The following is a 113889-nucleotide window of genomic DNA, read 5'->3' as shown; positions in this document are numbered from 1 at the left end:
GAGCAGGCGCCCAAGCTGGGGCTGGCCTTCTGCAACGAGCTGATGGGCGTGATCCCGCAGGCCGACCGCTTCTACGAGACGGTCTGGCGCACCGATCCCACGCATGTGAGCGCCGCGTTCGGCCTGGCCCGCACCCGGCTGGCGACCGGCGACCGGGGCGCCGCCGAGCGCGTCCTCGACTCGGTGCCCCGGATCTCCAGCCACTATCTCGCCGCGCAGCTCGCGGCCGTCGCCGTCGCGGTCCGGGGCCGCGGTCCCGGCGAGCTGAGCGCTCCCACCCTGATCGAGGCGGGGCGGCGGCTCGCGTCCCTCCGCCTCGACACCGAACGCGCCGCGACGTTCGCGGCGGAGGTACTGGAGGCGGCGCTCGCCTGGGTCCGGACGGGCCGCACCCTGCCGGCCGGGGTGCGCCGGCCGATCCTCGGCACCGGGCTGGACGAGCCGTCCCTGCGCGTGAAACTTGAGGAGACGTACCGCGTCCTCGCCAAGCTCGCCGACGGCGCGGAGCACCGGCACGTGATGGTGCGGCGCGCCAACGCCGTCCGCCCGAGGACGCTGTTCTGACGATGGACGCGGGCGGGCACGACAACGTCGCGGCGGCGATGATCGCCAGGCCGCCGGGAGCGAGCAGGGAGCCGGGCCGATGAGCGACGTCCCCGAGTTCACGATCCGCGTGGACCAGAACCCGTACCTGCCGGCCGGCGGACGGGAGATGCACGCGATCGTGACGGTCGAGGCGCACTCGTCCGCCGGCGAAGAAGCCACTGGCGAAGACGACGACGAGACCGAGCGGAGACGCGCGCCGGCCGCGGAGGTCATCCTCATCGACACCTCGGGGTCGATGTCGTACCGGGGCAAGATGGCGGCGGCGAAGCGGGCGGCGCGGGCGGCGGTGAACGTCCTGCGCGACGGCGTGCGCTTCGCGGTGGTCGCCGGCGCGAACCGGCCCCGGATGATCTACCCGCAGGGGGAGCGGCTCGTCGTGGCGGACGAGACGTCCCGGCGGAACGCCGTGCTCGCGGTCGCCCGCCTCGAAGCGGCCGGCGGGACGGCGATCGGGTCCTGGCTGCGCCTCGCCGAGCGGCTGTTCACCGGCTACGACGGCGCCGTCCGGCACGCCATCCTGCTGACCGACGGCAAGAACCAGCACGAGTCCGCCGAGGAGCTGGACGCCGCGCTGCGGGTATGCACCGGCCGTTTCCTCTGCGACGCGCGCGGCGTCGGCACCGACTGGGACGTCGCCGAACTCCGCAAGATCACCTCGGCGCTGCTGGGCGGGTTCCTGGACGTCCCCGACCCGGCCGACCTGGAGGCCGACTTCCTGGCGATGACGCGCGCCGCGATGGGCAAGGAGGTCGCGGACGTGTCGCTGCGCGTGTGGACACCGCGGCACGCGCGGCTCCGGTTCGTCAAGCAGATGGTCCCGGCCGTGGAGGACCTCACCGGCAGGCGGGTTGAGTCCGGGATGCAGACGGGCGACTATCCGCTGGGCGCGTGGGGCGACGAGAGCCGTGAGTACCACCTGTGCGTCGAGGTCGACGAGCCCGGCGACGTGGGACGGCAGATGCGGGCGGCATGGGTGAAGCTCTTCGCGGGCGACGCGGCGCTGGCGTCCGGGAACGTCCTCGCCGAGTGGACGGACGACGAGACCAGGTCGACGCGGATCAGCGGCCGCGTCGCGCACCACACCGGCCAGTCGGAACTCGCCGACGCCATCCAGTCGGGCCTGGAGGCACGCCGCGAGGGCGACGAGGACACGGCCACGGCCAGGCTCGGACGCGCCGTGGTGCTGGCCCGCGAGGTCGGCAACGAGCAGATCTCCGACCTGCTGGACCGGGTGGTGGACGTCATCGACCCGGCGCGGGGCACGGTGCGGCTGAAGCGGGACGTGTCCAAGGCGGACGAGATGTCGCTCGACACCCGTTCCGTCCGGACGGTACGGACCCGCCACGGCGACGCCGCTGACGGGCCGGGTGAAAAACGTTCGTCCTCGCAGGAAGGCCCGCCATGACGATGACTCCGCCCCACAGATCATCGGTCCGGCCGGGCTCGTCCGCGTCCCGTCCCCCGGCGGCGCGTCCTCCCGCGCCCGCACCGGCGTCGTCGCCCGCGCCGCCGCTGCCCGCCGACTCCGTGCCGCCGCAGCGCAGGGGCCGCCTGGCGACGTTCGTCCGCGGCCGGTGGCTCAGGACGATCCCCGGCCGCATCGGCACGCACGTCGCCCTGTGCCTGGCCGCCATCCTCGCGCTGCTGGTCGTCCTGAACATCGCGATCGGGAACGCGCGCGACTCCGTCCAGACGATCGGGCACGACGCGGGCCCGCAGGTCGTCGCGACCAGCACGCTGTACTTCGCGCTCAGCGACATGGACGCGCAGATCTCCAACATCCTGCTGATCGGCCGCGAGCACGGCCTCGGCATCGGCTACGACGAGTCGCTCCGCGTGTACGAGCGGCGCCGCGCGGAGGCGGACGCGGCCGCGGTGATGGCCGCGCAGCTCGCCGGACGCGACCCGGCCCTGCGCCGGACCGTCCAGGAGGTCCTGGACGGCCTCGGCAAGTACGAGCGCCTCGTCGGGCAGGCCATGAAGCTGGACGAGCAGGCCGCCCACGCGCCGGGCGAGCTGCCGCCGGACGTCATCGACGCCTACCGGCAGGCGACCGACCTGATGAAGCTGCAACTGCTGCCCAAGGCGTACAACATCACGCTCGACACGGGCGCGAACGTCCGGCAGTCGTACGAGACGAAGCGGTCGGCGGTGCTCGCGGGCCGCACCTGGGTCGCGGTGACGGGCGTGATCGTCCTGCTGTTCCTGCTGGCGACGCAGCTGTACCTGGCGCGGACGTTCCGCCGCGTCCTGAACCCGGCCCTCGTCCTCGCGACGCTCGCCGCGCTCGCGCTGACCGGCGTCGGCGCGGCCCTCCTCACCGCCCAGGCCGGGCACATCAGGAAGGCCAAGGAGGACGGCTTCGACTCGATCCTCCAGCTGTCCAGGGCCCGCGCGATCAGCCACAGCGCGTTCGCCGACGAGAGCCGCTACCTCCTCGACCCCGGACGCGCCGACACCTACGAGCAGACCTACCTCGACAAGTCGCTGTCGGTCATCCACCCGGACATCGGCGACAAGCCCGTGAACCTGGAGAACTACTACGCGGGCCTTGAGCAGCGGCTCGGCACCTACAAGCCCGGCCAGAAGGACGTCCCGTTCCTCGGCTTCTTCGGGGACGAGGCGCGCCGCATGGAGAAGGGCCGCGAGGCCGACGCGCTGCGGAAGACGCTCGACGCGTACCGCACCGTCCTGCGCAACGACGCCAGGATGCGGCAGCTCGCCTCGACCGGCAACCGGGCTGGCGCCATCGACGTGCGGATGGGGCGCACGTCCGGCGCGATCAGCGACTTCGGCGCCTACGACCAGGCGCTGGGCGCGCTGACGGCCGTCCACCAGGACGCCTTCGACAAGGAGATCAAGGACGCGGACGGCGGGCTGCGCGGCTGGACGGCCGTCCCGGCCGCCGGCGCCGCCGTCATCGCCCTGCTGATCCTCGCGGGGGTCCGTCCCCGGCTGGCCGAGTTCCGCTGAAGGAGACGAACATGCGCGCCACCCCCCGCACCCGCCGCACCACGGCTGCCGTCGCGGCCCTGGCCGCCATGGCCGGGCTCTCGGGATGCGGCCTGGGCGGCTCGGAGAAGGAGAGCATGTCCAAGAAGGACTCCCTGGTCATCGGCGTCAAGGAGGACCAGCCGGCCCTGGGCGTCAAGAGGCCGGACGGCACCTACGAGGGCTTCGACGTCGACGTCGCCACCTACATCGCGGGCGAACTCGGCGTCCCGAAGAGCCGCCTGACGTTCCGGACGACGAACTCGTCCGTCCGCGAGGAGGCCCTCGCCGAGGGTGCCGTCGACATGATCGTCGCGACGTACTCGATCACCGCCAAGCGCAAGACGGCGGTCACGTTCGCGGGCCCGTACTACGTCGCGCACCAGGACACGTTCGTCCGCGCCGACGCCGCCGCGATCAAGGACGTCCGCGACCTGAAGGGCAAGCGGATCTGCGAGGTGACCGGCTCCAACTCGTGGCGCCGCGTCATCGAGGAGCGCAAGGTCGCCGCGCGGCCGGTCACCGTGAACACCTACGGCGCCTGCATGGACGCGCTCGCCGCCGGCCGCCTCGACGCCGTCTCCACCGACGACCTGATCCTCGCCGGGTTCGCCGCCGGCCGCCCCGGACGGATGATCAACGCGCCGTTCACGGACGAGAAGTACGGCGTCGGCCTCAGGAAGGGCGACCTGAAGGGCTGCGAGCAGGTCAACCGCGCCATCACCCGCATGTACCAGGACGGCACGGCCCAGCGCCTGCTGACCAAGTGGTTCGGCAAGTCAGGCCTCAAACTGAACGTCAGCGTCCCCCAATTCGAAGGCTGCACCTAATTTGCCTGCGGTCGGGGTCGTTGCCGGGTTGCGCTGGGGGCTGGGGGGCGGTGATCAGCGGGTTGAGGACGGGAGGGCGCCGAGGGCCTCGCGGAGGGTGTCGTAGATGGGGATGAACTTGTCGATCCCGGTGATGTGGAAGACCCGCTGGACGCGCGGCGGCAGCGCGACCAGCGCGACTACGGTGCCGTGCTCGGTGGCGCGGCGGTTTGCGGCGACGATCGCGTTCAGGCCCGTCGAGTCGCAGAACGTGACCTCGCGCATGTCGACGACCATGGGCTCGCCGGAGTCGACGACCTCGAACAGCGCCTCCTCGAAGCGCGTGCGGGACACGACGTCGATGTCCCCCTGCACACGTACGAGGGTGCAGCGGTCGTCGCGCATCAGATTGATGTCGAAGTCCATGTCACCTCACGCCCCACTCCGGCGGACCCGGCCATCTCAGGTGACTCCTCAGGATTGCGTACCCGTGCCCGCAATCCAAGCTCTTCCCGGGAAAAGGACCAGGTCGCCAGGTCGCGCCCCGGACCGTTACACGCCTGGACGGCCCGTCCGGTACCCGCTCTAGACACTACCCGACGGGACCTTCCGGAGCGTCCCGCCGCGTCCCGGGACATCCGGGAAACGTCACAATAACTTACTCAAGCGAAACTTACTACATAGTAAGGAATGGCGGATAAGTCCCTGCACGGCATGCTTGACCAGCGGTTGGGCAATTCCTGGCCGGTCCCGCACGAAGAAAGGCGGGCGCTGACCCGGGGGCGGATCGGTGCAGACGTTACAGTGGCGGTGGGCGAATTCGGGAGGGCTGGGTGTTCTACACGTTCATGACGCGCGTCGTGCGTCCGATCCTCTGGCTGATTTTCCGCCCGCGCGTCGTGGGCGGCGAGAACGTGCCGAGCTACGGGCCGCTCATCGTGGCGAGCAACCACCTGTCGTTCATCGACAGCTTCATCATCCCGCTCGCCGTCCCGCGCCCCGTCACCTACATCGCCAAGGCCGCCTACTTCGAGGGCGGCGGGCTCAAGCGGGGCTTCGTCCGCTGGTTCCTCACCAACCTCGGGCACGTGCCCGTCCGGCGCGGCGCAAGGCGCGCCGCGATGGGGTCGCTGGAGCAGGCCGCCGAAGTGCTGGAGAACGCCGGCGCGTTCGCGATCTACCCGGAGGGCACCCGCTCCCCGGACGGACGGCTCTACCGCGGCCGCACCGGCGTGGGCTGGCTCGTCCTGGAGTCCGGCGCCCGCGTCCTGCCCGTCGCGCTGGAGGGCACGGAGAAGATCCAGCCGATCGGCGCGTCCATGCCCCGCGTGTTCGGGCCCCGGCCCACCGTCCGGATCGGGCCCCCGATGGACTTCTCGCACTACCGCGACCTGCCGCCCGCCAAGGCCCGCCGCGCCATCACCGACGAGATCGTCGAGACGATCCAGAAGATGTCCGGGCAGGAGTACGCGGCCGAGTACAACGATCGCGCCGAACAGGGCTGACCGCGCCCGCGCCGACCGCGCTTGCGCCCGCGCCGACCGCGCCCGTGAGGGAGGCGATTCGTCCCGAAGGCGTGTCGTCCGCTCCGACTCGCCCCTTCTGCGCTTAGGGTCGCCGCCATGGCCCGCAGGCTCCTCCCGATCGTGCTGCTGTCGGCGTCCGCCGCGGTCACCGCGTGCGGCGGCGGCGAACGCGCCCGTCCCGTCCACGGCACCGCCCGCGCCGAGGTCGCGGGCGTCCGCTACACCGCCGACCAGCTCGCCCAGGCGCTCCTCGTCCATGCCCCCGGCTACCGCCGCGCCGCCGACCCGGACGCCGGGGAGTACGGCACGCTGAAGGCCGTCCAGAACGCCGCCAGGCTCCAGCGCGAGACCGAGCTCGACAAGCCCCGCTGCGGGACGGCCCGTCCCGGCGCCGCCGTCGCCGCCGACGTCCCCGCCGCGCTCGTCACCTTCGCCAAGAAGGGCCTGACCGTCACCGAGACGCTGATGGGCATGCCCGCCGCGGACGCCGAGAAGCAGGTCAACGCGCGCGTCCCCGCCGGCTGCCTGCGGTTCCGCACCAAGATCGGCTCCCATCTGGCCGACCACCGCGTCGTCGAGACGCCGAAGGGGGAGATCGGCGAGGGCTCCCGCACCGTCGGCGTCGCCACCGTCAGCGGCGCCGCCCGCACCCGCACCTGGTACGTCGTCTTCCGCGGCCGCCACTACCTGGCCACGATCACCGTCTTCGGCCCCACCGCCACCCGCACCGAAGCCGAACGCCTGGCCCAGGCCGCCCGCACCCAAGCCACCGAGATCCTGCCCTAGCTCATTGGGGGGCGACCCCCCATACCCCCCGGCTGCGCGGCACGGGTCTCCTCGCTCCGGTCGCTGGCGCTCCCTGCGCTGCGGGGACGCGGCGCGCCGGGCATGCCCGCTGCGCTCGCAGAGCTCGCTCCGCGTGCCTGCCCGTAACCGTCGGCTGCGGTTCAATCTGCCGGGGTTCGGGTTCATGCTCCGCGTGTTTGCCCGTGACCGGCGGCGGAGGTTCAAACCTGCCGGGGGGCGTGCGGTGCGGGGGGTGGGGGGTTGCGGATAGCGTTCGGGTTACGTTGCGCGGAGAGCGGCTCCGGGCGGGTCGGACCAGGGAGTCTCGTTGATCGGTAAGGAGGGCCGGGTGACCGGCAGGGTCGCTCCCGGGACGGTCGGCGAGGTCATGATCCCTGTGCGGGGCGGGGTCGAGGCGTTCTACGCGCATCCCGTCGATCCGCGTGACGAGATCGTCGTGGGGACGATCGTCGTCGTGGTCGAGTACCACCCGCCGCGCACGGTGTACGTGGCGGCCGCGTTCGGGCAGTAGGCGAGAGGGGTCCCTCGGACGTTCTCCCAGAATGGGGCGTATTCAGGGGCGAACCAAACGATCGCTCGTTGCGTCTATTGGGAAACGCGGACGTGCCTGATCGGGGGGCCCGGCCGCCCACAACCGAAGAGGAGGCCGTATGCCCGTGCTCGCCGTGGTGATCGCCGTCGTCGTCGCACTCGTCGTGTTGATCATCTTGTTCAAGCTGGTCTGGCGGGTCGCCGAGCCGAACGAGGCTCTGATCATTTCCGGGCTGGGCGCCAGGTCCAAGCCGATCGACGGCGTGGACAGCCTCGGATTCAAGATCGTGACGGGCAAGGGCACCGCCGTGATGCCCGGCTTCCAGACGTCCAGGCGGCTGCGCCTGGACAGCCGCGCCTCCAACCTCGAAGTGAACTGCGTGACGCAGCAGGGCATCCCGGTCAAGGTCCGCGGCGTGGTCATCTACAAGGTCGGGGACGACTTCGTCTCGATCGCCAACGCCGCCCGCCGGTTCCTTGAGCAGCAGAAGTCGATGGACGGCGCCATCCACGAGCTGTTCACCGGCCACCTCCGTTCGATCATCGGCAACCTCACCGTCGAGGACCTCATCCTCAACCGCGAGCGGCTCACGTCCGAGACCCGGGGCTCGGCGGCCGACGAGATGAGCAAGCTCGGCCTGGTCGTGGACTCCTTGCAGATACAGGAGATCGACGACGAGACCGGCTACATCCGCAACCTGGGCCGTCCGCACGCGGCGCGGGTCGCGTCCGCGGCCCGGATCGCGGAGGCCGAGCGCAACCAGGAGGCCACCGTCCGGGAGCAGGAGACCGAGCGGGAGAACGCGGCGGTCATCCGCGACACCGAGATGAAGAAGGCCGAGTACGACGGCCAGGTGCAGCAGGCCGCGCAGCAGGCCCGCCAGGAGGTCATCACCAGGGAGACCCGCAACGCCGAGCTGGAGGCGGAGCGGACGGAGAAGCGGCTGGAGAGCGAGATCCGCAAGCCCGCAGACGCCCGCGCGTACGAGCAGGTCAAGCTGGCCGAGGCGGAGCGCGAGGAGCGCATCGCACAGGCCCAGGCCGCGGCGACGGAGATCCAGCTGCGGGCGCAGCGGCAGGCGGAGGCGACCCGGCTGCTCGGTGAGGCCGAGGCCCACGCGACCCGCCAGCGGGGCCTCGCCGAGGCCGAGGCGATCAAGGCCCGCGCGGAGGCGCTGGCCAAGAACACCGACGCCGTCATCGCGCAGCAGCTCGCCGAGCAGTGGCCGCAGATCGTCGAGGCCGGCGCCGGGGTGTTCTCCAACGTCGACAACATGATCGTGCTGAACGGCGCGCAGGGCGTCGAGGACATGCTCGCCAAGGCGCTCACGCTCGGCGGCACCGGCCTCGGGGTCGCCCGCCAGCTCCTCAGCAACCTGAACGTCCAGGACGGCAACGTCCAGAACGGTCACGGGCCGTCCGCCCCCGCGACGGTTCCGGCGGAGGCGCCCAAGGAGATCAAGGACCTCAAGGAGCCCAAGGAAAAGGAAGACGACTGACGCGCGTCCCCCTGACCAGCATGCGAGGCCCGGCCACCGTGCCGGGCCTTCTCGTGTCCGCCTGGGCGGGCGCCGTGCCCCCAATAGACTTCCCGCATGTCCGTCCCGCGGCTTGCAGTCTCCGTCGATCTCGTCGTGCTCACCGTGCGGGAGCAGCGGCTGTGCGCGCTGCGGTGGCGCCGCGACCGGGACCCGTATCTCGGGGCCTGGTCGCTGCCCGGCGGGTTCATCCAGCTGGACGAGGACCTGCCGGCAGCGGCGTCGCGGCTGATGGCGGAGCGGGCGGGGCTCGCGGACGTCCGGATCCACCTGGAGCAGCTCGCCACCTACGGGTATCCGGACCGCGACCCCCGGCAGCGGGTGGTGAGCGTCGCGTACCTGGGGCTGGCGCCCGATCTGCCGGCGTCCAGCCGCGCGCAGGTGCTGTGGACGGCCGTGGACGAGCTCGTCCACCAGGACAGGGCCGCGTTCGACCACCGCCGGATCCTGTGCGACGGGATGGAGCGGGCGCGGGCGAAGCTGGAGTACACGTCGCTGGCCGCCGCGTTCTGCCCACCGGAATTCACCGTCGCCGAACTGCGCCGCGTCTACGAGATCGTCTGGGGGAAGAGCCTGGACCCGCGGAACTTCCACCGGAAGGTCACCGGCGCGGACCGGTTCCTCATCCCGACCGAGCAGACCACGACCCGGGACGGCGGCCGCCCGGCCCGGCTGTACCGGCGCGGGGACGCCGAGCAGCTCCGCCCGCCGATGCTCCGCCCCCGCGGCCGCAGCCTCGCTTCCTGACCCCGTCTGGTGACAGAGCGTGACCTGTGGTGATGTCGCGGGCATCGCGGGACGGTTGCTATTTTCGCTGGCTATGAACGGTGAGTCGTCCGAAATGCTCAGCCTGCTCGTCCGGGACATCGGGGACGCCGGCGTCGCGGAGATGGCCGGATCGCCGGGACTGGCGGCGGCCGTCGACCAGCATGTCGCGGGCCTCCGGGAGGAACTCGGCGCGCCGGGCGAGACGCCAGGCGAGGACGAGCTGATGGGATACCTGCACAATTTCGCCGAGAGGGCGTTCAACCGCGGCTGGTGGCCGGATGACACCCGGGACTGGGAGTTCGTCCGGATCGTGGCCGTTTGCTGGATGATGCGGGACGCTGCGTAGGCTGGGGATCATCACCCCTGTGCACTGCTCGCTATCTGGAGGACAACGGTGTCCGAGGCAACCACTCCGCGCTTCCGCTCCGTCCTCGACCGGTTCGTGGCCTACAAGCCGGGCAAGGTCGTGGTGTCGCCCGAGGGCCGCTCGTTCAAGCTGTCGTCCAACGAGTCGCCGCACGGGCCGCTCCCGTCGGTCGTGGACGCGATCGGGGAGGCGGCGCGGAACATCAACCGGTACCCCGACAACAACGCGACCGCGCTGACGGAGGCGATCGCGGCGTTCTGCGGCGTCCCGGCCGATCACGTCGCGGTGGGCTGCGGCTCCGTCGGGATGACGCAGATGCTGCTGGAGGCGGTCGCGGAGCCGGGCGCGGAGGTGGTGTACGCGTGGCGGTCGTTCGAGGCGTACCCGCTGCTGGTGTCGCTGTCGGGCGCGACGGCCGTGCAGGTGCCGCTGCGGGACGAGGCGCACGACCTGACCGCGATGGCGGGCGCGCTCAGCGACCGGACGCGGCTGGTCTTCCTCTGCAACCCGAACAACCCGACGGGCACGATCGTCCGGCGGGCGGAGATCGAGAGGTTCCTTGACCGGGTCCCGTCCGACTGCCTGGTGGTGCTGGACGAGGCGTACCGCGAGTACGTCCGCGACGACGAGGTCCCGGACGGCCTCACCCTGTACGGCGACCGCCCGAACCTGGCGATCCTGCGGACGTTCTCCAAGGCGTACGGGCTCGCCGGCCTCCGGATCGGGTTCCTCATCGCGCATCCGCTGGTGGCGGGGGCGATCCGCAAGACGTTCCTGCCGTTCAGCGTGAACTCGGTCGCGCAGGCCGCGGGCATCGCGTCCCTGGCGGCGACGGACGAACTGCTGGAGCGCGTCGAGGGGACGGTCAAGGAGCGCGACCGCGTCCGGGACGCGCTGCTCGCCGACGGCTGGACGGTCCCGCCGACGGAGGCCAACTTCGTCTGGCTGCGCCTCGGCGTCCGGACGATGGAGTTCTCCGAGGCCTGCGACGCGCAGGGGGTGAGCGTGAGGCCGTTCCCCGGGGAGGGCGCCCGCGTCTCGATCGGCTCCCCGGAGGAGAACGACGCGTTCCTCGCCGTCGCCAAGTCCTTCCCGCACCGCAACTGAACCGGCGGCCGAGCTGAACCGGCGGCCGAGCTGAACCGGCGGTCGAGCTGAGCCGGCGGTCGAGCTGAGCCGGCGGTCGAGCTGAACAAGGCGGCATGCCCCCGGACGCGTGTGCGTCCGGGGGCACGGCGCGTCGCCCTCGTCAGCTGGTCTTGGCCGTGGGGCCCAGTTTCTCGACGATGAGGCGGTAGAGCTGGCGGGGACGGCCGGGCTGCGGCGTCCGGTTCGGCGGGAGCGGCCAGGCGAGGCCCTCCTCGACGAGGGTGCGGAGCAGGCGGCGGGCGGTGCGCGGGGTGACGCCGAGCATCTTGCCGGCGTTCTCCGCGTCGACGATCAGCGGCTGCTCCTGGTCGCCGAGCTTGTCGGCGAGGCGCGCCAGGATTTCGAGGCCCTTCGGCTTGGCCTGCGGCTGCGTGCGCGGCGGGGTGCGCGGGGCGGGGACGAGGGCGCGCCCGTCGCGGTCGAGGGCGAAGCCCTGCGCGCGCTGGGAGCTCTGGGAACGGGCGAGGGCGGCGCGGGCGTGGTTCTCCGCCTCGTGCGCGGTGCGGCCCATGCCGATGCCGACCTCGATGGCGAGGCCGAGTTCCTCGCGGACGCGTTCGACGAACGGCGGCGTCCTGAACCCCTCGGTGGACGAGGTGACGGACCCGCGCGTCGCGATGACGAGGTAGCTGTGGTCGTCCAGCGGCCAGACGGACGCGTTCATCCGGTGCGCCTCCTGGAGGAGGACGCGGTGCAGGGCGAGTTTCAGCTCGTCGCGCCAGTAGCGCGGGGTGACGCGGCGGGGCGTCTCGCGCAGGGTCGGGACGTCGACGAGCACGACGACGAGCTGCGACTCCTCCAGCCGGTGATGGGCGCCGAGCAGCGCGGCGGTCTGCAGGGAGCTGCGGATCGCGGCGCCGGTCGGGCGGACCCTGATGGTCGGGACGCCCGCCATCTCCATCCGCTCGGCGGTGGCGTGCACGCAGGTCATCGCGACGGTCGTCGCGCCGCGCCGCCACAGCCGCTCGTGGAACGCGGCGAGCGTGCCGGGCCCGGCGGACTCCTCGCGCAGGTGGACCTGCTCGGTGCCGAGGCTGATCTCGGAGTACGCCTCCTCGACCTCGGCGCGGCCGAGCACGTCGATGCTCACCCTGGACGGGTCGAAGCGCTCGTCGAGCGAGGCCCGCAGTAACGCGCCCTGCAACGCGGCGCCGTTCAGCGGGACGTAGGTGGCGGGCATGGTGAGGACGCCCGCTTTTCGCGCGAAGTCGTAGGGGACGGGGCTGGCGAAGAGGCACACGTCCACGCCCGACCCGAGCCGCACGACCTTGTCGGCGGCCTCCTGCTCGTCTCGGTAGGCGGCGGCCACCAGCCGGCTCGGTACCGGCGTGGGGCCGTGGCCCATCAGCATGACCCTTTCGACCAGGTCATGGGGGCCCACGACGCCGATCGTGAGGTCGGGGGTGACCGACCCCGTTCGTGCGGCCGTCATCGATGATCGCTCGCTTCCGGTCCATCCTCTCGGCGGGGGTCCGGCCCCGACCACGCGTTCGCGCACGCTCCGCCCAACCGTTGACTCATGGCATGTCGCCCCTGCCTTCTGACCCGTGCACCGCGGTTCCCGTGCGATTCGGCTTCCCTTGACCCCGCCCGCCGCCTTTGAAGCGGAGGAGCCTTCTCGTGGGCAGATCGGACCGGGGCGACGTTGTGTGACGCTCAGACCCGAAATCGAATCAAGAGTGCGGCGAAAAAGTAACCTACGGGACCCCCTAGTCAGTAATTTGTCACCATTCGGCCAGCCTTGATCCTGCATCTTCGGTCGTCCGAAGTTGAAAAACAAGACCCGAAATCATCCGGGGACGCCTGCTCTGACGCTGTTGTGCACAGGAGAGACCCGCAAGGTGCGGGTTTGGTTTACGCAAGGCCGAAACCCGTCCGTCCCGATGCCGGTCGGGCCGGAAAGACGAGTGATCCGTTACGGATGGTCCGCACGCGCGGGCCGGTGATTTTCTACCGGGTTACGGTCCGTCCGAACGGGACCGTTCCATAGGTTTCTTCCCAGCTCAGTGAGTCGTGGGTCACACCGCCGAGTCGTGGCCGCCGAGCCGTGTGTGAGCGTCCGGTTACGCACCGCTCACCATTTCTCGGCCCGGCGTTACACGATCCGTCAGGTGCTACTCCCGAGTTGGTCAGGACGGGGCCACATTCGGCCGTCCCGCCTTGGGCGGCGGTTCCGCACCGCCCTCATCCCGCCTTCGGCGAGGGTTAGTCGGCCTCGCGGACGATCTCGGCGCCGAGCTGCGAGAGGCGCTCGGCGGTGTGCGCGTGGCCGCGGTCCAGGTAGTAGGCGGAGGTGATCGTGGTCTCGCCCTCGGCGGCGAGCCCGGCGAGGACGAGGGCGCTGCCGCAGCGCAGGTCGTGGGCCTCGACCTCGGCGCCGCGCAGGCCGCGCGGGCCGTTCACCTTGGCGCGGTTGCCGTCCACCTCGATGTGCGCGCCCATCTTGCCGAGCTCGTCGGCCAGCTTGAACCGGCCGTCGAAGATCCGCTCGTAGATGTAGGACGGGCCCTCGGCCAGGCACGACAGCGCCATGAGGGGCGACTGGAGGTCGGTGGCGAAGCCCGGGTACTCGTCGGTGATGACGTTGATCGGACGGAGCGTCCGGTCGCGGCGGACCTGGAGCACCGCGCCCTGCTGGTGGAACTCGACGCCCATCTGCTCCAGCTTGTCGGCCGCGACGCCGAGGTGCTCCAGCGTGGCGCCGACGAGGTTCAGGTCGCCGCCGGTGATCGCGGCGGCCATCACGAACACGCCCGCGTCGATCCGGTCGGGCATCACGGTGTGCTCGACGGCGGTCAGCTCGTCCACGCCCTCGACGGTGACGAACCCGGTGCCGCCGCCGCTGATCCTCGCGCCCATGGCCTGGAGGATCGCGATGTTGTCGAGCACCTCGGGCTCCAGCGCCGCGTTCTTGATCAGCGTGGTGCCGCGGGCGAGCGCCGCCGCCATGATCAGGTTCTCGGTGCCGGTGTGCGAGGGCGTGTCGCAGTAGAGCGTCCCGCCGCGCAGGTCGCCGGCCTTGATGTGGATGATGCCGTCGCCGTTGTCGGCCACGTGCTCGGTGACCGTCGCGCCCATCCGCTTGAAGCCGTTGTAGTGGAAGTCGAGGTTGCGGCTGCCGAGGTTGCAGCCGCCTACGCCCTCGATGACCGCCTCGCCGAGCCGGTGCAGCAGCGCCGGGACGAACAGGAACGAGCCGCGGAACCGGGACGCGATGTCGGCGGGCAGCACCGGGCTGCTCAGCGACGACGCGTCGATCACCAGCGTGCGCTCGGTCTCGTGCAGCTCGGCCTTCGCTCCCACGGCCCTGGCGAGTTCCACCGCGCGGCGGACGTCCTCGATGATCGGGACGTTGCGCAGGACGGTCCGGCCCTTGCAGGCCATCAGCGAGGCGCCGATCATCGGCAGGACGGCGTTCTTGGCGCCCTGGACGAAGACGGTGCCGTGCAGCCGCCGGCCGCCGCGCACGCGATAACGAACCTCGTGGCCCATGCTCATGCCGCCTTACTCCTTCTCGGTGCGGATAGTTCCTGCAAGTGGGAGCACGAGGGCCGAGCGCGCCGAACGGTCCCCCTTCTGCGCCAACGCGACCCCAGTAAACCATCGGGACGGGTGTGTCGTGCCCGGCCCGCGCCACGTGGGCATCAGTCTGTCCGTTGGGATGCCGGCGGGCCGGGAAAAGTTCAGTGTTCCCTGCTCGCGGCGAGGTAAAAGACCGAGATCAGGCGGGTCGGCCCGGTCGGCCCGCACCGGATTCGATGACCTCGACCGGGTCGCCGAGCGTGAGCGCGCCGAGACGGCGGGGCACGCAGTTCTGGCCGAACTGGATGCCGCGGTCGCGGGTGCGGTAGGTGGCGAGCGTCCGCAGCGGTTCGCGGCCGCGCTCGCCGGTCTCCTGGTCGGTGGTCGTGACGACGCAGCGGCTGCACGGCCGGACGACCTCGATGACCGTCTCACCGATGCGCAGCAGGCGCGCGTCGTCCTCGCCGAACGCGCCGAGCCCCTCGACGACGAGGCTGGGCCGGAACCGGTTCATGGGGAGCGGCTCGTCCAGGCGCGCGTTGAGGTCGGCGAGCGACTCGGCGGAGATGAGCAGCAGCGGGTAGCCGTCGGCGAACATCACCTCGCCGCCGCCGTGGCGCGTGGGCCGGTGCCCGGTGAAGCGCACCAGCCGGCAGTCATGGCCGAGGACGGACGCGAACCACCCTGCCGCCTCATCGCCCTGGTCGACGCCCTGCGCCTCCTTCCGCTGGACGGTCACGTCCAGGACCTCGCCGTCGTCCAGCGCCTTGTGGACGAGCGGTGCGGCGGCGCCCGGAGCGTTCACCGTGAGGATCTCGCCGTCGTAGGACGGACGCAGCAACGCCATTTCCGCGAGATCCCGCTGCGACATGAATCGTCCCTCGGGCGTGATGAGCATGAACTCGCGATCGAACGGCAGACCCCGGGCGGTCAATTCCGCACTGCGCAGGCTGGTTCCGCCGCCGCCCTTGAGTGGGTAGGCGTTGAGTTCGACGAGCGTCGCCGTCAAGGTCCCTCCCGGTGGGCTGGATCGGTTACTGGAGAGCGGCGGTTACTGGAGAGCAGCGGTCTATTGGAGAGCGGCCAGGCGGTCGAAGACGGGGCTGAGCCGCTCGACGAAGCGTTCGGGGCGGCACACTTCGTCCAAGCGCGCTTCGTCCAGTTTCAGGCCCGCTTCGGCGGCGCGCTTGCGCAGCGTCTCGCGGAACGGGACGCCGCTCTCCCACGTTTCCATCGCGGCCTTCTGGACGAGCGGGTACGCCTCGTCGTCGCGCGACATCCCGGCCTCGACCAGTTCGAGCAGCACGGTCGAGGTGTAGATGAGGCCGCCGGTCGATTCGAGATTCGCCTTCATTTGCGCCTCGTCCACGACGAGCCCGGACATGAGGCGGTTCGTCAGGTTCAGCATGTAGTCGAGGGCGACGGACGCGTCCGGCAGCGCGATCCGCTCCGTGGACGAATGCGAGATGTCCCGCTCGTGCCACAGCGGAATGCCCTCCAGGACCGGGACGACCTGCGCCCGCACGATCCGCGCCATCCCCGCGAGCCGCTCCGAGATGATCGGGTTCTTCTTGTGCGGCATCGCCGACGAGCCCTTCTGGCCCTTCCCGAACGGCTCCCACAGCTCGCGGACCTCCGTCCGCTGCCCGTGCCTGACCTCCAGCGCGACCGCCTCGCACACCGTCGCCGTGATCGCCAGCGCCGACACCCATTCGCTGATGCCGTCCCGCATGACGACCTGCGTCGACACGTCCGCGGTCCGGAGGCCGAGCTTGCGCGCGACGTGCAGCTCGACGGCCGGGTCGATGTTGGAGTACGTCCCGACCGCGCCCGAGATCGCCATCACCCCGACGGCCTCGCGCGCGCGCCGCAGCCGGTCGCGCGAGCGGGCCATGGCGAACGCGAAGTCGGCGACGCGGTGGCCCCACACGTCGGGCTCGCCGTGGATGCCGTGCGTCCGTCCGACCCGGAGCGTCGCCCGGTGCGCCAGCGCGTGGTCGCGCAGCGTCGCGACGAGCGCGTCGGCCTTGGCGAGGAGGATGTCGGTGGCCTCGACGAGCTGCAGCGCCAGCGCCGTGTCCAGCAGGTCGGACGACGTCATCCCGAAGTGGACGAACCGCGCCGCCTCGCGCGGCTCGGTGTTGTCCGCCCACGCCGACAGGAACGCGATCACGTCGTGCTGCGTGACCGCCTCGATCGCGTGCACCGCCTCCGGCGTCGGCGGCGGCGCGTTCCGGACCGGCTCGACCACCTCCGGCGGGATCGTCCCGGCCTCGGCGTGGGCCTCGACCACCAGGGTCTCGACCTGGCACCACAGCTCGTACTTGTGCGCGTCGCTCCAGACGCGTCCCATTTCCGGAAGCGTGTACCGTTCGATCACCCGACGATTGTCCCAGGTCGCGCCGTCCGCCGCCCGGCCGGGGCGTCGGGTGTCAGGCCTGGGCCCTGACGGCCTTGAGCGCGATGTCGGCCCGGTGGTGGGAGCCGCGCAGGCCGATCTTCGAGACCGCCGCATAGGCGGCGTCGCGGGCGCCGCCCAGGTCGGCGCCGGTGCCGACGACGTTGAGGACGCGCCCGCCCGACGCGACGAGCCGTCCGTCCGCGTCCACCCTGGTGCCCGCGTGCAGGACGTACGCGCCCGCGACCGCGGACGCCTCGTCAAGGCCGGTGATCTCGTCGCCCTTCACCGGTGCCGCCGGATACCCCTCCGCCGCCACGACGACCGTGACCGCCGCCCCCGGCCGCCACTCGGGCCGGAACGCCGGGTCGAGCCCGCCGAGCGCGCACGCCTGGAGCAGCTTCCCGATCGAGGTGGCCAGCCTGTCCAGGACGACCTGCGTCTCCGGGTCGCCGAAGCGCGCGTTGAACTCCACCACCCGCACGCCCTTGGACGTCAGCGAAAGCCCCGCGTACAGGACGCCGACGTACGGCGTCTCGCGGCGGCGCAGCTCGTCCACCGCGGGCTGGACGACCGTGGACATGACCTCGTCCACGAACCCCGGCGGCGTCCACGGAAGCGGCGTGTACGCGCCCATCCCGCCCGTGTTGGGGCCCGCGTCGCCGTCGTAGGCGCGCTTGAAGTCCTGCGCGGCCAGCAGCGGGACGGCGTTCTCGCCGTCGCACAGCGCGAACACGGAGACCTCGGGGCCGTCCAGGAACTCCTCGATCACCACCCGCTCGCATCCGGCGGCGTGCCGGGCCGCGGCCGCCCTGTCCTCGGTGACGACGACGCCCTTCCCGGCCGCGAGCCCGTCGTCCTTCACCACGTAGGGCGGGCCGAACGCGTCGAGCGCCTCCTCCACCTGCATGGTCGTGTCGCAGACGCGCGCGTCGGCGGTCGGCACCCCGGCCTCCGCCATGATTTCCTTCGCGAACGCCTTGGACGCCTCGATCCGCGCGGCCGCGCGATCCGGCCCGAAGCACGGGATACCCGTCTTCCGGAGCGCGTCGCCGACGCCCGCGACCAGCACGGCCTCCGGCCCGACCACCACGAGCTCGACGCGGAGCCGTCCCGCCAGCTCGGTCACGGCCGTCGGATCGGTCGGGTCGAGCTGGTGGTTGTCCGCGATCCCGGCCGTGCCCGGGTTGCCCGGGGCGCAGTGGAGGGCGGTGACGGCAGGGTCGCGGTGCAGGGCGCGGGCGAGCGCATGCTCGCGGCCACCCGATCCAAGGACGAGTACTCGCACGCCACGCGAGCTTACTGGCACCAGCCGAGACGGCCGTCACCCTACGGACGAGGGCTGAGGCGGCCGTCGCCTCACGGGCGCGGGCTGTCGCCTCACGGGGACGGGCTGAGGCGGCCGTCACATCGGTCGCGTGTGAACCTCGCCGATGCGGGCGGCGTCCTAAATGTCGGCTGGTAAGCTTCCACCGGCTTGACCGCTTGCGGTGAGACGTGTGAAAGGAGGTGGTCGGGATGAGTCCTGGTGATCCTTGCAGTTCGCCGGAAAACCCTCACAGTCCGGGCAGGACTGTCCGACCGTCCGCCTCCCTCTGGCGTCCGGCCACCGCTCCCGCGCGCTCCCTTCGCTGACCGGCCTGGGTTGAGCGCGCCACAGCGCGCGTGGCCGGCGGGTTAGGAGCCCCTCATGGCCATGACACGAGTCCGCCCCGGCCGCGCACTGTTCAAGACGCGTGGCCGTCCCGGCGGCGTCCAGGCCCCGCACCGAGACTCCGCCGTCATCGACTGGGCCGCCTACATCGACGGGCACCGCGCCTCGACCGGCACCGTCGCCGACGCCGTCCGCCTCATCCGGGATGGACGCCTCACCGCCGACGGCGACAGCGCGGGCTTCGTCTGGGTCGGCCTGCACGAGCCGTCCGCCGCCGAGCTCACCGAGCTGGCCGAGGTCTTCGGCCTGCACCCGCTCGCCGTCGAGGACGCCATCAACGCCCATCAGCGCCCCAAGCTGGAGCGCTACGACGACGTGCACTTCGTCGTCATGAAGACCGTCGGGTACGTGTCCAGCGGCCCGGGCGGCGCCGAGATCGTCGAGACCGGCGAGATCATGATCTTCTGCGGGCCCGACTTCGTCGTCACCGTCCGGCACGGCGCGCACGGCGCGCTCGGCCCCGTCCGCGGCGACCTGGAGAAGGACCCGGCGCGCCTCGCGCTCGGCCCGGCCGCCGTCCTGCACGCCGTCGCCGACCGCGTCGTGGACGGCTACGTCTCCGTCGCCGAGGCCGTCATGGAGGACATCGACGAGGTCGAGGAGGCCGTCTTCTCCCCGGAGCGCACCGACGAGTCCCGCAGCATCTACCGCCTCAAGCGCGAGGTCATCCAGCTCAAGCGCGCCGTCGGCCCGCTCGCCGGCCCGCTGCGCCACCTGACGGGGCGCCGCTTCGTGCCCGCCGAGATCAAGGAGTACCTGCGCGACGTCGAGGACCACCTCACCCGCGTCCGCGAGCAGGTCGAGGCGTACGACGAGCTCCTGAACCCGATCCTGCAGGCCCACATGACGCAGGTCACCGTCGCCGACAACAAGGACATGCGGAAGATCTCCGCCTGGGGCGCCATCTTCATGGTCCCCACCGCCATCGCGGGCATCTACGGGATGAACTTCGACGTCATGCCCGAACTCCGCTGGCGCTACGGCTACCCCATGATCCTCTGCGTCATCGCGATGGCCTGTTTCTCGCTCCACCGAGGCTTCCGCCGCAACGGCTGGTTGTGATCTTTTGGGGGGAGCGACCCCCCAATCCCCCCGGCTGCGCGGCACGGGTCTCTTTGTCCATCGGGGGGCGACCCCCCGAGCCCCCCGGCTGCGCGGCACGGGTCTCCTCGCTCCGGTCGCTGGCGCTCCCTGCGCTGCGGGGACGCGGCGCGCCGGGCATGCCCGCTGCGCTCGCAGAGCTCGCTCCGCGTGCCTGCCCGTAACCGGCGGCTGGGGTTCAGGCCTTTGGCGCTTGGGCTGCGAGGAGTTGGTGGAGGCGGTCGGGGTAGTCGGTGACTATCGCGTCTACGCCGTATTTGATGAAGCGGGTCATGTCTTCTGGGGTGTTGACCGTCCAGACGATGACGGGGAGGCCTGCGGCGTGGGCCTCGTCCACCAGGGAGGACGTGGTCAGGACGTGTTCGGGTGAGACGGCCGTGGCGCCGATCGTCGCGGCGGCGGAGACCGGGGCGTCCGGTGGGAGGCCCGCCAGCCAGGCCGTCTCCGGGACGAGGGTCTTGCGCTCGAACAGGGCCACGCGGCCGAACTCCGGGTGGTGGTCGCGGGCCAGGGTCAGGACGCGCCAGTCGAAGGCGAGGAGGTTCGTCCGTCCGGTGAGGGCGGCGGACGTCAGGACGTCCACCGTGGCGGCGAGGAGGCGTTCGAGTTCGGCGACCGGCCAGGCCGGGTCGGTTTTGAGTTCGACGGAGAGCCGCACGTCCGCCGGGGCCAGCAGTTCGCACGCCTCGGTGAGGGTGGGGATGCGGGCCCCGGGGACGGGGGTCTGCGTGAATCGGTCGTGGCGGCGGGCGCCCGCGTCGACGGTGCGGAGCTGGGCGAGGGTCAGGTCGCGGATCCGTTTGCCGACGTAGGGGTAGGCGGGGTCGCCGGGACGGACGGGTTCCGTGTCGGTGAGGTTCGCCGGGGAGAGGGCCTGGTCGTGGTTGAGGACGACCACGCCGTCGGCGGAGAGGCCCACGTCGAGTTCGATGGCGTCCACGCCCAGGTCTAGGGCGTGGGCGAAGCCGGGGAGGGTGTTCTCGGGGCGGAGGCCGCGGGCGCCGCGGTGGCCGTGGATCTCGACGGGCACGCTCAGACCAGGGAGCGGAGGGAGAGCGTCTGGTCGCGGCCGGGTCCGACGCCGATCGCGGAGATGCGGCAGCCGGACATCTCCTCCAGCGCGCGGACGTACGCCTGCGCGTTCTTGGGGAGATCCTCGAACTTCTTGGCGCCGCTGATGTCCTCGTGCCAGCCGTCCAGGTACTCCAGGACGGGCTTGGCGTGGTGGAACTCCGTCTGCGTCGTGGGCAGCTCGTCCGCGCGGACGCCGTCGACCTCGTACGCCACGCACACCGGGACGCGGTCCAGCCCGGACAGGACGTCCAGCTTCGTGAGGAAGTAGTCGGTGACGCCGTTGACGCGGGTGGCGTAGCGGGCGATGACGGCGTCGAACCAGCCGCAGCGGCGGTCGCGTCCGGTGGTGACTCCGTATTCGCCGCCCGTCGTGCGCAGGTATTCGCCCTGCTCGTCGAGCAGCTCGGTGGGGAAGGGGCCCGAGCCGACACGGGTCGTGTACGCCTTGATGATGCCGATCACGCGGCTGATCTTCGTGGGGCCGATGCCGGAGCCCGCGCACGCGCCGCCCGCCGTCGGGCTGGACGACGTCACGAACGGGTACGTGCCGTGGTCGAGGTCGAGCAGCGTGCCCTGCGCGCCCTCCAGCAGGACGACCTTGCCGTCGTCGAGCGCCTCGTTCAGGACTAGCGTCGTGTCGGCGACGAACGGCTTGAGCCGCTCCCCGTACTCGACGTACTCCTGGACGATCGGCCCGGTCTCGATGCGGCGCCGGTTGTAGACCTTCGTCAGGACCTGGTTCTTCTCGCGCAGCGCCAGGTCGAGCTTCTGGGTGAGGATGTTCGGGTCGAACAGGTCCTGCACCCGGACGCCCATCCGGTTGATCTTGTCGGCGTAGGTGGGGCCGATGCCGCGTCCGGTGGTGCCGATCCTGGCCTTGCCGAGGTACCGCTCGGTGACCTTGTCGAGGGCCCGGTGGTGCGGCATGATCAGGTGCGCGTTCGCCGAGATCAGCAGCCGTTCGCAGCTCACCCCGCGGTCCCGCAGGCCGTCGATCTCGTGGAGCAGCACGGCCGGGTCGATGACGACGCCGTTGCCGATGACCGGGACCACGTCCGGCGACAGCACCCCGGACGGCAGCAGGTGCAGCGCGTAGCTCTGGTCGCCGATGACCACCGTGTGCCCGGCGTTGTTGCCGCCCTGGTAGCGGACGACGTAGTCGACGTCCCCGCCGAGCAAATCTGTGGCCTTGCCCTTGCCCTCATCTCCCCATTGGGCTCCGACAAGAACGATGGCAGGCATGCCACATTTCCTTCCCACGACGAAGGCCCCGGTCGCCGCAAGCGCGCGAAGGGGCCTCTTGCGATCAAAGCGTACCCGCACCTGGACGGCAAGGAAACCGGCGGCGAACGTCCGCGCCGGTCACGGCCCCGGGTGCGGCGCGGCGGTAAGCCCGCGCGGCGAACACGATCACTTATGGTTACTCAATGGCTACGTTTCGTGACTATGTGCGAGGACAGGGTTCATGTCGGCACATCGCCGTGCCGCCCCATCGAGAGGAGAGACCATGTCCTCGTCCACACTCACCCGCACCGTCGCCACCGGCCTGGCGGCCGCGCTCAGCGCCGCCGCGCTCAGCGCCGCCATGCTCGGGCTCGCCGGGTCCGCGCACGCCCAGGCCGGGCCCGTGTCCTGCGACGCGTCCGGCGCCAGCCGGTTCACCCCCGGTGTCCAGGCGGCTCCCCAGCCGGTCGCGGTCACCTATGTGGGCGACGACCGCGCCTGCCAGGACCCCGGCGGCGCCTTCACCTCGGCCCGGATCACCGCGAATTTCCGCAACGTCACCCTGAGCTGCCTCGCCAGCTACCCCGGCCCGGTCTCGGGCAGCGGCAGCGGCACGGTCCACTGGAGCAACGGCGAGCAGAGCGAGGTCGACCTGACCCTGGAGAATTCCACGCTCAACTCGGCCTCGGTGACCGGGACGGTCCGGGAGGGGCCGTTCGCGGGCCAGCGGTTTACGGGCAAGTTCGCCACCGACCTGGCCGCGGGCGCCTTCAAGTGCTCCTTTGGGGCTCCGGTTGGCGGTGTGAGCTCGGCGGACTTCACCGGTAGCTACACCGTCGGCTGACCCACCCCGCCGCGCGCGCCGCGCCGCACGCGCCCCGGCCCGGATGTCCGGAAGGACGGAACCAGCTCGATCCGGGCCGGGGTTCGCGCGTCAGGGGGCGGTGCGGCGCGGCCAGTAGTTCTCGGCGAACAGGCGGGCGACCAGCTCGCCGCGGGAGGAGACGCGCGTCTTGGCGAACACCGCCTTGACGTGGTCGCGGACGGTGTGCGGGGAGATGACCAGCGTGGCGGCGATCTCGGCGGTGGGCAGGCCCCGCGCGACGAGCTGGGTGATCTCCAGCTCGCGGGCGGACAGGCCGTACGCGTCCGCGATGATCGGCGCCATGTCGGACCCGGCGGCGGGCTGGACGACCACCGCGGTGGGGCCGGGTGCGCCGTCCGGGCCGTCCGTGCAGGACGCGTGGCAGACCAGCCACTGGCCGTCGCGGGTGCGGATCCGGATGCGGGCGGCCCCGCGGTCGTGTTCGGCGGCCACGGCGCGGGCCTGCGCGGCCGTCCCGACGAGCCAGACCGGCAGGGGCGGCCCGACCGGTGAGGGGGCGGTCGGGCCGTCCGGGAGCCGGTCGAGGTGGTGGCGCGCCTCGTCGTTGATCGAGATGGGCGTCCCGAACGGGTCGAACAGGATCAGCCCCGGGTCCTGCGGCTCCGCTGCCGCCCCCGCCGCGCGGACGGGCCTGGCGAGCTCCCGCAGCCGGTCGGCCAGCGGCCCGGACAGGCCCGCCACCAGGGAGATCTCGGCGGGACCGAACGGTTCGCGGCCTTTCTCGCGGAACAGGCTGACGACGCCCCACGGCCGGTCGCCGATCCGCAGGACGGCGCGCAACTCGTCCCCCACGCCCTGGCGGCCGAGGAGCTTGCGGTACTGGGCGCTGCGCGCGGGCAGGCCGCCGGTGCTCGCCGCGAGCCCGGCGGCGGGGACGGCGGCGCGGGCCAGTTCCCGGAACGGGATCACGGTCTCCTCCAGCAGCGCGCACTCCCAGTAGGCGAAGCATTCCTCGCCGCGTCCGAGGTTCTCCACCCGCATCGGCGCGGTGATCAGCCCGGTCTCCGGATCGGTCGCCGACCATGCCGCGGCCTGGAAGTCCATGAGCCGCCGCAGCCGGGCGGACGCGCCGCCGAACAGGTCGGACGCGTCGCGCGCATGCGCGGCCCGGTCGAGGAGCGCGCGCCTTTCCCGCTGGTCGATCACGCATTCAGTCTGCCCGGCGGGCCGGGACGTCCGTACCCCTCAGGTGGGGGATTCCGGGCCGGAACGTCCCCGCGCCCGGGGGATGGGACGGGCGCGGCGCGGCGGCGAGGCTCGGCGGCATGGAACTAGCGATCATCGGGGCGGGCGCCGCGGCCGTCGGACTGCTGGACGCCCTGGACCCCGCGGCGGCGACGTCCGTGACCGTGTTCGACCCCGCGCCGGAGCCCTGGCGCGGCCGTCCCTACCAGGCCGACCTGGACTCCGTCCTGGTCAACGCCCCACCGGCGATCATGTCGATCCGCTTCGACGACAGGGACCACTACGCGCGCTGGCTCGACGGCGGCACGGTGGACTACACGGACGAACGGCTCGGCCACCCGATCCCGCCCCGCGCCGTGTACGGCGGATACCTCGCGGACACCGCCGAGGCCGCACTCGCCCGCTTCGACCGCGCGGAGGTGATCCGGACGGCCGTGACCGCGATATCCCTGGACGAGCGCCCTACGGTGCACACCGCGGACGCACGGCTGCACACCGCCGACCGGGTCGTCCTGTGCGTCGGCGGAGGCACGCCCCTCGACCACTACGGCCTGGCGGGCGCGTCCGGTTTCGTCGCCGACCCGTACCCGCTGGAACGGACCCTCGCCGACGTCCCGCCCGGACGGGACGTCGCCGTCATCGGCGGTGGCCTGACCGCCGTCGACATCGCGGTGTCGCTGGCCGCGCGCGGGCACACCGGCCGGATCACCCTGGCGTCGCGCAGCGGGACGCTCCCCTACGTCTGGCAGCGTCCGGTCGAGACCGGCGTCCGGCACCTGACCCCCGACCGCCTGCGCTCGGACGGCCCCACGACGCTGGAGCGGCTCACCGCCCTGATCCGCACGGAACTCGCGGAACACGGCGAGAGCCTGGACGACCTGGCCGCCTGGATCGCCGCGACGGCGCGCCGGCGCCCGGCCGAGAGCCTGCGGGAGCAACTCGGCCTGGTCGACGATTCCCATCTCGGACGGCGCATCCTGCAAGAGGCCGCGCACATCGCCGGACCCCTCGCGTGGCGCCTGCTCCCCGCCCCCGACCAGGAGCGGCTCCGCGCCCGCCACTTCCGGACGATCACCAGCCTCGCCTCCCCGATGGTGCCCCGCAACGCCGCCGTCCTCCTGGACCTGTTCGACGCGGGGACGCTGGAGTCGCCGGCCGGAATCGAGAAGATCGAGGCCGGGGACGGCGGGTTCCGGATCATTCACGGCGGGGGCGTCCGCACCGCCGACGTCGTGATCAACGCGGTGAACCCGCCGCCGCACGCGATCCCCCGCGCGGCGGAACGGCTCGTGTCGTCGCTGCTCGGCCAGGGCGCGGCGCAGCACCCGGACGGCGGCCTCGTCACCGACCCCGGCAGCGGCCGGATCGTCGTCGGCGGACGTCCCGACCCCCGGCTGCACGTGGTCGGTGACCTGGCGGGCGGTGGGCCGTTCCTCGTGTCCGGCATCCCCGGCGTCGCCGCCCAGGCACACCGTGCGGCCCGGTCGGTCAGGCGGTGAAGTAGTGGCCTTCCTCCAGGTCGGGGATGAGTCCGGGCTCGGCGGGGTCCCAGCCGAGCAGCTTCCGCGTCACCTCGCTCGACGGGTGTCCGACCGCGAAGAGACCAGCCGCCGCCCTAACGGGACCGGCACGCCCGGCAATGACGAATGAGGGCCCGACACAACAGAGGCCGCCCCAACCAGAGGACCTCCGCGTCCAGGACAGCGTCAACGATCAGGTCGGCGTCCACGACCGACGCGGCGTGAAAGCCGCCGACCTGACGGGTCGCCTCCACCCAGCACTCGAAACACCGCCGGGACGCGGCACCGGCTGCGCCCCTCACGACACCAGTTCGCCGACCGCAGCCCCTGTCGGCCGCAGCCTGGCGGGTGCAGGTCTTGCAGGCCAAAGCCTGTCGGCCGAAGGCCCTGACGGGTGCAGGACTGCCGACCGCAGGCCTGTCAGGTGCAGGCCCTGCCAGGCACAGCCCTGGCGACCGCAGCCGGACGGGTGCAGGCCTGGTCGGGTGCAGACCTGCCGGGGCAAAGCCCTGCTGGTCTGGTGGGTGGCGGGGCGGGGTGGTGTCAGGTGGTGGTGAGGGTGTCGGCGGCGGTTTCGCTGCTGTCGCGGAGGAACGTCTTGCAGCGTTCGGCCTCGTCGTCCTCGCCGATGGCGGCGGCGGCGCGGCCGAGGGCGTGCAGTGCGCGGAGGAAGCCGCGGTTGGCCGCGTGCTCCCACGGGATGGGGCCGTGCCCCTTCCAACCGGCGCGGCGGAGCTGATCCAGGCCGCGGTGGTAGCCGGTGCGGGCGAACGCGTACGAGTCGATGACGCTGCCGTTCGCGAAGGCGCGGTCGGCGAGCTCCGCCCAGGCGGCCGGGTAGTCGGGGTGACGCGCGGCGACTTCGAACGGGTCGACGCCGTTCTCCAGGGCCGTGCGGGCCTCGATGTTGTCCGGCAGTTCGGTCGGGGACGGGCCGCCGAGCAGGTTCTGGGTCATGCGGGTCATCGTAAGCAGGCCTGTCACGTCCGCATCAACCCGGGTCACGACCCGGCGTGACCAGTTCGCGCCGCGCACCCGCCCAGGTGAGGCCCGCTCCGCCCCGGTCTGACCCAACTCCGACCGATCCGGTGCGGCCGATGCAGGCGCGGCCGATGCGGCTCCGGTCGATCCGGGTGCGGTCGATCCGGGTGCGGCCGGTGCAGGTGCGGGTCCGGTCGATGCGGGTCCGGTCGGTGTGGGTCCGGTCGGTGTGGGTGCGGTCGGGCCGAGTTGTCGGGGCAATGGCGGAGTGGGTGTCGGTGTCGGGGTGTTAGGCGGGCATGGGGAGGGGCAGGTGGAAGCGCGCGGCGCCGCCGTCTCTGGTTGAGCGGGCCGCGGGCCAGCCGTGCTGGACGAAGAGGACGGCGCCCCGATTGGTGAGGATGACGTCCGCGCCGAACTCGGTGATGCCGCGCCGTCCGGCCAGTTCGGCGAGTCGGGCGACCAGCACGGTGCCGACGCCGTGCCGCTGCCACGGGTCGGCGACGAGCACGGCGACGTCGGCGCTCCAGCGCCGCTTCGTGTGGCGGATGTACTCGGCGATGCCGATGATCTCGTCGCCGTCCAGCGCGACCAGGGCCTCGCGGTCCCAGTGGTCCAGGGTGTTCAGCAGGCCGAGGTAGTGGTCCGGGATGCGCGGGGTTCCGGAGAAGAAGCGGGTGTAGAGGCTGGTGGCGGACAGCCGGTCCGACATCCGGCGGACGCGCTCACGGTCGGCGACGCCGTACGGACGCACCCGGATCCCGCCGCATCCCACACCCCGCACATCGAGTTGCTTCATAAAACTCATTGGACAGCAAAAGGTTGCGTGAAGCAACTCATTAGGAGTCAGGCGTGCTGCCCCGGACGGGGCACGACATCGGCGGGTCCCAGGATCGCGCCGCAGGAATCGCAGGTGAAACGCGGGGTCAGTGCGCCGTCGCAACCGCGATGGCCGATGACCACGGGCGGCCCGTCGGGCGCGTAATGCCGGTCGCCCCACATCATCAGCGTCATGATGGCGGGCCACAGCTCGACGCCCTTGCGCGTGAGCCGGTACTCGAACCGCTCCGGTCGCTCCTGGTACGGCACGCGGCGCATGATGCCCTCGTCGCACAGCCGCCCGAGCCGGTCGGTGAGGACGTTGCGCGCCACGCCGAGCACGTCCTGGAAGTCGTCGAAGCGCCGCACGCCCTGGAAGGCGGTGCGGATCAGCAGCATCGTCCAGCGGTCGCCCACGACCTCCAGCGACCGCGCGACCGAGCAGTTCTGCGACTCATAGGTGCGGGGTAGTGCCACGCCTCCGACCCTACCCAAGTTTCGTCAAACAACGCGCCTGCTCCAGGCGGCGTCGGCGGGGCAGGCGCGCCGCCCGTGCGGGAAGCACGCCGCACGCGCCTGCCCAAAAACCGCAGACCGGCTACTTGAGCTTCTTTCCTGCCGACTGGAGGTTCTCGGACGCCTCGACGACGCGGGCGGCCATCGCGGCCTCGGCCGCCTTGCCCCACGAGCGCGGGTCGTACTGCTTCTTGTTGCCGACCTCGCCGTCGACCTTCAGCACGCCGTCGTAGTTGCGGAACATGTGGTCGGCGACCGGACGCGTGAACGCGTACTGGGTGTCGGTGTCGACGTTCATCTTGACGACGCCGTACGACACCGCCTCGCGGATCTCCTCGGGCGTGGAGCCGGAGCCGCCGTGGAACACCAGGTCGAACGGCCTTTCCCTGCCGTACTTGGCGCCGACCGCGTCCTGGATCTCCTTGAGCACCTCGGGACGCAGCTTCACCGACCCCGGCTTGTACACGCCGTGCACGTTCCCGAACGTCGCCGCGAGGATGTAGCGGCCCTTCTCGCCGACGCCGACGGCCTCGGCGGTCGCGAGCGCGTCGCCCGGCGTCGTGTAGAGCTTCTCGTTGATCTCGTTGGCGACGCCGTCCTCCTCGCCGCCGACGACGCCGATCTCCATCTCCATGATGATCCGCGCCTTGGCGCACTCGTCCAGCAGCTCGGCGGCGATCCGCAGGTTCTCGTGCAGCTCGACCGCCGAACCGTCCCACATGTGCGACTGGAACAGCGGCTCCTCGCCGCGCGCCACCCGCTCCTGCGAGATCTTGATCAGCGGGCGCATGAAGCCGTCCAGCTTGTCCTTCGGGCAGTGGTCGGTGTGCAGGGCGATGTTCACCGGGTACTTGGCGGCGACGACCCGGGCGTACTCGGCGAGCGCGCTGGCGCCGACGACCATGTCCTTCACCGTGGAGCCGGACAGGTACTCGGCCCCCCCGGTGGACACCTGCACGATCCCGTCGCTCTCGGCCTCCGCGAAGCCGCGCAGCGCGGCGTTCAGCGTCTGGCTGGACGTCACGTTGATCGCGGGGAACGCGAAGCCGTCCTGCTTCGCTCGGTCGAGCATCTCCGCGTAGGTCTCGGGCGTTGCGATGGGCATTGGTCAGCGTCCTTTCATACGCAGTGAACGTCGTCGTCCGGCCCGCGGCCGAGTCCTCGCCGGCACCGGCGCCGGCGGACGAGGACGTCCGAATGTGCCGCCGGGCATCCAGCGGGCGGTAGCACCCGGTCGTCCGCATACCCAAGCGAGGGCCAAGGTCACGCGGTTTCCGGGTCGGGCATGCCGTCCGCGCTCAGTATCCCGCCTAATCGGAGCGTGTGGAAAGGTACGCTCGCGGTGTGGATCTCTCGACCCTTCCCCTCGACATCACCGAGTGGCTGCACCCGCAGGCATGGCTGCAGCTGTTCGGCACGTTCGCGACGATCGGCGTGCTCGCCATCATCTTCGCGGAGACCGGACTGCTGTTCGGCTGCATCCTGCCGGGCGACTCGCTGCTCTTCACGGCGGGGATCCTCACGGCGGTCTCGACCATCAACGGGGAGGAGTTCCAGCCGCTGTCGCTGCCGTGGCTGCTCGTCGGCGGTCCGATCGCGGCGATAGCCGGCGCCCAGCTGGGCCACTTCCTCGGCGCCCGCTACGGGCGCAAACTCTTCGACCGTCCCGACTCCAGGATCTTCAAACAGGAGTGGGTGGCGAAGGCCGAGCACTACTTCAACCGATTCGGACCGGCCAAGGCCGTGGTTCTGGCCCGCTTCATCCCGATCGTCCGGACGTTTCTCAACCCGCTGGCCGGGATGCTCGGCATGGACACCCGCCGGTTCTTCGTCTGGAACTGCGTCGGCGCCGTCCTCTGGACGGACACGCTGTTCCTGCTCGGGCATTTCCTCGGTTCCGAGGTGCCCGACATCGAGCGGTACATCCTGCCGGGGGTCGCGGTGATCCTTGTGCTGTCGGTGATCCCGATCGTCCGAGAGGTCCTGAAAGGCCGTAAATCGGACCGTGGTCCAGATAAGAATGGCCCCGAAGAGTCACGTCCGTCGCTCAGCGGTGACAGTTATCGCTAACCTCCCCATGTGGGACGTCATCGGTCGGACCCTAGGGGTCTTGCGCGCATACTGATCGCGGTTGTCGCCGTGATGGCCGCCTTGGCCCTTCTCGTCGGTGGAGGCATGGCTCTGGTCAATGCCGTCACCAGCGAGCCCGAACCGAAGGGACCGTCGACGAACGCGACCTCGCCGCCCGCCGACGACTCCGGCGGCGGTGAGCCGTCCCCGGAGGCCGCGACGTCGCCTGCGACCGTCCTGCCCCTGGTGATCCGCGTGACCGGCCCGGCGACCAACGTCGTGGTCCGGGTCGCGGAGACCGGTGGCGAGGTCCTCGCCCAGGGCACCCTCAACCAGGGGGAGACGCGCAACTTCAGGAAGACGCCGCTGCAGGTCGTCGCGGCCAACGGCGGCGCGCTGCAGGTCGTCATCTACGGCAAGGTGCAGCCGCCGAAGCCGGACGGCAAACGCGGCCAGTGGTTCGTGGAGGCCCGCAGCAGTTAGCCCAGGCCGAGATCCGCCGCCGCAGCTAGTCCAGGGCGAGGTCGGTGACGTCGTAGGGGTGCCGGTAGGCGAGGCCCTCCGCGGCGATCCGCGTGGCCGCGCCGCGCTCCAGGATCGTCGCTACCGCCACGACCTCCGCCCCCGCCTCCCGCAGCGCCTCCACCGCGGTGAGGACGGACCCGCCCGTTGTCGACGTGTCCTCCACGGCGAGGACCCTCCGGCCCGTCACGTCCGGACCCTCGATGCGGCGCTGCAGCCCGTGCGCCTTGCCCGCCTTCCGGACGACGAACGCGTCCAGCGCCCGGCCGCGCGCCGCCGCCGCGTGCAGCATCGCCGTGGCCACCGGGTCGGCGCCGAGCGTGAGCCCGCCGACGGCGTCGTAGTCCAGGTCGGCGGTCTCGTCCAGCATGACCCGCCCCACCAGGGGGGCCACGGCTCCGTCCAGCGTCACCCGGCGCAGGTCCACGTACCAGGACGCCCGCTTCCCCGAGGACAGCACGAAGTCGCCGTGCACGACGGCCTTGTCCTTGATCTGCCGCAGCAGTTCATCACGATCGCTCACGTGAAGAACCCTATTGCCGCCGTGTACGGTGCCCGGCATGACGCCGGGAACGCTGGTCCTGCTGCACGAGCCGAACGCCGCCGCGGCAGCCTGGGGCGACCTGCCCGAGATGCTCCGCTCGTACGGACTCGACGTGATCGCCCCGGACGTCCCGGACGACACCGGCCCCCGCTACATCGCCCGCGTCTCCCTCACCATCGCCGCGACCGACCCCGTCCCGCCGCTCGCCCTCGCCGCGCACGGCGCCGCCGGTCCGCTCCTTCCCGGCATCGCCCTGGCGCAGCGCGCCGCGCACCGTCCCGTCGCCGGGTACGTGTTCATCGACGCCGACCTCCCCCGTCCCCTGCGCCACGACCACGAGACGCCGCAGAACGACGTCCCCATGCCCCCAGATTGGCCGGAGGCGCCCTGCGGCTACCTCAGCACCCACGCGGACCGAATCGCGTCCTCCGGCCACGACCAGGCAATCAGGGAGGCCCGCCTCCGCGGCTGGCCCGTGACCGAACACCGACCCCCAACCGCCGTAGCCCAATCCCTCAGCGAACTCCTCCTGGAGCTATGAACCCACGCCCTTGGACGCCCCACACACGTCGTTCTTGGACGACCCACACACGTTGTTCTTGGACGAGTCACACACGTCGTTCTTGGACCGGACCTAAACCGGGGCCACGGGTCGTGCGGCCGTAGGCGCCCCGCGCCGGAGGTCGCACGGCCCGCCGGTCGGGGGGCCGTTTCACGAGACGCGCCAGCGGCTCGGGAAACGGTTCACCGGCCGGTAACGGGGGTTCCAGGGGGTCGCCCCCCTGGGCAACTACGCGTTTTTCAGGAGGTCGTCCAGGAGGGCGTCGTAGTCGTCTTCGCTGCGGCCCAGGTCGATGCGGGCGCGGTAGCGGAGGCGGAGGAGGGCTTCGAGGCTGTCCTCGGCGATGGCGACGTCGTCGGGGCCCGGGGTGAGGGATTCGGCCTCGGGGGCGGGCGGCTCGTCGGGGCCGCCGCCGATGCCGGTGCCGACGGCGCGGTCGCGCAGGGCGAGGATGACGTCCGCGCCGCTGGTGGCCCATTCGTGGGCGCCGGTCGCGTCGCCCTGGGCGTAGAGGACCTCGGCCACCGTGCGGTAGACCTCGGGGTCGCGCGGCCGGTCGGCGCGGATCTGCTCGACGAGGGTGCGGGCCTCGTCGGCGCGGCCGAGTTCGAAGAGGGCGTCGGCGAGGTAGGCGCGGGGGTCGCCGTAGGTCTCGCCGCCGTCGTCCATGGCCCTGCGGTACAGCTCGGCGGCCTTGCCGTGGTCGCCCGCGTGCTGCCACTGCTCACCGGCGCGCAGTAGCACGTTGGCGCGTGACACCCCGCCGGACACCGACTCGGCCAGCTCGGACAGCCGGCGGGCCGCCGAGATGTGATCGCCGGTGCGCAGGGTGTCGAACTCCAGGTCGTCGAGGTCGTCTTCCGTCACGTGCGTCACGCTTCAACGCTACCCGCCGCCGCCCGGCCGAAGCGGGCGAATCGATGATGATCGTGGAAATACCGGGGCGTACGTGTCAGCTCACCTGCGGGAACGTTCTAGCGCGTCCCAGAATCCGCGGCGCAGGGCGTGCCGCACCTCGTCGTGCAGGAGGAAGTCGATCGGGAGGGACGAACCCTGGAGCAGGCGTGCCTCAAGGTCGGACGGCATGCGCGGCTTGCGGGCGAGGACGGCCTCCAGCCACAGGGCGGGCGCGTCCCTGGCGACGGACTCGCCGAAGTCCTGGCCTTCCTGGTGCGCGGCCTTGACGGCGTCCGCCAGCGTCGGGGTGCTCTGCTGCACCGGGACGGGCGAGATCCGCTGCGGGCCGGTGTAGGGGCCGTGCGGGCGTCCTTCCGGCTGCATCGTCTGCGGCGGCGGGGGCGGGGACGGTGCGGGGATGGGCGACGGGGTGTACTGCGGGCCGGGCGGCTGCGCGGGTGGAGCGGGGGCCGGGGGCGACTGCGTCGAGGACGGCCCGTGCGCAGGTCCGTGCGCGGGCCCGGGCGCCGGGGTGGGAGCGGGAGTGGGCTGCAGCGGGAGCTGGTGGCCGCCGGTGCCATAGGACGGCGCGCCCCCGCCGCCGCCGGGGAGCGGCATGGGGCCGGTGGGGCCGCCGGCCGTCGCCGGGTTGTTCAATCCGCCGCCGCCCATGGCGGGGCCGAGGTCGCGGACGGGCGGGGCGCTCGTCGCCGGCGGCTGCCCGCTGATCGGGGACGGCTGTCCGCTGATCGGGGACGAGGGCGGCGGTCCGTTGTGCGCGGCCGCCGGCTGGAGGGGGCCGAGGCTGCCGCCGTGCCCGTTGGGGCCGTGCCCGTTGGACAGGGGGCTCGCGCCGAGCGAGGAGCCGGCCGTTCCGTCCACGCCGGCGAGGAGGTTGACGTAGGGCCGCAGGTGTCCGGAGCCGATCTCGATGAGGTCGTCGCATTCCTGCCGCAGCACGCGGGAGATCGTCCAGTTGCCGTCGACAGCGACGTGCACGACCGTGACGCGGATGCCGAGGTCCTGCGCGTCGACGACGACCTGGGCGAGGTCCTCGTCGCCGGTGACCAGGACGGCGTCGGAGAGCGCGCCGTTGCGGGCGAGGGTCATCAGGTCGCGGTGGATCTCGGTGTCGACGCCTTCGCGGCGGCCGGGCCGGATGCGGCCGAGCCGCAGTTTCAGGCCGGGGAGGTCGGCGAGCGCGTCGTGTTCGGGTGAGCGGCGGCCCTCGACGGTGGCCTCGTACCAGTAGCAGCGCAGCAGCGGCATGCCGGTGCGTTCCCTGGCGAGGTTGCCGAGGAGCTGGAGGACGCCGCCGAAGTCCCACGAGACGGTCTCGCGGTGGCGCGTGCCGTGCACCGCCATCGCGCCGTCGGACAGCAGGTAGCCGGCGTCTACGAACAGCGCGCAGCGATCCATGCGACACCGCCCTTCCTCAACACGGGAGCTCACGGCATGCCCATCCGGCGTAGTGTCCCGGGTCGCCTATAGCGTAGTGAAGCGCGTCAACCCGGTAGGCCAATACGGCGATTCGCCACTCTTTCATGGCAAGCCGCTGGTTGGCGACTCCCCGGTAACAAGATTCGGGAGCCGCGGCGGACGCTACCAGCCGTACGGGTCGGGCCCCGGGCTACGCGGGGGTCTTTACGGGAACGGGCAGGTCGCGGGCTCAGCCTCTAGGTCCCCGCGACCCGGGCTTCAACCGCCCATGGCGACCGGCCCTGTGCGTCACGCTGTACGTCCCATGGCGCGGGACCTTCTGGTGGACGTACCCAGACGTGCCACGCGGGCCATGCAGGCCGTGCGACCCATGCGGGCCGTGCGGTCCCCGGAACGGCACGCCGCGCGGCGTGCCCGGCTTCACCTGTACGTGGATCGTGGTGTGGTGCCGTGAGATCCGCACCTTGAGGTGGATCAGGAAACCTCCAGGTCGTTCGGCGGGATACTCGCGCGGCGGCTGCGCACGCGGGCGTCTCGGCGGCTTCTTCGCGGGCGCCTTCCGCGGCGGCGGTTCGGGCTCGCGTGCGGCGGCGGGACGGGACGGCCGGGGCGGCGCGGGCGGCCGGGCGGGGGGCGCCGCGGCGGGCGGGGCGGCGGGCTCCGCGGCGACCGGCGGTTCGGGCGCGGTCCGGATCGGCTCCTCGCCGGAGACCAGCATCATCGCCAGGGCGACCGTCGCCGCGACGATCACGCTTCCGCCGAGCGCCCGCTGCTGCCGCTTCGGCAGGCGCCGGAACCACAGGTGCGCGCCGCCCTTGGACGCGAGGTACCCGGTCGTCGTCACGCCCAGGACGAGCGGGCCGAGGATCTCGCGCAGCGCCTTGTTGACATGCACCAGCTCCGCGTGGATGCCCTTGCAACGCTTGCAACCCTTCAGATGCCGCCGCACCTTGCGGGAGTCGCGGTCGGCCAGCCCGCCGCGCACGTACGGGCCGAGCTTCTCCAGGGCCGGACGGCACGCGTCCTCGGCGGCGAGGTCGTCCAGGTGCATCTGCAGGTAGGCCTGGCGGAGCCCCTCGCGGGCGCGGTAGGCGAGCGCGGCGGCGGCGTTCGCGGTGAGGCCGAGCAGCGAGGCGACCTCGGCGGGTTTCGCGCCTTCGACCTCGGTGTGCCAGAGCGCCGTCTGCCAGCGTTCCGGCAGCGACCGGAACGCGCGGGCGATCATCGAGCGTTCGAGCCCCTCGACCGCGGGGTCGTCGAACGGGACGCCGGAGTCGAAGTTCTCGATCGTGTCGGTGTGGTGGACGCGCCGCTCGGCACGCCGCCGGTCGTACACGGTCCGGCGGACGGCGGTGAGCAGGTACGGGCGGAACCCGGTGTCGGGACCGCCGCCGCTCTTCAGGGCCTTGAGGACCTTGGTGAACGCGTCCTGGACGGCGTCGTCGGCGGCGTCCGGTCCGGCCAGGTGGCGGGCGAGGCGGCGGGCGGCGGCGAGGTGCCGTTCGTACAGGATCCCGTAGGCGGACACGTCACCGGCGCGGACCCGCGAGATGAGCTCCGCATCCGCCACCTCGGCCGCACCGGGCTCGGCGGCCGCGGGTTCGGCCGGGTCGGCGGGCTCGCGCCCTGCGGCCGTGGGTTCGGCCGGGTCGGTGGGTTCGCGCCCTGCGGCCGTGGGTTCGGCGGGGTCGGCGGGCTCGCGTGCGGCGGCCGTGGCGGGGTCTTCCGCGGGGTCGTCTCGGCGGGCACGTCGCTCCATGCTTGCTCATTGTGACGACTTGGCCACGAGTTGTCGCGCAATTTGGCCACAGTCGTAGTTCTTTACGCGAGTCGCGTCATGGCCGGGCCGCCGCGTCGTCGGAGTGGAGTGGGCGGTACCGGGGCGGGCCGCCTAACGCGGGGTGCGTTCGTTCCGGCGAGGGGGTGGAACGAACGCACCCCGCGCGGTGCGCGTCAGCCGGTGATGCGGGCGCGGCCCATCTCGTTGAGCGTGCCGCCGTCCCGCGGTGTCTCCCAGCGCACGTCGCAGTCGCGTCCCGACAGGCGGACGGTGGCGATGGCGTTGTCGAACCAGGGTCCTTCCGTCATCCGCCAGCGGATCGGCGGGACGGGCACCTTCGACAGCTTGGCCAGCGCGCGGAACGGCCCGCCCGCGGCCCGCGAGCACGCGAGGCGGTTGGCCCAGCGGAACTTGCCGATCAGCGGGTTCCGCAGCGGCGAGCAGACGATCTGCGAGATCTTCGACTGCGTTCGGGGGTCGGTGACCCGCGCCAGGTACGAGTAGTGGATGTCGCCGGACAGGAACGAGATGCTCGCCGGCGCGGGGCCGCGTTCGCCGCGTCCGACGGCGACGACGTCGGCGGCCACGTCGCGGAACGAGCGCTCGAACGCCGCCCAATGCTCAAGGTCGGCGGCCTGCCGGATCTTCTCGCCGAGCCCGGCGCCGGCCTTGCCCCAGGCGCCGCCTGCCATGGCCTCGTTCCACGACTCGGCGTGGTGGATCGCCCTGGGCAGCAGGTAGGGCAGGGAGCTCGCGATGAGCAGATGGTCCATGCCGCCTTGGCACTGCTCGTCCAGCCAGCGGAATTCGTCGTCGTCGAGCATGCCGCGCCGGTCGGCGGTGAGGAGGCGGGAGCAGCGGCTGTCGACGACGATGAGGCGGGTGGCGCCCCAGTCGTGCGCGTAGCTCCAGCGTGTGCTGGCCGGTTCCTTGTCTGCCTTCTCGGCGAACTCGTCCAGGACGGCGCCCGCGTCGCCGGTGCTGTCGGATGCCGTCCGCACCGCCTTGTAGACGGGATCGGCGGCGCGGTCCTCCGGCGACATGTTCCCGAGATGCTGGTAGATCCAGTACGAGCCGATCCCGCCGGTGATGCGGTCCTTCCACCAGGGCTGCGACCACATCTCCTGGCGCCACGCGTACGAGGTGTTCCAGTCGTCGCGGATGTCGTGGTCGTCGAAGATGGTGAACGTCGGGACGGTGGAAAGCAGCCACCGCACCTCCGGGTCGTCGTGCCAGGCCAGCTTGTAGAGGTGGGTGTAGTCCTCGAAGTCGGCGGCCTCCTCGGAGGGCGGGTCGCCGGGCGCGCGGCGGCCCTTGATGAACTCGCGCATCGCGTCGCTGAGCTCGTCGGCGTAGACCTGGTCGCCGACCATGAGCAGGATGTCCGGCCAGGTCACCGAGTCGTCCGTGCCGCTCAAGCGGCGGGCGAGCGCGGCCAGCGCGTCGTGGCCGAACTGCTCGACCGTGCCGGGCGAGCGGCGGCATGACCCGAACGAGATGCGCAGCTCGCCGTCCGGGTCGAGCGTCCTGATCTGGGACGGGGGGAACTCCGTGCCCTCTTCGGGCCAGACGGTGTCGCCGTCGGCGACGACCTCGTACGGGACGCGCGCGCCCTGCGCCAGCCCCTCGATCTCGACGAGCGCGTAGTGGTGGCCGTGCGCGGTGAACGTGCGGGCGCCCGCGTCCAGGCCGTGCTCCCGGTTGACGACCCGGACCTCGCATGGACGGTCGGTCTCCACCCAGATCGTCGCGGTGTGGTGACTCACGTGCCGAAGATGGGGGCCGATTACCAAAGCGGTCATATCCGCCTCTCTAGCGGACCGGGGCCCGCCGCGTCCACCGAAGCGCCAACCCCGTGCCGATCATTCAGCGGCGCAGCAGCTTCGCTTCGGTTTCGGCGTCCAGGCCGACGACCGGGCGGTCGGGACGTTGCGGCGTCCGGCCGCCGATGGATTGGAGCCACTGCCAAGTGTCGGTCACCGTTTCCTGGACGGTCCTGCAACGCAGACCTGTGGACAGAGCTTTGGTCACGTTGCCGCGATGGAGGGTGTCGTAGTCCTCGCCGGGTGGGAGCCAGATCGGGAGGTCCATCCACGGTTCGATGCCCGCTTCGAGGATGGTTTCCGGGGGCGTCCAGACGAGATCGGCGTTGGAGCCCGTGGTTTGGATGCACGCTTCGAGGAGCTCGCGCATTGTGGTGTGGTCTGGTGGGCTTACCAGGTCGAACGGTCCGCCGAGTTCTTGCTCGACGGCGTCCAGGGTCCAGGCGGCTAGGTCCCGGACGTCGATGTACTGCAAACCGGCGTCGCTTGGGCCGGGCGCCAGGACCTTGCCGCCTTTCGCGATTCTGTTCAGCCACCAGGGCAGCCGTCCGATGTTCTCGTAGGGGCCGAGGATGAGACCTGCCCGCACCAGCAGTGCCCGATCGCCGAACACGTCGACCGCTGCCAGTTCCGCACCGCGCTTGGCGGTGGCGTAGTCGACGTCGTCGCCGTCATCTGGGGAGCCGTCGACGACGGGGGCCGCCTCACCGAGCGCGTCGGGTTCGGGGAACACGTAGACGGAGCGGCTGGAGATGTAGACGTACCGTCCGACGCGTCCGTCTAGGAGGCGCGCGGTGTCGCGGACGACGGACGGGGCGGCAGACCAGGTGTCGACGACCGCGTCCCATTGTTCGTCGGTGGCGAGTGCTCGGAGACCGTCCTCGGTGGTGCGGTCGCCGTGCAAGGACGCGACTCCCTGGGGCGGTTCATGGCGTCCCCTGTGGAAGACGGTCACGTCCCAGCCGCGCGCAAGAGCGTCTTCGGTGATGGCGCGTCCTGCGAACTCGGTCCCGCCGAGCATCAGAATCCTCATGGGACGACTCTGCCTTCCGTACGTTCTGTACGGAACACTTCACTGCTCACAGCAGAACCCGCGCTTCCGGAACTTCTTCTCCGTCGCTGTCGAAAACGAGCGCGCCCGAGTGTCGACAGGGGGAGACGTGAAATTCGGGAGGAGGGGCAATGGACGACGATGGCTTGGATCCGCGCAGGTGGGCGGCACTGGCGCTGCTGTGCGCGGCCAACTTCATGGTGATCCTCGATTCGCAGATCGTGCTGCTCGCGCTGCCGTCGATCGAGCGGGATCTGGGATTCGCGGACGGCGGCAGCGCGCAATGGGTGCTGAGCGCCTACCTGCTCGGCTTCGGGGGCCTGATGCTGCTCGGCGGCCGGACGGCCGACCTGGTGGGCAGGCGCAGGACGTTCCTCGTCGGGACGGCGCTGTTCCTGGTGTCGTCCCTGCTGTGCGGGTTCGCCTGGACGGGCGGCGTCCTGGTCGCCGCGCGGGTCGCGCAGGGGGTCTCGGCGGCGCTGATGGCGCCGAGTGCGCTGGCCGTGGTCACCGCGATGTTCGCGGAAGGGCCCGAACGCAACAAGGCGCTGGCGATCTGGTCGAGCGTCGGCGGGTTCGGAGCGACGGCCGCGCTGCTGGTCGGCGGGACATTGACCGACGCGCTCGGCTGGCCCTGGGTGTTCTTCCTCAACGTGCCGGTCGCGGTGGTGCTGCTCGCCCTCGGGCCCGTGCTGCTGAGCGAGAGCCGGGGCCGGGCGCGGGCGTACGATCCGGCGGGCGCGTTGACGGTCACGCTGGCGGTGTCGGCGGCGGTGTACGGGGTCGTCCGGGCGCCGGAGGCCGGATGGGTCAGCGCGTCCACGCTGGGCGCGCTGGGCGTCGCCGTCGTGGCGGGCGCGGTGTTCGTGCGGATCGAGACGCGGTCGGCGGCGCCGCTCGTCCCGCTGCGGATCTTCCGGTCGCGGCGGCTGACCGGCGGGAACCTGGTGATGATGCTGACCGCGGTGGGCGCGTTCGGGACGTCGTTCGCCGTGTCGCAGTACGCGCAGAGCGTCCTCGGGTACTCGCCGCTGAAATTCGGGCTCGCGACGGCCGTGCTGCCCGTGATGGCGGTGGCCGGGTCGTACGCGGCGCAGGCGGCGATCGGGCGGGTGGACGTCCGGCCGGTGGCGATGTCCGGCCTGGCGTTCATGGCGGCGGGATCCCTCGCGCTGGGCCAGGTCACGGCCGACAGCGGATACCTGACGGGCCTGCTGCCTGGGCTGTTCCTGTTCGGGTTCGGGCTCGGGGCGTCCGCGGTGGCGGCGGCCGTCGCGGCGCTGTCCGGGGCGACGGAGCGGGACTCGGGGCTCGCGTCCGGGCTGAACACGGCGGCGTTCCAGCTCGGCGGCGCGCTGGGCGTGGCCGTCGCGGCCACCGTCGCCGTCTCGCGGACGGACGCCGTGCCGGGGTTCCGCGCGGCGTTCGACACGTCCGCCGGGATCACGCTGGCCGGCGTCGTGATCGCCGGTCTGCTGCTCGCGAGGCCGCTCCGGCGACGAGTTCCGGAGCCGGTGGGAGTCACCATGTCGAAGGAGGAGAACACGTGCGGTACATGATGCTGATCTGCGGGCCCGAGCACGACGAGGTCCCCGCGGACGTGATGGCCCGATTGCAGGCCGACACCGGGGAATGGGTCAAGGAGATGGACGGACGCGGCGTGCGCCTGCTCGGCGACCGGCTCCACCCCGTCGCCACCGCGACGACCGTCCGGGTGCGGGACGGGGAGACGCTGCTGTCCGACGGCCCGTTCGCCGAGACCAAGGAGCAGATCCTCGGCTTCGACCTGATCGAGTGCGCCGACCTGGAGGAGGCGCTGGAGGTCGCGTCCAGGCACCCCGTCGCCGGCGTCTGGACGATCGAGGTGAGGCCGGTCTGGGAGGAGTGACGGGGCCCGTCGAGGGCGCGGTCGCGACGGCCTTCCACGAGGAGTGGGGACGGGTCGTCGCGACCCTCATCCGCATGACCGGCGACTGGGACCTCGCCGAGGAGTCCGCGCAGGAGGCGTTCGCGCGGGCCCTGGAGCGGTGGCCGGACGACGGCGTCCCGCACCGTCCGGGCGCCTGGCTGACGACGACCGCCCGCAACCACGCGCTGACCCGGATCCGGCGCGGCCGGACCGAGAACGCCAAGCTCAAGGAGTTGGGCACGATGACCGGCCCGCGGGAGTGGACCCCCGACCCGAGCGGCGTCGCCGACGACCGCCTCCGGCTGATCTTCACGTGCTGCCATCCGGCGCTGCCGATCGAGGCGCGGGTGGCGCTGACGCTGCGGACGCTGCTCGGCCTGACGACCGGCGAGATCGCGCGGGCGTTCCTCGTCGCCGAGCCCGCGATGGCGCAGCGGCTCGTCCGGGCGAAGCGCAAGATCCGGGACGCGCGCATCCCGTACCGCGTGCCGCCCGCCCACCTGCTCCCCGGACGCACGACGTCCGTCCTCGGCGTCGTGTACCTGCTGTTCAACGAGGGGTACGCGGCGACGGAGGGCCCCGATCCGATGCGGGTGGACCTGTGCGCGGAGGCGATCCGGCTGGCCCGCGTCCTGCACGCGCTGATGCCGGACGAGCCGGAGGCCACCGGCCTCCTCGCCCTCCTCCTGCTCCAGCATTCCCGCCGGACGGCCCGCCAGGACGCGGCAGGCGACCTGATCCCCCTCGAAGGCCAGGACCGCGACCTCTGGGACCACACCGCGATAGCCGAAGGCACCACCCTCCTGGACGACGCCCTCCGCCGCGGCGAACCAGGCCCCTACCAGGTGCAGGCGGCCATAGCCGCATGCCACGCGACCGCCCGCACGGCCACCGACACCGACTGGCCGCAGATAGCCGCCCTGTACGGACGGCTGATCGAACTGAACCCGAGCCCGGTCGTCCGGCTGAACCGGGCCGTCGCCGTCGCCATGGCGGACGGCCCGGAAGCGGGCCTGCCCCTCGTCGAAGCCCTGGCCGACGACCTGGCCGGCTACCACCTGCTCCCGGCAACCCGCGCCGACCTGCTCCGCCGCCTAGGCCGCACCGCCGAAGCCGCAGCCGCCTACGAGGAAGCCCTGGCCCTGGCCCGAACCACCCCCGACCGCCGCTACCTCACCACCCGCCTCAACCAACTCCACCCCTGACCCGCGGCGCTACTTGGTGAGGGTGAGGCCGCGGGTGGGGTGGACGGTGAGGCGGTCGGCGGCCTCGTCGAGGTCGACGACGACCTCGTCGCCGTCGCGGACCTCGCCGGAGAGGAGTTCTCGGGCCAGTTGGTCGCCGATTGATGTTTGGACTAGGCGGCGTAGGGGGCGTGCCCCGTAGAGGGGGTCGTAGCCGGTGAGCGCGAGCCATTCGCGGGCCGCCGGGGTGACGTCCAGGGTGAGCTGCCGGTCGGCGAGGCGCTCGGCCAGCTTGTCGACCTGGAGGTCGACGATGCGGGTCAGCTCGTTCGTGGAGAGCGCGTCGAACAGGATCACGTCGTCGAGGCGGTTGAGGAATTCCGGTTTGAAGGAGTTGCGGACGGCGTTCCAGACCGCTTCCTTTTTCGCGCCGTTCTCCAGCGTCGGGTCGACGAGGAACTGCGAGCCGATGTTGGACGTCAGGATCAGGATCGTGTTGCGGAAGTCGACCGTGCGGCCCTGCCCGTCAGTGAGGCGGCCGTCGTCCAGGACCTGGAGGAGGACGTCGAACACCTCGGGGTGCGCCTTCTCGACCTCGTCCAGCAGGACGGCCGAGTACGGACGGCGCCGGACGGCCTCGGTGAGCTGCCCGCCCTCCTCGTAGCCGATGTAGCCGGGCGGCGCGCCGACGAGGCGGGCGACGCTGTGCTTCTCCGCGTATTCGCTCATGTCGATGCGGGTCATCGCGCGTTCGTCGTCGAAGAGGAATTCGGCGAGCGCTTTCGCGAGTTCTGTCTTGCCGACGCCGGTCGGGCCGAGGAAAAGGAACGAGCCGGTCGGACGGTCCGGGTCGGAAATGCCGGCGCGGGCCCGGCGGACGGCGTCCGACACGGTGCGGACGGCGGTCTCCTGCCCGATGAGGCGGGTGCCGAGCTCGTCCTCCATGCGCAGGAGCTTGGCGGTCTCGCCTTCGAGGAGGCGTCCGGCGGGGATGCCCGTCCAGGACGCGACGACGTCGGCGACGTCGTCCGGCCCGACCTCCTCCTTGATCATGGCGTCGCGGTTCTCGGCGGCCTCCGAGGCCTCTTCGAGCTGCTTCTCCAGCGCCGGGATCTCGCCGTAGGTGAGGCGGGCCGAGGTCTCCAGGTCGGCGTCGCGCTGGGCGCGCTCGGCCTCGCCGCGCAGCTGGTCGATCCGCTCCTTGATCTCGCCGACGCGGTTCAGGCTGGCCTTCTCCTTGTCCCAGCGGGCGACGAGGCCGGTGAGGTGCTCCTGCTTGTCGGCCAGGTCGGCACGGAGCCGGTCGAGGCGCTGCCTGGACGCCTCGTCCGTCTCCTTGGACAGGTTCATCTCCTCCATTTTGAGGCGGTCTACGGTGCGTTGCAGTTCGTCGATCTCTACTGGGCGTGAGTCGATTTCCATGCGGAGGCGTGATGCCGCCTCGTCCACCAGGTCGATCGCCTTGTCGGGGAGGTAGCGCGACGTGATGTAGCGGTCGGAGAGCGCGGCCGCCGAGACGAGGGCCGAGTCGTTGATCTGCACCTTGTGGTGGGCCTCGTAGCGTCCTTTGAGGCCGCGCAGGATCGCGATCGTGTCCTCGACGGACGGCTCCCCGACGAAGACCTGCTGGAAGCGGCGCTCCAGGGCCGCGTCCTTCTCGATGCGCTCGCGGTATTCGTCGAGCGTGGTCGCGCCGATCATGCGGAGTTCGCCGCGGGCCAGCATCGGCTTGAGCATGTTGCCCGCGTCCATCGCGCCCTCGGCCGCGCCCGCGCCGACGACGGTGTGCAGCTCGTCGATGAACGTGACGACCTGCCCCTCGCTCTGCCTGATCTCGTTCAGGACGGCCTTCAGCCGCTCCTCGAACTCGCCCCGGTACTTCGCGCCCGCGACCATCGCGCTGAGATCGAGGGAGATGAGCTTCTTGCCGCGCAGCGACTCGGGGACGTCGCCCGCGATGATCCGCTGCGCGAGACCCTCGACGACGGCGGTCTTGCCCACGCCGGGCTCGCCGATCAGCACGGGGTTGTTCTTCGTCCGCCTGGACAGCACCTGGACGACCCGGCGGATCTCGGAGTCGCGTCCGATGACGGGGTCGAGGCGTCCGTCGCGGGCGGCGGCGGTCAGGTCGACGCCGTACTTCTCCAGCGACTGGTACGTGCCCTCCGGGTTCTCGCTGGTCACGCGGGCGTGGCCGCGGACCTTCTCGAACGCGTCCAGCAACGCCCGGGGTGTGGCGCCGAATTCTTTGAGCAGGCCCGCGGCCGGGCCGCCGTCCGCCGCGAGGCCGACGAGGAGGTGCTCGGTCGAGACGTAGTCGTCCTCAAGCTGCTTCGCCCGGTTCGCCGCCGTGTTGATCGACCGCTGGAGCTGCCCGGACAGGCGCGGCGTCGACACCGTCGAGCCCTGCGCCTTCGGCATCGCCGCGAGCTGCTCCTCCGCCCGGCTCCTGATCGCCTTCCAGTCGGCGCCGACGGCCTCCAGCAGCGGCACCGCCGTGCCGTCGGTCAGCGCGATCAGCGCGGACAGCAGGTGCTGCGGCTCCACCTCGGGATGCCCCTCGGCCGCGGCCCGCCGGACCGCGATCGACACCGCCTCCTGGCTCTTCTGCGTGAGCTTGTAGTCCACCGGCCCCCCTATTCCCGGTTGCGCTCGTGCCAGACGACGACGCTCGTGTGCCTGATCGGCACCAGGTCGGAGCCGGGAGTGCCGCCCGGCTCCCCGTGCCTCCGCTGCTGCGCCAGCCGCGCCGCGACGGCACGGGTCGATTCGAGTTCGTTGGCGAGCTCGTCCAGCGCGGCGTGCGCCTTGCCGAGCTCCTCGCGGAGCCGCACGTTGTCGCGCTGCAGCTCCAGGATGTGCTTGATGCCGGACAGGTTGATGCCCTCCTCCTGCGAGAGCCGCTGGATCTCGCGGAGCATCACGATGTCGCGCATCGAGTAGCGGCGGCCCCGTCCCGCCGTCCGGCCCGGGCACACCAGGCCCATCCGGTCGTAGGTCCGCAGCGTCTGCGGATGCAGCCCGGACAGCTGGGCCGCCACCGAGATCACGTAGACCGGTGTCTCGTCGCCGAAGGGGTCCATGGCTTCACTCCTGCCTGGCCTGCTGGACGAGGTCGGACCGCAGGTCGTCGCCCGAGCCCGACTCGCGCAGCCGGACGAGCGCCTCCCGCGCCTGGTCGTCGAGCTTCTGCGGCACCTGGACGTCGACGGTGACGAGCAGGTCGCCCTTCGTGCCGTCCCGCCGGGTCGCGCCGCGGCCCTTCACGCGGAACCTGCGGCCGTTCGGGGTGCCCTCCGGCAGCTTCAGCGTGACCGGCTGCCCCTGGAACGTCGGCACCCGGATCTCCGCGCCGAGCGCCGCCTCCGGGAACGTCACCGGGACGGTCAGCGTCAGGTTGTCGGCGGTGCGGCCGAACACCTTGTGCGGCGTCACCTTGATGTGGACGTACAGGTCGCCGTGCGGGCCGCCGTTCTCGCCCGGCGCGCCCTTGCCCTTGAGCCTGATCTTCTGGCCGTCGGCGACGCCCGCCGGGATGCGGGCCTGGATCGTGCGGGTGCCGGTCGCGCGTCCGCTGCCGTGGCAGGTGGGGCACGGGTCGTCGACGACGAGGCCCCGGCCGTGGCACTCCTTGCACGGCTCCTGGAACCCGAAGCTGCCGAGGTTGCGGGTCTCGTGCCCGGTGCCCTCGCAGTTCGGGCACACCCGCGGGACGGTCCCCGCCTTCGCGCCGGTGCCGCGGCAGCTGTTGCACGCCGCCTCGCTGGTCAGCTTGATCGGGACGGTGACGCCGTTCATCGCGCGTCCGAACGGCAGCGTCACCTCGGTCTCGACGTCCGCGCCCCGGCGTGCGCGCCGGGTGCCCGTCCCCGTCGTGCGGGTGCCGCCGCCGCGTCCGAACAGGCCGCCGAACAGGTCGCCGATGCGCTCGCCCGCGCCGGTGCCGGTCTGCGTCCCCGCGCCGCCGCCCTGCCCGAACAGGTCGCCGAGGTCGAACGGGAACCCGCCGCCCTGCTGGCCGCGGAAACCGCCCGGCATCGACCGGACCGCGTCGTACTCCTTGCGGCGCTTGTCGTCGGACAGGACGTCGTACGCCTCGGAGACCTCCTTGAAGCGGTCCTCCGCCTCGGTGTCGCCCTTGTTCGCGTCCGGGTGGTACTTGCGGGCCAGCTTCCGGTACGACTTCTTGATCTCCTCCTGCGAGGCCGTCTTCGCGACACCGAGGACCTTGTAGTAGTCCTTCTCCAGGTAGTCCTTGGTGCTCACGGCGCCCCGCTCTCTGCTATCGCCACTTGCCACATGTCTTCACGCGACCCCGCGGGGCCCGCCCCGGACGGGACGGGCCCGCGGATTTTCCTCTGGGGAGACGATCCCCGGAACCCCCGGCGAGGGCCAGGGGATCATTCGCCGTCGTCACCGGGCTCGTCACCCGTCTCGTCCGGGTCGGCCTTGTCCGCCTTCCCGGCCTTCTTGGCGTCCTTGGCCGGTTTCTCGTCGTCCGCGGACGCTTCGGCGGACGGGTCGGGCTCGGCGACCGCGACGCGCGCGGGCCGCAGGATCCGCTCGCCGATGCGGTAGCCGGGCTGGAGGACGTCCATGACGCTCGTCTCGGTCACCTCCGTCGAGTACGAGTGCATGAGCGCCTCGTGCACGACCGGGTCGAAGGGCTCGCCCTTCTCGCCGTAACGTTCCAGACCGAGCTTTCCCGTGACCGCCTCCAGGCTCTCCGCGACGGACTTGAACCCGCCGTTGAGCTCGTCGTGGTCGCGGGCGCGGCCGATGTCGTCCAGCACCGGGAGCAGCTCGGACAGCACCTGCCCGAGCGCCAGCTCCTTGACCGCGACCCGGTCGCGCTCGACCCGCTTGCGGTAGTTGTCGTATTCGGCCTTCAGCCGCTGGAGGTCGGCGAGACGCTCCGCGAGCTGGGTCCTGAGCGAGTCGACCTCCTCGTCCGAGACCGTGGCGCCCCCGTTCCCGTCCGCCGGGGCCTCCGGGGCCGGCGACGTGTCCGCCGCCCGCTCCCGGACTTTCCCCGTTTCGGGATCGATGCGCCGCTTGTCGCGGATCACCGGGCCCTCCTTCTCCTCGCCCTCGTCGGGAGAGGTCGTCACGAAACACCACCTTTCTGGGGGGCAACCCCCAGACCCCCGAGGGGGAGGGCCGATGATCCTCGCTCCGCTCCGGTCATCGGCCCTGCCTTCTGGGGGGCGACCCCCAGACCCCCGGGGTGTCGGGCCGATGATCCTCGCTCCGCTCCGGTCATCGGCCCTCCTCCTTCGGCTTGTCCTCGTCCACGATCTCCGCGTCGACGACCTCGTCGTCCTGCGGCTCGCCGCCCTGGGCGTCGGCCGTGGGCCCCTGGTCCTCGGCGCCGGGCTGCGCGCCCTCGGGGTTCTGCGCGTACATGGCCGCGCCCATCTTCTGGCTGATCTGCGCCAGCTTCTCGGCGCTGCTCTTGATCGCCTCGACGTCGGTGCCTTCGAGGGCCTTCTTCACCATGTCGACGGCCTCGGTGACCTCGCCCTTGAGCTCCTCGGGGACCTTCTCGTCGTTCTCCCGCAGGAACTTCTCGGTCGAGTACGCCAGGGTGTCGGCCTGGTTGCGGACCTCGGCCTCCTCCTTGCGCTGGCGGTCCTCCTCGGCGTACTGCTCGGCCTCGCGGACCATCTTCTCGATGTCGTCCTTGGGCAGCGCGCTGCCGCCGGTGATGACCATCGACTGCTCGCGTCCGGTGCCCTGGTCCTTCGCGCTGACGTTCACGATGCCGTTGGCGTCGATGTCGAAGGTGACCTCGATCTGCGGGACGCCGCGCGGCGCCGGCGGCAGGCCGGTGAGCTGGAAGGTGCCGAGCTTCTTGTTGCGCGCGGCGATCTCGCGCTCGCCCTGGTAGACCTGGATCTCCACGGACGGCTGGTTGTCGTCGGCGGTGGTGAACGTTTCGGACCGCTTGGTCGGGATCGTCGTGTTCCGCTCGATGATCTTGGTGAAGATGCCGCCCTTGGTCTCGATGCCGAGGCTCAGCGGGGTCACGTCCAGCAGCAGGACGTCCTTGACCTCGCCCTTCAGCACGCCCGCCTGGAGGCTCGCGCCGATCGCGACGACCTCGTCCGGGTTGACGCCCTTGTTCGGCTCCTTGCCGCCGGTCAGCTCCTTGACCAGCTCCGACACCGCGGGCATGCGGGTCGAGCCGCCGACCATGACGACCTGGTTGATGCCGTCCACGGTGATGTTCGCGTCCTTCAGCACCTGCTGGAACGGCGCCCTGGTGCGTTCGAGCAGGTCGGACGTCATGCGCTGGAACTCGGCGCGGGTGAGCTTCTCGTCCAGGTGCAGCGGGCCCTCGCTGGACGCGGTGATGTAGGGCAGGTTGATCTGCGACTCCGTCGAGCTGGACAGCTCGATCTTCGCCTTCTCCGCGGCCTCGCGGAGCCGCTGGAGCGCCATCTTGTCCTTGCCGAGGTCGACGCCGTTGGCGTTCTTGAACCGCTCGACCAGCCAGTCGACGACCTTCTGGTCCCAGTCGTCGCCGCCCAGGTGGTTGTCGCCGCTGGTGGCCTTCACCTCGACGACCCCGTCGCCGACCTCCAGCAGGGACACGTCGAACGTGCCGCCGCCGAGGTCGAAGACCAGGATGGTCGCCTCGTTCTCCTTCTCCAGGTGGTACGCCAGCGCGGCCGAGGTCGGCTCGTTGATGATCCGCAGGACGTTCAGCCCCGCGATCTGCCCGGCCTCCTTCGTGGCCTGCCGCTGGTGGTCGGAGAAGTAGGCGGGCACGGTGATCACCGCGTCGGTGACCGTCTCGCCGAGGTAGGACTCCGCGTCCCGCTTCAGCTTCTGCAGCACGAACGCGCTGATCTGCTGCGGGGTGAAGTCCTTGTCGTCGATCTTGGTCTTCCAGTCGGTGCCCATCTCGCGCTTGACCGAGCGGATCGTCCGGTCCACGTTGGTCACGGCCTGGCGCTTGGCGACCTCGCCTACCAGCACTTCGCCGTTCTTCGCGAAGGCGACGACGGACGGCGTGGTCCGCGACCCCTCCGCGTTCGCGATGACGGTGGGCTCCCCGCCCTCCAGAATCGCGACGACCGAGTTGGTCGTCCCGAGGTCGATGCCGACCGCACGTGCCATGTTTCTCGTCCTCCGTCGTATCCGGTGTTGTCGCGCCCCGGTCGCCCAGTGCGCGGCCGGTCCGGTTTTCTGTCGGCAAGGGTGCCTGGACGGTTCCACCTTGTCAAATCACTTGAGCCGCCCAGACTCAACTTTGCTGACGACCTCTCCAACACTACGTCTGAGCGCCCTATTCCAGTTCCCGAACCGCCCCCATTGGCCCAGAGATCGGCCCCGGGGACGAGACCGTCCGCCGCTCCATCCCTCGCCGGGAGGACGTCCATTCCGCCGCGTTGGCCATCGGACGCCCGCAACCACCGCGTGACCTGCGAACTCGGGCTGGAATCGATCTTTGGACCGTGCTACTCTCGCCGGCTAGTTCAGATTTGAACAACCTCAGGAGGGCGCATGAACCCCGCGACCCGAGTCCCCTACCTCTCCGACGTCGGCCTGCTCATCGGACGCGTCGCCCTGGGCGTCGTGTTCGTCGCGCACGGCTGGCAGAAGCTCGACGACCTGGGCCACGGTGCCGTGACCAAGATGTTCGAGGGCATGGACGTGCCCATGGCGTCGCTGTCCGCGTACTACTCGACCTGGGTCGAGCTCGCCGGCGGCCTCGCCCTCATCGCCGGCGCGGCCGTCCCCGTCGCGGGCCTGCTGCTCGCGATCGACATGGCCGGGGCGTTCTGGTTCGTCCACAAGGGCAACGGCGTCTTCGTCGCAGAGAACGGCTACGAACTCGTCCTCGCCCTGGGCGGCGCCGCCGTCCTGCTCGCCTTCGCCGGCGCGGGCCGCTTCTCCGTCGACGGCCTCATCTTCGCCCGCACCGAATCCCGAGAACCCCAACACGCGACCTGATTCCTCACGCGAAGTGCGCGGGCGGACGTCGAACCGCCCGATCTTCGCCTGGAGGGCCCCCGACGTGCGCGTCGGGGGCCCTCTCGCATGGTCGCCTCGAACAGGCCGCGCCCGCGGTTCCGAACTGCTGGGCGTTAGACGCTTGCCTGGCCGTCAAGGTTCGCGGGTGGCCTGAAAAGGCCGAAACCCTCCCTGATCAGGTGCCTTGCACGACAAACACCGATATGATCACGCCTCGTTGTCAACACCCTCACGTCTGCCCGCGACTGCGTGAGTGTCGCGGATGAGGTGCGTGCGCCGCGCCGATCGGGCGGCCATCGCACCATCGCGCCTTTCGGCCGCTGAACGAACATCAACCCTCCAAGAGGAGTAGTCACATGACCCTGACCCGACTTGCGGCCGCCGGCGCCGCTGCGACGTGCCTGGTGCTGGGCACGGCGGGCGTCGCCCAGGCGCAGCAGCAGCCCAAGATCGATGTCAGTCCCCGGGTCTTCACCCCCGGCCAGGCGATCACCATCACGATCACCGAGTGCACGAAGAAGCCGACCATCAACGCGGCGCAGGCCAGCCGCGTCTTCACCGCCGTCCCGGCGTTCACCGGGACGCCGGGCGAGACGTGGACGGCCCGTCAGGCCACCAGGTCCAACCTCGTCCCCGGGAAGACCTACACCGTCTCCCTGACCTGCACGGTCGGCGAGCAGACGGTCAACGGCTCCATCACCGTCAACCCCGGCAAGAAGCCCTCGCCCAAGCCCACGCCGACCACCCCGGCGCCGGCGCCGAGCACCCCCACCATCCCCAGCGGCCCGATCAACACCGGTGACGGCAGCACCCAGGGCGGCGGCTCCGGCGTGACGCTGCTGGCCGGCGGCGCGGCCGTCGCGCTGGCCGGCGCGGGTGTGGGCGCGCTGGCGCTGCGCCGCCGGGCCGGGCGGGAGAGTTCCTGAGTTGACGGACCGCACCACCGTCCCCGCCGGTCGCCGCGCCATGGGCGCGGCGGCCGGCGCGCTGCTCATCGGCCTCCTGCTGGGCTCCTGCGGCGGCGGTGACGACGACCCGTCGGCCGTGGCGAGCAGCGGTGGGAGCAAGCCGGCCGCGCCCGCCACCGCCCCCGCGGGGGACGCCAAGCCGCTGCCCAAGTCGCCGCCGAAGACGATCAGCATCGCCAAACTCGGCGTCTCCGCCCCGGTGTCCCAGCTGGGCCTGCGTCCAGACGGACGGATCGAGGAGCCACCGCTCAGCCGTCCCAACCTGACCGGGTGGTACAAGCTTGGCCCCACCCCGGGAGAAACCGGGCCGTCGGTGATCCTCGGCCACGTGGACGCCAACAAGAAGCAGGCCGTCTTCTACCGGCTCAAGGAACTAAACGAGGGCGACCAGATCGAGGTCACCCGTCAGGACGGGACCACCGCGACGTTCTCGGTGATCTCCAAGCAGGACGTGGACAAGAACGCCTTCCCGCACAAGAAGGTGTTCGGCGAGACTCTCGACCACTCGTCCCTGCGCCTGGTCACCTGTGGCGGCGCGTTCGACACCTCGACCGGGCACTACAAGAGCAACCTCATCGTCTACGCCAAGTTGGTGCAGAGCGCCTGACCTGAGCGTGCGACCACGACGGCCGTCCTTCCTTCTGGAGGGGCGGCCGTTCTGGTGCCGGCCGATCCCTGCGGTGATCCCGGACCGCCAACGCCCACTCCCCATCTTGTCATTGACAAGATGGCTCGCCATGGCGCAATCTAGACAGTGTCAGGATTGAGTGTTCGGGGGCCCGGCGTCCCCGGTCCCGGAGGTCAGATCCCATGGAGAACTTCATCGAGACGCTTGGCGCGGAGTTCGTCGTCCTCGTCGTCGCCGCACCGGCACTGCGCCTGCTCGGCGTCCTGGGCGTCCGCCGCTTCACCGACTGGACGGTCTGCGCCGCTCACGCGATGGCGGTCATGCTCGTCCTCACCGGGATCGTGCGCTTCGTGCCCGACAGCGTGGCCGCCATGCCCAGCGCCGAAGAACTCGCCCGCATGGTGCCGCCGTTCGTACCCTTCCCCCTGGCCATGGTCTATCTGACCGGCGTGCTGGAACTGCTCGTCGCGGTCGGTCTCGTCCTGGCCCGCACCCGCTGGAGCGCCGCCGTCGGCCTGGCCGTCCTGCTGCCGCTCCTGCTCCCGGCCAACATCTACGCCGCCCTCAACGACATCCCCCTCAACGGCGCCGAAGCCACTCCCCTGTGGGTCCGGGTCCCGCAGCAGGCCGCCTACATCGCCATCGCACTGTGGATCGCCAAATCCGCCGATTCCACCGGAGCGCGGCGCCTGCTCAAACTGGCCCGCGCTGCCATGACTTCCAGAATGCGGATCAGTCCCCGGACTTGGCGCGCCATTCGTCGCACGTCCGGGACCGGTCCCGGCTCCTAGGAGCCACGATCGGAGCATGCGCGGCATCAAAGGCAGATCGGTGGTACTCGCCACCGTGGTGGCTGTGGCGGCATTCGCAGGCTGTACGACGCAGTCTCCCAAGGACAGGTGGATCTCAAGCACCAACAAGCGGTGCGAGGACATGACCGAGCAGTTCACCGGGGATCTCGCCTGGGGCGACGGCATCGGCCAGGACGACCTGTCCAAGATGGACGAGCGGGCGGCGCAGATCAGGGATCTGCAAGCGCACGCGCGCAAGAATCCGCCGCCCGAGGTGAACCAGCGTGATCTGGAAGAATGGCTGAACCAGCTCGGAGACTACGCGAAAGCCACGCAGGAGATGCGCGGCGATTTCTCCAACGCGCTACCCGGCGGAGACATGGTGAGGGCGCTGTCCGCGGCCGGCGTCAAGGCGGCGGCCGAGGAGACGAAGCCGCTCGCCCAGCGCCTCGGGCTCGACAAGTGCGCCCAAGTGGAGCGGTGGGAGAAGCTAGGCTCCTAGCCTTCGGGGTGAGCCGCTCCCGGAATTGACGAATCACCAAGCGCGACGTGGCAATTCAGTCCCGCTCGGCGGGTGCGTCGTCGTCGGGCCAGAATTGGGTTGAGCGGGCGGCGGCGGTTGAGAGCAGTGTGCCGTCTAGTTCGGTTGTTGTCAGGTTGATGCCTGCCAGGGGCCATTCGACGGCGAACTCGAAGGGCTCGGGCGGGGGGAGCGGCCACAGCCAGAGTGTGGACCGATCGAAGTTGAACACGCCGCCCCCGCGCGGTCCGCCGCCCTCAGGCCACCATGTCAGCAGCGGTCCGGATGGTTGTTGGTCTGCGAGGCGTGTCTCGCGGTGCTGTTCGATGGTGGTGACCTTCGTGCCGTCGCGGTAACGCACGCCCATACGCAGGAGCTTGTCCGGCAGTTGACGGCCGACCGGGGGTCCGAAGCCGTGCGCCCACATCGAGAGGTCCCACCAGTCCTCTTCCGACAGGTCTCCCTGCCGGGACACGACCTCGATTTCCAGCATGCAGCCGGAGCGAAAGACGCGGACCGACGGTAACAGTACGACGACATTTGCGGATCGAGCGATTATTCGTTCGAGCGCGATCACCCCGCCCGTCTCCGAGGACGGCGGAGCCGACCACACGGGAAACGTCGGCCTTTCCTCGGTCGTCGGCCCATTCTCGGTGCCTAAAGGTTCAAAGAACATCAGTCCACACTACGTCGATCAGGTGACCGGCCAACGTGGTGCCGGATTCCGGCGAGTGGACGGCGGCGCCGAAGCCACTCGCGGAGCTGCCCTTCTGAGGCTACGTCCCCCCCGCAGGCCCTCCGCTCACTGACGGAAGGGGGGCATGCGGGCTTCGAGGCCGTCGAGGAGGCAGGCGAGGCCGAAGTCGAAGCGGCCCTCCAGGACGTCGCCGGTCTCGTTCGTCCAGACGCCGCGGATGTGGGCGGCGAGGGTCGGGCGGTCGTCGCCGATGCGCGCCAGGTAGGGGCCGAGGATCTCGATCCAGTCGGTCGCGGTGACGCCGGACTGGTTGCGCTGCCAGCTCGCCTCGCTCCCGGCCGCGCCGATGACGTAGTCGACGACCAGCGACCAGGCGTATTCGAGGTCGAAGCCGGTGAAGCCAGCGGCGCCGAACGCGACGAGCGCCTCGTCCAGGACGCGGGTGGCGTTCGGGCCGATCATGGGACGGCTGCCGAAGAGCGTGACCGTCCACGGATGCCGGTGGATCATCGCGCGGAAGCCGCGCGCGTAGGCGGTGGCGGACGCGCGCCAGCCGCCCTCGCCGTCCGGCGGCGGGACGGTGACCTCCGCCATCACCCGGTCGAGGACGAGTTCCAGCAGCTCGTCCTTGTTCGCGACATGCCAGTAGACGGACGTGGCGCCGGAGTTCAGCCGGGTGCCGAGCCGCCGCATGCTGAGCCCGGCGAGACCCTCGGCGTCGAGGAGTTCCAGGGCGGCGTCGACGATCTGGTCGCGGCTGAGGGTCGGCTGCTCGCGCCGGGGTCGTTCCGGACGCGTCCAGACGGACACCGGCGCCTTCTCCGCCATCGCCTGCCTCCCCGCTCGTCGTCGCGCCCGCTCGTCGTCGGGCTCGTCGTCGCGTTCGTCTCGTACATGGTACCGGGGGTTGAACGGCGTGCGAGTGTCGTCGTACAGTGTGCGAGATCTATCGAACAGTGTACGAGAAAGGAGTGTGGGATGACGCAACCCAGTCGACATCCGGAGGCGCATCCGCGCCGGTGGCAGATCCTCGGCGTGCTGTGCCTCAGCCTCTTCGTGGTCGTCGTCGACAACACGATCCTGAACGTGGCGATCCCGTCCCTGCTCAGGGACCTCGACGCCGGCACGTCCGACGTCCAGTGGGTGATCGACGCCTACTCGCTGGTCTTCGCCGGGCTGCTGATCACCGCGGGCAGCCTCGGCGACCGGCACGGGCGGCGCCGCGCCATGCTGATCGGGTTCGCGGTGTTCGGCGCCGGGTCGCTGCTGGCCGCGTTCGCGCGGAACCCGGAGCAGCTCGTCGCGATGCGGGGCCTGATGGGCGCCGGCGCAGCGTTCCTCATGCCCGGGACGCTGTCGATCATGGCCCAGGTGTTCGGCCCGGATGAGCGCGCCAAGGCGTTCGCGATCTGGGGCGCGACGTCCATGATCGGGATCGCCGCCGGGCCGACGCTCGGAGGGTTCCTGCTGGAGCACTTCTGGTGGGGCTCGGTGTTCCTGGTGAACGTGCCGGTCACGGTCGCGGCCGTCGTGGGGCTGCTGGCCCTGGTGCCCGAGTCGCGGGGGCCGCGGCGGCGTCCTGACGTGCTGGGCGCCGTCCTGTCCACGGCCGGGATGGCGACGCTGGTGTGGGCGGTCATCTCCGGGCCCCAGCACGGCTGGACGGGCGTCCGGACCATCGGGGGCTGCGCCGCCGCCATCGCCGCGCTCGGCCTGTTCGTCCTGTGGCAGCACCGCAACCCGGAGCCGATGCTCGACCTGCGGCTGCTGCGCCGCCGCGACTTCTCCGGGGCCGCCGCGATGATCGCGATGTTCGCGTTCGCGCTGGCCGGGGTGCTGTTCGCGCTGACGCAGCTCCTCCAGCTCGGCTACGGCTACGGCCCGCTCAAGGCCGGGCTGGCGCTGCTGCCGGTCGCCGTGTCCGCCGCGCTGGGGAACGGGCTCGGCGCGTCGATGGAGGCGCGGTTCGGGGCGCGTCCGGCGCTCGTCGCCGGGTTCACCGCCGTCGCGGCCGGGTTCGCGGCGCTCGGGCTGGCGGGGCCTGGCGACGGGTACGCCGCGCTGTCGGTCGGGCTGGTCGTCCTCGGTTTCGGCGCCGGGCTCGGCACGCCGCCCGCCTACAGCACGCTGATGGCGGCCGTCCCGCGCGAGGAGGCCGGGGTCGGCTCCGCCGTGAACGACGCAGGTCAGGAGCTCGGCAGCGCGCTCGGCGTCGCCGTCCTCGGCAGCGTCATCTCCGCCGCCTACGCCGACGCCCTCCCGGACGCCGCTCCGCCCGCCGCGCGGCATTCGCTCGGCGAGGCCGTCGCGTCCGGCGATCCCGGCCTCGCCGACGCCGCCCGCGACGCGTTCGCGCACGCCGTGTCGGTCGCATCGCTCACCGCCGCCGGAGCGACCCTGGCCGCCGCGCTCTTCGCCGCACTCGTCCTGCGCCGCCTCCCGCAACAGTCGGCCGATGCCGAGCGCGCGCGGGAGACCGTCAGGACGTGAGGTCGGACGGGACGGTGCCGCCCTTCGTCAGCGGGAGATCGAGCGCCGCCCGTTCGGCCAGCCAGGCGCTCGGACGGTAACGCGGGTCCCCGGTGCTTCCGTGCAGGCCGCGCAGGATCTCCAGGACGCGGGCCGCCCCGGCGTGCTCGCCCCACTCCAGCGGCCCGCGCGGATAGCCGAGCCCGAGCCGGACGGCGGTGTCGATGTCCTCGGGACGGGCCAGCCGCTGTTCCGCGATACCGCAGCCCACGTTCACGATCGCGGCGAGGAGACGCTGGGCGACGGGCGCGGGCGCGTCCCTGACGACGGTGACGGGTCGTCCGGTGGCGAGGAGGGCTGCGAGACCGGCGCGACCAGCCTCCTTGTCGACGCCCGGATGGACGGACAAGGAGAGCCGAGTGAAGAACCCACCGAACGGGTCAACGCCCAAGGTGCGCTCAAGGGGAAGACCATCAGCCGCTTGGACGGTGCTCTGCCCGAACGGCGCGACGAACACCACAGCCTGGCCGGACGGTTCGTCCCCCGACTCGACCTCCACTCCCGCCGTCGAAAGCAGTGCGCCCAACTCCTCGCGAACGTCGCCCTGTACCCAGACTGGACGCGCTTCGACCTCCGGAGCCACTGTCTCGGGCGGCTCTTGCTTGGTGCCGTCCACGTACTGGTAGAAACCCTCGCCTGTCTTGCGTCCGTACAGGCCCGCCTCCATCTGCGCCCGCCCGATCCTGGACGGACGCAACCGCGGCTCCGTATAGAACCCCGTCCAGATGGACTCCATCACCGGGTGCGACACGTCCATGCCAGTGAGGTCGAGCAGTTCGCAGGGACCCATCTTCAGGCCGAGGACGTCCCGCGCTATGCGGTCGATGTCCACGGGCTCGGCGGCACCCTCCGACAGGATCTGCATGGCCTCCGTCACCAGGCCGCGCCCAGCGTGATTGACGAGGAAACCAGGCGCGTCTGGCGCGAGCACCGGTTCATGACCGAGACGCCGGACGAGGTCAGCCAGCGCGTCCGGAATCCACTCCGCCGTCCGAGCGCCCGGAATCACCTCGACCAACCGCATCAACGGCACCGGATTGAAGAAATGCAGCCCCGCCAGCCGGGACGGGTCGTGCAGCGCCGCACCGATCGCCGTCACCGGCAGCGAACTGGTGTTGGTCACGAAGACCGTGTGCGCGGGACAGACCTTCTCCAGGGCGGTGAACAGCTCCCGCTTCGTCTCCATGTCCTCCCGGACGGCCTCGACCACGAGATCGCAGTCCTGGAACGGCGTGAGCGGCTCACCGACCGGACGCAGCCGTCCCTTCGCCCGCTCCGCCTCGTCCGCCGCCATGCGCCCCTTGCCGACCAGCTTGTCGAACATGCCGCCGATGTGCTCGACGGCGGCGAACACCGCGTCCGACCGGACGTCGGCCAGCTCCACCGTGAGCCCGCCGGACGCGGCGAGCTGCGCGATCCCGCGCCCCATCGCCCCCACCCCGATCACCCGGACCGTCGTCGCCCGCCGCGCCCACTCGTCCACCGTCGCCTCCTCGCTCGTCCGCTCCCCGCCTCCCACGCATTCAACCTCCTGCCAGACGGAAGCCCGGCCGCGACCCTCCCCATCCAGGGACGTAACCTGCCAAGTGCCCGCAATCAAGCCTGATGAGGAGCCCACCATGCGCGACGCGGTGATCTGCGAGCCGCTGCGTACCCCGATCGGCCGGTTCGGCGGGGTGCTGAAGACCGTCCCGCCCGCCGAACTCGCCGCGACCGTCATCCGGACGCTCGTCGAGCGCACCGCCGTGCCAGGCGACGCGATCGACGAGGTGATCCTCGGGCACTGCTACCCGACGTCCGACGCCCCCGCCATCGGACGCGTCGCCGCGCTCGACGCCGGGCTCCCCGTCGAGGTCGGCGGCGTGCAGCTCGACCGGCGCTGCGGGTCCGGGCTCCAGGCCGTCGTCAACGCGGCGATGCAGGTCCAGACCGGCGTCAGCGATGTGATCATCGCGGGCGGCGTGGAGAGCATGAGCAACGCGCCGTTCTACACCACCCAGGCGCGCTGGGGCATCCGCGGGCCGTCCCTCGAACTGCACGACGCGCTCGCGCAGGGACGCGTCACCGCCGGCGGCGCCAACCACCCGGTGCCGGGCGGGATGCTGGAGACGGCCGAGAACCTGCGCCGCGAGTACGGCATCGGACGCGAGGAGCAGGACGAGCTCGCCGTCCGCTCCCACCAGCGCGCCGTCGCCGCGCAGAAGTCGGGGGTCTTCGCGGAGGAGATCGTCCCGGTGACCGTCCGGTCGCGGAAGGGCGACACGGTCGTGGACACCGACGAGCACCCGCGTCCCGACACGACGGTCGAGTCGCTGGCGAAGCTGCGTCCCGTCCTCGGGAAGGCGGACGACCAGGCGACCGTCACCGCGGGCAACGCCAGCGGCCAGAACGACGCGGCCGCCGCGTGCGTCGTCACCACCGCGGAACGCGCCGCCGAGCTGGGCCTGCGACCGCTCGTCCGGCTGGTCTCGTGGGCGCGGGCCGGCGTGCCGCCGCGGACGATGGGCATCGGCCCCGTCCCCGCCACCGCCAAGGCCCTGGAGCGGGCCGGGCTCGCCCTCGCCGACGTCGACCTGATCGAGCTGAACGAGGCGTTCGCCGCGCAGGTCCTCGCCGTCACCCGCGAATGGGACCTCAAGGACGCCGACTGGGACCGCGTCAACGTCAACGGCTCCGGCATCTCCCTCGGCCACCCCGTCGGCGCGACCGGCGCCCGCATCCTCGCCACCCTCGCCCGCGAGATGCACCGCCGCGAGGCCCGCTACGGCCTGGAGACGATGTGCATCGGCGGCGGCCAGGGCCTCGCCGCCATCTTCGAGCGCGTCTAATACGCCTAGGACGCCGGGGGCGCCGTCCAGTCGGGGCGGCGGCCGGTGAGGGCCAGGAGGCGGTCGAGCGGGGACGTGTCCGCGGGGACGTCGACGGCGGGGCCGAAGAGGCCCTCGACGCCCTGGCCGCCGCTCTGCTCGACGGCCGGCGCGACGAAGACGAGGCATGCCTCGACTTCCGCGTCGCTCGGGTCGTAGGGCTGGCCGCTGGCGCGGGCGACGTCCCAGCCGTGCACGACCAGCTCGTTCATCGCGACATGCCCGGCGTCCTTGCCGGGCAGTTCGATGCCGCCCGCCTGCGTCATGCCCTGCCAGGCGTCCGGGGAGCGCCAGGCGGCGGCGAGCGCGTCGAGCCGCTCGGGGATGCGGTCCCGCCAGTCCGGGGGCAGGCGGGACGCGTCGATGGTCGGCGGCGACGACGGGCCCTCCGGGAACTCCTTCGCGGCGGCCCACGTGAACGCCTTGCTCAGCATGCTCACGTGGTCGAGCAGCGCGGCGAGGGAGAGGCCCTCGCAGGGCGTCGGCGCGGGGAGCTGGTGGTCGCGGACGCCCGCGACCAGGTCGGTCATCCGGCGCGTGGCGGCCGTGAGGTCGGGCATCGATGTCATCTGCGCTTCCTTCGCTGGACGTTCGGCTACCGCTGGACGGTCATACCAACGGACGGTCGGATACCGCTGGACGGGACACCGCTGGACGATTCTGGTCCCGTGATATGGACTCGGGAACCGCCCGGCACGCATCGCCGTGAGTTTCCATATTGTGTGGGGATGAACGGACCGCAGGACCGCCGCGCACGACCAGACGGTCGTCCGTGGCCGCGGAGCGCGCTGACCGGCGGTACGGCACGTAAGCTACCACCGAGTAGTATTCGGGCCCCGGATGATGAGCGGTCGGCCGCGAGCCTTACGCTGACTGCCATCGCCGTACCCAGGAGGACGGAACAGTGTTCTGGATCACGTTGGTCATCGGGCTCGCCGGAACGGCGGTCGCGGCGGCGCTCGCCGGGCGGCGGGTGCTGTTCCTCTACGCCATCGCCAAGAGCGGCCAGCCCGACCCCGAACGCGTCCTGCGGGTCAAGCGCGAGCCGAAAGCCGATGTCCAGGACCAGGTCACCGAGGTCTTCGGGCAGCGCAAACTGCTGAAGTGGTCGCTCGCCGGCGCCGCGCACGCCGCGGTGATGTGGGCGTTCTTCCTGCTGATCACCGTCTACGGTGAGGCGGCCGTGGCGCTGCTCGCCGGGCTCGACAAGCACATCCCGGGGCTCCAGACGTGGCCGCCGATCGGGTTCGTCCAGGACACCATCGCCCTCGCCGCCCTCGCCGGCCTGATCGTCTTCACCGCGATCCGGGTCAGGAACTCGCCGAAGCGCATCGGCCGCGCGTCCCGGTTCAAGGGCTCGCACCTCAGCGGCGCCTGGATCACGCTCTTCATGATCTTCAACGTGATCTGGACGATGTTCCTCTTCCGCGGCGCCGAGCACGCCAGCGGCAACCTCGACTACGGCAGGGGCGCGTACTTCTCCTACCTCGTCGGGCAGGCGTTCGAAGGGATGAGCCACGACGCCCTCGAAAGGCTGGAGTCCGTCGGGCTGCTGCTGCACATCGGCGTCGCGCTGGTGTTCCTGGTCTTCGTCGTCCACTCCAAGCACCTGCACATCTTCCTGGCGCCGCTGAACGTCATGTTCAAGCGCCGCCCGGACGGCCTCGGCGCCGCCCAGCCGATGATGTCGGACGGCAAGCCGCTCGACTTCGAGGAGGCCGACCCCGACGAGGACGTCTTCGGCCGCGGCAAGATCGAGGACTTCACCTGGAAGGGCTTCCTCGACATGGCGACCTGCACCGAGTGCGGCCGCTGCCAGTCGCAGTGCCCCGCCTGGAACACCGGCAAGCCGCTGTCGCCGAAGATGCTCGTCCTCGAACTGCGCGACCACGCGCTCGCCAAAGCGCCCTACATGACCGCCTCGGAGGAGCAGCGCGAGAAGTTCACCGACGAGCAGAAGCTCGCCATGCAGGTGGACAAGGAGCTCGTCGGCGCCGACGGCGTCATCCACCCGGACGTCCTGTGGTCCTGCACGAACTGCGGCGCCTGCGTCGAGCAGTGCCCGGTCGACATCGAGCACATCGACCACATCCTGGACATGCGCCGCTTCCAGGTCATGATCGAGTCGTCGTTCCCGTCCGAGGCCGGCGTCATGCTGAAGAACCTGGAGAACAAGGGCAACCCGTGGGGCATGTCCGAGACGAAGCGCCTCGACTGGATCGAGGAGCTCGACTTCGAGGTCGACGTCGTCGACGACAAGGTCGCGGACGACACCGAGTACCTGTTCTGGGTCGGCTGCGCCGGAGCGCTCGAAGACCGCGCGAAGAAGACCACCAAGGCCGTCGCGGAACTGCTGCACATCGCGGGCGTCAAGTTCGCCGTCCTCGGCCCGATGGAGGCGTGCACCGGCGACCCGGCGCGCCGGCTCGGCATGGAGTTCGTCTTCCAGATGCTCGCCCAGCAGAACGTCGAGACGTTGAACGACGCGGGCGCCAAGAAGATCGTCGCGACGTGCCCGCACTGCTTCAACACCCTCGCCAACGAGTACCCGCAGCTCGGCGGGAACTACGAGGTCGTCCACCACACCCAGCTGCTCGCGCACCTCGTCGAGTCCGGGAGGCTCACCCCGGTCACCCCGATCGAGGAGAACATCACCTACCACGACCCGTGCTTCCTCGGCCGGCACAACAAGGTGTACAAGCAGCCGCGCGACATCATGGCGACCGTCCCCGGCGTCAGGACGCGGGAGATGCACCGGCACAAGGACCGCGGCTTCTGCTGCGGAGCCGGCGGCGCGCGGATGTGGATGGAGGAGCGCATCGGCAAGCGCATCAACACCGAGCGCGTGGACGAGGCGCTGGAGACCGACCCCGACACCGTGTCTACCGCGTGCCCGTTCTGCCTGGTCATGCTGGGCGACGCCATCAACGAGAAGAAGAACTCCGGCGAGGCGAAGGAGACCTTGGAGGTCGTCGACGTCTCCCAGCTCCTGATCCGCTCCATCAAGGGCGAGGGCACCGCCCCCGAAGAGAAAGAGCCCGTCGCCGCCGAATGACCGCGTCGCGGGTCAGGCGCGGGCGGTGGGCGTGGCCGGTGGGTACACGGTGCCTAGCGGCGCGTCGAACTCCCCGTCGGCGGTCGCGGACGCGGTCGTGCCCGGAGTGTCCGGAGGGACGGCGATCAGCGTTTCGCGCAGCGCGTGCACCATCTGGAACGGCAGGATCTCCCGGGTGACGAGATCGTCGACGGACGCGAGCGACCCCTGCGCCGTCCGCGAAAGCACGATCAGCTTCGCATAGGACGGCCCCAGGCCCGGCAGCGCGGCGAGCACGTGCTCGGGCGCCGTGTTGACGTCGATCAGGCCGCCGTCGTCGAAGGTGCGGGCGAGGTCGGGACGGCCGATCCGGAGAAGGCGCGCGACCGCCGGGTGATGCGCCACCAGGGAACGTGCCTGCTCCCTGCGGACCCGCTGCTCGATCAGCGGGACGGCCAGCGCCGTGGCGGCGTGCCCGTCGTCCGGTCCGGGCGGCCACGGCTCCGCCGTGAGGAGGGCGAGATGCACGGCACCGCCGACCGTCGTGATCAGCAATGAGATCATCATCGGGGCGTCCCACCAGGTCATCCGGTCGGCGTCGGTGGCCACCGCGGTGGCGATGAAGATCATCGTCACCCCCAGCTGGGCGGCCGCAATCAGCGCGAGCCGCACGCTCCTGCGCCGGGCCGCGAAGTAGGCGAGCAGGGCCCACGTCACGACCCCGAAGCTGAACAGCGGAACCAACGCCAGCAAGGTCCGGACCGGCCACGAAAGCCGCCGCTTGACGGGCGGCGCCGCCCACGGCGCCCAACCCGTCGGCGCCATGGGATATCCCGGCGAAGTGTGGATGCCCGGATCAGTGAACGCGGGCCAGGACGGCGCCGCCGCCAAGGCCGGGGCGGCGACGTTCACCGGCGGGTACGCGAAGGACATCCCTTCCGGCACATCGTCAACGGGGGCCTGAGCGGGGGTGGGACGCGGGTCGGGTGGAGCGAACCCGGACGGCACGGGCGACGACGCTCTCGCGGCCCCCGGTACGGACCGTACGGAAGGACTCTCAGCCGCCTTCATTACGTCCACGACATCGTTCGCCCCGGCTGCGCCCCGTCCCGCCGACGTCTCGTACACAGGACGCCCCGCGTCGCCTGGATCGGCCACAGAACGTTCCGCCCCACCCGGAACGACCACCGACCGTCCGTCTGATGCGGACCGTCCGTCTGATGCGGACCGTCCGTCTGTCGCGGGCCGTTCGTCGGACGCAGACCGTTCGTCTGTCGCGGGGCGTTCGTCCGAGGCAGACCGTCTGTCGGACGCGGGTCGTCTGTCCGATGCAGATCGCTTGTCTGACGCGGGCTGTCCGGCTGACGTTGGCCGGTCGGTTGTCTTGGGCCGTGCGTCCAGCGCAGGATCGGAGCGGAGGATTCCGACGTGCAGGCCCTGGAGCCGTTCGCCCGGTTCTGAGCCGAACTCCTCGGCGAAGAAGTCGCGCGCGTCCCGGTAGGCGGCCAGGGCCTCCGCCTGCCTGCCGCACCGGTAGAGGGCGAGCATCAGCAGGTAGCGGAAGCCCTCCCGGAGCGGGAACTCGGCGACCAGCCGGATCAGCTCGGGCACCAGCCGCGCGTGTTCGGCCAGTTCCAGCCCGATCTCGGCGGACGCCTCCAGCGCGGCCGCCCGCTCCTCCTCCAGCCGGTGGCGGGCCGAGTCGAAGAATGTGCCGTTCAGGCCCGCGAGGGCGGGGCCGCGCCACATGTCCAGCGCGTCCCGGAGCAGGGCCCCGGCCCGGGCCGTGTGGCCCGTGGCTCGCACTGCCAGGGCCTCTTTCACGCTGTCCTGGAAGACGTCGGCGTCCAGCCCTTCGCGCGGGACATGCAGGGCGTATCCCGCGCCCGTCAGCGTCAGCAACCGGCCAGGGGAGCGCGGTGAGCGGCCGGGCTCCAGCACGCGGCGCAATCCGGCCACGTACTTCTGGACGACGTTCGCGCCGTTGTCGGGAGGCTCGTCGCCCCACACCGCGTCCACGATCGAGGCCGTCGGGACAGGCCGGTTGGGCGTCAGCAGCAGCACCGCGAGCACCGCCCGCTGCTTGCCGGGGCCCAGGTCGAGTTCCAGGCCGTCCCGCCACGCGGCCGGTCGGCCCAGGATCTCGAAACGCGGCGACGCGTCCTCGGTCGGCAGCATGACCATCCCCAAACGCACCCCGTTCCGGCGCCTCCGCCGTCATTCCGCAGCGCGGACGCAGTGACGGCAGCATACCGACAGTCATTCCGCATCGGTATCTAGCAGCCTTTTCTGGACATCAGGTGATACCACCGATAAAGAAGTGAAAGGGGACTTGGGTGCTTCATAACCGACGGCCTGGGGGGCCCGCGCTGGCAACGGGGGCCGGCCTCGTTCTGGTGCTCGCGTTCACCACGGCGTGCGAGTCGGACACCAAGGACGGGACCGGCACGGCGCAGGCGAAGGCGTCCTCCTCCTCCGCACCCGCGAAGCCCTCCCCGACCGTGACGCCGAACGGGGTCGGGAAACTGGCGCCGGCCGCGGTCCTGTCCCGCGCCCGCAAGGCGACGGCGTCCGCGCGGTCCCTCCGGATGCGCGCGGACTTCGAGGACGGCGGCCAGAGGTTCAAACTCGACTTCCGGTACGCGGGGAAGACGAAGGCGACCGGGTGGTTCGCCCAGGGCGCCCAGCGCGTCCAGATAACCAGAATCGGGAAGACCGTCTACTTCTCGGGAAATGACGCGTTCTGGACGTCGATCGGCGGCAAGGGCATAGCGCAGGTGTTCTCCGGCAAGCATGTCAAGTCGAGCCTCAAGAACCCCGACTTCAAGGAGCTGGCGATCTTCACCGACCGGTCGAGCCTGCTCACCGAAGCCGTGAACTCCCTCAGCGGATGGAAGAAGGGCAAGGCGGGCAGGATCGGCTCCATCCCCACCGCCGTCCTCACCTCGTCGACCGGGGACAAGCTTCATGTGGCGGCGCAAGGCCTGCCGTACGTGCTGCTTCTGGAGGGCGGCCCGGAGAACCGCATCGAATACAGCGGGTACGGGGAGCCGGTGAACGTCCAGGCGCCGCCCGCCGGCAGCATCGTGGACGCCGACCTGATGAAGTGACCTGCGGCCGGGGCCCGCGAGGCCGCGGGGCCCGGTGCCCGGGACCTGGGGCCTGGGGCGGGGTTGCGGTGCGGCAGGCCTGGTAAGACCCAGGGATGGCCGTGCTCGTGTCCGTCCTCGCGTTCCTGATGACGCTCGCCGGGGGCCTCGCGGCGATGCGGGTGCGCGACCACCGGCATCTCGTCCTCGGGCTCGCGGGCGGGCTGATGCTCGGCGTCGTCGCCTTCGATCTCGTCCCCGAGTCGCTGGAGATGGCGCGGCACAGCCCGCTCGGCGTCCCCACGCCCATGATCGGGTTCGCGGCCGGGTTCCTGCTGCTGCACGTCGTGGAGCAGTCGGTGGCGATCCACCGGGCCCACGAGGACGAATACGCGCCGCACACCCACGCCCACGCCCACGGCGTCGCGGCAGTCACCGCAAAGGCCCCAGCGAGCGCCCCGGCCGACGCTGCGAAGAACCATTCGGCGGACGGTGCGAAGGGCGGTTCGGCGGACGGTGCGAAGGGCGGTTCGGCGGACGGTGCGAGGGGCGGTTCGGCGGACGGTGCGAAAGGCGGTTCGGCGGGGCTGCTCGCGGCGTCCGCGCTCGTCGGGCACAGCCTGGTGGACGGTCTCAGCATCGGCCTCGGCTTCCAGTCCGGGACGGACGTGGGGATCTTCGTCGCGCTGGCCGTGATCACGCACGACTTCGCGGACGGGTTCAACACGTTCACCGCCGCGTCGCTGAACCGCGGCGACCGCCGTCCCGCCGTCCTGCTGCTGGTCGCGGACGCCCTCGCCCCGATCGCGGGCGCGGCGGTGGGGACGCTCGTGTCCGTGTCGGACGCCGTCCTCGCGCCGTACCTGGGGTTCTTCGCCGGGGTCCTGCTCTACCTGTCCGCCGCCGAGATCCTGCCGGAGGCGCACAGCGTCCATCCGCGCGTGCTGACGCTGTGCGCCACGGGGCTCGGCCTGGCGGCGGTCCTGTTCACCGTCGGCCTCGCACACTGACACCCACCGCTGGGAAGGCCAGAGGGCCGTCCGGAACTCCGGACGGGCCTCTGCCTTTGCAACGTTCCCAGTGGACGCTGCGCCGCGTCAGCCCGTCATGGACTTCGCGAACGCCGGGTTGCTCTGCAGCCACTCGTTCACGGCCTGGTCGGGCTTGCCCTTGTACTTGTTCTCCATCAGGTCTTCGAGGGAGCCGAGCTGCTTGTCGTCCATCCGGAACTTCTTCAGCCAGGCAGTGACGTCGGGCTGGTCCTTGCTGAAGTCCTTGTGGGCGACCGTGTAGATGCCGTCGGGTTTGCCCATGGCGCCCTTCGGGTCCTTCAGGTCCCGGATCGGGAACTTCGTGTACGCCCAGTGCGGGCGCCACAGCGTGACGACGATGTCCTTCTTCCCGTCGACGGCCTTCTTCAGCTCGGTGAGCATCGCCGCCGTCGAGGACGTCGTGACCTTGTACTCGTCCTTCAGCCCGTACGCGGGGAGCATGTTCTCCTGCGACACGCGGTACAGGCCCGAGCTCTTCTCGATGCCGACGATCTTGCCGCCGTACTGGCCGCCCTTGCCCTTGAGGTCGTCCAGCGACTGGAGCGGCGAGTAGTTCGGCACCGCGATCGTCAGGGGCGCCGCGTCGTACCAGGCGCTGATCTTCTCCAGCTTGTCGCCGTACTGCTTCCAGTAGTCCTCGTGGGTGCCCGGCAGCCAGCTGTCGACGAACAGGTCGACGTCCCCCTTGGACATGCCCGCGTACAGCGGCCCCGTGTCGAGCGTCTTGACCTCGACCTTGTAGCCCTTGTCGGTCAGGAGTCTCTTCCAGAGCGCGGTGGCGGCCTCTCCTTCGGCCCAGCCCGAGACCATGCCGATGGTGATGTTCTTGTCGCTCTCTCCGCCGGAGCCGGAGTCGTCGCCGCACGCCGCGGCGCTCAACCCCAGTGTCAGCGTCATCGCCGCGACCGTCAGACCCTTGAATGTGAAGCGCATTCCCGTCCTTTCGTTGCTTGCCGAGTGTGGGATGGGGGAGCGGGAGCTCCTCGGCGGGCGCCCGTCCAACCTGCACGGACGCCCCGGACCGGCTAGCCGGCGGACACCGGCCAAACGCCCCGTCCGACCGACACCCCGACCGGCGTCCCGTCCGACCGGACGTCCCGTTCGGTCGACGATCCGTCCGACCGACGATCCATTCGGTCGACGATCCGTCTGGTCGACGATCCGTTCGGCCGAAGTCCTGGGCTCGCGACCGTGAGGCTGGTCGGCTCGACGAGGTCGGCCGGTGGATCGGCCGGATCGGCCCGGGGGCTCAGCCGACCAGGTCGGCGGTCTTGCCCGCCGGCTCCGCCGGTTCGGCCGGTTCCGCCGTGCCGCGGTGGGCCGGACCGCGGCCGGCGGCCCTGCCGCGCGCGAACAGCGCGCGGAGCATGCCGGGGCCCTCGCTCAGGGCGCCGGTGAGACGGTCCAGGTAGATGGCCAGCACGACCACCGCCATACCGCCCTCGAAGCCCTTCGCGACGTCCACCCGGTTGATGCCCTCCAGCACCACGCCGCCGAGCCCGCCCGCGCCGACCATGCCCGCGATGACGACCATCGACAGCGACAGCATGATCAGCTGGTTGATGCCGGCCATGATGGACGGCATCGCGAGCGGGATCTGGATCCGGGTCAGGATCCGGTTCGGCGGCGTGCCGAACGCCTCGCCCGCCTCGACCATCTCCGGGTCGACGCCGCGGATGCCGAGCTCCGTCAGCCGCACCCCGGGCGGCATCGCGAAGATCACCGTCGCGACCACGCCGGGCACGGCGCCGATGCTGAAGAAGAAGATCGCCGGGATCAGGTACACGAACGCCGGCATCGTCTGCATGAAGTCGAGGATCGGCCGGACGATCCGGCTCACCACGTCGCTGCGCGCCGCCGCGATCCCGATCGGGACCGACAGCACCGTCGACACCACGGCCGACACGATCACCAGGGCCAGCGAGTCCATCGCCGGGTCCCACAGCTCCATGCTGTCGATCAGCAGAAAGCCGAGGACCGTGAACACGCCGAGCTTCCAGCCGCTGATCGCCAGCGCCAGCACGGCCAGGACCAGCGTCAGCCCCAGCGGCGGCAGCACGTTCAGCACGTCCGTCAACCCGTTGACGGACGACTCGATCGCCGACCCGATCCCGTCGAACAGCCACGAGAGGTTGTCGGTGCACCAGGTCACCAGGCTGTCGAACCACTCGCCGACCGGCACCCGGGGCAGCTCCACCGCGTTAGTCGCCGTCAACGCCACTGCCCTCCTTCGTCAGCGCCAGCTGCGGCTGGTCGTCCACGTCCTGCACGTCCTCCACGTGCGAGTTGATCGCGCCGAGGGCCGCGAGCAGCGTCACCCGGGGGATCACGCCGAGGAGCGTCCCCTCCTCGTCCGCGACCGGGACCGGCAGGTCGCTCTCCGCGCACCGGACGAACAGCTCGGCGACCGGCGTGTCCGGCGCGACGGGCGCCGGGTCCTCCGGGTCGATGAGGCCGTCGAGGCTCTGCACGTTCTCCTGGACCGCGTCCGCGATCACCGTGGCGCGCACCCGCCCGACCAGCCTCCGATCGCGCCCGATCACGAACGCCGCCGACGTCTGCTGCTCCCGCATCGTGCGCAGCGCCGTCCGCGGCCCCGTCGTCGCCAGCACCGTGACCAGCGGCTTCTCCATCACCGAGGCCGCCGTCAGCACTCTGGTACGGTCCACATCCGCGACGAACTGCGCGACGTAGTCGTTCGCCGGGTCGGTCAGGATCTCCTCGGCCGTCCCGATCTGCACGATCCGGCCCTCCCGCATCACCGCGATGCGGTCGCCGATGCGCATGGCCTCGTTGAGGTCGTGGGTGATGAAGACGATCGTCTTTCCGAAGCGTCCCTGCAGGTCGAGCAGCAGATCCTGGACTTCCCTCCGGATCAGCGGGTCCAGGGCGCTGAACGCCTCGTCCATCAGGATGATGTCGGTGCCCGACGCGAGCGCCCGCGCGAGCCCCACCCGCTGCTTCATGCCGCCCGACAACTGCCCGGGCATCATGTCTTCCCAGCCGTCCAGGCCCACCAGCCCGAGGAACTCGCGCGCCGTCCTCTCCCGCTCCTCCTTCGGCACGCCGCGCACCTCAAGCCCGTACGCCGCGTTCGTGAGAACCGTCCGATGCGGGAACAGCGCGAAATGCTGGAAGACCATGCTGACCTTGTTCTGCCGCAGCGCCCGCAGCGCTTTCGGCGACAGCTTCGCGATGTCCTGACCGTCGATCTCGACGTGTCCGGACGTGACGTCCAGCAGCCCGTTCAACATCCGGATCAGGGTCGACTTCCCGGACCCCGACAGGCCCATGACCACGAAGATCTCGCCCTGCCTGACCTCGAACGTGGCGTCCACGACCGCCGGTGTGACCCCGAGTTCCCGGACCGTCCTCAGATCGGCGCCCGCCTTGAGCTTCCGCTGTGCCTCGGCCGCCTTACGGCCGAAGAGCTTGGTGACGCTTTCCGCGCGGAGTACTGACACGATCTCCTTCCGGGTTCCCACGTCGATGCGCGGAAACGGGTCGCCTCGTCTGGCCAGGCGCCCGGAGGCCGACGAGCCTCACGCAAAGTGACCGTCAACCAGACGCCAATGCCATGCGTCGCCCGAAACTACCCGTCCAGAGAACATGTTTCATCTTTTGGTGCTTTCGATCACATCCGGGTCACGATCGAACTACACCTTCGTCCGATGGAAGTTCAGGTACGACCGCGACGGCGTCGGCCCCCGCTGGTCCTGGTACCGCGACTCGTACCGCGCCGACCCGTACGGATACTCCGCCGGCGAACTCGTCCTGAACAGGCACATCTGCCCGATCTTCATCCCCGGCCACAGCTTGATCGGCAGCGTCGCCACGTTCGACAGCTCCAGCGTCACATGCCCCGCGAACCCCGGATCGATCCACCCCGCCGTCGAGTGCGTCAGCAGCCCCAGCCTGCCGAGACTCGACTTCCCCTCCAGCCTGGCCGCCAGATCCTCCGGCAGCCCGAACACCTCGTACGTCGAGGCCAGCACGAACTCCCCGGGATGCAGTATGAACGCCTGATCGGCGTCCACCTCCACCATCCGCGTCAGATCCGGCTGCTCCACCGCCGGATCGATGTGCGGATACTTGTGGTTCTCGAACACCCGGAAGTACCGGTCCAGCCGGACGTCCACACTGGACGGCTGAACCATCCCCGGCTCGTACGGGTCGATCTTCACCCGCCCGGACCCGAGCTCGGCCCTGATATCACGATCGCTGAGCAGCACCCGGAAACGCTATCCCAAGACCACGCCCCCACCGACTTCCGGTACAGTACCTACAACATGGCGTCCCACCGGCGCCCACGCGGGTGTAGTTCAATGGTAGAACTTCAGCTTCCCAAGCTGACAGCGCGGGTTCGATTCCCGTCACCCGCTCCCACGCCAAAGGCCCAGGCCAGGGATGTTGATCCCTGAAGTTGATCTTCTTTCATTGACCCATCACTCCGGCCCGCCTGTGATCATGGCTGACACGACGGCACCAAGGGCCGACGACTGCCCGATTTGCGACCTCAGCTCCCGGCCGTCCGAGGATCAAGTCCCGCGCCGAACTGATCACCTGCTCCACGCGATCAGGGCCCGCCCACCTGGAGAGGTCGCCTCCCTCGCCCCAACGGGACGAGCATTTCGACGGAAGGACTCGGCGACTTCCAGACAGTGCGCCCCGGCCCTTCCACTCCGAGTGCCAGGGGTGTTCAAGCTACGCCCCTGCCGTCGGTTCGCCGCGGTCACCATGCCCGCTCCCTTCGGCCGTCCGCGAACCCGCCCGCCGTCGACGTGCCGCCGTTCCTTGGCACTTACCGGGTGCGACGCATTTGGATTGTGTGGTGCGAGGGGGAATGTGCCTCCCCGAGTGCCCCCGGCGGCGCACCACCTGATCTGTTCGCGTTCGGTGCTTTTAGGGGTACGCGGTTGAGGAGCGGAGTTGGGTGGCTGACTCTTGAGCGGATGGCAGGTTGATTGGTTGATGTGGGAGTGCTCGGGGGCCGTCGTGGTTGATGAAGTGGGTGGGGCCGTGGGGCCAGCTGCCGGCGATGAGTGCGATGAGGTTGTCGCCGGGCCATTGCTGGAGTGTCTGGTGGACGACGTCGGCGTCCGGGCCGGGTGATGCGAGCCAGAGGACGGACGGGTTGGTGAGTGGTCGGTGGTCGATGCTGAGTGCTGCGATCGTGTCGGCCTTGAATTCCAGGCGCTCGATGGCGTCCTCCAGGGTCTCGGTGACGTGGAGGCGGGACGAGAGCTTGGTGAGGAGGGTGTCGTCGAGGGCGTCGGCCCAGAGTGCGTTCACGTCGTATCGGGTTGCGACGATCCAGGACACGCCGATCTTGCTGGTGAGGGCCTCGGTGAGGATGGCGCGTAGGAGGCCGTCGGCGCCGGGGCCGATGAAGTCGGCACCCTGCGGGTGGCCGAGGACGTGGGCGAGTGGTTCAGCCGGTTCGTCGGGTGTGATGGGGACTAGGGGCCGGTTGGCGGCGCGGCGGTGGAGCAGTGTTCTTAGCCGGGCGAGGTTGTGCGGGTGGGCGCGGTTCGAGGCGAGGACGAGGCTGCGGTGAGGCTGGTGCTCCGTCGCCGTTCGCTTTTCGCAGGGGCAGGTGCGGGTGAGGACGTTCATGGGATGACCTCCGAGTGGCCGTCGTGGAGGTGACCGAGAAGCGGGATCGGCCGCGTGGCGAGGCGGTTGGACGGTCGTGGGCGCTGCATGTCCTAGAGACGTGACAGTCGCCGTTCTATGACGCGGGGTGAGATGTTGATCAGTCCGTACGTGCGACGGCTTCGGCTTGCGGCGGAGTTGCGCGGGCTGCGGGAGCGGGCTAGGTCTTCGCTCAGGAGCTGGTCAAGCGGTCCGGCGTGTGAGGCTCGATCTTGATCGTCCGCGCGTGAACGGGCGCCCTCTCGGGGACCTGTAGCTCTTGGTCAGTCGGCTGTGGCGAGGCATCCGTGTTCTGTGGGGAGTCCTTCGCAGCGCTGTGCCCAGTCGCGGAGGTCGTCGGCGAACTTGGTCGACAACCGGTCGAGGTAGCCGTCCGGGTTGTCGCTCCTGCTCCGGGCGGCCTCCTGCAACTCGCCTAGCATGATCTGCTGGGTTCCCTGCATGAAGTCCTTGTAGCCGAGGTCGTTGAGCCTGCTGATCAGTGATTCGATGAGCTTGCCGATGCAGCCCCGTACACGGTCGTCGGGATCGTCACGCCAGATGCCGTAGAGACGGACGGCGACCGCGCGCAGGGCGCTCTCGCTGGTCGGTCCGGCCAACGTCATGTTCACCAGCGCCTCGACCAGCAGCAGCTTGGCCCGTGGGCTGAGGTCGGGTACCCAGCGGCCCTCCACCGCACTCGGCCAGTGCAGGGACTGACACGGGTTGAGGCGGGTCGAGTGGCGGCACAGCAGTTCGGCGGCGATGAGCTGCGCGTTGGACGATGGCGAGCGTAGTGCCGCGTCGATGACGAGCACGGCGGTCTCATGGGAGACACGCAGATTCTCGGGGAGACCACAGGTCGACCAGCAAGGTCACGGCGAGATCGGCGTTGTCGAGCTTGGTGAGCGCGAGGAGCCCGGAGGCCAGGGCGGCCGGATCGGACGAGCCTCCGTCAGGGGGGCGATCAACTGTCCTGCGCGCATCGCCGAGTCCAGCCGGAGCTGGCGGCTCTGTTCGGCTTGCTCTGTCTGCAGCCGGTGTTCGGTCTGGCGGTTCACCATGAGTCCGATCAGCGATACGGACGCGGTCACCAGAACGCCGACGAACGTGAGCACGGCCACAAGTCGCGCAGCCTCCCCGTCCCCCAAGTGGAGCGGACCGAGCAGCAGGCACCCGGGCAGGACGGCCATCACCAACAGCACAGTGGCGGCGAAGAAGACGATTCTCCTGTCGCCCGTGCCCATGCTGACCCTCCTCGCGATGCGGGAGGACCATCGTGGCGCGCCGCTCATGGAGGCGGCCACGTTCGGGCCTCAACCTGGCACGTTGCGTCTCCCGCGGAGCGGGAGGTCTGCGGGGGAGCCATCGACACGGCCGAACACCCAATCCGCCTCAGACCGAACGCACTGGTCTGCCGATGGGCGGTCGTTTCTCGTGCTGCGGTAGGGGCCGGCGCCAGCGCGAGAGTCGTCCGGGGTGAGTCAGGATGTTGATCGCGTGGCCGTCGAGGCGTGGGTTGTAGTGCTCAGCGGCACGGCGGGCAGTTGAGGATTGGTCATGGTCACGACTTAGCCGTTGGTGCCGTGGGCCGGGGGTCAGGTGGCGAGCAGGTGGCGTGGGCCGGGGGGTCAGGTGGCGAGCAGGTGGCTGGCGAGGGTGTCGCCGACCCAGCGCTCGAACTCGTCGGGCGTCCAGCCGGATTCTTCTACCAGCTCGCGGTAGACCCCGGGGCTGGCCAGGGCCCGGTAGAGCGCCTGCGCGTCACCCACCGGCACCCGCAGGTGGTCTTCCAGCGACGCCATCATGGCGTTCATCACCTCGTTGCGGCCTGCCAGCTTGGATCGCAGCATCGCACGTGTCTCGGGACTCTCATCGGTCGCCGCCTCGAAGATCAGCACCACGTCGAACCCGGCCGCGTACAGCGTCCGCAGCCAATGTGCGGCACCGCGGAGCCGGCGGGCCGGATCTGGTTCGGCCAACACCTCCTGGGCCCGTTCCGCGGCGCCTGCCTGCTCCAGCCAGCGCTCGCAGAGCAGGGAGAGGATCTCCCGCTTCGTGCCGAACGCCGAGTAGACGGTGCGGACCGCCACTCCGGCCTCAGCCGCGATGGCCTGGATGCTGGTCGAGCCGTAGCCGCCGGTAGCGAACAGCCGCCGTGCCGCGTCGGCGATGCGATGCCGTGTCTCTTCCGCCTGGACCTGCCGGTAGGTCGAACGGGGCTTGACAGGACGTGCCATCTGAGCACAGTATCAGTGTTGTGAGTGCAGTGACTGTGCATCGAGTGCATGGAACCTGCACCGGGCTACTCTGAGGAGATCCGATGAACGTTCAGATCGGCACATCCATGACCGGCGCCGCCGCATCCGAAGCCTTCACCGTGATGCGGCGCATCTTCGATGAGGGCTTCGCCACGGGCGACGGCGCCATCGCCGACCAGCTCTGCTCAGCAGACCTCGTCGAGCACCAGTTCGGCCTGGCCGGGGACGGAGCGGCCGCGATCCAGAACGTCAAGGACGCGATCCGGGACGTCCACGCTCTCCTGCCGGACGCCTCGATCACCATCGAGGACTCGGTGGAACAAGGGGACACGATCTGGGTCCGGGTGCGTGTACGGGGAACGGCGACCGGTCCCTACTTCGGCCCGCCGACCGGCCGCCCCGTCGACATCACAGTGATCGACATCGCCCGCGTCGTGGACGGCCGCATCGTCGAGCACTGGGGCGTGCCGGACCGCTTCGCCATTCTCGCCCAGACCGGCGCCCTCGACCGCCTGACCACCCCAACAGGATGAGCCGCCTCATGAGCGAAGCCGCAATGGTCCGGTCCGCCGACGGCACCCTCCTCAGCGTCAAGAGGCTGGGCCAGGGGCCACCGCTGGTGCTGGTCCATGGCACCGCCCTCGACCGGCGGTGCTGGTCGGCCCTGGTCCCGGGGCTCGCCGGGCAATTCACCCTCCACCTCCTTGATCGGCGGGGACGAAGAGGCAGCGCCTCCCGGGACGACACCACCGGCGGCGACTACGACATCCGACGGGAAGGCGAGGACGTCGCCGCCGTCGTGGAGGCGGCCGGACGAGACGTCCACCTGGTCGGCCACTCCTACGGGGCGCTGTGTTCGCTGGAGGCCGCCCTGATCACCGACGCGATCGGCCGGATGATCCTGTACGAGCCCCCGGCGCCCACTCCCGGCCACCCCGTCATTCCACCCGACGTCCTTGACCGGCTCCACACGCTCGCGGCGGCGGGCGAGGCGGAGGCGATGCTGGAGACCTTCGCCCGGCAGATCCTGGCCCCCGCCGATTTCGCAGCCATCAAGACACCTCCGATCTGGCAGGCGTCCCTGGACAACGCTTCCACCATCATGCGCGAAGCCCGGTGCGTCACGGCCTTCGACACGTCCGACCGGCTCTCGGGAATCGCCGTTCCCGTCCGATTCCTGCTGGGGACTGAGAGCCCCGCCTACCACCGCCCGGCGATCGAAGCGATCGCCGCCGGACTCCACCAGACCGAACTCACCCTCCTGCATGGTCAGGCGCACCTGGCCATCAGCCACGATCCCCGACAGGTCGCCGCCGCGATCCTGGCGCCCCCGGCCACATCCCAGCCATGACCTCCGCGCGCCGCCCGCCTCTCCGTCCCCCCGCGCCCGTCTCTCCGTCACCCCGCTCACGTGCCACGGCCAGAAATGAAGGCGGTGGACGGTCCTGTTCGAGGTTCTGGCCGTCGGCAGCGAGTGTCAGGCTTGCGGGTGCCGGAGAGTCCTTCGCGGCGCAGTGCCTAATCGCGGAGTTCGTCGGCGAATCTGGTCGACGACCGGCCGAGGTGGCCGTCCGGGTGTCGTTGCTGCTCCGGGCGACCTTCTGCACCTCGCCTAGCATGACCTACTGGGTCTCCTGCATGAAGTTGCAGATGGAGAGGCGTATCACCTGGGAGGGAACGATGCTGTTCAGGCGGGAGGTCCTTGAGGGGATCGCGGGCGGGCGGATCGATCGGGTGTTTCGGGTGTGGGCCGAGCCGCGGGTCCGCGCGGGGAGCACCCAGCGCACCTGGGCGGGGATCATCGTCATCGACTCGGTCACGCCCGTCACCCCCGAGGAGATCACCGAACAGGACGCCCTGCGTTCGGGCTTCAAGAGCCGCGCGGCGCTGCTCACCGCCCTGTCCAAGAGCACCAAGCAGGGCGGCTACCACCGCGTCATGCTCCATCTGGGCGGCCCCGACCCCCGATCGGAGCTGGCCGCAAACGCCGACCTGACCGACCAGGAGCTGGCCGACCTCAAAGCCGCCCTGGACGCCATCGACACCCGCAGCCGCCGCGGCCCCTGGACCCGCGAGGTCCTGCGCCTCATCGAGGAACGCCCCGGCCTCCGCGCCCTGGACCTGGCCGAACGCCTGGACCGCGACAAACTCCCTTTCAAGGCCGACGTCCGCCGCCTCAAGGCCCTCGGCCTCACCGAAAGCCTGGAGACCGGCTACCGCCTCTCCCCGCGCGGCAAGGCCCTCATGACCTACCTACGCTCCTCGACCGAATGATCTATCCCGGGTGCTGTTTCAGCCCCCAAAACCCTCTCTTGCCGCAGATCGCATGGCTCTGTCGAGATGAGTGCAGCGTGAGCCGCCAACGGCGGGCATGACGCTACTTGGCGAACATTCGCGCCCATTCACGGTTGAATTCTTCCACTTCTTTGTTATAGGCGCGAATCTCGGTCGCGTACTTGCGACCGATCTTGTCGTGCAATCACGTGTCAAAGGCGCCGGCGATCCGGGCGTAACCATCAACTACGGGAACTATTTCGATCTGTTCGCCCTGTGAGGAAAACGCTGGAGTGCACCCGCTGAAGTCGCTCTTGGCCTTTGCGACGTGACCTGTTTACGGGGATGGGGGCGACAGACTCGGGGGGCTTGGAGGAGGTTCAGGCGGGCGGGCGGATCGCGCGCCTGCGGATCACGCCGTCGACGTTGAAGTAGGACAGGAGTTCGGCAAGTAGTGCGCGTGTTTCGGTGACGCGTTCCCGGCCGAATTCATTGGCCAGTTCCGCGTCGAGGGCCGCGCGATGCCTGCGGGCGGCATCGACCGCGGCCTGGCCGTAGTCGGTGAGGTACAGCAGCCTGGCGCGTGCGTCGTCGGGGGAGGGATTGCGGGTGAGCAGTCCGCGGCGCTCAAGGTCGGCGACGGCCTTGGACGCGGCCTGCTGGCTGACGTTCATCCGTTCGGCGAGGGTGGTGATCGACAACGGTGCGGCGAGCACGTGCTGGATCACGACCCCGTCGTTGAATCGCAGCTCGCTGAAGCCGTCGGCCGCCAGCCGCCGCTGAACCTCGTCGATCATGGCCCAGCCCGCGAACAGAGCGGCCAGTGACAGGTCGAGGTTCTCGGGCGTAGGATGCACAACCATGGTTGTGGAATCTAGCAGGCCCGAGGCCGGGCTGCTCGGCGACTTCGTCCGCGTCGCTCACCGCATCGTCTGGTGCACCCTGGCCACGGTGGATCGGCAGGGTCGCCCACGTTCCCGCGTCGTGCATCCCTACTGGGAACGCGGTGAGGACGGCGTCACCGGCTGGATGTTCACCCGCTCGACCTCGCCGAAGATCGCGCATCTCACTCACCGGCCCTACGTTTCGTGCTCGTATTGGGACCCCGCGCACGAGGTCGCGGTAGCCGAGTGCGTTGGAGAGATCGCCGACGATGAGGCGACCCGGGGCAGGGTCTGGGACCTTTTCGCGGCCGCAGCGGAACCGCTCGGCTACAACCCGCGGATCCTGGGCGGCGAGGACCATCGCGACAGGGGCATCACCGTGATCAAGATGACTCCGTGGCGGCTGGTCACCCCGACCGGCTCATGGCGGCGAGACGCGCCCATGCTCAAGGAGTCGACGGGCTGACTGGCCCACGGCGCCACGGGCCCAAATCACGCATGGTCTCAACAGCGCACCGATAACGTTCAATATCGGAGGTGCCCCCGGACGCCTCCCGTCCCCGAGCCGGAAACCCCGCCCATGTCGATCAACCCGTCCCCCGACCCGGCGCTGCCTGCGCTGCCGTCGTCGCCCGCCGGGGCCGAACCCGTCGCCGACCCGTGCCCGGCCTGCCGCCGCCAGCACGCCTTGCACATCGTCGAGCGGGTGATCGCCGATCCGCCGCCCCGGACGTACGCGCTCGCCGGGGTGCAGACCAAGGTCGCCGTCCGGCCCGCCGTGGTGCTGGAGTGCCGCGGCTGCGGCACGTCGACGCCCGGCCGGGTCGAGCCCGGCGGCACGCACGCCGTCGTCGATCCCGCCGCGATGACCGCTGACCCGCCGTCCCAGGCTCGCCAGGAACGATCGTGGGAGCGATCATGAGCGATCTGCACCGGATCGACCTTCCAGGCCTGATCGGCGACGACCCCTTGGGTTTTCTCGCCGTGATGGGCCTGCGGACGCAGGTGTCGGGGCTCAGCTATCTCAGCTGGGACCCCGAGGATCGGCACGCCATCCTGCACTGTCACGACGCCGCGAGCGTCGCGGATCTGGTCGTGGAGCTCACGAAAAGGCTGAGAGGGATCGGCGAGGGTGAGGCGCTGCCGGGCACCACCGATTTTCCGGTGCGACGGCGGCGCGGTGGGCCCGACCCGCTGCGGGTCACGCCCGGCGGGTACCGGCGGTTGGCCAGCCGTGGCGCCAGCGAATGGTGGCTGCGCGCCACGCTGTCGGAGAGGGACACCGACGCCGATGGCCACTGCCTGGTGAACCCGCTCATCGCCGTCCGGGGACGGCAGACCATCGGGAGCTTCTGGTACTACCCGATGCTGGAAGTGCGCCGCGACCCCAAGCGTCTGCTCACCGAGGCGCTGACCGGCTGGCGACGGGTCGAGGGCTCGGAGGGATGGTTGCTTGACCACCGGGCGACCTACTCCACCGACCCCGACCTGCGCGGGCCCGGCGGGAGCATGGCCGTTCCCGGTGCCACCTGGCTCGCGACGTTGGCCGTGGGCGAATTCGGCTACCCGATGTTCCCCGGCCCGGATCGCCCCGAGGGCCTGCCCTCCGGCTGGTTCCGCGTCGATAACATGCAGGTTTTCGCCTGGCCGCTGTGGACCCTCCCCACGACCTCCCTGCCGAGTGTGTGGAACGTCGGCTGGGAACACGGCAACTGGAAGTTCGCGCGGGTGACCGGCGGCGGAGTGGAGGCCACCATCAGCAAGACGCACGGCGTCTCGGCCCCCAACTCGATCGACCACAACGTCGATCTCGGCATCTTCGCCATGTGCGCCGCCGTCCGGCCCCAGGGCGGCGGACCGCTGACGCCCATCCCCGTGCACCTGCGGCGCGTCCCCACCCGGTATGGGGAGTACCCGGCCTGGCAAGGCTGGGACTGGGACGTCCCCCACGTCGGCGAGTACCAGGGCAAATACGGCTGGGGATGACCCGGTGACGCTAGAGGTCGCTCCCGAGGTCGCGCGGCGCGCGGTCGTGCTGCGTGACCTGGCCGCCCGCACCCGGGCCCGGTGCCACTTCGACGCCTGAGCAGCTCGCCCGGCTCGCCGAGCCCGACGCCGACGCAAGCGCCGGCGTCCACCTCCAGCGGCAGCGCAACGCGAACACCGCCCGCGCGTACGAGCGGGACTGGACGACCTGGGCCGAGTCCTGCGCCGCGGTCGGCATCCCCGAGGTGCCGGCGACCCGCGGCCGCGTGACCGCGTTCGTACGGTGGCGCTGGCTGGCCGGGCACGCCCCGGGCACGATCGAGCGGAACCTGTCCGTCATCTCCGACGGCCACACCCAGCGAGGCGTGCAGATCGATCGGGCCGCCACCCGGCACGGACGCGCCGTCCTGGACGCCGAGGTCCGCACCGAAGCCGAGCAGGGACTTCCACCGCGCGGCCGCGGCAAGGCACCGGCCGTCACCGTCGACCGGCTCGAACGGATGCTCCTCGCCTGCCCCGACACCATGGACGGAGACCGGGACCAGGCGCTGCTGCTGGTCGGGCTCGGCATCCCCGCCCGTCGCGACGAGCTGTCGGCGCTGCGGACCCGCAACATAGAGGACCTGGACGCGCACCTGCGCGCCACCCCCCTGTTCGGCAAGCGCGGCGGCCGGACCGTGCCCCGGACCGTGACCGTGACAGACCGGGAAACGCATCCAGGTCATCGCCGACCAGGGCGGATGGACCCCACGACAGCCGCGCGCTCCTCGGCTGCATCCGCATCGGACGAACTGATCGAGAACGCCACCATCGGTATCGGACTCTGATCTCCCCGGCTGTGCCTGGACGCGCTTGTGACGACCGTCCCCGGTCGGCCGGTCCTATCGGTAGAGGCCGACCACTGCGATCCAGAGCGAGAGCGCGGCGACAACAGCACCCCCAGCCGCCAGAGCCGATTCGGCATGACCTCGCCCGGCCCGCCGGGCGAGCAGGGCCGAGACGGTAGCGGCATGCAGGGCGATCGACACGCCGAGCAAGAGCACCAGGACGTCGCCGTGGCTCACCCCCTGCCTCCCCGACCGGCGAGTACACCCTGCATGGCCTCGGTAACGGCACAGTCGTAAGCATCCACCCATGCGGACCAGCGGACCCGATCCTCCTCCAGCTCCAGCGAGTAAAGGTCGGGTTCCGGCTGCGAGCAGAGGCCGGCCGCATGCCTGAAGGATTCTCCGAAGTGCCGCAAGCGCCCCGGCGCAGGCGGTTCCCCGCCCGAAGCGGCGACATCGACGACCGCGTCGCACCAGCGGCAGCGACACCACCAGTCCCAGCCTGGCGACACCGTCACCGGCTCCAGGGGGATGAGCCCGGCCACATGGACCGCAGCGGCCATATCGGCGGGCACCGCCGGATCGGACAGGTAGCGCTGCCCCTGTTCCCACTCGGCCTCGACGGCGGCGGCCGCGGTCAAGTAGCTCTCACCGGTCTTGGCCTGCCGGCGGCGAATGCGGCGTTGCAGGTTGCGGGAAGGGTGACGACGGCGGTCGGCGGTCATGGCGTCCTCGGGCGGAGTCCTACGCACGCCGCTGGACGGCATGAACTCGGAGGGACCACGCGTCGTCCTTTGACGCTTTGTCGTCGGCGCACCAGCGGCGTAGGCGCTCGGTGCTCAGACCGGCAGGCGTGTCTGCCAGACGGCAGCATAGCGACTTCCCGCCTGCGGAAGACGAACTCACCGAAACTGCCGTGGCACGAGTCACTTCTCGTCGCGGATCCGCTGCATGCCACGGCGAGCTCGGCACGCCGGCTGCGCCTGTCTTGTTCATCGGCCGTCGTGCCCGCTATGTGGTCACCCGCTCTCACGGCGAAGACCCAGGCCAGGGGCATGATCTCCGATCCTGGGTCTTGATGGCGCGGCCACCCTTGGCGGACCTGCGCTGGTAGCGCGGCTTCTGGAGGCTTGCCGAACCGGGTCGGGGATGTGGGTGGTGGGCCGGTTTCGGTCGCGGACGCTGTTTGCGTCCGGAGGGTCGGGTGGGACGTCTACCCTCCCGGGGTGACGGTCAGTGGCCACGTGGTCACTGGTGATCGTTTAGGGAAGGCGCGGGGATGTCTGGGGATCTGGTGCAGTTGGCCGGGCACGTGACGCAGTACGTGACCACGGCGGCGGGCGCCTACGGGGTAGCGGTGTTGGCGCGCACGCAGGACCAGGCCGCCGATGCCACGGTGGGGTTCGGGCGGCGGCTGGCGCAGCGGATCTTCGGTGTCCGCGCGGAGGGCGAGGAGGTCCCACAGCCGCTGGCCGGTGTGATCGACGATCCCGACGACCGTGACAACCGGGCCGCGTTGCGCAGGGCCATGCGCAGCGCTCTGGCCGCCGATGCCGAGCTGGCGGCGCAGGTCCGGCAGTGGGTCCAGGACGCGCACAAGGCCGGGGTGCAGGTGATGACGTCCGGGGAGCGGTCCCCGGCAGTGCACACCAACCACGGCGTCATCGCCACCGGCGACGGCAACACTTTCTCGCGGTGACCGGCCATGACCGACGACATCACGGGAGACGAGCAGCGGGTCAGTTCCTCACCGGCCGTCGACCTGCAGACCTCAGGGCCCCGGTCGCCAGGGGTCTGTGTCAACCTCGGCACCGTCAAGACCGGCGATGAGATCACCCAGGTTGCGGTGTCGCTTCCAGCGCCGGAGACCGTGCGGCCCGCCGCGCGGATAGTCGGATTGCCGCGCCCGGCCACACCGGTGTTCCTCGGACGCGACGACGATTACCAGCGGCTTGAACAGGTCTTGGTCGCCGCCGATGAGACGGTGGTGGTGACCCAGGCCCTGTATGGCATGGGCGGGGTGGGCAAGTCGGAGATGGCGTTGCAGTACGCCCATCGGGCCCGGACGCGGTATGAGGCGGTGTGGTGGGTGACCGCCGAGAGCCCCCCACAGGTCGAGGCCGGGTTGGCCGGGTTGACCCATCAACTCGTCCAGGATGCCGCGCGGGCGGCGACCACCGAGGACGCCGCCGCGTGGGCGGTCGGCTGGTTGCGGGCCCATCCGGGATGGCTACTGCTGTTGGACAACGTCACCGACCCGACCCATGTCGCCGGGCTGTTGGGGCGCTTGGAGGGCGGGCATGCGCTGATCACCAGTCGCCGGGATGTGCGCTGGCCCGGCACCACCCGCACCTTGCAGCTGGGGTTGCTCGACCCGGGACCGGCCGCCGAACTGATCACCACCATCACCGGGCACACCACCCCAGAAGACCAGCGGACGGCTGCGGTGATCGCCCGGGAACTCGGGTATCTGCCGCTGGCGTTGGACCAGGCCGCCGCCTACATTCGTCAGACCCGCATCACGTTGGGCCGCTATCTGGGATTGCTGCAGCAGCATCCGGCCCGCTACCACGCCAAGGCCGCCGACGGTGACAAGGCACAGGCCACCATCGCCCGCCTGTGGGACATCACCCTGGAAACCCTCCACGAGCAGGCCCCAGGGGCGGCCGAACTTGTTCGGGTACTGGCGCAGTATGCCCCTGTCGACATTCCCCGATCGATGCTGGGCGGCGGAGACGACGAGGCCACCGAGGCCGCGGACGAAGCGCTGGGCGTCCTGGCCTCGCACAGCATGATCGACCTGACCGATGAGGTGGTGGCGATGCACCGCCTTACCCGAGCCGCCGTCCTGTCCCAGGCCCAGGACATCACCGAAGATCACGCGCACAGTACCGCCCGTGACCTCGCCCTCACCTGGCTCCACACGGCCATGCCCGACGACCCTGACTCCGATGTGGCCGGTTGGCCGGTCTGGCGATCTCTGGTCGTCCATGTGGAGGCGATCACCGCCGCACTCGCCTCGTCCCGCCCGTCAGAGCAGTTAAGCCACGTGCTCAACCAGACGGGAATGTTCCTGATCGCGCAGGGCGAGTATCAACGCGCCAACGAGGTGCTCACCACCGCGGTCACCATCGCCGAGGCGGCGCTGGGCCCCGACCACCCCCATGTCGGGACGCGGCTGGGGAACCTGGCGGCCACACACCGCGCGTTGGGGCGAGCCGCCGAAGCACTGCCGTTGGTGCAACGGGCGCTGGCCATCACCGAGGCCGCGCCGAGCCCGAATCACCGTGAGGTCGCCATCGGGCTGGGCAACCTGGCAGCCACATACCGCGCGCTGGGGCGGGCCGCCGAAGCGCTTCCGTTCGAGCAGCGGGCGGTGGCCATCGCCGAGGCCGCCCTGCGCCTTGATCACCCCACCGAACTGATCAGGGCCCAGCGCAGCCTCAGCGTCGCCATTGGGCTGGGGAACCTGGCCGTCACGCTCCGCGCGCTGGGACGGTGGGCCGAGACGCTGCCGTTGGAGCAGCGGGCGTTGGCTCTCGCCGAGGCTGTGCTGGGCCCTGATCATCCCGACGTCGCCATCGGGCTGGGGAACCTGGCGGCCACATACCGCGCGTTGGGGCGGGCCGCGGAAGCACTGCCCTTGGAGCAGCGGGCGCTGGCCATGGCCGAGGCCGCGCTGAGCCCGAATCACCCCGACGTCGCCACCCGGCTGGCGAACCTGGCCGCTACTCACCGCGCGCTGGGGCGTGCCGCCGAGGCGCTGCCGTTGGACGAACGGGCGCTGGCCATCACCGAGGCCGCGCTGGGGCCCGACCACCCCGACGTCGCCACCCGGCTGGGCAGCCTGGCCGCTACTCACCGCGCGCTGGGGCGTGCCGCCGAGGCGCTGCCGTTGGACGAACGGGCGCTGGCCGTCGCCGAGGCCGCGCTGGGGCCTGATCATCCCGACGTCGCCACCCGGTTGGGCAGCCTGGCCGCCACACACCGCGATTTGGGGCGGGCCGCCGAAGCACTCGCAGCGATCGCCCGAGCTGAACAATGCGCCTTGGCTGCGCTTGGGGCCCAGCACCCCACGACGCGGTCACTGCAGCAGTACGCCGACCGCTTGAAAGATCTGTTCGGAGTTCCGGATTAACCCAGAGCCGTACAGCACACAAATGCAGCAGCAGAGGCATAGACGCTTACGTGTCCTTCAACCACCGGTGGTCGGTGGTGAGTGTTGCGATTGTGTCGGCCTCGAATTTCGGGCGCTCACCGTGGTCCGGGGTTGCGGTTGGCTCGGAGTATGAGGTGTTCCTTGCGTAGCCGCCAGAGGATCCGGCCGCAGAAGACGAGCAAGGTCACGGCTCCCAGAACCCAGGCGATTACCCAGAGAGTTTTTCCGACGTGTCTGTCGGCATAGACGCTGGTGGGGCTGCCGGTGTCCAGGGCGTCCACGCGTTCGCCCACGTTGTCGACCCGGACGTCGTCCCTGCTTGGCGGTGAACATGCCGTGCTCACCCGAACGGGCCGTGGCGGAAATCGACGGCACCAACTCCCGGCCGAACCAGAAGATGACGGCGATGGCCACTGCCGGAAGGAGCACCCCCCCAGAACAGGACCGCGCCCAAACCTCGGCTTGGCCCGTGAACCCGTGAACCCATACCAGCCCCCCTGTCCTCGAAGGTGAGACGCAGGCCCGGCCGTACGCCGTTCCAAATGTGTCACGCAATGCGGGGAGGGCGTGGAGAGCTGTCGGGGTGGATCAGGGCGCGGTCGTCCTGCCGTCCGGGCAGAGGGCGGGGCCGAGGTGTTCGGTCAGGCGGGCCCGGACGGCGTGCCGGATCCGGTGGGCGCAGCGCGCGTACGTCTCAGGTGAGTGGCCGGAGGGGTTGGGGACGTCGCCGGCCTCGTCCAGGCGGAAGGTGCGCTCGCGCAGGTCGGGCATGAGCGCCAGGAGTGCGTCGCGCTGGGCTTGGGTCATGCAGTAGATGGCGGTGCTCGTCCGGCACAGTTTGGGACTGACCGGGCGGGCCCGGTGTCGGCCGGGCGGGACGCCGAGCTCCGCCAACGCCGCGCGGGCTTGGTCGTTCATGGGTGCGCCCGGCCGTCGGACCGAAATGCCGCCGCTGGCGAACTGGATCCGCGGCCCTGCGCGCAGGGTGGCCAGCAGGCGCGCGGTGGTCGTGGAACGGGCCACGGTGGCGGCCGAGCGGGCGTCGCTGCGGGCGATGGCGGCGGCCATGGCCGAGCGGGAGGTGTTGCCGTCGCAGATGAACAGCAGACGCAGGCGCGACGCTGCGCGCGTCCCCGTGCTGGTTCTTTGGTCGCGGCGCCGGTGGGCGAGCAGGAGGGCCGACAGTGTGGGGGCCGACAATGCGGTTATCGCGCCGAGTATCAGGACGAAGGCGGCCAGTTGGGCGGGCCCGGGGGCGGGCATTCCCGCCAGCCGGACCAGGGCGTAGGAGGCGACCAGGCCCGCCAGCAGGCTCGCGCACCGGTTGGCGGGCACGCACCAGGAGTATTCGCGGGCGTCCAGATAGATCAGCGTGCCGAACACGAACAGCACCTCGTAGGCCACGCCGACGGCCACCGCCGCCGCGGCGGTCGGCGTGGTGAGGAACGCGGTGAAGCCCTCGCGCAGGTCCGGCACGCCCGCCAGTGCCGCGGCGGCCAGCAGGACGACCTGGAACACCGGAGCGGTGGCGTGCTCCTCGGCCAGATATCGCCGGTCGATGGCGATGACCCCCGTCTTGGCCGTACGGCTCATGATCTCGAATCGGCCCGTGTATCCGATCAGGTAGAGGGCGAGGCCGAGCAGCAGGGGTCTCGGCATGCGCAGGTCTTTCACGTCGCCCAGTGCCACGGCGACCGCGGTGAGGCTGAGAGCGAGAGCCGCCCAGGAGTGGCCGTGGATGCGCCTTCGCCGCGCGGCGTCCATCAGTGGGGACAGGATCAGCACGCCGCCGCGCATCAGCAGCAGCACCAGCAGTACCGAGGCGCCGACGAAGGCGAGGTTCGCCGTGGTGGTCGCGATGATGAGGGCGCAGAAGAACCCGGCGGCCATCGTCTCCCGCCCCGGCGCGATCACCCGCAGGCCCAGCAGGCGGCGCCGCCTGGCATGCCGCCACCAGCCGGAGGCCGCCAGGAGGACGGGCATGACGGCCAGCTGGCCGAGCGCGGCGGCGGGCAGCAGCATCAGCGCGCCGGAGGGGGCGGGCACCCCTGGCAGGACGCCGCTGGACAGGGCTTTCACGAGCATCGCATAGGGCAGATAGGCGAGGAAGTAGCCGAGCGGAAGCCGAAACATGACGACAGCCTTTCGCGGGGAAGCGGGCGCGAACGTCAGAACCTGCGCTTTTAGGAAACGCAGGTCAGAGGGGCGTACGTGGAAGGCGATTTCAGGGACAAGCGGTCGTCAGGCGGTCGGCGAGGTGGAACTTTGTCCCTCTCGTCCGAGTGTTGATAATTGCTGCGAAGAAGATCGTGCTGAGTCTTCTCTAGTCGTCTATCAAAATCTGCGGTATGCCCGGTGGATTATGTGAGCGAACCGCAAGTCGCTCCTGCTTCGATTACCCGGCGCCGTGATCATTAAACTCGGTTGTCGATGTCGCTGAAACCTTTCGACGCGCCCGTGATCCTGCCTGGCATCGGTCGGTGCAGGCTGGTGTTGGATCGCCCGGTCAAGACCATTCGTGTGCTCGCGGCTCCCTGCGCAGAAATTGCTTCGTGATTCACTCAGGAATCGTCAGTGCTCCATTTGCCGGGCCGCCGTGATGCGTCGCGAGCTTCGATCGGCGTCTCTTCTGCCCGTCCAGCCACACCTGCCTCGGTCGCGACCAGCATCGATGCCTGACCCCAGTCAGGGACCAGGGGCGCCAGCCCGCCGCGGAACCGGGCAGCGTGCAGTTCCAATTGGTGATATGGGGTGTGAAAGTCGGTAATCGGGCGGGGTGAACGGCTGTATCGGTAGGTCGGTGGTGGACGACCTTTCTGGTTATCACGATGGGCATGGAACCCCCAACCCCCAGGTTTGGGGATATCGGTCCGTTCCTGGCGCCGCCTAGCGTGACGCTCATGGGAAACGGCGGGCTTGGAAATGGAATTCGTCAGGCGCGCCCGCTCCCGCTCGTCAACGGGGAAAGGCGGTGAGAGAGATGACGAAGATCAAGATTCGCAAGCTGGACAAGCTCGAGACCACGGGCGACCGGCAGAACAACACCTGAGTGCGGGTGCCGGGGGTCGCGCGTCCTGCGGGACCCGGCCCCCGGCCCTTTTTCGCGGGCTCTTTCATTTCTTTCTCAGGGGGACGATCTCATGCTGAAACCACGGATCAAGACCGCGCATCTGCCCGTCCGCCGTCCGGACGGGATGATCTGGATCGGCAGCCGCCACTACGGGCTGGGGGCCGAACTCGACGACGAGTCGGGCCTCGTGTGGCCGCTCTGCCAGCGCATGGACGGGACGCTCGGCAAGGACGACCTGGTCACCGTCGTGGCCGCCGAGCAGGCCGCCGACCCGGCGGACGTCGCCGAGGTCGTGGACTTCGTGATCGCGTCCGGCTGGGCGGAGGACGCGGGCTCGGAGCCGCCGCCCTCGCTGTCGGAGCGCGAGCTGAGGCGGTACGAGCGCGGCGTCCAGTTCCAGTCCTGGATCGACACTGCGCCCCGGTCGCACCCGTACGAGCTGCAGGCCCGGCTGAAGGCCGCCTCGGTGGCGGTGCTGGGCATGGGCGGGATCGGCTGCGCGGTCGCGTCGAGCCTCGCGGCGTCCGGGGTCGGGCGGATCCACTGCGTCGACTTCGACGAGGTCGAGCTGACCAACCTCAACCGGCAGCTGCTGTACACCGAGGCGGACCTCGGGCGGCGCAAGGTCGAGGTGGCCGTCCAGCGGCTCCGCGCGCTGAACTCCGACGTCGAGGTCACCGGCGCCGACCTGCGGCTGGACGGTGCGGACGACGTCGCCGACGCGGTACGCGGCGCGGACGTGTTCCTGCTGTGCGCCGACAGCCCGGAGGGGATCGAGCATTACGCCAACCGGGCCGCGCTGCGTCTCGGCACGCCGTGGCTGAACGGCGCGTATGCGGGGCCGATGCTGTGCGCGGGCACGTTCATCCCCGGCGAGACCGGCTGCTACCGCTGCATGCGGGACGGCGAGCGGGAACGGCTGGAGTCCGTGGGCCGCGGCGACCTGTCCAATCCGCGGATCCCCGGATTCAACCCGGTGATGGCGCCCACCGCCCAGATGGCCGGCCATTTCGCCGCCCTGGAGACCATTTTCCTGTTGCTCGGGATGCCCGTGCAGACGGCCGGCAGGAAACTGCATCGCAATTTCCTGGACTACGACCACCAGTACTACATCGAGGCCAAGAAGAGGCCGGACTGCCCGGACTGCGGGGACGCCGCGCGCCGTGCGGGCGAGGGCTGAGACGTGCCCGTCACCGCGGAGAGCCGGGTCGAGCTGCACCCGCTCCAGTTCAGGGACGAGGGCGGCGGGCAGTGGATCGTCGGCCGCGCCGACATCGGCGAGTTCGTCGAGGTGCCCGCCGAGGCGGCCACCTTCCTGCGCGCCCTCGGCGGCGGGACGGACCTCGACGGCGCCCGCGACCGCGTCCGCGGCGCGCACGGCGAGGACATCGACGCCGTCTCCTTCGTCGACGACCTGGTCGACCTGGGGTTCGTAGCCCGTCTGGACGGTGTCGCGATCGGTGAGCCGCCGCGTCCGCCCAGCCTGCGTAGGCTGCGTCCGGAGCACGTCCGCTGGGTGTTCCGGTGGCCGGTGCTGGTGGGGGTCTACGCCTTCGTCCTGGCCGGGCTCGCGGCCTCCGCCAGGCGCGGCGACCTGTTCCCGAGCTTCCACGTGTACTTCATCACCGGCTCGCAGAGCGTGAACCTGGCCTGGAACACCGCGATGGTGCTGACGGCCATCGCGATCCACGAGTTCTGGCATCTGGCCGCCGCGCGGGTCGACGGCGTCCACGCGCGGTTCGGGCTGGGGACGCGGCTACAGGTGCTGGTCGCCCAGACGACGGTGGCCGGGCTGTGGGGCGCGTCCCGCCGCGCCCGGTTCCGGGTCTACCTCGCCGGCGTCACGTCCGACCTGGTGATCATCGCGGGGTGCTCGCTGGCCGTCGAGGTCTTCGCTCCCTCGGGGTTCGCGCTGCGCTCGCTTCAGGCGCTGAGCCTCAGCCTGCTGCTGTCGATCGCCCAGCAGTTCGCCCTGTACATGCGGACCGACATGTACTTCGTGCTGCAGGAATCGCTGCGGTGCAAGAACCTGTACGCCGACGGCTGGCGCTACGTCCGGTACGTCACGCGGCGGACGGCGGCGGCGCTGTTCGACCGGCAGGCGCCCGCGAATCCGCTGCACGACGTGCCGTCCCATGAGCGGCGGCCGGTCAAGGTGTATTCGTGGCTCATGGTGCTCGGTTCCTTCGTGTCGGTCGCCCTGTTCCTCTATTACCAGGGGCCGATCCTGGTCTATCTGTTCGCCAAGGCGGGCGAGCACGCCGTCGACGGAACCGCGTCGGGCAATGTCGCGAAAATCGCCGACGGGATCACGGTCTTCGCCATTGAGGGAACGCTTCAGGTGCTCTTCGTACGCCTGTTCATCGTGAAGCACGCACCGAAACTGCGCGCGGCGTTCGGCTTCTTCCGCGTCCTCGCCGTCAGGCGTTGATGACGGCCATGAGCTCGTCGCGTCCGCCGGTGCCGGTCTTGCGGAAGATCGCCTTGAGGTGGTCGTTGACCGTGTGGACGGACAGGTCGAACGCGCGGGCGATCTGCTTCGGCGCCGAACCGCCGTGGAGGTGCCGCATGACCTGGCGTTCGCGGGTCGTGATCCCGTACCAGTCGCAGAACGAGGGGAGCAGGAGCGTCCCGGTCGCGCGCTGGATCACCACCGCGACATCGCCGTCGCCGTCGTCGCCGAGCGGCTGTGCCTCGATCGCGGTCCACCAACCCGTCCCCACCGACGGGACGCACAATCGCGGAGGCTCCGGGTGCTCGCGCGCCGCGGCCGCCAGGGAGGCGAACGAGGACTCGGTCAGCCAGTCCGGCACCGCCAGCTGCGCCTTCATCGCGTCCAGCCACGGCCGCGCCTGGGGTGTCATCGCGCGGACCCGGTCGTCGGCGCCGATGACGAGCATGCCCGGCGGCGGTTCCCTTTCCGCGGGCGCGCCGGGCTTCGCCGTCACGTAGCCGCGCAGCGCGGCGATCAACGAAGGCCCGAGTCCGGCGATCCGCCACGCGTCGGCGTCGTCGAACGGACGCCCGCCCGCCGCGCGCAGCAGGCAGAGCACTCCCCACACGCCGCGCGCGTCCCGCAGCGCGACGCGCAACTCCTCACCGACCCGATACGTGGCGGGCTGCGGATGCCTGGCGGGCTGCGGATGGCTGGCGGGAAGCGGGTCGGGCGCGTCGGAGCGGAGCCCGAGATCGGCCACGACCACCGGGGACGCCTGCCGTAGCAGCTCCCGCACGTCCGCTTTGATGCCGTCCACGCTCAGCAGCGCGCGGCCGAGGTCGGGCGGGTATCCGTGCCAGAACGCCAGCGAGGTGACGCCCCAGCCCGTCGACGGGTTCATCACCCCGCACCGCAGCGCGTCATGCGCCACCACCCGCGCGACCACCCGCGAAAGCTCGGCCCCGACCTGCTCCAGCCCGGCGCCGGGCTGGAGCGCCGCGCACAGGCCCGGGCCTAACCGATCACTGACCGTCACCATGTCCTCAGTGTGGCCGCAACGGATCGCGCACACCAGTGCTGTGGTGGGCCGTCCGGCGACAAGGCGAAATGCCCCCCTTGCCGGAGCATGCCGGTCGCGCCGATGGCGGGGGACCAGCCCTGACCACAGGAGGACCCTGGTGGTCAGCGGGGCTGGTACTGCTTGGGCAGGCGCATGCCGCGGTCTTTCATGATCTGGCGGACGCGGTCGGGGTAGTTGGTGATGATGCCGTCGACGCCCAGGTCGATGAGGGCCTCGACGGTGGCGGGGTCGTCGCAGGTCCAGGGGACGACCGTCAGGCCCCGGGCGTGCGCTCGGGAGATCATGGCCCGGTCGGGGTAGAAGCGGAAGCCCGGGTCGCCGATCTTGCCGTTCTGCGGGAAGCCGTAGTTGGGGGACAGGGCCCTGACGCCGCGGACGGTGGCGGCGGCCTTCACGAAGTCGCCTTCGTAGTCGTCGACGTCCAGACCGCCCAGCCAGGGAGACGCGCCGGGCCGGCCGATCTGGAGGAAGTCGTAATTGGTCAGTGCCACCAGCGGCCAGCGGGGTGCCAGGCGGTGCATGTACTTCAAGGCGCCCCAGTCGAAGGACTGAATGGTGACCTGCCGTTCGATGCCCGAGGCGCGGATCTCCTCGAAGACCCGGCGGACGAACAGTTCGCGTGGCGCGGTCTGGTCGGGTGCGCCTGCCTCGACCTTGGTTTCGATGTTGAGTTTGATGTTCTTGGCGCGGTAGCGCTTGACCAGGTTCAGCACGTCCTTGAGTTGCGCCATGCGGCCACCGTGGACGACTTCCTGTTCGGGGAAGCCGGGTAGTTGCTGGAATCCGCAGTTCATGGTTTTGATCTGGGCCAGGTTCAGGTCCTTGATGTATTTGCCGACGTAGGGGTACATCGGGTCGCCGGGTGTGACCGGTGCGGTGTCTCGGCATTTCTGGGCGCTGACCTGCCGGTCGTGGGTGACGACTACTTCCCTGTCCTTGGTGACCTGGGTGTCCAGTTCCAGGGTGGTGACGCCCAGGCGCATCGCTTTGCCGAAGCCTTCGAGCGACTCCTCGGTCGTCATGCCGATGCCGCCGCGGTGGGCCTGCAAGTCGAAATGCGACTTCTGAGGCGGCACACCGGGGCGTCCTGGGGTGGACGCGTGGGTGGACGCGTGGGCGGACGCCGGCAGGGCGATAGTGGACGCAACGGCCAGACTCGTCAGGGCAAGGCGCTTGGACATCGGAACCTCCGCTTCGTCATGCTCCGATCAACCCCCGCGACGCTAGAACGAGCGCGGCGGCCCGCAATTGACGCGGTGTGTTGGGGCCGTGAACGTTCACGGAACTGCGGGCGCTGGGAGAACCGCAGGTCAGGCGTCTAGCCCGCCGACGGGACAGCGGCCGATCAGTCGGCGGCGCGCGCGCCGCCCGTCGCCCCCCCGGCGCGCGCCGTCGCCTTCGCCGGGCTCACGGTGAGCGTCGCGCTACCGGGAGCCCGGCAGCTCGGGCTCCGGAGTAACGGGCATCCGGTCCCGTCGAAAGGGTGTGCCGATATGGGTGAGGCTTTTATATGTCAGAACATTGTGTTCTGATATTCGGTAGTGAACGGGTCTGGAGTCGGCTGGGGGGCATGGTGATGTCGACTTATTATGCGGCTTGGTGGAATCTGGAGAATCTTTTCGACGAGGAGAACTCGCCGCGGCGCACCGAGAAGGTGGCGCGGGTGATCAAGAACAGCATCGCCGGGTGGACGCCGGCGCTTCGGGACCGCAAGGCCGCGCAGCTGGCGTCGGTCATCGTCCAGATGAACGGCGGCGCCGGGCCGGACCTGCTCGGGGTCTGCGAGGTGGAGAACCGGTTCGTGCTGGAACTGCTCGCCGACGCCGTCCATGAGCGGCTGCCGCGGCGGCGGTACGCGATCGTGCACGCCGACACCGGCGATGCCCGCGGTATCGACGTGGCGTTCCTCTACGACCCGGACCTCCTGGAGGTCCGCGCGGACCAGGTGTTCTTCCATGTGGTGATGCGGCGCAACGCCACGCGGGAGATCGTGCAGGTCAACTTCCGGACCCGGCACGACCGCACGTGGGCGGTGTTCGGCAACCACTGGCCGTCCCGCAGCGGCGGCGCGTTCGAGTCCGCCGGCTTTCGGCACATCGCCGCGGAAACGCTCGCGTTCTTCCACCAGCGAGTTCTGGAAGAGCACGGCGCCGACACTCCGGTGCTGGCGATGGGCGATTTCAACGACGAGCCATTCGATACATCCCTCGTCACCCACGCTCTCAGCACCCGCCAGCGGCGGCGCGTGGTCGAGGCCGACACCCCGCGCCTGTGGAACCTGATGTGGCCGGCCATCGGCACCTCGGACGGCAGCTTCTATTTCAACAACGAACCGAATCTCCTCGACCAGTTCCTGGTCAACGCAAACATGGCCCGGGAGGCCGCGGTAATGCGGGCGGACGCCGATACCGTCCAGATTCTCAGGTTCCCCGGCACGTCCGACACCGGCACCTACCCCCGGCCGGTCCCCTTCGGCGGCATGGGCAAGAAGATCGACCAGGACGGCTTCTCGGACCACTTCCCCATCGCCATGCGCGTCACCGAATCGGATTAGGAGAGGGCCTTCGCGGAAGGCTCGTCCGGTGAAACGCGGACAGGCGGCGCCGGCGTCGCCTCGGTCTTGCGTCCCGCCGCCTGACCCTGACCCGCGCCGGGATCGATCCGCCGACCCGCTATTGTTTGGTCTCAAACGATTGGGTCGTCGTCGCGTGGAGTCGTCGTCGCGTGGAGCGGCGTTCGCCACCCCATCGGCGGTCGCGGCCTCGAACCCACCGACCCGCTCCAAAGGAGATCACCGCGTGACGCTCGACATGCGCTTCTTCCCGGTCCCCGGCACTCATCCCGTCAGCATCGACCTCGTCGGCATACGCGCCAACTTCCACTACGGATCCGGCAACGTGCTGCAGCAGCACTACGCGGACGAGTCGACCATGGTGTGGAGCGGCGTGGACGGCGACTTCACCGGTGTCCAGCAGACGGAGCAGACGCTGCGCGTCTTCAAGCTCGCGCCCGGGCAGTACTTCATCACCTGGTACGAGGCCGGGACGGTCGCCACGGCGGCGCACGGCGAGATCTTCGACCAGGGCTACCCGATCGCCGTGGTGGCGGACTTCCACCGCCTGGTGGCGACCGCCGCCTACACCAACCCCCGCGAGGACGGGGGCCAGTACTTCCTCGTCGACCAGGCCACGATCGAGATCCTCGAAGACCCGAAGGGACTCGTCGCCGCAATCGCTCGGGAACTGGCCCAATGACGCCACGTCATCGGTAACGACCACGGTGTGCGTGGACGTAAGGCCAACGGCTAGGGCCCCAGGGCGCGGCGCGGGAGGAGGAAATGGTCACGGCCATAGGCCGGTTTTCGCTAGGGCCTCGGCGGGTGTGGTGGCGTGTTGGATGCCGGGGATCGTGCGGCCGTCGGCGTCTGCGATTCGCCAGCCGCCGAGCTGGATCACGGGGACGCCGCCCCGGCGCTTCGCGAGGGCGAGTTCTGACAGGGTCCCCCAGGATCCGCCGATGACGATCACCGCGTCGCCGCTGTTCACGATGATGGTGTTGCGGGCCTCGCCGACTCCGGTGGGGATGGCGATGGTGAGGTCGGGACCGGCGCCCTCCCGGTCGGCGCGCGACAAGATCCCGACGACGGTCCCGCGGGCGGCGGCCGCGCCGGCGGCGACCTCGGCCATCACGCCGGTGTAGCCGCCGCAGATGACCACCGCGTCCCGCTCGGCCAGGAGCCGTCCGATCTCGCGGGCGTTGCGGCGGTCGTCGTCGGTGCAGTCGCGGGGACCGCACACCGAAACCTGTATCGCCACTGGACCTCCTTGATTGTCACGACTATGTCGACACGCTGGTCGGGGACGGGATCGACTGGCCGCCGGCCGTCCGAGACGGTTCCCCGGCTTCCCGATGGTCGCGGGGGTCGCGGCCCAGCCGTCTGATCGGCTTGATCGACAGGAGGGCCGCCACGATGCCGACCGTCACCAGGGTCGATCCCAGCATGAAGCCGCGCGGCTCGATCAGGGCGGTGGCGGGGCCGGCCAGTGCCTGTCCGACCGCCATGCCCGCGACCGACCCGGCCACCTGGTAGGCGTTGACCCGGTTCACCACGTCCGGCGCGACCTGCGTCTGGACGCTCGTCGACCACATCACCGACCAGAACGCCATCGCGCATCCCCCGAGCAGGTGCCCGGCCATCAGCAGCGGCAGCGGCAGTCCGAGCGCGATCGTCAGCGGCACCGGCACGTATCCGATCAGCGCCACCGCCCCGGCGGCCAGCGGTCTGCGCGGCCTGAGCCTGATCGCGACCAGCCCGCCCAGCACCGTGCCGAGGCCGAGCGCCGCCATCACCCAGCCGTAGCCGGTCCCGATGACCTGCGACGCCAGCGGCACGGACGGGCCGATCACCAGGACGCCCCAGAACACCCAGACCAGGATGACCGACCACATCCAGGTCCTGGCCTTGAACTCGTCCCAGCCCCTGCGCAGGTCGCTCAGCACGTCGGAGGGCTCAGGACTCGGGACCGCGACCCGGATCAGCAGCAGGCACACCCCGCTGACCAGGAACGTCGCGGCGTCCACCGTGTAGACGAAGACCGGCCCGGCGGCGACGATCAGGACTCCGGCCAGGGCGGGGCCCGCCAGCTGGGTGACCGCCTCGGCGATCTTCAGCGTCGCGTTGGCCCGCTGCGGATCTGCGGCGACCAGCGGGACCATGCCGTAGACGCCCGGCTCGAACAGCCCGGCGGCCATGCCAGACAGGAACGCCGTCGCCAGCAGCAGGGCGTACGGGGGTGCGCCGTCCAGGAAGGCGACGGCCACGATCCCCTGGGTGACGACCCTGACCGCGTCCGCGCCGATCATCAGCCGGCGGGCGCCGATCCGGTCGGCGACGACGCCGCCGAACAGCATGACCAGCACGGCCGACGCGGTCCAGAGGGCGAGGACGTAGCCGACGCCGGCGATCCCGTAGACTCTCCCGATCGCCAGCGCCGAGGCGACGGGCATCATCGCGTCGCCGAGCAGCGAGATCGTGCGGGCCCCGAAGTAGAGGGTGAAACTCCTCGTCCACATGATCCCCAAGTCTGGATTTCGCCAGCTCAGAGCGCCGGTGTCTCAAATGACATCATTAGGTACATTTGCGTCATGCCCGTCCCGTCCGTGCCGCCCGTGCCGCCCGTGCCGCCCGTGCCGCCCGTCAGGCCCGCCACGCCCGTCACGCCCCTGGACTGCCCGGAGACGCCCCCGACGCCCTCCAGCCCGCATCGCGTGGTCGCGCTGGTCGCCCCGAACCAGGAGCTGTACCCGGTCACCTCCGCCTCGGCCGTCTTCGGCTACCACGGTCCCGACATCCCCCAGCACTACTGCTTCAGCCTGTGCGCCGAACACCCCGGCTCCATCTCCACCACGCTCGGCGTCCCCATCCAGGTGGACGGCGGCCTCGAAGCCCTCGACGACGCCGACACCGTGGTCATCGCGGGCTGGACGCTCGCCCCCTCGCCCGCCGTCCTCCACGCGGTGTCCAAAGCCCATGCCCGTGGCGCGCGCATCGTCGCCGTCGCCGCCGGGATCTTCATTCCCGCCGCAATGGGCCTGCTGGACGGCCGCCGCGCCTCCGTCCACTGGGAACTCTCCGCCGAGCTCGCCGCCCGCCATCCCCGCGTCATCCCCGACGGCACCGTCATCTACGTCGACCACGGCGACGTCGCCACCGCCGGGGCCTCCGCCGCCACCCTCGACCTCTGCCTTCACCAGGTCCTCCAGGAGCACGGCGCGGCCCACGCCATGCGCATCGGACGCCAGCTCGCCGCCGGCCCGCACCGCGAGGGGCGCCAGCGCCAGTACCCTCCCCTCCCCACCACCGGCCCCATGCCGGACTCCCTGGCGCCCCTGCTCGAATGGCTCCTCGCGCGCCTGCCCGAACAGATCACCGTCGAAGACATGGCCGCCCACTCGGGCGTCTCCCCCCGCACCCTCACCCGCCAGTTCGCCGGCCAGCTCGGCGTCCCGCCCGCCCGCTGGCTGCTGGAACGCCGCCTCGCCGCCACCCGCGCCCTCCTGGAGGAGACCGACCTGCCCGTCGAGACCATCGCCACCCGCGTCGGCCTCTCCTCGGCGGTCAACCTCCGCCGCCGCTTCCACGCCGCCCTCCACACCACCCCAGCCGCCTACCGCCGCTCCTTCCGCTAAACACCCCGCTCCCGAACGCCCCGCTCCTGAGGGCCCGCGCTGCTGGGGGGCCCGCGCTGCCAGGGGCCTACGCTGCTGGGCCCGCGCTCCTGAACGCCGCGCTGCTGAGGGCCCGCGCGGCTGAACGCCGCGCTGCTGGGGGCCCGTGCTGCTGGGCCCGCGCTCCTGAACGCCGCGCTGCTGAGGGCCCGCGCGGCTGAGGGCCGCGGCTGCTGGGGGCCCGTGCTGCTGGGGGCTGCGCTCCTGAACGCCGCGCTGCTGAGGGCCTGCGCGGCTGAGGGCCGCGCGGCTGAGGGGGCGCGCTCCTGAGGGGCCGCGCTGCGGAGGGTCGTGCTCTGGACGGCGAGGATCGTGGCCGTATGTTCGCCCGGGATCCGTCGGCCTGAAGGCTGCGCCTCTGACGTCCCCGAGCCGCTTTCGCAATGCGACCAGTACGGGACGACTCCTCCGTCGACCTCTCACTGGTTCTGCGCGTTCGTCTCGCCAGGGGGCGCTATGCGGGTGGACGGTCTCGTCCACCCGCATAGCCCTGAACGGACGCGCGGCCGGGGCCTGCCGGTGGTCGTCAGGTGGTGCAGTGTTTGTCGGTGTCGCGGCGTACCTTGGCGCCGGTGAACTCCTCCAGGATGGCGAGGTTCGCCGGGGCGTAGTTCGTCTCGGTGATCCGGTCGGCGTCGGGGCTGCCGAGCTTGCCGGTGAAGGGCGCGGACTTGTCCAGCCAGTAGGCCGTGCGCAGGAACTGGATCAGGACGAGCTCGCGCAGCTTCGGCTCATTCTTGATCTTGGCCCAGTAGTCGGGGTGCTTGTCCTTGGCCACGCGCAGGTAGAGCAGCAGGTAGCGAAGGTTGGTGGCCGCGATGTCCCGGGCGTTGCTGGCCCCGACTCCCTTGATGTACTCCTGCACCACGGTGACCGCGGGCAGTCCGGTCAGTCCGGCGTTCTGTTCCGCCAGGACGCCCTGGAGTTTGTAGGAGCCCTGCTGGGAGTCCCGCAGGTAGATGCCGTCCATGCTGTCGCTGTACTTGTCCGTGATCAGCGGGAGGATCTCCCGGCGGGCGAACCCGCCGTGCAGCGGCACGGCGGCCGCCTGCTGCGAGGCGTTGATCCAGGCCGCGATGTGCACGTCCCACCTGGTCCGGGACGGATCCAGGTCCCACATGTGGGTCTCCTCGTGGATCGCCACCATCATCGACTCGGCGAAGCCCTCAAAGCTGCGGGTGTTCACGAACTGCTTCCAGTACTGGTCGTTCGCCTGCGCGATGGCCAGCTTCTCCCCGCTGGGCCAGCGCCGCCGGTACATCTCCTGCAGGGTCGGCATCCAGTTGGAGGCCGTGAAGCGCGATTTGAGGTCGCTGATGTCGGCCCCCGGGGTCGAGGGTTCTCCGTAGCAGAAGGGTTCGGCCGCCGAGGGGGCCCCGGCGGCGGGGACGCTCGACGCGGGTGACGCCGCGGCGGCCAGATGGCCGGGGACCAGCGTCAGGGCGACGGCGGCGGTGAACAGGGTCAGGCGGCCGGTACGTTTCACGGGGACCTCGCTTCGGCGGTGCCGTGTCGGTCGCGACCTGCTCCGACATGACGCGACCTATGTCTGGTTCGGGGATAGTATTTGGCTTCGACCGCCGCCGCCTCCGCCGCCTATTGTGAATCGCGGTCGAATGATCTCCAAAGCCGCAGTTCAGCGTGCGCTCTCCCGGGCGTGGAACCGTGGAAAATCCGATCTCACGCGGAGATCGTCTTCGATTGCCGGGCCCGAAGTTGAAAATCTGTGGTCAAGAACGGTCCTGTGAGAAGGGGTCGTCTCACAATGGCCCGGCATGGCCACCACACCGGCCATGCGCTGGGCCGGGCCGGGGGCTGTTGCCGGAGTGGGATCACTTCTCGTGCATCCAGGCGAGGATCGTCCGCGATTCGCGGAGTCGCCAGCCCGTCGGCGTCCGCACCGCGGTGCAGGCGAGCCGCAAGCCGCTCGTCCGGTGGGGTGCCTGGCCGTCGCGGTAGAAGTACACGAGCGAGTTCGCCGAGGCCTCCGCTCGGTCGCCGTTGACGTTGACGAGCAGGTCGGTGGTCACGTGCTGGGTGTGCTCGCCCTCTATCTCGGACTGCCGCATGTAGCCGACGAGCCCGTCGATGCCGTGGATTTCGCCCGCGCGCGCCGAGTGCACCGTCACGTCATCGGTGAAGACGGTGCCGGCGTCGTCCCACCGCTTCTCGTCGAGCAGGCGCGTGAAGCGGGAGAACAAGTCGGCGAGCTCGATGCGGTCGGCGATCATGGCGTTCGCGGGCACGGCGATCCTTTCGTTGGATGTACCAATATTGGCATTGCCAACGATATGGGGTTTTGTCGGGCTTGCCAAGTTGCGTCGGCACGGTGCGCGGTGGGCCTTGGTGACGTCGCCGACGGATCGCCCGCCCCCCGGCGCCGCGCCGGTGACCGACGGATCAGTCGTCGATGTCGACGCCGTAGCCGCGGGCCAGTTCGTCGAGGCCGTGGTCGTAGCCTTGGCCGATCGCGCGCAGGCGCCAGGACGGGCCGCGCCGGTAGAGCTCGGCCAGGAGCATCGTGCGTTCGGTGGTGGCGGCGTCCAGGGTGGCCTGCGCCAGGACGCCCTCGCTGCTGCCGGGCGTGACGGTGATCTCGACCGCGCCGACCGTGCCGAAGGTGGCGGTGCCGTCGATGGCGGCCGCGATGACGACCTTGTGCACGGCCTGGGAAAGGTTCGCCGTGTCGACGGATATCGACTGTTCGGCTGGGCCGTTCGCGGAGAGGGCGATGGTCCCGTCGAGTGTTTCGGTGGCGCCGTAGAACACGAAATCCTCGTCGCGGGACACCTGTTCGTCGCGGTCGACGGCGAAGGCGACGACGTCGATCTCGCAGGTCGCCTGGTGGGCCCAGGTGGCGGCGACGGTCAGTCCGGTCGCGTCTCCGGTCGCGTCTCCGGTCGCGTCTCCGGTCGCGTCCGGGGGCGCGGGGAGATCGGTGGCGCCGCCGCGCGGCAGGATGACGACCGCGGGCCCCTCCTCGGATTCGTCGGCGGGACGCGGCGTGCCGGGACCGTCCAGCCAGGTCTCCTCGTGCACGGGCAGGCCGAGGGAGCGGATCCGGTCCATGCGCCGGTCACGGTCGCCGCCGGGGAGCGCGATGACGTCGGTGACGCTGTTGGAGAGGTTCACCGCGGCCGCCCCGCCGAGGTCGATGATGCGGGCCCGCGTGGCCGCGGCCGTGGAGTGCGAGCCGCCCAGGACGAGCACCCGCCGGCCCGTCAGCGCCCTGCGCCCGGCGGGGGGAGGCTGCGGCTCGGTCTCCGCGGGGCCGGACTCCTTCCGTCCCGGACGCTGCGAGGTCCGCGGGACGGCGCGTGCCCCGGACTCGTGCTGTACGCCGGGCCGCACGTCGCGCAGAAGGCGAAGGAAGGCCGGCTCGTCGATGATCGGGACGCCCTCGGACGCGGCCCGCGTGAACTTCGCGCTGGACGAGTCCGGATCGTTGCTCACTAGCGCGCTGGTGTGACGGCTGACGCTGGACATCATGTTCAGCCCCGCCGCGGCCGCCTTCGCGGTCAGCTCGGGCCGCGCCGTCCGGGTGTCGCCGGTGATCGCCACCTTCATGCCCTGGACGAGCCGTCCACCGGCGGGGAGCCGGCCGGGATTGCGGTAGGCACAGGCGATCTTGGGGATGTTCGCCGGATGGCGCGTCCGGGCGGTCTGGCGCGTCCGGGCGGTCTGGCGGGGCGGGCACGGCACCAGCGGCAGGCCGAGGCCGAGCCGGGCGGCCTCCTCCAGCGAGCTGCGCAGCACTCCGGCGAGGACGCGCGTGTCGTCCGCCGCGTCATGCGCCCTGTACTGGACGACGCCGTAGTGCGCGGCCAGCGTGCCCAGCCGCATGTTCGGCGTGGGCGGGGACAGCCTGCGGTTGAGGGCCAGCGTGCAAAGCCGCTGGTCGACCGGCAGGCGCAGTTGGGCGCGGGCGAACTCGTGCGCCAGGAAGTCGTAGTCGAAACGCGCGTTGTGGGCGACCATGACGCGTCCGTGCAGAAGCGCGGCGATCTCCGGAGCGATCTCCTCGAATCTGGGAGAACCCGCCAGGCGCTGTTCCGTCAGCCCGTGGACGTGGACGGGCCCGGGATCGCAGCCGGGATTCACCAGGGACGAGAACCGGCCGGTCACCTGTCCGTCGCCTCCGATCGCGAGGAGCGCGATGGACAGCACGCGATGCTCCGAAGGCCGGAACCCGGAGGTCTCCACGTCGACCAAGGTCCAATCCAAAGCATAATCCCGCATGGCAGCGCGCGTCCCACCAATCATGTTTCGCTCTTACCGGCGTCGGCTGATAATCGCGACCATCATCACGGTCGAGCCCCCTCCGACATGTGGCGGAACGGGAATGTGGCCGTTGTCGGTCATATTTACGAGGCGTCCAAGGTGCCCAGGTCAGCCGTAAGGGCCGTGCACTCTATCGCCCGGTCTTTCAGGCACTCGGAGAACGCGACAGAAAGGCGATTCGGCCGGATTTCGGGATTGCCGCTACAGGCGGCCGCCGCTTTCTCGTTGCGGCTGGGTTCTCGGCGATCGGATTGGTGGAGAAGGCGGAGAACGGCGCGCAGTGGACATCGCAGTGGACATCGCAGTGGACATCGCAGTGGACATCGCAGTGGACATCGCAGTGGACATCGCAGTGGTCGTCGCGGTCGGGGGCGGGTCAGGCGGTGTCGGGGGTGGTGAAGTAGGCCGCGGTTTCGGTGTCCGCTGGGTAGTAGGACTCGATCGCGACCTCGTCCAGGGTGATGTCCAGCGGGGTGCCGAAGGTGGTGATCGTCGAGAACAGGCGCAGCTCCCGGCCGCCCATGCGGATGATCATCGGGATCAGGACGTCGGATTCGATCGATCGGCTCGGCGGCTCGTCCGCACCCGGGGCCAGGAGTTCGTCGTACAGGGCGGTGAGCTCGGGGTCGGGGGCGGCGGCGAGCTGGCGGGTGATCCGGGCGCGGAACACCGCCCGCACGTCGGCCAGGTTGACGACCAGGGGGGCGAGGCCGCGCGGGTCCAGGCCGAGCCGGACCAGGTTGGGCGGACGGAGCAGGTCAGGGGCGACGTCCGCGAAGAACGGGTCGACGGCGCGATTGGTCATCACGATGTTCCATCGGCGGTCGAAGACCAGCGCCGGGTACGGCTCGTGCGCGCGGAGCACCCTTGCGACCGCGTCCCGGGCCGCCGACAGCGCGCCGTCGTCGAGGGGACGTTCGGTGTACCGGGGGGCGAAACCGGCGGCGAGCAGCAGCCGGTTGCGGTCGCGCAGCGGCACGTCGAGCTGGTCGGCGAGGCGGAGGACCATGTCGGCGCTCGGGTTGGACTTGCCGGTCTCGACCAGGCTGACGTGCCGGGCCGAGACGTCGGCGGCGATGGCGAGATCGAGCTGGCTGAGCCGCCGATGGCGCCGCCACTGCCGTAGCAATTCCCCGATTCTCTCCACGTTCGTCGAGGGTACTCAGGCTCGCGATGAGCGCCATGAAATGGGAGTTCATCGACAAGCGTCGCGGACGGCGGAAACACTGCGGCCATGACCACTGAGAACAAGAACATCGTCCAGAAGGCCCTTGCGGAACTGATCGAGACGGGCGACGTCGACGCGCTCGGACGCCTGCTGAGCGACGGCTTCGTCCATCACCGGCCGGACGCGACGTCGCGCACCAAGGCGGAATGGCTCGCGGCCGTGCGCGCCTCGTGGGAGAAGATCGCCGACATGCGGGTCGAGGTGCTGCACGTGCTCGCCGACGGCGATCACGTGGTGATGTACTCCCGGCGTAGCCTGCCCGACTCCGGACCGGAGGTCGCGGTCGTAGACATTTGGCGGTTCGACGGCGGGCTGATCGCCGAGGCGTGGGAGGTCATCGAGCCGGTGGCTCAGGCGGCCGCGAACCTGGCGTGGTGGGAGCCGGCTCGGCGCTGACCGGACGGGTCGCCTGGGTGAGCAGGCCGTCGACGAAGATCCGGAGCACCCGGGGATAGATGTCGAGGGAGGCGCGTCCCGGCCACTGGTCACCGATGGCGGCGAGCTGCGGGTAGCGGGCGGGGTCGAGGTCGCGGAGGCTGAACTCGTCTTCGGCGGCGACGCCGGCCCGGCGGCGGTCGGTGTGGGCGCGGACGAGGATCTCTCCGACGGTGTAGTACCAGACGCTGCGGAAGAGGTCGACGGCCTGGAGGCGCGTGCAGCCGTGGTCGACGGCCCCGGCCACGATGGTCTCGACGAACCACAGGGCGGAGTCGCCGAGCCGCGCGAGGAAGCCGTCCGCCGTGAGGACCTCCGCGCCCCACGGCCAGCCCGCGAGGGCGTCGTGGACCGTGATCCACGCGACGATGATCCGGTCCCGCGGGTCGGCGGGCAGCTCGGGACGGGCGACCTGGTCGACGTGCTCGTTGACCAGCTGGACGATCAGGTCGTCCTTGTCCCGCACGTGGTGGTAGAGGGTCGTGGCCCCGACGCCCAGCTCGGCGGCCAGCCGGCGGATGGTCAGGCTCTCCCAGCCGTCCCGGTCGATGAGCCGGCGGGCGGCGGCCAGGATCTGGGCTCGGGAGGTCGCGGGCGGGCGGCCGGTGCGGCCCGTCGGCGCACCGGCGGCGCGGGCCGTCCGCCCCGCGCGGCCGGGTGTGGGCGATGCGGTGGGCGGCCGTTCGCGTTCTCGTCGTCCTGGCACCGTCCCATCATGCTGCCCCGCCGCCCCCTTCGGTCACCGGGCTCGGTCATGTACTTTAGGAACATGTTCCGAAAGTACGATCGGGAGGCCGCCCGGCCGGGACTCGTCCTCGCGACGGTGGCCGTGGTGCAGTTCCTCGTGTCGCTCGACCTGTCGGTGGTGAACGTCGGGCTGCCGCGCATCGGCGCCGCCCTCGGCTTCGGCGCGGTGGGCCTGACCTGGGTGATCCACGCCTACGCGCTCACCTTCGGCGGGCTGCTCCTGCTGGGCGGCAAGGCCGCCGACCGCTACGGCCGCAGGCGGACCCTTCTGTTCGGGCTCGCCCTGTTCGGCCTCGCGTCCCTGCTCGGCGGGTTCGCCGCCGAGCCCGGCCAGCTGGTCGCGGCCCGCGCGGCCCAGGGGATCGGCGCCGCCGCGCTCGCCCCGGCCGCGCTGGCGCTGCTGGCCGCGACGTTCCCGTCCGGCCGGGCGCGCGTCCGGGCCTTCGGGATCTGGAGCGCGATGAACGCCGCGGGCGCCGCTCTCGGGGTGCTGGCCGGTGGCCTGCTCACCGAGTACGCGGGCTGGCGCTGGGTGATGTTCGTGAACGTCCCGATGGCGCTGTTCGCGCTGGTCATGGCCTGGCGAGGCGTCGCGTCCGACCGGGCGGGAAAGCGCACCGGCTACGCGGACGACCGCACCGGCCACGCGGACGACCGCACCGGCAACGCGGACGACCGGCCCGGGCGTCATCCTGCCGGGCGTCCGGACGTCCTTGGCGGTGTCCTCGCCACGGGCGGGATGGGGCTGCTGGTGTTCGGCGTCGTCCGGACCGACCAGTACGGGTGGACGTCCGCGGTCATCGTGACGACCTTGGCGGTCGCGGTCGCGCTCCTGGCCGCCTTCGTCGCCGTCGAACGGACCACCGCCCGCGACCCGCTGGTCAGGCTCGGCCTGTTCGCGAACCGCTCCGTGCTCGGCGCGAACGCCTTCAACCTGCTGGTCGGCGCGGCGATGGCCTCGGCGTTCTACTTCCTCTCGCTCTACCTGCAGCGGGTTCTCGGGAACGGCCCGGCCCTGAGCGGCGTCCAGTTCCTGCCGCTCGCCGTCGGCGTGATCGCCGGGTCGGTGCTCGCCGTCAAGCTCGGCTACCGGTTCGCGCCGCGGACCCTGCTGGTGGGCGGCGCGCTGGTGACCGCGGCCGGTTTCGCCTGGTTCGGGCTCATCGGCCCGGACGGGACGTTCCTGACCGCCGTCCTCGGCCCCTCGGTCCTGGTCAGCGTCGGCTTCGGGCTCTGCCTCGGGCCGCTCGTGTCCGTCGCCACCACCGGGGTCGCGTCGCATGAGGTCGGCACCGCGTCGGGCCTGCTCAACAGCTCGCGCCAGCTCGGCGCCGCGCTGGGCCTGGCCGCCCTCGGCACCGCGGCCCAGCACCGCACCGGACGGACCGCGACCCCCGAGGCCCTCAGCGACGGATACGCGTTCGGCCTGACCCTCGGCGCGGTGCTCCTCGTGGCAGCCGCCCTGATCGCGCTGACCGTCCTGCGCCGCACCGGACCGCCCGATCCGGCGACGCGACCTGATCCGGCGACGCGACCTGATCCGGCGGCGCGATCGGAAGCGGTGGCGCCGGACGTGACCGCCGAACTCCGCGACCGCGAAAGGAGCGCGCCATGACGACCGCCGACCTCACCGCCCCCGCAGACCTTGCCGAAGTGGACGAGCCGTCCGTGGCACGGCTGTTGCGTCCCTACGGGTGGAGCTTCGCGGCCGTCGTGATCTTGCAGGTCATCGGCGCGGTCGCGGGTCTGGCGCCGCTGCTGGCGGTCGTCGAGCTGGGCCGCGCGCTGCTGTCGCCCGGGCCCGTCGACCACGGCCACGTCTGGACGGTCGTGATAGTGGGCGCGGCCGGGCTGTTCGTCCGGCTGCTGTTCACGGCCGCGTCGTCCGGCATCGGGCACGTCCTGGACGGCCGCGTGCAGCTGTCGTTCCGCCGCCACCTCGCCGCCCGGCTGGGACGCGTGCCGATCGGCTGGTTCTCCCGGCGCCGGACGGGTGAGCTGGCCAAGGTCGTGGGCGAGGACGTGGCCGCCGTCCATCCGTTCATCGCCCACGCCCCGGGCGAGCTCGTCGCCGCGTTCGTGGTGCCGCTGGCGTCGCTGGTCTACCTGTTCACCGTCGACTGGCGGCTCACGCTGATCACGCTGGCGCCGGTCGTGCTGGCGGTGGCGCTGGTCCCGCTGATGATGACCCCGGCCCGGCTGCGCGAGCAGAAGGAGTTCGACGAGTCCATGGGCCGGATTTCGAGTTCGGCGGTCGAGTTCGTCCAGGGCATCGCGGTGGTCAAGGCGTTCGGCGGGTCGGGCCGCGCCCACCGCCGCTTCCGCTCCGCCGTGGACGATTTCGTCGCCACGTTCTACCGGTGGGTGCGCGGCCTGTCCCCGATCGCCGCGGGGATGCAGCTGGCGCTGTCGCCGCCGTTCGTGCTGCTCGTCGTGCTGATCGGCGGCACGGCCCTGATCACGAACGGCGGCCTGGCCCCGGCCGACCTGCTGCCGTTCCTGTTGCTCGGCCTGGGCCTGACCGCCCCCGTGGCCGCCCTCGGCCACGGCTTCGACGACCTGCAGGCCGCCCGCCGCGCGGTCGGGCGGATCCGGGACGTCCTCGCGGTGCGGTCGCTCCCCGAGCCCGCGCACCCCGTCGCGCCCCAGGGGCACCGGGTGGAGTTGCGTGACGTCCGCTTCGGCTACGAGCCCGGCCAGGAGGTACTGCGCGGGATCGACCTGGTGCTCGAACCCGGGACGGTCACCGCGATCGTCGGGCCGTCGGGGAGCGGGAAGTCCACGCTGGTCCAGCTGCTGCCGCGCTTCTTCGACCCGGCCCACGGTGCCGTCGTCCTCGGCGGCGCGGACCTGCGCGAGATCGCGAGCCGGGAGCTCTACCGGACGGTCTCCTTCGTCTTCCAGGACGTCCGCCTGCTGCGCGCGTCGGTCGCGGACAACATCGCGCTGGCGGTTCCGCACGCCGGCCTCGACGACGTCGTCCGCGCCGCGCGGCTGGCGAACGTCCATGACCGGATCCTGGAGCTGCCGCGCGGCTACGACACGGTGCTCGGCGACGAGGCCGGGCTGTCGGGCGGCGAGGCGCAGCGGATCTCGATCGCCCGCGCGCTGCTCGCGGACGCGCCCGTCCTGGTCCTCGACGAGGCGACCGCCTTCGCCGACCCGCGGACCGAGCAGGCCGTGCGCCGGGCGCTGGCTGCGCTGGACGGCGACCGGACGGTCCTGGTCATCGCCCACCGTCTGGAGACGATCGCCGACGCCGACACCGTCGTGATGCTGGACGACGGAGCGATCGTCGAGCGCGGCAGACCAGCCGACCTACTGGCCCAGGACGGAAAGTTCGCCGCCTTCTGGCGAACCCACCGATCGGCCTTCACGAAACAGGCCCAGGACGGCGTCCCGCAAGGAGAGGAGCCCCGGTGATCCCGATGCTGCTGCGCGTCCTGGGCCACCAGTACGCCCGTCCCGTGCGCCGAACCGTGGCCTTGATGACGACGACCGCCGTGGTCGAGGGCCTGTCCTACGCGCTGCTGGTCCCGGTGCTGCGGGCGCTGTTCGGGAGCACGCCCGAGGACGCCTGGCCGTGGCTGATCGCGTTCGGCGCGGCGGTCGCGGCGTACGCGGTGCTGCGCTACGCCAGCGACCTGTCCGGATTCCGCGTCGGGACGACCCTGCTGCGCGGCATGTACCACCGGCTCGGCGACCATCTGGCCCGGCTGCCGCTCGGCTGGTACGGCGCGGGCCGCGTAGGGCAGGTGTCCGTCCTGGCGAGCCGCGGCGTGCTGGACGCGATGGGCGTGATCGCGCACCTGCTCGCGCCGTACATCTCCGCCTGCGTGACGCCCCTGACGATCGTCGTCGTGATGCTCGCCTTCAACTGGCAGCTGGGCCTCGCCGCGCTGGTCGCCGTCCCGGCCGTCGCGGCCATCCAGATCTGGACGGGACGCTCCATGGCCGCCGCCGACGCCGACCGCGCCGGACGCGACCACGAGGCCACCGGACGCGTCATCGAATATCTCCAGGCCCAGCCGGTGCTGCGCGCCGGGGGACGCACCGTCGAACGCTTCCGGCTGCTCGACGACTCGCTCCGCGAACTCCAGCGCGCGTCCCGCCGGACCGTGCTGTCGGCGCTGCCCGGCGCGGTGGGCCTGACGCTGACGGTGCAGGCGGTGTTCACCGTCCTGCTGACCCTCGGCGCGTACCTCGCGCTCGGCGGGGACATCGGCGCGGCGGAGGTCCTGACGATCCTGGTGCTCGCCGCGCGCTGCGCCGACCCGCTGCTGTCCCTGTCGGACATCGGCGGCAAGCTTCGCGGCGCACGTTCCGAACTGGCCCGGCTCGACGCGGTGCTGAGCACCGAGCCGCTGCCCGAACCCCGCGAACCGATCCGGCCGGAACGCCACGACCTGGAATTCGACTCCGTCACCTTCCGCCACGGCGACCGCACCGTGCTCGGCGACGTGTCGATAAAGGTCCCGCAGGGACAGCGGCTGGCCGTCGTCGGGCCATCAGGCGCGGGCAAGAGCACACTCCTCCAGTTGCTGGCCCGGTTCTACGACGTCGACGCGGGCGCGGTGCGCGTCGGAGGCGTGGACGTGCGCTCCATCACCACCGACGTGCTGATGGAGCAGATCGCCATCGTCTTCCAGGACGTCTACCTCTTCGACGGCACCATCGAGGAGAACGTGCGCCTCGGCCGTCCGGACGCCACCGGCGCGGAGGTGCGGGCGGCGGCGACGACGGCGCGCCTGGACGAGGTGATCGAGCGGCTGCCCGGCGGCTGGGCGGCGAACGTCGGCGAGGGCGGCGCGCTCCTGTCGGGCGGCGAGCGCCAGCGCGTCTCCATCGCGCGGGCGCTGCTGAAGGACGCGCCCATCGTCCTGCTGGACGAGGTCACCTCGGCCCTCGACCCGATGAACGAGGCGGCCGTCCACGAGGGCATCGACCGGCTGATGGCGGGCCGGACGGTGGTCATGGTGGCGCACCGGATGCGGACCGTCCAACGCGCCGACCAGATCGTCTTCCTGGACGGCGGCCGAATCATCGAGAAAGGCGGCCACGACGAACTGCTCCACGAAAACGGACGCTACGCCGATTTCTGGAACCTCTCCCTGACCACCTGATCCAGCCGAACCCGACCGAAGCGACGGCGTTGGACATCCGGCCCCTCGGGTATTCCAGTAAGCGAAACAGGAACGCACTGAAGCGAAACAGGATCGCACTGGAGATCGCCGATGAGCCATCCCCGAATCGATTTCGACCCCTTCGACGAGCCGCGTCCCGCGGGCACGTCCCACCCGATGCTGGACGGGCTCCGCGAGCGCCATCCGGCCTTCCGCAGCGAGGCGAGGAATGGCTTCTGGGTGCTGACCAGGTACGACGACATCGTCGCCGCCTACCAGGACGCCGAGTCCCATTCCAGCCGCGCGGTCTCCGTCGCCGACCCCGATCCCTCCTACCGGTGGATCCCGGTCATGCTGGATCCGCCCGAGCACACCACGTGGCGGCGGCTCCTGCGCCCGCTTTTCACGCCCGCCCGCGCCGCCGCGATGCGGGACGCCATTCGCCGCCGGTGCGTGGAACTGATCGACGGCCTGGCCGGCAATGGGTCCTGCGATTTCGTCGCCGACTTCGCCCGCCGCTTCCCGACCACGGTCTTCCTGGAATTCATGGGCCTGCCGGTCGACCGGCTGGACGAGTTCCTGGAATGGGAACACGCGATCCTGCACCCGCCTCCGTCGGGCAAGGGACGCGCCGAGGCGATGTCCAAGGTCACGTCCTGTTTCCAGGACCTGATCGCCGACCACCGCGCCTCCCCACCCGCCCCACCCACCGACTTGGTCAGTGCCGCGATCGGGTTCGAGCCGGACGGCAGGCCGGTCACCGACGACGAACTGCTGCAACTCTGCGTCGTGATGTTCCTGGCCGGTCTGGACACCGTCACCGCGCAGCTGTCGTACTCGTTCTGGCATCTGGCCGGGCACGACGCAGACCGGGCCCGCATCGTCGCCGAGCCCGGAGTGATCCCCGACGCCGTCGAGGAACTGCTGCGCGCCTACTCGCTGGTTCTGCCCGCCCGCAGGCTCACCGCCGACTCCGACGCCCACGGCTGTCCGATGCGCGCGGGCGACATGGTCTTGCTGCCGCTGACGATGGCCAACCGCGACCCCCGCGTGTTCCCCGACCCGCAGACCGTCGATCTCGGCCGTACGCCCAACCGGCACATCGCCTTCGGCGCGGGCCCGCACCGCTGCCTCGGCGCCCACCTGGCGCGCCTTGAGCTGCGCATCGCCCTGGAGGAGTGGCACCGCCGCATCCCCGACTACCGGGTCCCCGGCGGCGCCCGGCCGATGGAGCACACCAGCCTCGTCCTCGGCCTGGACACCCTCCCCCTGACCTGGCCACCCCCAGAGACCGTCTGACCCAGTCCGGGCCTGGCCCACCTCACCCGGACGCACCGCCTCCCGCCTCGCTCGTCTCCTCCGTCTCCCCGCTCGTCTCCTCCGTCTCCTCGCCCGTTTGCCTGGCGCCGCGTGCGATGGGCATGAACGTCGGCGCGGCGTCCGTGGTCAGGAAGGTCTGGACCATCGCGCGGACCGTCTCGGCGTGCTCCATGATCAGCAGGTGGCTGGCGTTCGGCAGCACGGCCAGCTCGGCGTTCGGCCGTTCGGCAGCGCCCGGTAGAGCGCCACCGTGTGGTCGAGCGTGACCAGGTCGTCGTCGCCGGCCAGGACGAGGGTCCGGGCGGTCACCGCGCGCAGGTCGGCCGGATCCGGGCTCGGCTCGGTCGCGACGGCGTCAACGATCTTTTCGAGGACGACCGGGAAGTGGTCGCGGCCGTCGGGGGACACCTCGGCGTAGGCGTCGACGATCTGCGCGGGCATCGTCCCGCCCGCCGACGGCTTGAAGATCAACCCGTCGAGGTCATAGGCCGTGCTCACAAGCACGAGGCGTTCGACCAGGTCGGGACGGCGCATCGCCACCCGGAGCGCCACCGACCCGCCGGCGCTGTAGCCCACCAGCCGGGCCCGGCCTCCGACCACCCGCTCCAGGAACGCGATCGTGTCCCGCGCCATGAGGTCGATGGTGATCGGTCCTGGCGCGTCGGGCGTGCGGCCGTGGCCGCGCCGGTCGGGCAGATAGATCTTGAACGTGCCGTCGAGCCCGTCGAGGTTGCCGGTGAAGCAGCGGCCGTCGGTGAACCCGCCGTGCAGGAGCACCACCGGGTCGCCCGCGCCGCGCTCGTCATGCCACATGTGAACGATGTCGGTCATGCACTACCTACGGGACGGCGGTTCCGGATTCATCGGCAGTCCGAACACCGCGAACAGCGACGGGTCGAGGTAGGTCGTCATGGCCGCGATCAGCCCGTCCCGGAAGTCCAGGATGACCAGGCCGAACGCCGTGCCGTCGCGGTACTGCCCGAACGCGGGCGACCCGTTGGCCGCGGTGCGGAGCAGCCGGTCGTCGGAGCACGCGCCGCCCGCGCCGAGCAGCGCGGCGCGGATCGCGTCCCGGCCGTCGAGCCACCAGGCGAACGGCGGCATCGACATGGTGGCGTCCTGGTGGAGCAGCGCGACCAGGCCGTCGACGTCGTAGCCGGTGAACGCCGCGACGTACCGTTCGAGCAGATCCTCGTCGACCTCACCGCTCCCGGTCGCGTGCGCATTCGCGTTCGCGTCCGCGGGACGGCGCGCGGACAGGGTGGCCCGCGCCCGCTGCAGGGCGCTGTTGACCGCGGCCGGGGTGCTGCCGAGCAGCCCGGCCACCTCGTCCGCCGACCAGCACAGCACCTCGCGCAGGATCAGGACTGCCCGCTGGCGCGGCGGCAGGGCCTGCAGCGCGGCGACGAACGCCAGCCGGATCGTCTCGCGTCCGACCGCCGCCTCGGCCGGGTCGCCGCCGGCGGGCAGCACGAGCCGGTCGGGGACGGGCTGCACGAAGGCGGCGGGGCTCAGCGGCGCGCCGAGGGAGCCGCCGAGCGGCGAGGACGGGCGGAGGTCCATCGCGAGCGCGCGCCGTTGGACGCTGCGGGTCATGTCGAGGCAGACGTTGGTGGCGATCCGGTACAGCCAGGTGCGCAGGCGGGCCATGCTCTCGTCGAACCGGTCGGCGTTCTTCCAGGCGCGCACCAGCGTCTCCTGGACGGCGTCCTCGGCCTCGGCGGCGCCGGCGAGCATCCGGTAGCAGTAGCCCGTCAGCTCGACCCGGTGCTCTTCCAATCGCTCCTCGAACGTCACCCGGCCCACACTAAATCACCGGTGATCCGCGCCGCCGTCCCGCTCGCCCCCCGCCCGACCGACCCCGCCGCATCCTTCCGCGGACGCGTCGCACAAGGTCATCGGCGGCGTCCGGCCACCGCGCGTGGTCGAACGCGAAGCCCGCGTCGGCCAGCCGTCCGGGGACGACGCGGCGGCTCTTCAGCAGGAGCTCGGTGTCCGAACGGATCGCGAGCGCCCCGATCTCCGCCATCCACGTCGTCGCGGGCAGGCCCACCGGAACGCCCCACGCGGCGCGCAGCGCACGCATGAACGCGCGCTGCGGGAGCGGGACGGGAGCGGCGAGGTTCACCGGCCCGGCGAGGTCGTCCCGCGCGGCCAAGAACTCGACCGCGCGGACGAAGTCGCGGTCGTGGATCCACGACACGTACTGCGCGCCGCCCGCGACCGGTCCGCCGAGCCCGAGCCGTGCCAGCCGCAGCAGGACGTCGAAGACGCCGCCGCGGTCGGGGCTCATCACCATGGCGGACCGCAGCGCGACCTTCCGGGTGGACGGCGTCGCCGCCCGCTCCTGGGCCCGTTCCCACGCCCTGGCGATCTCGACGCTGTAGGCCCAGTAGCTGGGGACGCCGGGCTCGGCGCCGCCGATCACACCGGTCGCCTCGTCGTTGGGGGCGTCGAAGCGGTGGGCGTAGACGGTGGCGGTGCTCATCTGCATCCACACCCTGGGCGGCTCCACGGCGGCCGCGATCGCCGCGCCGACGACCTCGGTGGAGCGCACCCGCGAATCCATCATGGCCCGCAGGTTGGCGGGGGTGTAGCGGCAGCTGACGCTGCGTCCGGCCAGGTTGATCACGATGTCGCTGCCGTCGATCGCGTCGACCCAGGGGCCGGGCGTCTCGCCGTCCCAGAAGAGGTCGCGGTCCCGTTGCGGCCTCCTGGTCAGGACCACGACGTCATGGTGCGCGGCGGTCAGGGCGCGGTCGAGGACCGTCCCCACCTGCCCGGATCCCCCGGGGATCACTATCTTCATCGGCTGCCCCTCGGCGTCTGGGGACGAGCCTAGCCACCACGGCTGAACACGTTCAAAAAATGAGACGACCCTCACGCCCGACGACCGGGCCCGCCCGCCCGGGTCAGGAGGCCCGCTCCTCCCGGGCGCGCGGCTTGGCGCGGACGTGCATGCGCTCCCCCTGCCGTCCGAACAGGTTGAGGACCTCCACGGGGGAGTCGCCCGCGGGCCCGAACCAGTGCGGCAGCCGGGTGTCGAACTCCGCCGCCTCGCCCGGCCCCATGATCAGGTCCCGGTCGGCCACGATGAGCCGCAGCCGCCCGGACAGGACGTACAGCCACTCGTAGCCCTCGTGCGTGACCGGCGCGGGCCTGTTCTGCTCCGCCGGGATGATCGACTTCCAGGCCTGCAGCGGCCCCGGCTGGACGGTCAGCGGCACCACCGTGCGCCCGTTGCGGACCCGCGGCTTGATGCGGACCCGCGGGTCGCCGACCTCCGGCGCGCCGACGAGCTCGTCCAGCGGCACCCGGTGCGCCTGCGAGATGGGCAGCAGCAGTTCCAGGCTCGGCCGCCGCTGCCCCGTCTCCAGCCTGGACAGCGTGCTCTTGGAGATGCCGGTGGCCTCGGCCAGCGCCGACAGGCTCACGCCGCGCTGCGTGCGGATGCGTTTGAGGCGGGCGCCGACCTGGGCCAGCGTGTCGGCGATCGGGGAGTGTTCGTCCATGCCTCCATTTCACCCACCGCGTCCCAGAAATGGCAACGAAAGTTGTCGGCGGCCGGACGGCAAGCGCACCCTCGGTCGCGGAGGTGATCGCCATGACGAAGGCGATGAACAACGAGGACGACAGCGGGCCCGTCACAGCCGCCGAGGTCCACGACGTAGTAGTGATCGGAGCCGGAGCGGCCGGCCTGAACGCCGCCCTGTTCCTCGGACGCGCCCGCCGCAAGGTCGCGGTGATAGACGCGGGCGAGCCCCGCAACGCGCCCGCCGCGCACATGCACGGCTACCTGTCCCGCGACGGTGCGTCCCCCGCGACGCTGCTCGATCTCGGCCGCGCCGAGATCGCCCGGTACGGAGTCGGGCTCGTCCGGGGCCGGGTGGAGCGGATCGACCACGGCTACTTCGTCCGCATGGTCGGCGGGCCGGTGCTCAG

106 protein-coding genes and 1 tRNA gene (2 of these 107 running past the window's edge) are annotated in these 113889 nt (G+C 70.9%); 52 read left to right on the top strand and 55 right to left on the bottom strand.

Features of this window, described 5'->3' with window-relative positions:
• The 4 genes from ACH34T_RS07540 to ACH34T_RS07525 form a co-directional block, all read left to right on the top strand.
• Nucleotides 1-564 carry the 3' portion of a tetratricopeptide repeat protein gene (locus tag ACH34T_RS07540; protein WP_395991252.1) on the top strand. It extends 1473 nt beyond the left edge of the window, so the window shows 564 of its 2037 coding nt (coding positions 1474-2037); its start codon lies beyond the left edge, outside the window; the stop codon is at nt 562-564.
• 79 nt (nt 565-643) lie between these two features.
• Entirely contained in the window at nt 644-2011 is a 1368-nt protein-coding gene (locus ACH34T_RS07535) for a VWA domain-containing protein (protein WP_395991251.1), read from the top strand.
• Nucleotides 2008-3579: a hypothetical protein gene (locus ACH34T_RS07530; protein ID WP_395991250.1), complete on the top strand. Its 1572-nt coding sequence runs from the start codon at nt 2008-2010 to the stop codon at nt 3577-3579. The genes ACH34T_RS07535 and ACH34T_RS07530 overlap by 4 nt, the downstream gene beginning before the upstream one ends.
• An 11-nt stretch (nt 3580-3590) precedes the next feature.
• On the top strand, nt 3591-4427 hold the full coding sequence (locus ACH34T_RS07525) for a glutamate ABC transporter substrate-binding protein (protein WP_395991249.1): 837 nt from the start codon (nt 3591-3593) through the stop codon (nt 4425-4427).
• 54 nt (nt 4428-4481) lie between these two features.
• Here ACH34T_RS07525 and ACH34T_RS07520 read toward each other — a convergent pair whose 3' ends face one another.
• Nucleotides 4482-4832: an STAS domain-containing protein gene (locus ACH34T_RS07520; RefSeq protein ID WP_395991248.1), complete on the bottom strand. Its 351-nt coding sequence runs from the start codon at nt 4830-4832 to the stop codon at nt 4482-4484.
• 407 nt (nt 4833-5239) lie between these two features.
• Here ACH34T_RS07520 and ACH34T_RS07515 point away from each other — a divergent pair, with 407 nt between their 5' ends.
• The 7 genes from ACH34T_RS07515 to hisC all read left to right on the top strand — a co-directional run bounded on the left by ACH34T_RS07515 (nt 5240) and on the right by hisC (nt 11050).
• Entirely contained in the window at nt 5240-5911 is a 672-nt protein-coding gene (locus tag ACH34T_RS07515) for a lysophospholipid acyltransferase family protein (RefSeq protein WP_395991247.1), read from the top strand.
• Between the two features lie 117 nt (nt 5912-6028).
• Nucleotides 6029-6718 (top strand): hypothetical protein, encoded by a 690-nt coding sequence (locus tag ACH34T_RS07510; RefSeq protein WP_395991246.1) that lies wholly within the window; start codon nt 6029-6031, stop codon nt 6716-6718.
• 349 nt (nt 6719-7067) lie between these two features.
• Nucleotides 7068-7250, top strand: coding sequence for a hypothetical protein (locus ACH34T_RS07505; protein WP_395991245.1), 183 nt, complete (start codon nt 7068-7070; stop codon nt 7248-7250).
• 139 nt (nt 7251-7389) lie between these two features.
• Nucleotides 7390-8769: a flotillin family protein gene (locus tag ACH34T_RS07500; protein WP_395991244.1), complete on the top strand. Its 1380-nt coding sequence runs from the start codon at nt 7390-7392 to the stop codon at nt 8767-8769.
• A gap of 96 nt (nt 8770-8865) precedes the next feature.
• Entirely contained in the window at nt 8866-9555 is a 690-nt protein-coding gene (locus ACH34T_RS07495; RefSeq protein ID WP_395991243.1) for an NrtR DNA-binding winged helix domain-containing protein, read from the top strand.
• Nucleotides 9556-9628: 73 nt separating this feature from the next.
• The gene (locus ACH34T_RS07490) at nt 9629-9922 is read left to right on the top strand and encodes a DUF6401 family natural product biosynthesis protein (protein WP_395991242.1); all 294 of its coding nucleotides are present in this window, start codon (nt 9629-9631) and stop codon (nt 9920-9922) included.
• 48 nt (nt 9923-9970) lie between these two features.
• Complete coding sequence (hisC, locus tag ACH34T_RS07485; protein WP_395991241.1) at nt 9971-11050, top strand: histidinol-phosphate transaminase; 1080 nt, start codon at nt 9971-9973, stop codon at nt 11048-11050.
• 142 nt (nt 11051-11192) lie between these two features.
• Here the strand turns inward: hisC and ACH34T_RS07480 are convergent, their stop codons facing one another.
• The 5 genes from ACH34T_RS07480 to purD all read right to left on the bottom strand — a co-directional run bounded on the left by ACH34T_RS07480 (nt 11193) and on the right by purD (nt 18300).
• Nucleotides 11193-12524 carry a transcriptional regulator gene (locus ACH34T_RS07480; RefSeq protein WP_395991240.1) on the bottom strand — a complete coding sequence of 444 codons (1332 nt, stop codon included), beginning with the start codon at nt 12522-12524 and terminating at the stop codon, nt 11193-11195.
• Nucleotides 12525-13297: 773 nt separating this feature from the next.
• Complete coding sequence (murA, locus tag ACH34T_RS07475) at nt 13298-14584, bottom strand: UDP-N-acetylglucosamine 1-carboxyvinyltransferase (RefSeq protein ID WP_395991389.1); 1287 nt, start codon at nt 14582-14584, stop codon at nt 13298-13300.
• Between the two features lie 229 nt (nt 14585-14813).
• Complete coding sequence (locus ACH34T_RS07470) at nt 14814-15623, bottom strand: MOSC domain-containing protein (protein ID WP_395991239.1); 810 nt, start codon at nt 15621-15623, stop codon at nt 14814-14816.
• Between the two features lie 60 nt (nt 15624-15683).
• Complete coding sequence (gene purB, locus ACH34T_RS07465; RefSeq protein ID WP_395991238.1) at nt 15684-16994, bottom strand: adenylosuccinate lyase; 1311 nt, start codon at nt 16992-16994, stop codon at nt 15684-15686.
• A 52-nt stretch (nt 16995-17046) separates the two neighbouring features.
• Nucleotides 17047-18300, bottom strand: a complete 1254-nt coding sequence (purD, locus tag ACH34T_RS07460; protein WP_395991237.1) for a phosphoribosylamine--glycine ligase — start codon at nt 18298-18300, stop codon at nt 17047-17049.
• 402 nt (nt 18301-18702) lie between these two features.
• Between purD and ACH34T_RS07455 the strand changes: the two genes are divergently transcribed.
• The gene (locus tag ACH34T_RS07455) at nt 18703-19788 is read left to right on the top strand and encodes a magnesium and cobalt transport protein CorA (protein ID WP_395991236.1); all 1086 of its coding nucleotides are present in this window, start codon (nt 18703-18705) and stop codon (nt 19786-19788) included.
• Nucleotides 19789-20005: 217 nt separating this feature from the next.
• Here ACH34T_RS07455 and ACH34T_RS07450 read toward each other — a convergent pair whose 3' ends face one another.
• Both ACH34T_RS07450 and ACH34T_RS07445 read right to left on the bottom strand, forming a co-directional pair.
• Entirely contained in the window at nt 20006-20857 is an 852-nt protein-coding gene (locus ACH34T_RS07450; protein WP_395991235.1) for a glycerophosphodiester phosphodiesterase family protein, read from the bottom strand.
• Between the two features lie 2 nt (nt 20858-20859).
• On the bottom strand, nt 20860-22143 hold the full coding sequence (locus ACH34T_RS07445; RefSeq protein WP_395991233.1) for an adenylosuccinate synthase: 1284 nt from the start codon (nt 22141-22143) through the stop codon (nt 20860-20862).
• A 265-nt stretch (nt 22144-22408) separates the two neighbouring features.
• Here ACH34T_RS07445 and ACH34T_RS07440 point away from each other — a divergent pair, with 265 nt between their 5' ends.
• A complete protein-coding gene (locus ACH34T_RS07440) occupies nt 22409-22969 on the top strand; it encodes a hypothetical protein (RefSeq protein WP_395991232.1) in 561 nt (186 codons plus the stop codon).
• Between the two features lie 90 nt (nt 22970-23059).
• On the opposite strand, the gene ACH34T_RS07435 is transcribed toward ACH34T_RS07440, so the two are convergent.
• Nucleotides 23060-24157, bottom strand: coding sequence for a response regulator transcription factor (locus tag ACH34T_RS07435; RefSeq protein WP_395991231.1), 1098 nt, complete (start codon nt 24155-24157; stop codon nt 23060-23062).
• A gap of 119 nt (nt 24158-24276) precedes the next feature.
• On the opposite strand from ACH34T_RS07435, the gene ACH34T_RS07430 reads away from it, so the two are divergent.
• Nucleotides 24277-25695, top strand: a complete 1419-nt coding sequence (locus ACH34T_RS07430; RefSeq protein ID WP_395991230.1) for an FAD/NAD(P)-binding protein — start codon at nt 24277-24279, stop codon at nt 25693-25695.
• A 564-nt stretch (nt 25696-26259) separates the two neighbouring features.
• Here ACH34T_RS07430 and ACH34T_RS07425 read toward each other — a convergent pair.
• From ACH34T_RS07425 to fbaA, 4 genes are all read right to left on the bottom strand, one after another.
• The gene (locus ACH34T_RS07425; protein ID WP_395991229.1) at nt 26260-26682 is read right to left on the bottom strand and encodes a DUF3151 domain-containing protein; all 423 of its coding nucleotides are present in this window, start codon (nt 26680-26682) and stop codon (nt 26260-26262) included.
• Nucleotides 26683-26986: 304 nt separating this feature from the next.
• Entirely contained in the window at nt 26987-27496 is a 510-nt protein-coding gene (locus ACH34T_RS07420; protein WP_395991228.1) for a GNAT family N-acetyltransferase, read from the bottom strand.
• A 47-nt stretch (nt 27497-27543) separates the two neighbouring features.
• Complete coding sequence (locus ACH34T_RS07415) at nt 27544-27993, bottom strand: winged helix-turn-helix transcriptional regulator (RefSeq protein ID WP_395991227.1); 450 nt, start codon at nt 27991-27993, stop codon at nt 27544-27546.
• 121 nt (nt 27994-28114) lie between these two features.
• Nucleotides 28115-29137, bottom strand: a complete 1023-nt coding sequence (gene fbaA, locus ACH34T_RS07410) for a class II fructose-bisphosphate aldolase (RefSeq protein ID WP_395991226.1) — start codon at nt 29135-29137, stop codon at nt 28115-28117.
• Nucleotides 29138-29376: 239 nt separating this feature from the next.
• Between fbaA and ACH34T_RS07405 the strand changes: the two genes are divergently transcribed.
• A complete protein-coding gene (locus ACH34T_RS07405; RefSeq protein WP_395991225.1) occupies nt 29377-30102 on the top strand; it encodes a DedA family protein in 726 nt (241 codons plus the stop codon).
• A gap of 105 nt (nt 30103-30207) precedes the next feature.
• Nucleotides 30208-30585, top strand: coding sequence for a RodZ domain-containing protein (locus ACH34T_RS07400; RefSeq protein WP_395991224.1), 378 nt, complete (start codon nt 30208-30210; stop codon nt 30583-30585).
• 25 nt (nt 30586-30610) lie between these two features.
• Here the strand turns inward: ACH34T_RS07400 and pyrE are convergent, their stop codons facing one another.
• The gene (gene pyrE, locus ACH34T_RS07395; protein ID WP_395991223.1) at nt 30611-31147 is read right to left on the bottom strand and encodes an orotate phosphoribosyltransferase; all 537 of its coding nucleotides are present in this window, start codon (nt 31145-31147) and stop codon (nt 30611-30613) included.
• Between the two features lie 37 nt (nt 31148-31184).
• Between pyrE and ACH34T_RS07390 the strand changes: the two genes are divergently transcribed.
• The gene (locus ACH34T_RS07390) at nt 31185-31709 is read left to right on the top strand and encodes a hypothetical protein (protein WP_395991222.1); all 525 of its coding nucleotides are present in this window, start codon (nt 31185-31187) and stop codon (nt 31707-31709) included.
• A gap of 249 nt (nt 31710-31958) precedes the next feature.
• On the opposite strand, the gene ACH34T_RS07385 is transcribed toward ACH34T_RS07390, so the two are convergent.
• The 5 genes from ACH34T_RS07385 to ACH34T_RS07365 all read right to left on the bottom strand — a co-directional run bounded on the left by ACH34T_RS07385 (nt 31959) and on the right by ACH34T_RS07365 (nt 38703).
• Nucleotides 31959-32606, bottom strand: coding sequence for a tol-pal system YbgF family protein (locus tag ACH34T_RS07385; protein ID WP_395991221.1), 648 nt, complete (start codon nt 32604-32606; stop codon nt 31959-31961).
• A gap of 81 nt (nt 32607-32687) precedes the next feature.
• The gene (locus ACH34T_RS07380) at nt 32688-34046 is read right to left on the bottom strand and encodes an NYN domain-containing protein (RefSeq protein WP_395991220.1); all 1359 of its coding nucleotides are present in this window, start codon (nt 34044-34046) and stop codon (nt 32688-32690) included.
• A 250-nt stretch (nt 34047-34296) separates the two neighbouring features.
• Complete coding sequence (locus ACH34T_RS07375) at nt 34297-35826, bottom strand: sigma-70 family RNA polymerase sigma factor (RefSeq protein ID WP_395991219.1); 1530 nt, start codon at nt 35824-35826, stop codon at nt 34297-34299.
• A gap of 194 nt (nt 35827-36020) precedes the next feature.
• Nucleotides 36021-37613 carry an alkaline phosphatase D family protein gene (locus ACH34T_RS07370; RefSeq protein WP_395991218.1) on the bottom strand — a complete coding sequence of 531 codons (1593 nt, stop codon included), beginning with the start codon at nt 37611-37613 and terminating at the stop codon, nt 36021-36023.
• A gap of 100 nt (nt 37614-37713) precedes the next feature.
• Nucleotides 37714-38703 carry an NAD-dependent epimerase/dehydratase family protein gene (locus tag ACH34T_RS07365; protein WP_395991217.1) on the bottom strand — a complete coding sequence of 330 codons (990 nt, stop codon included), beginning with the start codon at nt 38701-38703 and terminating at the stop codon, nt 37714-37716.
• Nucleotides 38704-38852: 149 nt separating this feature from the next.
• Here ACH34T_RS07365 and ACH34T_RS07360 point away from each other — a divergent pair, with 149 nt between their 5' ends.
• From ACH34T_RS07360 to ACH34T_RS07350, 3 genes are read left to right on the top strand one after another with little or no spacing between them, the layout of a single operon-like run.
• On the top strand, nt 38853-40280 hold the full coding sequence (locus tag ACH34T_RS07360) for an MFS transporter (RefSeq protein ID WP_395991216.1): 1428 nt from the start codon (nt 38853-38855) through the stop codon (nt 40278-40280).
• Nucleotides 40277-40609 (top strand): YciI family protein, encoded by a 333-nt coding sequence (locus ACH34T_RS07355; protein ID WP_395991388.1) that lies wholly within the window; start codon nt 40277-40279, stop codon nt 40607-40609. The genes ACH34T_RS07360 and ACH34T_RS07355 overlap by 4 nt, the downstream gene beginning before the upstream one ends.
• Nucleotides 40606-41835, top strand: coding sequence for an RNA polymerase sigma factor (locus ACH34T_RS07350; RefSeq protein ID WP_395991215.1), 1230 nt, complete (start codon nt 40606-40608; stop codon nt 41833-41835). The genes ACH34T_RS07355 and ACH34T_RS07350 overlap by 4 nt, the downstream gene beginning before the upstream one ends.
• Before the next feature lie 9 nt (nt 41836-41844).
• On the opposite strand, the gene clpB is transcribed toward ACH34T_RS07350, so the two are convergent.
• The 5 genes from clpB to dnaK form a co-directional block, all read right to left on the bottom strand.
• Nucleotides 41845-44442 carry an ATP-dependent chaperone ClpB gene (gene clpB, locus ACH34T_RS07345; RefSeq protein ID WP_395991214.1) on the bottom strand — a complete coding sequence of 866 codons (2598 nt, stop codon included), beginning with the start codon at nt 44440-44442 and terminating at the stop codon, nt 41845-41847.
• 8 nt (nt 44443-44450) lie between these two features.
• Nucleotides 44451-44897 carry a heat shock protein transcriptional repressor HspR gene (locus tag ACH34T_RS07340; protein ID WP_395991213.1) on the bottom strand — a complete coding sequence of 149 codons (447 nt, stop codon included), beginning with the start codon at nt 44895-44897 and terminating at the stop codon, nt 44451-44453.
• Nucleotides 44898-44901: 4 nt separating this feature from the next.
• Nucleotides 44902-46080 (bottom strand): molecular chaperone DnaJ, encoded by a 1179-nt coding sequence (gene dnaJ, locus ACH34T_RS07335; protein ID WP_395991212.1) that lies wholly within the window; start codon nt 46078-46080, stop codon nt 44902-44904.
• A gap of 134 nt (nt 46081-46214) precedes the next feature.
• The gene (grpE, locus tag ACH34T_RS07330) at nt 46215-46925 is read right to left on the bottom strand and encodes a nucleotide exchange factor GrpE (RefSeq protein ID WP_395991211.1); all 711 of its coding nucleotides are present in this window, start codon (nt 46923-46925) and stop codon (nt 46215-46217) included.
• A gap of 148 nt (nt 46926-47073) precedes the next feature.
• Nucleotides 47074-48939 carry a molecular chaperone DnaK gene (dnaK, locus tag ACH34T_RS07325; RefSeq protein WP_395991210.1) on the bottom strand — a complete coding sequence of 622 codons (1866 nt, stop codon included), beginning with the start codon at nt 48937-48939 and terminating at the stop codon, nt 47074-47076.
• Between the two features lie 387 nt (nt 48940-49326).
• Between dnaK and ACH34T_RS07320 the strand changes: the two genes are divergently transcribed.
• The 5 genes from ACH34T_RS07320 to ACH34T_RS07300 all read left to right on the top strand — a co-directional run bounded on the left by ACH34T_RS07320 (nt 49327) and on the right by ACH34T_RS07300 (nt 52686).
• Entirely contained in the window at nt 49327-49776 is a 450-nt protein-coding gene (locus tag ACH34T_RS07320) for a DoxX family protein (RefSeq protein WP_395991209.1), read from the top strand.
• Nucleotides 49777-50153: 377 nt separating this feature from the next.
• Complete coding sequence (locus ACH34T_RS07315; RefSeq protein WP_395991208.1) at nt 50154-50723, top strand: hypothetical protein; 570 nt, start codon at nt 50154-50156, stop codon at nt 50721-50723.
• A gap of 1 nt (nt 50724) precedes the next feature.
• On the top strand, nt 50725-51372 hold the full coding sequence (locus tag ACH34T_RS07310; RefSeq protein ID WP_395991207.1) for a class F sortase: 648 nt from the start codon (nt 50725-50727) through the stop codon (nt 51370-51372).
• A gap of 203 nt (nt 51373-51575) precedes the next feature.
• The gene (locus ACH34T_RS07305) at nt 51576-52184 is read left to right on the top strand and encodes a hypothetical protein (protein ID WP_395991206.1); all 609 of its coding nucleotides are present in this window, start codon (nt 51576-51578) and stop codon (nt 52182-52184) included.
• A 16-nt stretch (nt 52185-52200) separates the two neighbouring features.
• The gene (locus ACH34T_RS07300; protein ID WP_395991205.1) at nt 52201-52686 is read left to right on the top strand and encodes a hypothetical protein; all 486 of its coding nucleotides are present in this window, start codon (nt 52201-52203) and stop codon (nt 52684-52686) included.
• Between the two features lie 55 nt (nt 52687-52741).
• On the opposite strand, the gene ACH34T_RS07295 is transcribed toward ACH34T_RS07300, so the two are convergent.
• Together ACH34T_RS07295 and ACH34T_RS07290 are read right to left on the bottom strand one after the other, a co-directional pair.
• On the bottom strand, nt 52742-53380 hold the full coding sequence (locus ACH34T_RS07295; protein WP_395991204.1) for a hypothetical protein: 639 nt from the start codon (nt 53378-53380) through the stop codon (nt 52742-52744).
• A gap of 126 nt (nt 53381-53506) precedes the next feature.
• The gene (locus tag ACH34T_RS07290; RefSeq protein ID WP_395991203.1) at nt 53507-54229 is read right to left on the bottom strand and encodes a TetR/AcrR family transcriptional regulator; all 723 of its coding nucleotides are present in this window, start codon (nt 54227-54229) and stop codon (nt 53507-53509) included.
• A 150-nt stretch (nt 54230-54379) separates the two neighbouring features.
• Between ACH34T_RS07290 and ACH34T_RS07285 the strand changes: the two genes are divergently transcribed.
• Entirely contained in the window at nt 54380-55891 is a 1512-nt protein-coding gene (locus tag ACH34T_RS07285) for an MFS transporter (protein WP_395991202.1), read from the top strand.
• Here ACH34T_RS07285 and ACH34T_RS07280 read toward each other — a convergent pair.
• Nucleotides 55881-57449 carry a 3-hydroxyacyl-CoA dehydrogenase gene (locus tag ACH34T_RS07280; RefSeq protein WP_395991201.1) on the bottom strand — a complete coding sequence of 523 codons (1569 nt, stop codon included), beginning with the start codon at nt 57447-57449 and terminating at the stop codon, nt 55881-55883. The genes ACH34T_RS07285 and ACH34T_RS07280 overlap by 11 nt on opposite strands.
• A gap of 100 nt (nt 57450-57549) precedes the next feature.
• On the opposite strand from ACH34T_RS07280, the gene ACH34T_RS07275 reads away from it, so the two are divergent.
• Nucleotides 57550-58758: an acetyl-CoA C-acetyltransferase gene (locus tag ACH34T_RS07275; protein WP_395991200.1), complete on the top strand. Its 1209-nt coding sequence runs from the start codon at nt 57550-57552 to the stop codon at nt 58756-58758.
• 5 nt (nt 58759-58763) lie between these two features.
• Here the strand turns inward: ACH34T_RS07275 and ACH34T_RS07270 are convergent, their stop codons facing one another.
• On the bottom strand, nt 58764-59366 hold the full coding sequence (locus ACH34T_RS07270) for a TIGR03086 family metal-binding protein (protein ID WP_395991199.1): 603 nt from the start codon (nt 59364-59366) through the stop codon (nt 58764-58766).
• Nucleotides 59367-59701: 335 nt separating this feature from the next.
• Between ACH34T_RS07270 and ACH34T_RS07265 the strand changes: the two genes are divergently transcribed.
• Nucleotides 59702-61852, top strand: coding sequence for a (Fe-S)-binding protein (locus ACH34T_RS07265; protein ID WP_395991198.1), 2151 nt, complete (start codon nt 59702-59704; stop codon nt 61850-61852).
• A gap of 12 nt (nt 61853-61864) precedes the next feature.
• Here ACH34T_RS07265 and ACH34T_RS07260 read toward each other — a convergent pair whose 3' ends face one another.
• The gene (locus ACH34T_RS07260) at nt 61865-64009 is read right to left on the bottom strand and encodes a BTAD domain-containing putative transcriptional regulator (RefSeq protein WP_395991197.1); all 2145 of its coding nucleotides are present in this window, start codon (nt 64007-64009) and stop codon (nt 61865-61867) included.
• Nucleotides 64010-64227: 218 nt separating this feature from the next.
• On the opposite strand from ACH34T_RS07260, the gene ACH34T_RS07255 reads away from it, so the two are divergent.
• The gene (locus ACH34T_RS07255) at nt 64228-64941 is read left to right on the top strand and encodes a hypothetical protein (protein ID WP_395991196.1); all 714 of its coding nucleotides are present in this window, start codon (nt 64228-64230) and stop codon (nt 64939-64941) included.
• A 95-nt stretch (nt 64942-65036) separates the two neighbouring features.
• Nucleotides 65037-65930 carry a ZIP family metal transporter gene (locus tag ACH34T_RS07250; RefSeq protein WP_395991195.1) on the top strand — a complete coding sequence of 298 codons (894 nt, stop codon included), beginning with the start codon at nt 65037-65039 and terminating at the stop codon, nt 65928-65930.
• 87 nt (nt 65931-66017) lie between these two features.
• Here the strand turns inward: ACH34T_RS07250 and ACH34T_RS07245 are convergent, their stop codons facing one another.
• From ACH34T_RS07245 to dcd, 4 genes are all read right to left on the bottom strand, one after another.
• Nucleotides 66018-66869, bottom strand: coding sequence for a glycine betaine ABC transporter substrate-binding protein (locus ACH34T_RS07245; protein WP_395991194.1), 852 nt, complete (start codon nt 66867-66869; stop codon nt 66018-66020).
• 352 nt (nt 66870-67221) lie between these two features.
• A complete protein-coding gene (locus tag ACH34T_RS07240) occupies nt 67222-68193 on the bottom strand; it encodes an ABC transporter permease (RefSeq protein ID WP_395991193.1) in 972 nt (323 codons plus the stop codon).
• On the bottom strand, nt 68174-69436 hold the full coding sequence (locus tag ACH34T_RS07235) for a glycine betaine/L-proline ABC transporter ATP-binding protein (protein WP_395991192.1): 1263 nt from the start codon (nt 69434-69436) through the stop codon (nt 68174-68176). The genes ACH34T_RS07240 and ACH34T_RS07235 overlap by 20 nt, the downstream gene beginning before the upstream one ends.
• 192 nt (nt 69437-69628) lie before the next feature.
• Complete coding sequence (gene dcd, locus ACH34T_RS07230; RefSeq protein WP_395991191.1) at nt 69629-70204, bottom strand: dCTP deaminase; 576 nt, start codon at nt 70202-70204, stop codon at nt 69629-69631.
• 79 nt (nt 70205-70283) lie between these two features.
• Between dcd and ACH34T_RS07225 the strand changes: the two genes are divergently transcribed.
• Nucleotides 70284-70354 (top strand) — tRNA-Gly (locus tag ACH34T_RS07225).
• 520 nt (nt 70355-70874) lie between these two features.
• Here ACH34T_RS07225 and ACH34T_RS07220 read toward each other — a convergent pair.
• The 4 genes from ACH34T_RS07220 to ACH34T_RS07205 all read right to left on the bottom strand — a co-directional run bounded on the left by ACH34T_RS07220 (nt 70875) and on the right by ACH34T_RS07205 (nt 73846).
• A complete protein-coding gene (locus ACH34T_RS07220; protein WP_395991190.1) occupies nt 70875-71588 on the bottom strand; it encodes a hypothetical protein in 714 nt (237 codons plus the stop codon).
• Between the two features lie 302 nt (nt 71589-71890).
• Nucleotides 71891-72424: a hypothetical protein gene (locus tag ACH34T_RS07215; protein ID WP_395991189.1), complete on the bottom strand. Its 534-nt coding sequence runs from the start codon at nt 72422-72424 to the stop codon at nt 71891-71893.
• A gap of 57 nt (nt 72425-72481) precedes the next feature.
• Complete coding sequence (locus ACH34T_RS07210; protein WP_395991188.1) at nt 72482-72853, bottom strand: hypothetical protein; 372 nt, start codon at nt 72851-72853, stop codon at nt 72482-72484.
• A 384-nt stretch (nt 72854-73237) separates the two neighbouring features.
• Nucleotides 73238-73846, bottom strand: a complete 609-nt coding sequence (locus tag ACH34T_RS07205; RefSeq protein ID WP_395991187.1) for a TetR/AcrR family transcriptional regulator — start codon at nt 73844-73846, stop codon at nt 73238-73240.
• Between the two features lie 83 nt (nt 73847-73929).
• On the opposite strand from ACH34T_RS07205, the gene ACH34T_RS07200 reads away from it, so the two are divergent.
• The 4 genes from ACH34T_RS07200 (at nt 73930) to ACH34T_RS07185 (ending at nt 76421) form a co-directional block, all read left to right on the top strand.
• On the top strand, nt 73930-74400 hold the full coding sequence (locus ACH34T_RS07200) for an ester cyclase (protein ID WP_395991186.1): 471 nt from the start codon (nt 73930-73932) through the stop codon (nt 74398-74400).
• Nucleotides 74401-74408: 8 nt separating this feature from the next.
• A complete protein-coding gene (locus tag ACH34T_RS07195) occupies nt 74409-75218 on the top strand; it encodes an alpha/beta fold hydrolase (protein WP_395991185.1) in 810 nt (269 codons plus the stop codon).
• A gap of 299 nt (nt 75219-75517) precedes the next feature.
• Complete coding sequence (locus tag ACH34T_RS07190) at nt 75518-76141, top strand: hypothetical protein (RefSeq protein ID WP_395991184.1); 624 nt, start codon at nt 75518-75520, stop codon at nt 76139-76141.
• A 70-nt stretch (nt 76142-76211) separates the two neighbouring features.
• The gene (locus ACH34T_RS07185; protein WP_395991183.1) at nt 76212-76421 is read left to right on the top strand and encodes a hypothetical protein; all 210 of its coding nucleotides are present in this window, start codon (nt 76212-76214) and stop codon (nt 76419-76421) included.
• Nucleotides 76422-76521: 100 nt separating this feature from the next.
• Here ACH34T_RS07185 and ACH34T_RS07180 read toward each other — a convergent pair whose 3' ends face one another.
• Nucleotides 76522-77004, bottom strand: coding sequence for a MarR family winged helix-turn-helix transcriptional regulator (locus ACH34T_RS07180; protein WP_395991182.1), 483 nt, complete (start codon nt 77002-77004; stop codon nt 76522-76524).
• On the opposite strand from ACH34T_RS07180, the gene ACH34T_RS07175 reads away from it, so the two are divergent.
• The 4 genes from ACH34T_RS07175 (at nt 77003) to ACH34T_RS07160 (ending at nt 79838) form a co-directional block, all read left to right on the top strand.
• On the top strand, nt 77003-77491 hold the full coding sequence (locus ACH34T_RS07175; RefSeq protein ID WP_395991181.1) for a pyridoxamine 5'-phosphate oxidase family protein: 489 nt from the start codon (nt 77003-77005) through the stop codon (nt 77489-77491). The two genes, ACH34T_RS07180 and ACH34T_RS07175, sit on opposite strands and share 2 nt — an antisense overlap.
• 114 nt (nt 77492-77605) lie before the next feature.
• Nucleotides 77606-77947 carry a hypothetical protein gene (locus ACH34T_RS07170; RefSeq protein WP_395991180.1) on the top strand — a complete coding sequence of 114 codons (342 nt, stop codon included), beginning with the start codon at nt 77606-77608 and terminating at the stop codon, nt 77945-77947.
• On the top strand, nt 77944-79011 hold the full coding sequence (locus ACH34T_RS07165; RefSeq protein ID WP_395991179.1) for a hypothetical protein: 1068 nt from the start codon (nt 77944-77946) through the stop codon (nt 79009-79011). Before ACH34T_RS07170 ends, ACH34T_RS07165 begins: the two co-directional genes overlap by 4 nt.
• A gap of 53 nt (nt 79012-79064) precedes the next feature.
• On the top strand, nt 79065-79838 hold the full coding sequence (locus ACH34T_RS07160; RefSeq protein WP_395991178.1) for a hypothetical protein: 774 nt from the start codon (nt 79065-79067) through the stop codon (nt 79836-79838).
• A gap of 54 nt (nt 79839-79892) precedes the next feature.
• On the opposite strand, the gene ACH34T_RS07155 is transcribed toward ACH34T_RS07160, so the two are convergent.
• Entirely contained in the window at nt 79893-80075 is a 183-nt protein-coding gene (locus ACH34T_RS07155) for a hypothetical protein (protein ID WP_395991177.1), read from the bottom strand.
• Nucleotides 80072-80563 (bottom strand): hypothetical protein, encoded by a 492-nt coding sequence (locus tag ACH34T_RS07150; RefSeq protein WP_395991176.1) that lies wholly within the window; start codon nt 80561-80563, stop codon nt 80072-80074. Before ACH34T_RS07150 ends, ACH34T_RS07155 begins: the two co-directional genes overlap by 4 nt.
• Nucleotides 80564-81117: 554 nt before the next feature.
• Between ACH34T_RS07150 and ACH34T_RS07145 the strand changes: the two genes are divergently transcribed.
• Nucleotides 81118-81537 carry a hypothetical protein gene (locus ACH34T_RS07145; protein WP_395991175.1) on the top strand — a complete coding sequence of 140 codons (420 nt, stop codon included), beginning with the start codon at nt 81118-81120 and terminating at the stop codon, nt 81535-81537.
• A 6-nt stretch (nt 81538-81543) separates the two neighbouring features.
• The gene (locus ACH34T_RS07140; RefSeq protein WP_395991174.1) at nt 81544-83976 is read left to right on the top strand and encodes a tetratricopeptide repeat protein; all 2433 of its coding nucleotides are present in this window, start codon (nt 81544-81546) and stop codon (nt 83974-83976) included.
• A gap of 609 nt (nt 83977-84585) precedes the next feature.
• On the opposite strand, the gene ACH34T_RS07135 is transcribed toward ACH34T_RS07140, so the two are convergent.
• The gene (locus tag ACH34T_RS07135) at nt 84586-86130 is read right to left on the bottom strand and encodes a hypothetical protein (RefSeq protein ID WP_395991173.1); all 1545 of its coding nucleotides are present in this window, start codon (nt 86128-86130) and stop codon (nt 84586-84588) included.
• A gap of 1007 nt (nt 86131-87137) precedes the next feature.
• Between ACH34T_RS07135 and ACH34T_RS07130 the strand changes: the two genes are divergently transcribed.
• Together ACH34T_RS07130 and ACH34T_RS07125 are read left to right on the top strand one after the other, a co-directional pair.
• A complete protein-coding gene (locus ACH34T_RS07130; RefSeq protein ID WP_395991172.1) occupies nt 87138-88247 on the top strand; it encodes a HesA/MoeB/ThiF family protein in 1110 nt (369 codons plus the stop codon).
• Between the two features lie 3 nt (nt 88248-88250).
• Nucleotides 88251-89498: a hypothetical protein gene (locus tag ACH34T_RS07125; RefSeq protein WP_395991171.1), complete on the top strand. Its 1248-nt coding sequence runs from the start codon at nt 88251-88253 to the stop codon at nt 89496-89498.
• On the opposite strand, the gene ACH34T_RS07120 is transcribed toward ACH34T_RS07125, so the two are convergent.
• Both ACH34T_RS07120 and ACH34T_RS07115 read right to left on the bottom strand, forming a co-directional pair.
• Nucleotides 89488-90543 carry a LuxR C-terminal-related transcriptional regulator gene (locus ACH34T_RS07120; RefSeq protein WP_395991170.1) on the bottom strand — a complete coding sequence of 352 codons (1056 nt, stop codon included), beginning with the start codon at nt 90541-90543 and terminating at the stop codon, nt 89488-89490. The two genes, ACH34T_RS07125 and ACH34T_RS07120, sit on opposite strands and share 11 nt — an antisense overlap.
• Before the next feature lie 143 nt (nt 90544-90686).
• Nucleotides 90687-91766, bottom strand: coding sequence for a glycerophosphodiester phosphodiesterase family protein (locus tag ACH34T_RS07115; RefSeq protein ID WP_395991169.1), 1080 nt, complete (start codon nt 91764-91766; stop codon nt 90687-90689).
• 395 nt (nt 91767-92161) lie between these two features.
• On the opposite strand from ACH34T_RS07115, the gene ACH34T_RS07110 reads away from it, so the two are divergent.
• Together ACH34T_RS07110 and ACH34T_RS07105 are read left to right on the top strand one after the other, a co-directional pair.
• Nucleotides 92162-93139, top strand: coding sequence for an endonuclease/exonuclease/phosphatase family protein (locus ACH34T_RS07110; RefSeq protein ID WP_395991168.1), 978 nt, complete (start codon nt 92162-92164; stop codon nt 93137-93139).
• A 244-nt stretch (nt 93140-93383) separates the two neighbouring features.
• Entirely contained in the window at nt 93384-93839 is a 456-nt protein-coding gene (locus ACH34T_RS07105; RefSeq protein ID WP_395991167.1) for a MoaF C-terminal domain-containing protein, read from the top strand.
• An 87-nt stretch (nt 93840-93926) separates the two neighbouring features.
• On the opposite strand, the gene ACH34T_RS07100 is transcribed toward ACH34T_RS07105, so the two are convergent.
• Both ACH34T_RS07100 and ACH34T_RS07095 read right to left on the bottom strand, forming a co-directional pair.
• Nucleotides 93927-94400, bottom strand: coding sequence for a dethiobiotin synthetase (locus tag ACH34T_RS07100; RefSeq protein ID WP_395991166.1), 474 nt, complete (start codon nt 94398-94400; stop codon nt 93927-93929).
• 22 nt (nt 94401-94422) lie between these two features.
• The gene (locus ACH34T_RS07095; protein WP_395991165.1) at nt 94423-95658 is read right to left on the bottom strand and encodes an MFS transporter; all 1236 of its coding nucleotides are present in this window, start codon (nt 95656-95658) and stop codon (nt 94423-94425) included.
• Between the two features lie 72 nt (nt 95659-95730).
• On the opposite strand from ACH34T_RS07095, the gene ACH34T_RS07090 reads away from it, so the two are divergent.
• Nucleotides 95731-96774 (top strand): GlxA family transcriptional regulator, encoded by a 1044-nt coding sequence (locus tag ACH34T_RS07090; protein WP_395991164.1) that lies wholly within the window; start codon nt 95731-95733, stop codon nt 96772-96774.
• A gap of 565 nt (nt 96775-97339) precedes the next feature.
• Here the strand turns inward: ACH34T_RS07090 and ACH34T_RS07085 are convergent.
• The 4 genes from ACH34T_RS07085 to ACH34T_RS07070 form a co-directional block, all read right to left on the bottom strand.
• Nucleotides 97340-98299, bottom strand: a complete 960-nt coding sequence (locus ACH34T_RS07085) for a hypothetical protein (protein WP_395991163.1) — start codon at nt 98297-98299, stop codon at nt 97340-97342.
• 346 nt (nt 98300-98645) lie between these two features.
• Nucleotides 98646-99059 (bottom strand): nuclear transport factor 2 family protein, encoded by a 414-nt coding sequence (locus ACH34T_RS07080; protein WP_395991162.1) that lies wholly within the window; start codon nt 99057-99059, stop codon nt 98646-98648.
• A 154-nt stretch (nt 99060-99213) separates the two neighbouring features.
• Nucleotides 99214-101052: a DEDDh family exonuclease gene (locus ACH34T_RS07075; RefSeq protein WP_395991161.1), complete on the bottom strand. Its 1839-nt coding sequence runs from the start codon at nt 101050-101052 to the stop codon at nt 99214-99216.
• Between the two features lie 418 nt (nt 101053-101470).
• A complete protein-coding gene (locus tag ACH34T_RS07070; protein WP_395991160.1) occupies nt 101471-102241 on the bottom strand; it encodes a helix-turn-helix domain-containing protein in 771 nt (256 codons plus the stop codon).
• Nucleotides 102242-102328: 87 nt separating this feature from the next.
• On the opposite strand from ACH34T_RS07070, the gene ACH34T_RS07065 reads away from it, so the two are divergent.
• Complete coding sequence (locus ACH34T_RS07065; protein ID WP_395991159.1) at nt 102329-102718, top strand: nuclear transport factor 2 family protein; 390 nt, start codon at nt 102329-102331, stop codon at nt 102716-102718.
• Here ACH34T_RS07065 and ACH34T_RS07060 read toward each other — a convergent pair.
• Entirely contained in the window at nt 102657-103463 is an 807-nt protein-coding gene (locus ACH34T_RS07060; protein ID WP_395991158.1) for a TetR/AcrR family transcriptional regulator, read from the bottom strand. The genes ACH34T_RS07065 and ACH34T_RS07060 overlap by 62 nt on opposite strands.
• A gap of 63 nt (nt 103464-103526) precedes the next feature.
• On the opposite strand from ACH34T_RS07060, the gene ACH34T_RS07055 reads away from it, so the two are divergent.
• The 4 genes from ACH34T_RS07055 (at nt 103527) to ACH34T_RS07040 (ending at nt 109926) form a co-directional block, all read left to right on the top strand.
• Nucleotides 103527-105119 (top strand): MFS transporter, encoded by a 1593-nt coding sequence (locus ACH34T_RS07055; RefSeq protein WP_395991157.1) that lies wholly within the window; start codon nt 103527-103529, stop codon nt 105117-105119.
• Complete coding sequence (locus ACH34T_RS07050; protein ID WP_395991156.1) at nt 105116-106927, top strand: ABC transporter ATP-binding protein; 1812 nt, start codon at nt 105116-105118, stop codon at nt 106925-106927. Before ACH34T_RS07055 ends, ACH34T_RS07050 begins: the two co-directional genes overlap by 4 nt.
• Nucleotides 106928-106932: 5 nt before the next feature.
• Entirely contained in the window at nt 106933-108627 is a 1695-nt protein-coding gene (locus ACH34T_RS07045; protein ID WP_395991387.1) for an ABC transporter ATP-binding protein, read from the top strand.
• A gap of 111 nt (nt 108628-108738) precedes the next feature.
• Nucleotides 108739-109926, top strand: a complete 1188-nt coding sequence (locus ACH34T_RS07040; protein ID WP_395991155.1) for a cytochrome P450 — start codon at nt 108739-108741, stop codon at nt 109924-109926.
• A gap of 22 nt (nt 109927-109948) precedes the next feature.
• On the opposite strand, the gene ACH34T_RS07035 is transcribed toward ACH34T_RS07040, so the two are convergent.
• The 5 genes from ACH34T_RS07035 to ACH34T_RS07015 all read right to left on the bottom strand — a co-directional run bounded on the left by ACH34T_RS07035 (nt 109949) and on the right by ACH34T_RS07015 (nt 113459).
• Nucleotides 109949-110149 (bottom strand): hypothetical protein, encoded by a 201-nt coding sequence (locus tag ACH34T_RS07035; RefSeq protein WP_395991154.1) that lies wholly within the window; start codon nt 110147-110149, stop codon nt 109949-109951.
• Nucleotides 110122-110778, bottom strand: coding sequence for an alpha/beta fold hydrolase (locus tag ACH34T_RS07030; protein WP_395991153.1), 657 nt, complete (start codon nt 110776-110778; stop codon nt 110122-110124). Before ACH34T_RS07030 ends, ACH34T_RS07035 begins: the two co-directional genes overlap by 28 nt.
• Before the next feature lie 3 nt (nt 110779-110781).
• Entirely contained in the window at nt 110782-111744 is a 963-nt protein-coding gene (locus tag ACH34T_RS07025) for a sigma-70 family RNA polymerase sigma factor (RefSeq protein ID WP_395991152.1), read from the bottom strand.
• Nucleotides 111745-111754: 10 nt separating this feature from the next.
• On the bottom strand, nt 111755-112756 hold the full coding sequence (locus ACH34T_RS07020; RefSeq protein ID WP_395991151.1) for a DUF1731 domain-containing protein: 1002 nt from the start codon (nt 112754-112756) through the stop codon (nt 111755-111757).
• A 103-nt stretch (nt 112757-112859) separates the two neighbouring features.
• On the bottom strand, nt 112860-113459 hold the full coding sequence (locus tag ACH34T_RS07015) for a helix-turn-helix domain-containing protein (protein WP_395991150.1): 600 nt from the start codon (nt 113457-113459) through the stop codon (nt 112860-112862).
• A 92-nt stretch (nt 113460-113551) separates the two neighbouring features.
• Between ACH34T_RS07015 and ACH34T_RS07010 the strand changes: the two genes are divergently transcribed.
• On the top strand, nt 113552-113889 hold the 5' portion of the coding sequence (locus ACH34T_RS07010) for an NAD(P)/FAD-dependent oxidoreductase (protein ID WP_395991149.1). The gene runs 640 nt beyond the window's last position; 338 of the gene's 978 nt are visible here — the first part of the coding sequence; the start codon lies at nt 113552-113554; the stop codon falls past the right edge of the window.

The organism is Actinomadura sp. 9N215 (assembly GCF_044326345.1).
In the GTDB taxonomy this organism is placed as follows: Bacteria; Actinomycetota; Actinomycetes; order Streptosporangiales; family Streptosporangiaceae; genus Spirillospora.
This window is presented reverse-complemented; position numbering and strand designations above follow the sequence as displayed.

Coding starts and splice junctions, on each gene's coding strand:
- ACH34T_RS07175 (WP_395991181.1), top strand. CDS start 77,003: ATGGTTGTGGAATCTAGCAGGCCCGAGGCCGGGCTGCTCGGCGACTTC.
- ACH34T_RS07200 (WP_395991186.1), top strand. CDS start 73,930: ATGAACGTTCAGATCGGCACATCCATGACCGGCGCCGCCGCATCCGAA.
- ACH34T_RS07500 (WP_395991244.1), top strand. CDS start 7,390: ATGCCCGTGCTCGCCGTGGTGATCGCCGTCGTCGTCGCACTCGTCGTG.
- ACH34T_RS07365 (WP_395991217.1), bottom strand. CDS start 38,703: ATGAGGATTCTGATGCTCGGCGGGACCGAGTTCGCAGGACGCGCCATC.
- ACH34T_RS07095 (WP_395991165.1), bottom strand. CDS start 95,658: ATGTGGACGAGGAGTTTCACCCTCTACTTCGGGGCCCGCACGATCTCG.
- ACH34T_RS07525 (WP_395991249.1), top strand. CDS start 3,591: ATGCGCGCCACCCCCCGCACCCGCCGCACCACGGCTGCCGTCGCGGCC.
- ACH34T_RS07120 (WP_395991170.1), bottom strand. CDS start 90,543: ATGGTGACGGTCAGTGATCGGTTAGGCCCGGGCCTGTGCGCGGCGCTC.
- ACH34T_RS07050 (WP_395991156.1), top strand. CDS start 105,116: ATGACGACCGCCGACCTCACCGCCCCCGCAGACCTTGCCGAAGTGGAC.
- ACH34T_RS07145 (WP_395991175.1), top strand. CDS start 81,118: ATGTCTGGGGATCTGGTGCAGTTGGCCGGGCACGTGACGCAGTACGTG.
- ACH34T_RS07455 (WP_395991236.1), top strand. CDS start 18,703: ATGGCCATGACACGAGTCCGCCCCGGCCGCGCACTGTTCAAGACGCGT.
- ACH34T_RS07430 (WP_395991230.1), top strand. CDS start 24,277: ATGGAACTAGCGATCATCGGGGCGGGCGCCGCGGCCGTCGGACTGCTG.
- ACH34T_RS07420 (WP_395991228.1), bottom strand. CDS start 27,496: ATGAAGCAACTCGATGTGCGGGGTGTGGGATGCGGCGGGATCCGGGTG.
- ACH34T_RS07295 (WP_395991204.1), bottom strand. CDS start 53,380: ATGTTCTTTGAACCTTTAGGCACCGAGAATGGGCCGACGACCGAGGAA.
- dnaK (WP_395991210.1), bottom strand. CDS start 48,939: ATGGCACGTGCGGTCGGCATCGACCTCGGGACGACCAACTCGGTCGTC.
- ACH34T_RS07360 (WP_395991216.1), top strand. CDS start 38,853: ATGGACGACGATGGCTTGGATCCGCGCAGGTGGGCGGCACTGGCGCTG.
- ACH34T_RS07015 (WP_395991150.1), bottom strand. CDS start 113,459: ATGGACGAACACTCCCCGATCGCCGACACGCTGGCCCAGGTCGGCGCC.
- ACH34T_RS07205 (WP_395991187.1), bottom strand. CDS start 73,846: ATGGCACGTCCTGTCAAGCCCCGTTCGACCTACCGGCAGGTCCAGGCG.
- ACH34T_RS07495 (WP_395991243.1), top strand. CDS start 8,866: ATGTCCGTCCCGCGGCTTGCAGTCTCCGTCGATCTCGTCGTGCTCACC.
- ACH34T_RS07135 (WP_395991173.1), bottom strand. CDS start 86,130: ATGTTTCGGCTTCCGCTCGGCTACTTCCTCGCCTATCTGCCCTATGCG.
- ACH34T_RS07090 (WP_395991164.1), top strand. CDS start 95,731: ATGCCCGTCCCGTCCGTGCCGCCCGTGCCGCCCGTGCCGCCCGTGCCG.
- ACH34T_RS07275 (WP_395991200.1), top strand. CDS start 57,550: ATGCGCGACGCGGTGATCTGCGAGCCGCTGCGTACCCCGATCGGCCGG.
- ACH34T_RS07315 (WP_395991208.1), top strand. CDS start 50,154: ATGACCCTGACCCGACTTGCGGCCGCCGGCGCCGCTGCGACGTGCCTG.
- ACH34T_RS07040 (WP_395991155.1), top strand. CDS start 108,739: ATGAGCCATCCCCGAATCGATTTCGACCCCTTCGACGAGCCGCGTCCC.
- ACH34T_RS07170 (WP_395991180.1), top strand. CDS start 77,606: ATGTCGATCAACCCGTCCCCCGACCCGGCGCTGCCTGCGCTGCCGTCG.
- ACH34T_RS07520 (WP_395991248.1), bottom strand. CDS start 4,832: ATGGACTTCGACATCAATCTGATGCGCGACGACCGCTGCACCCTCGTA.
- ACH34T_RS07065 (WP_395991159.1), top strand. CDS start 102,329: ATGACCACTGAGAACAAGAACATCGTCCAGAAGGCCCTTGCGGAACTG.
- ACH34T_RS07355 (WP_395991388.1), top strand. CDS start 40,277: ATGATGCTGATCTGCGGGCCCGAGCACGACGAGGTCCCCGCGGACGTG.
- ACH34T_RS07260 (WP_395991197.1), bottom strand. CDS start 64,009: ATGCTGCCGACCGAGGACGCGTCGCCGCGTTTCGAGATCCTGGGCCGA.
- ACH34T_RS07445 (WP_395991233.1), bottom strand. CDS start 22,143: ATGCCTGCCATCGTTCTTGTCGGAGCCCAATGGGGAGATGAGGGCAAG.
- ACH34T_RS07075 (WP_395991161.1), bottom strand. CDS start 101,052: ATGCGGGATTATGCTTTGGATTGGACCTTGGTCGACGTGGAGACCTCC.
- ACH34T_RS07300 (WP_395991205.1), top strand. CDS start 52,201: ATGCGCGGCATCAAAGGCAGATCGGTGGTACTCGCCACCGTGGTGGCT.
- ACH34T_RS07390 (WP_395991222.1), top strand. CDS start 31,185: ATGACGCCGGGAACGCTGGTCCTGCTGCACGAGCCGAACGCCGCCGCG.
- ACH34T_RS07305 (WP_395991206.1), top strand. CDS start 51,576: ATGGAGAACTTCATCGAGACGCTTGGCGCGGAGTTCGTCGTCCTCGTC.
- ACH34T_RS07250 (WP_395991195.1), top strand. CDS start 65,037: ATGGCCGTGCTCGTGTCCGTCCTCGCGTTCCTGATGACGCTCGCCGGG.
- ACH34T_RS07480 (WP_395991240.1), bottom strand. CDS start 12,524: ATGACGGCCGCACGAACGGGGTCGGTCACCCCCGACCTCACGATCGGC.
- ACH34T_RS07220 (WP_395991190.1), bottom strand. CDS start 71,588: ATGAACGTCCTCACCCGCACCTGCCCCTGCGAAAAGCGAACGGCGACG.
- ACH34T_RS07045 (WP_395991387.1), top strand. CDS start 106,933: ATGCTGCTGCGCGTCCTGGGCCACCAGTACGCCCGTCCCGTGCGCCGA.
- ACH34T_RS07020 (WP_395991151.1), bottom strand. CDS start 112,756: ATGAAGATAGTGATCCCCGGGGGATCCGGGCAGGTGGGGACGGTCCTC.
- ACH34T_RS07490 (WP_395991242.1), top strand. CDS start 9,629: ATGAACGGTGAGTCGTCCGAAATGCTCAGCCTGCTCGTCCGGGACATC.
- ACH34T_RS07190 (WP_395991184.1), top strand. CDS start 75,518: ATGGAGAGGCGTATCACCTGGGAGGGAACGATGCTGTTCAGGCGGGAG.
- ACH34T_RS07400 (WP_395991224.1), top strand. CDS start 30,208: ATGGCTCTGGTCAATGCCGTCACCAGCGAGCCCGAACCGAAGGGACCG.
- ACH34T_RS07055 (WP_395991157.1), top strand. CDS start 103,527: ATGTTCCGAAAGTACGATCGGGAGGCCGCCCGGCCGGGACTCGTCCTC.
- ACH34T_RS07375 (WP_395991219.1), bottom strand. CDS start 35,826: ATGGAGCGACGTGCCCGCCGAGACGACCCCGCGGAAGACCCCGCCACG.
- murA (WP_395991389.1), bottom strand. CDS start 14,584: ATGGGCCACGAGGTTCGTTATCGCGTGCGCGGCGGCCGGCGGCTGCAC.
- ACH34T_RS07030 (WP_395991153.1), bottom strand. CDS start 110,778: ATGACCGACATCGTTCACATGTGGCATGACGAGCGCGGCGCGGGCGAC.
- ACH34T_RS07180 (WP_395991182.1), bottom strand. CDS start 77,004: ATGGTTGTGCATCCTACGCCCGAGAACCTCGACCTGTCACTGGCCGCT.
- ACH34T_RS07380 (WP_395991220.1), bottom strand. CDS start 34,046: ATGGATCGCTGCGCGCTGTTCGTAGACGCCGGCTACCTGCTGTCCGAC.
- ACH34T_RS07130 (WP_395991172.1), top strand. CDS start 87,138: ATGCTGAAACCACGGATCAAGACCGCGCATCTGCCCGTCCGCCGTCCG.
- ACH34T_RS07530 (WP_395991250.1), top strand. CDS start 2,008: ATGACGATGACTCCGCCCCACAGATCATCGGTCCGGCCGGGCTCGTCC.
- ACH34T_RS07510 (WP_395991246.1), top strand. CDS start 6,029: ATGGCCCGCAGGCTCCTCCCGATCGTGCTGCTGTCGGCGTCCGCCGCG.
- ACH34T_RS07425 (WP_395991229.1), bottom strand. CDS start 26,682: ATGACCCGCATGACCCAGAACCTGCTCGGCGGCCCGTCCCCGACCGAA.
- ACH34T_RS07270 (WP_395991199.1), bottom strand. CDS start 59,366: ATGACATCGATGCCCGACCTCACGGCCGCCACGCGCCGGATGACCGAC.
- ACH34T_RS07320 (WP_395991209.1), top strand. CDS start 49,327: ATGAACCCCGCGACCCGAGTCCCCTACCTCTCCGACGTCGGCCTGCTC.
- ACH34T_RS07165 (WP_395991179.1), top strand. CDS start 77,944: ATGAGCGATCTGCACCGGATCGACCTTCCAGGCCTGATCGGCGACGAC.
- ACH34T_RS07150 (WP_395991176.1), bottom strand. CDS start 80,563: ATGACCGCCGACCGCCGTCGTCACCCTTCCCGCAACCTGCAACGCCGC.
- ACH34T_RS07285 (WP_395991202.1), top strand. CDS start 54,380: ATGACGCAACCCAGTCGACATCCGGAGGCGCATCCGCGCCGGTGGCAG.
- ACH34T_RS07210 (WP_395991188.1), bottom strand. CDS start 72,853: ATGGGCACGGGCGACAGGAGAATCGTCTTCTTCGCCGCCACTGTGCTG.
- ACH34T_RS07290 (WP_395991203.1), bottom strand. CDS start 54,229: ATGGCGGAGAAGGCGCCGGTGTCCGTCTGGACGCGTCCGGAACGACCC.
- ACH34T_RS07140 (WP_395991174.1), top strand. CDS start 81,544: ATGACCGACGACATCACGGGAGACGAGCAGCGGGTCAGTTCCTCACCG.
- ACH34T_RS07340 (WP_395991213.1), bottom strand. CDS start 44,897: ATGGACCCCTTCGGCGACGAGACACCGGTCTACGTGATCTCGGTGGCG.
- ACH34T_RS07115 (WP_395991169.1), bottom strand. CDS start 91,766: ATGTCCAAGCGCCTTGCCCTGACGAGTCTGGCCGTTGCGTCCACTATC.
- ACH34T_RS07440 (WP_395991232.1), top strand. CDS start 22,409: ATGTCCTCGTCCACACTCACCCGCACCGTCGCCACCGGCCTGGCGGCC.
- ACH34T_RS07245 (WP_395991194.1), bottom strand. CDS start 66,869: ATGACGCTGACACTGGGGTTGAGCGCCGCGGCGTGCGGCGACGACTCC.
- ACH34T_RS07535 (WP_395991251.1), top strand. CDS start 644: ATGAGCGACGTCCCCGAGTTCACGATCCGCGTGGACCAGAACCCGTAC.
- ACH34T_RS07110 (WP_395991168.1), top strand. CDS start 92,162: ATGTCGACTTATTATGCGGCTTGGTGGAATCTGGAGAATCTTTTCGAC.
- fbaA (WP_395991226.1), bottom strand. CDS start 29,137: ATGCCCATCGCAACGCCCGAGACCTACGCGGAGATGCTCGACCGAGCG.
- ACH34T_RS07195 (WP_395991185.1), top strand. CDS start 74,409: ATGAGCGAAGCCGCAATGGTCCGGTCCGCCGACGGCACCCTCCTCAGC.